This is a genomic window from Lysinibacillus contaminans, assembly GCF_001278945.1.
GTDB classification, from domain to species: Bacteria; Bacillota; Bacilli; order Bacillales_A; family Planococcaceae; genus Lysinibacillus; species Lysinibacillus contaminans.
Genome location: NZ_LGRV01000007.1, coordinates 340,901 through 456,243, shown reverse-complemented (window position 1 = coordinate 456,243; position 115,343 = coordinate 340,901). Strand labels below are relative to the sequence as shown.

The 115,343-nt window shown below is 34.9% G+C and carries 97 protein-coding genes and 1 pseudogene (2 of these 98 running past the window's edge); 15 read left to right on the top strand and 83 right to left on the bottom strand.

Annotated elements, in window-relative coordinates:
• Nucleotides 1-974, bottom strand: the start of a protein-coding gene (uvrB, locus tag AEA09_RS18320; RefSeq protein WP_053585393.1) for an excinuclease ABC subunit UvrB. Its footprint begins 1,006 nt before the window's first position; the window shows 974 of its 1,980 coding nt (coding positions 1-974); it begins with the start codon at nt 972-974; the stop codon falls past the left edge of the window.
• Nucleotides 975-1,460: 486 nt separating this feature from the next.
• A complete protein-coding gene (locus AEA09_RS18315; RefSeq protein ID WP_053585392.1) occupies nt 1,461-1,703 on the bottom strand; it encodes an IDEAL domain-containing protein in 243 nt (80 codons plus the stop codon).
• 226 nt (nt 1,704-1,929) lie between these two features.
• Here AEA09_RS18315 and AEA09_RS18310 point away from each other — a divergent pair, with 226 nt between their 5' ends.
• Nucleotides 1,930-2,439: a competence protein ComK gene (locus tag AEA09_RS18310; RefSeq protein WP_053585391.1), complete on the top strand. Its 510-nt coding sequence runs from the start codon at nt 1,930-1,932 to the stop codon at nt 2,437-2,439.
• 43 nt (nt 2,440-2,482) lie between these two features.
• On the opposite strand, the gene prfB is transcribed toward AEA09_RS18310, so the two are convergent.
• The 41 genes from prfB to AEA09_RS18100 all read right to left on the bottom strand — a co-directional run bounded on the left by prfB (nt 2,483) and on the right by AEA09_RS18100 (nt 43,233).
• Nucleotides 2,483-3,584, bottom strand: a protein-coding gene (gene prfB, locus AEA09_RS18305) for a peptide chain release factor 2 (RefSeq protein WP_156312247.1) whose coding sequence is annotated in 2 segments (ribosomal slippage) — nt 2,483-3,511 and nt 3,513-3,584 — 1,101 coding nt in all. Because the reading frame shifts where the segments join, the coding sequence is not laid out codon by codon here.
• Nucleotides 3,585-3,802: 218 nt separating this feature from the next.
• Nucleotides 3,803-4,306: a competence protein ComK gene (locus AEA09_RS18300; RefSeq protein WP_053585390.1), complete on the bottom strand. Its 504-nt coding sequence runs from the start codon at nt 4,304-4,306 to the stop codon at nt 3,803-3,805.
• 626 nt (nt 4,307-4,932) lie between these two features.
• A complete protein-coding gene (secA, locus tag AEA09_RS18295; RefSeq protein WP_053585389.1) occupies nt 4,933-7,443 on the bottom strand; it encodes a preprotein translocase subunit SecA in 2,511 nt (836 codons plus the stop codon).
• 130 nt (nt 7,444-7,573) lie between these two features.
• Nucleotides 7,574-8,125, bottom strand: coding sequence for a ribosome hibernation-promoting factor, HPF/YfiA family (gene hpf, locus AEA09_RS18290; protein WP_053585388.1), 552 nt, complete (start codon nt 8,123-8,125; stop codon nt 7,574-7,576).
• An 89-nt stretch (nt 8,126-8,214) separates the two neighbouring features.
• Nucleotides 8,215-8,607 (bottom strand): PilZ domain-containing protein, encoded by a 393-nt coding sequence (locus AEA09_RS18285; protein WP_053585387.1) that lies wholly within the window; start codon nt 8,605-8,607, stop codon nt 8,215-8,217.
• A 315-nt stretch (nt 8,608-8,922) separates the two neighbouring features.
• Nucleotides 8,923-9,333: a flagellar export chaperone FliS gene (fliS, locus tag AEA09_RS18280; RefSeq protein WP_053585386.1), complete on the bottom strand. Its 411-nt coding sequence runs from the start codon at nt 9,331-9,333 to the stop codon at nt 8,923-8,925.
• Between the two features lie 26 nt (nt 9,334-9,359).
• Entirely contained in the window at nt 9,360-9,719 is a 360-nt protein-coding gene (gene fliT, locus AEA09_RS18275; protein ID WP_053585385.1) for a flagellar protein FliT, read from the bottom strand.
• Nucleotides 9,720-9,738: 19 nt separating this feature from the next.
• Nucleotides 9,739-12,387, bottom strand: coding sequence for a flagellar filament capping protein FliD (gene fliD, locus AEA09_RS18270; RefSeq protein WP_053585384.1), 2,649 nt, complete (start codon nt 12,385-12,387; stop codon nt 9,739-9,741).
• A gap of 28 nt (nt 12,388-12,415) precedes the next feature.
• Entirely contained in the window at nt 12,416-12,811 is a 396-nt protein-coding gene (locus AEA09_RS18265) for a flagellar protein FlaG (protein ID WP_053585383.1), read from the bottom strand.
• 221 nt (nt 12,812-13,032) lie between these two features.
• Complete coding sequence (gene fliB / locus AEA09_RS18260) at nt 13,033-13,767, bottom strand: flagellin lysine-N-methylase (protein ID WP_053585382.1); 735 nt, start codon at nt 13,765-13,767, stop codon at nt 13,033-13,035.
• An 807-nt stretch (nt 13,768-14,574) separates the two neighbouring features.
• Entirely contained in the window at nt 14,575-15,684 is a 1,110-nt protein-coding gene (locus AEA09_RS18255; RefSeq protein WP_053585381.1) for a DegT/DnrJ/EryC1/StrS family aminotransferase, read from the bottom strand.
• Nucleotides 15,685-15,711: 27 nt separating this feature from the next.
• A complete protein-coding gene (locus tag AEA09_RS18250; protein WP_053585380.1) occupies nt 15,712-16,659 on the bottom strand; it encodes a Gfo/Idh/MocA family protein in 948 nt (315 codons plus the stop codon).
• A complete protein-coding gene (locus AEA09_RS18245; RefSeq protein ID WP_245622901.1) occupies nt 16,653-17,207 on the bottom strand; it encodes an acyltransferase in 555 nt (184 codons plus the stop codon). The genes AEA09_RS18250 and AEA09_RS18245 overlap by 7 nt, the downstream gene beginning before the upstream one ends.
• A gap of 27 nt (nt 17,208-17,234) precedes the next feature.
• Complete coding sequence (locus tag AEA09_RS18240) at nt 17,235-18,383, bottom strand: glycosyltransferase family protein (protein ID WP_053585378.1); 1,149 nt, start codon at nt 18,381-18,383, stop codon at nt 17,235-17,237.
• Nucleotides 18,384-18,702: 319 nt separating this feature from the next.
• Entirely contained in the window at nt 18,703-19,392 is a 690-nt protein-coding gene (locus AEA09_RS18235; protein ID WP_053585377.1) for an acylneuraminate cytidylyltransferase family protein, read from the bottom strand.
• Nucleotides 19,389-20,435, bottom strand: coding sequence for a nucleotidyltransferase family protein (locus tag AEA09_RS18230; RefSeq protein WP_156312235.1), 1,047 nt, complete (start codon nt 20,433-20,435; stop codon nt 19,389-19,391). Before AEA09_RS18230 ends, AEA09_RS18235 begins: the two co-directional genes overlap by 4 nt.
• A gap of 44 nt (nt 20,436-20,479) precedes the next feature.
• A complete protein-coding gene (locus AEA09_RS18225) occupies nt 20,480-20,938 on the bottom strand; it encodes a GNAT family N-acetyltransferase (RefSeq protein ID WP_053585376.1) in 459 nt (152 codons plus the stop codon).
• Between the two features lie 19 nt (nt 20,939-20,957).
• A complete protein-coding gene (locus AEA09_RS18220; RefSeq protein ID WP_053585375.1) occupies nt 20,958-21,953 on the bottom strand; it encodes a GNAT family N-acetyltransferase in 996 nt (331 codons plus the stop codon).
• Nucleotides 21,950-23,023, bottom strand: coding sequence for an N-acetylneuraminate synthase (neuB, locus tag AEA09_RS18215; RefSeq protein ID WP_053585374.1), 1,074 nt, complete (start codon nt 23,021-23,023; stop codon nt 21,950-21,952). The genes AEA09_RS18220 and neuB overlap by 4 nt, the downstream gene beginning before the upstream one ends.
• A 3-nt stretch (nt 23,024-23,026) precedes the next feature.
• Nucleotides 23,027-24,100 carry an aspartate aminotransferase family protein gene (locus tag AEA09_RS18210; protein ID WP_053585373.1) on the bottom strand — a complete coding sequence of 358 codons (1,074 nt, stop codon included), beginning with the start codon at nt 24,098-24,100 and terminating at the stop codon, nt 23,027-23,029.
• Between the two features lie 10 nt (nt 24,101-24,110).
• Complete coding sequence (gene neuC / locus AEA09_RS18205; RefSeq protein ID WP_053585372.1) at nt 24,111-25,271, bottom strand: UDP-N-acetylglucosamine 2-epimerase; 1,161 nt, start codon at nt 25,269-25,271, stop codon at nt 24,111-24,113.
• Between the two features lie 61 nt (nt 25,272-25,332).
• Nucleotides 25,333-26,490 (bottom strand): LegC family aminotransferase, encoded by a 1,158-nt coding sequence (locus AEA09_RS18200; protein ID WP_053585371.1) that lies wholly within the window; start codon nt 26,488-26,490, stop codon nt 25,333-25,335.
• On the bottom strand, nt 26,487-27,485 hold the full coding sequence (locus AEA09_RS18195; protein WP_053585370.1) for an NAD-dependent 4,6-dehydratase LegB: 999 nt from the start codon (nt 27,483-27,485) through the stop codon (nt 26,487-26,489). Before AEA09_RS18195 ends, AEA09_RS18200 begins: the two co-directional genes overlap by 4 nt.
• Nucleotides 27,482-28,714, bottom strand: coding sequence for a motility associated factor glycosyltransferase family protein (locus AEA09_RS18190; RefSeq protein ID WP_053585369.1), 1,233 nt, complete (start codon nt 28,712-28,714; stop codon nt 27,482-27,484). Before AEA09_RS18190 ends, AEA09_RS18195 begins: the two co-directional genes overlap by 4 nt.
• A 2-nt stretch (nt 28,715-28,716) precedes the next feature.
• A complete protein-coding gene (locus AEA09_RS18185; RefSeq protein WP_053585368.1) occupies nt 28,717-29,049 on the bottom strand; it encodes a DUF8042 domain-containing protein in 333 nt (110 codons plus the stop codon).
• On the bottom strand, nt 29,046-30,746 hold the full coding sequence (locus AEA09_RS18180; RefSeq protein WP_053585367.1) for a motility associated factor glycosyltransferase family protein: 1,701 nt from the start codon (nt 30,744-30,746) through the stop codon (nt 29,046-29,048). The genes AEA09_RS18185 and AEA09_RS18180 overlap by 4 nt, the downstream gene beginning before the upstream one ends.
• 149 nt (nt 30,747-30,895) lie before the next feature.
• Entirely contained in the window at nt 30,896-31,708 is an 813-nt protein-coding gene (locus AEA09_RS18175) for a flagellin N-terminal helical domain-containing protein (RefSeq protein WP_053585366.1), read from the bottom strand.
• A 268-nt stretch (nt 31,709-31,976) separates the two neighbouring features.
• Complete coding sequence (gene csrA, locus AEA09_RS18170) at nt 31,977-32,195, bottom strand: carbon storage regulator CsrA (RefSeq protein WP_053585365.1); 219 nt, start codon at nt 32,193-32,195, stop codon at nt 31,977-31,979.
• The gene (gene fliW, locus AEA09_RS18165) at nt 32,195-32,638 is read right to left on the bottom strand and encodes a flagellar assembly protein FliW (protein WP_053585364.1); all 444 of its coding nucleotides are present in this window, start codon (nt 32,636-32,638) and stop codon (nt 32,195-32,197) included. Before fliW ends, csrA begins: the two co-directional genes overlap by 1 nt.
• A 16-nt stretch (nt 32,639-32,654) precedes the next feature.
• Nucleotides 32,655-33,218: a DUF6470 family protein gene (locus AEA09_RS18160; RefSeq protein ID WP_053585363.1), complete on the bottom strand. Its 564-nt coding sequence runs from the start codon at nt 33,216-33,218 to the stop codon at nt 32,655-32,657.
• 62 nt (nt 33,219-33,280) lie between these two features.
• Nucleotides 33,281-34,183: a flagellar hook-associated protein FlgL gene (gene flgL, locus AEA09_RS18155; protein WP_053585362.1), complete on the bottom strand. Its 903-nt coding sequence runs from the start codon at nt 34,181-34,183 to the stop codon at nt 33,281-33,283.
• Nucleotides 34,184-34,276: 93 nt separating this feature from the next.
• Nucleotides 34,277-35,848 carry a flagellar hook-associated protein FlgK gene (gene flgK / locus AEA09_RS18150; RefSeq protein ID WP_053585361.1) on the bottom strand — a complete coding sequence of 524 codons (1,572 nt, stop codon included), beginning with the start codon at nt 35,846-35,848 and terminating at the stop codon, nt 34,277-34,279.
• Between the two features lie 69 nt (nt 35,849-35,917).
• Nucleotides 35,918-36,418, bottom strand: coding sequence for a flagellar protein FlgN (locus tag AEA09_RS18145; protein ID WP_053585360.1), 501 nt, complete (start codon nt 36,416-36,418; stop codon nt 35,918-35,920).
• Nucleotides 36,419-36,445: 27 nt separating this feature from the next.
• Complete coding sequence (flgM, locus tag AEA09_RS18140) at nt 36,446-36,706, bottom strand: flagellar biosynthesis anti-sigma factor FlgM (RefSeq protein ID WP_053585359.1); 261 nt, start codon at nt 36,704-36,706, stop codon at nt 36,446-36,448.
• A gap of 121 nt (nt 36,707-36,827) precedes the next feature.
• Entirely contained in the window at nt 36,828-37,244 is a 417-nt protein-coding gene (locus AEA09_RS18135; RefSeq protein ID WP_053585358.1) for a TIGR03826 family flagellar region protein, read from the bottom strand.
• 90 nt (nt 37,245-37,334) lie between these two features.
• On the bottom strand, nt 37,335-37,931 hold the full coding sequence (locus AEA09_RS18130; protein WP_053585357.1) for a ComF family protein: 597 nt from the start codon (nt 37,929-37,931) through the stop codon (nt 37,335-37,337).
• Nucleotides 37,928-39,295 (bottom strand): ATP-dependent helicase ComFA, encoded by a 1,368-nt coding sequence (locus tag AEA09_RS18125; protein ID WP_053585356.1) that lies wholly within the window; start codon nt 39,293-39,295, stop codon nt 37,928-37,930. Before AEA09_RS18125 ends, AEA09_RS18130 begins: the two co-directional genes overlap by 4 nt.
• A gap of 238 nt (nt 39,296-39,533) precedes the next feature.
• Complete coding sequence (locus AEA09_RS18115; RefSeq protein WP_053585354.1) at nt 39,534-40,376, bottom strand: DegV family protein; 843 nt, start codon at nt 40,374-40,376, stop codon at nt 39,534-39,536.
• A gap of 218 nt (nt 40,377-40,594) precedes the next feature.
• The gene (locus AEA09_RS18110; protein WP_053585353.1) at nt 40,595-41,140 is read right to left on the bottom strand and encodes a DUF3225 domain-containing protein; all 546 of its coding nucleotides are present in this window, start codon (nt 41,138-41,140) and stop codon (nt 40,595-40,597) included.
• A 233-nt stretch (nt 41,141-41,373) separates the two neighbouring features.
• Nucleotides 41,374-42,048, bottom strand: coding sequence for a response regulator transcription factor (locus AEA09_RS18105; RefSeq protein ID WP_053585352.1), 675 nt, complete (start codon nt 42,046-42,048; stop codon nt 41,374-41,376).
• Nucleotides 42,049-42,084: 36 nt separating this feature from the next.
• Nucleotides 42,085-43,233, bottom strand: coding sequence for a sensor histidine kinase (locus AEA09_RS18100; RefSeq protein ID WP_053585351.1), 1,149 nt, complete (start codon nt 43,231-43,233; stop codon nt 42,085-42,087).
• A 173-nt stretch (nt 43,234-43,406) separates the two neighbouring features.
• On the opposite strand from AEA09_RS18100, the gene AEA09_RS18095 reads away from it, so the two are divergent.
• Both AEA09_RS18095 and AEA09_RS18090 read left to right on the top strand, forming a co-directional pair.
• Complete coding sequence (locus AEA09_RS18095) at nt 43,407-44,042, top strand: YigZ family protein (RefSeq protein ID WP_053585350.1); 636 nt, start codon at nt 43,407-43,409, stop codon at nt 44,040-44,042.
• Nucleotides 44,043-44,341: 299 nt separating this feature from the next.
• Nucleotides 44,342-45,406 (top strand): LCP family protein, encoded by a 1,065-nt coding sequence (locus tag AEA09_RS18090; RefSeq protein ID WP_053585349.1) that lies wholly within the window; start codon nt 44,342-44,344, stop codon nt 45,404-45,406.
• Between the two features lie 235 nt (nt 45,407-45,641).
• Here the strand turns inward: AEA09_RS18090 and AEA09_RS18085 are convergent, their stop codons facing one another.
• Entirely contained in the window at nt 45,642-46,718 is a 1,077-nt protein-coding gene (locus AEA09_RS18085) for a glycosyltransferase family 4 protein (protein ID WP_053585348.1), read from the bottom strand.
• A gap of 225 nt (nt 46,719-46,943) precedes the next feature.
• Here AEA09_RS18085 and secA2 point away from each other — a divergent pair, with 225 nt between their 5' ends.
• Together secA2 and AEA09_RS18075 are read left to right on the top strand one after the other, a co-directional pair.
• The gene (gene secA2 / locus AEA09_RS18080) at nt 46,944-49,307 is read left to right on the top strand and encodes an accessory Sec system translocase SecA2 (RefSeq protein WP_053585347.1); all 2,364 of its coding nucleotides are present in this window, start codon (nt 46,944-46,946) and stop codon (nt 49,305-49,307) included.
• Nucleotides 49,308-49,309: 2 nt separating this feature from the next.
• Nucleotides 49,310-50,212, top strand: a complete 903-nt coding sequence (locus AEA09_RS18075; RefSeq protein WP_053585346.1) for an accessory Sec system S-layer assembly protein — start codon at nt 49,310-49,312, stop codon at nt 50,210-50,212.
• Nucleotides 50,213-50,346: 134 nt separating this feature from the next.
• Here AEA09_RS18075 and AEA09_RS18070 read toward each other — a convergent pair whose 3' ends face one another.
• Nucleotides 50,347-51,222: a C40 family peptidase gene (locus AEA09_RS18070; protein ID WP_053585345.1), complete on the bottom strand. Its 876-nt coding sequence runs from the start codon at nt 51,220-51,222 to the stop codon at nt 50,347-50,349.
• Between the two features lie 250 nt (nt 51,223-51,472).
• Between AEA09_RS18070 and brnQ the strand changes: the two genes are divergently transcribed.
• The gene (brnQ, locus tag AEA09_RS18065; protein WP_053585344.1) at nt 51,473-52,789 is read left to right on the top strand and encodes a branched-chain amino acid transport system II carrier protein; all 1,317 of its coding nucleotides are present in this window, start codon (nt 51,473-51,475) and stop codon (nt 52,787-52,789) included.
• Between the two features lie 109 nt (nt 52,790-52,898).
• The gene (locus AEA09_RS18060) at nt 52,899-54,284 is read left to right on the top strand and encodes a S41 family peptidase (protein WP_053585343.1); all 1,386 of its coding nucleotides are present in this window, start codon (nt 52,899-52,901) and stop codon (nt 54,282-54,284) included.
• Nucleotides 54,285-54,469: 185 nt separating this feature from the next.
• Here AEA09_RS18060 and murJ read toward each other — a convergent pair whose 3' ends face one another.
• The 4 genes from murJ to AEA09_RS18040 all read right to left on the bottom strand — a co-directional run bounded on the left by murJ (nt 54,470) and on the right by AEA09_RS18040 (nt 60,819).
• Nucleotides 54,470-56,008 carry a murein biosynthesis integral membrane protein MurJ gene (gene murJ / locus AEA09_RS18055; RefSeq protein WP_053585342.1) on the bottom strand — a complete coding sequence of 513 codons (1,539 nt, stop codon included), beginning with the start codon at nt 56,006-56,008 and terminating at the stop codon, nt 54,470-54,472.
• Nucleotides 56,005-57,105 carry a glycosyltransferase gene (locus tag AEA09_RS18050; protein WP_053585341.1) on the bottom strand — a complete coding sequence of 367 codons (1,101 nt, stop codon included), beginning with the start codon at nt 57,103-57,105 and terminating at the stop codon, nt 56,005-56,007. The genes murJ and AEA09_RS18050 overlap by 4 nt, the downstream gene beginning before the upstream one ends.
• Nucleotides 57,102-58,247, bottom strand: coding sequence for a polysaccharide pyruvyl transferase family protein (locus AEA09_RS18045; protein ID WP_053585340.1), 1,146 nt, complete (start codon nt 58,245-58,247; stop codon nt 57,102-57,104). Before AEA09_RS18045 ends, AEA09_RS18050 begins: the two co-directional genes overlap by 4 nt.
• A 307-nt stretch (nt 58,248-58,554) precedes the next feature.
• Nucleotides 58,555-60,819, bottom strand: coding sequence for an S-layer homology domain-containing protein (locus AEA09_RS18040; RefSeq protein WP_053585339.1), 2,265 nt, complete (start codon nt 60,817-60,819; stop codon nt 58,555-58,557).
• 475 nt (nt 60,820-61,294) lie between these two features.
• Between AEA09_RS18040 and AEA09_RS18035 the strand changes: the two genes are divergently transcribed.
• Nucleotides 61,295-63,190 (top strand): S-layer homology domain-containing protein, encoded by a 1,896-nt coding sequence (locus tag AEA09_RS18035; RefSeq protein ID WP_053585338.1) that lies wholly within the window; start codon nt 61,295-61,297, stop codon nt 63,188-63,190.
• A gap of 51 nt (nt 63,191-63,241) precedes the next feature.
• Here AEA09_RS18035 and AEA09_RS18030 read toward each other — a convergent pair whose 3' ends face one another.
• Complete coding sequence (locus tag AEA09_RS18030) at nt 63,242-64,519, bottom strand: oligosaccharide repeat unit polymerase (RefSeq protein ID WP_053585337.1); 1,278 nt, start codon at nt 64,517-64,519, stop codon at nt 63,242-63,244.
• Between the two features lie 269 nt (nt 64,520-64,788).
• Here AEA09_RS18030 and AEA09_RS18025 point away from each other — a divergent pair, with 269 nt between their 5' ends.
• Nucleotides 64,789-66,717: an S-layer homology domain-containing protein gene (locus tag AEA09_RS18025; RefSeq protein WP_053585336.1), complete on the top strand. Its 1,929-nt coding sequence runs from the start codon at nt 64,789-64,791 to the stop codon at nt 66,715-66,717.
• 157 nt (nt 66,718-66,874) lie between these two features.
• Here AEA09_RS18025 and AEA09_RS18020 read toward each other — a convergent pair whose 3' ends face one another.
• From AEA09_RS18020 to AEA09_RS18000, 5 genes are all read right to left on the bottom strand, one after another.
• Entirely contained in the window at nt 66,875-68,776 is a 1,902-nt protein-coding gene (locus AEA09_RS18020; protein WP_053585335.1) for an N-acetylmuramoyl-L-alanine amidase, read from the bottom strand.
• A 251-nt stretch (nt 68,777-69,027) separates the two neighbouring features.
• Complete coding sequence (locus tag AEA09_RS18015) at nt 69,028-69,957, bottom strand: C40 family peptidase (RefSeq protein WP_053585334.1); 930 nt, start codon at nt 69,955-69,957, stop codon at nt 69,028-69,030.
• A 225-nt stretch (nt 69,958-70,182) separates the two neighbouring features.
• Entirely contained in the window at nt 70,183-71,265 is a 1,083-nt protein-coding gene (locus AEA09_RS18010) for a CAP and S-layer homology domain-containing protein (RefSeq protein WP_053585333.1), read from the bottom strand.
• Between the two features lie 207 nt (nt 71,266-71,472).
• A complete protein-coding gene (locus tag AEA09_RS18005) occupies nt 71,473-72,135 on the bottom strand; it encodes an S-layer homology domain-containing protein (protein WP_053585332.1) in 663 nt (220 codons plus the stop codon).
• A 77-nt stretch (nt 72,136-72,212) separates the two neighbouring features.
• Nucleotides 72,213-76,166 carry a cell wall-binding protein gene (locus tag AEA09_RS18000; RefSeq protein WP_053585331.1) on the bottom strand — a complete coding sequence of 1,318 codons (3,954 nt, stop codon included), beginning with the start codon at nt 76,164-76,166 and terminating at the stop codon, nt 72,213-72,215.
• 327 nt (nt 76,167-76,493) lie between these two features.
• On the opposite strand from AEA09_RS18000, the gene AEA09_RS17995 reads away from it, so the two are divergent.
• Nucleotides 76,494-77,171, top strand: a complete 678-nt coding sequence (locus tag AEA09_RS17995; RefSeq protein ID WP_053585330.1) for a hypothetical protein — start codon at nt 76,494-76,496, stop codon at nt 77,169-77,171.
• The gene (locus AEA09_RS17990) at nt 77,171-78,415 is read left to right on the top strand and encodes an efflux RND transporter periplasmic adaptor subunit (RefSeq protein WP_053585329.1); all 1,245 of its coding nucleotides are present in this window, start codon (nt 77,171-77,173) and stop codon (nt 78,413-78,415) included. The genes AEA09_RS17995 and AEA09_RS17990 overlap by 1 nt, the downstream gene beginning before the upstream one ends.
• Before the next feature lie 133 nt (nt 78,416-78,548).
• Here the strand turns inward: AEA09_RS17990 and AEA09_RS17985 are convergent, their stop codons facing one another.
• The 3 genes from AEA09_RS17985 to AEA09_RS17975 all read right to left on the bottom strand — a co-directional run bounded on the left by AEA09_RS17985 (nt 78,549) and on the right by AEA09_RS17975 (nt 84,998).
• Nucleotides 78,549-80,009 carry an IS1182 family transposase gene (locus AEA09_RS17985; RefSeq protein ID WP_053581933.1) on the bottom strand — a complete coding sequence of 487 codons (1,461 nt, stop codon included), beginning with the start codon at nt 80,007-80,009 and terminating at the stop codon, nt 78,549-78,551.
• A 146-nt stretch (nt 80,010-80,155) separates the two neighbouring features.
• Nucleotides 80,156-81,652 (bottom strand): S-layer homology domain-containing protein, encoded by a 1,497-nt coding sequence (locus AEA09_RS17980; protein ID WP_053585328.1) that lies wholly within the window; start codon nt 81,650-81,652, stop codon nt 80,156-80,158.
• 598 nt (nt 81,653-82,250) lie between these two features.
• Entirely contained in the window at nt 82,251-84,998 is a 2,748-nt protein-coding gene (locus tag AEA09_RS17975; protein ID WP_053585327.1) for an S-layer homology domain-containing protein, read from the bottom strand.
• A 386-nt stretch (nt 84,999-85,384) separates the two neighbouring features.
• On the opposite strand from AEA09_RS17975, the gene AEA09_RS17970 reads away from it, so the two are divergent.
• A complete protein-coding gene (locus tag AEA09_RS17970) occupies nt 85,385-86,809 on the top strand; it encodes an MBOAT family O-acyltransferase (protein WP_053585326.1) in 1,425 nt (474 codons plus the stop codon).
• A 10-nt stretch (nt 86,810-86,819) separates the two neighbouring features.
• A complete protein-coding gene (locus AEA09_RS17965; protein WP_053585325.1) occupies nt 86,820-88,001 on the top strand; it encodes an alginate O-acetyltransferase AlgX-related protein in 1,182 nt (393 codons plus the stop codon).
• Nucleotides 88,002-88,301: 300 nt separating this feature from the next.
• On the opposite strand, the gene AEA09_RS20690 is transcribed toward AEA09_RS17965, so the two are convergent.
• On the bottom strand, nt 88,302-88,457 hold the full coding sequence (locus AEA09_RS20690; RefSeq protein ID WP_425412033.1) for a DUF7662 domain-containing protein: 156 nt from the start codon (nt 88,455-88,457) through the stop codon (nt 88,302-88,304).
• 322 nt (nt 88,458-88,779) lie between these two features.
• Here AEA09_RS20690 and AEA09_RS17960 point away from each other — a divergent pair, with 322 nt between their 5' ends.
• Both AEA09_RS17960 and AEA09_RS17955 read left to right on the top strand, forming a co-directional pair.
• Complete coding sequence (locus AEA09_RS17960; RefSeq protein ID WP_053585324.1) at nt 88,780-89,862, top strand: acyltransferase family protein; 1,083 nt, start codon at nt 88,780-88,782, stop codon at nt 89,860-89,862.
• A 305-nt stretch (nt 89,863-90,167) separates the two neighbouring features.
• Nucleotides 90,168-91,268 (top strand): acyltransferase family protein, encoded by a 1,101-nt coding sequence (locus AEA09_RS17955; RefSeq protein WP_053585323.1) that lies wholly within the window; start codon nt 90,168-90,170, stop codon nt 91,266-91,268.
• Nucleotides 91,269-91,336: 68 nt separating this feature from the next.
• On the opposite strand, the gene AEA09_RS17950 is transcribed toward AEA09_RS17955, so the two are convergent.
• From AEA09_RS17950 to AEA09_RS17835, 24 genes and pseudogenes are all read right to left on the bottom strand, one after another.
• Nucleotides 91,337-91,846: a hypothetical protein gene (locus tag AEA09_RS17950; protein WP_053585322.1), complete on the bottom strand. Its 510-nt coding sequence runs from the start codon at nt 91,844-91,846 to the stop codon at nt 91,337-91,339.
• 68 nt (nt 91,847-91,914) lie between these two features.
• Nucleotides 91,915-92,181 (bottom strand): hypothetical protein, encoded by a 267-nt coding sequence (locus AEA09_RS17945; RefSeq protein WP_053585321.1) that lies wholly within the window; start codon nt 92,179-92,181, stop codon nt 91,915-91,917.
• A gap of 683 nt (nt 92,182-92,864) precedes the next feature.
• Entirely contained in the window at nt 92,865-93,860 is a 996-nt protein-coding gene (locus AEA09_RS17935; RefSeq protein WP_053585319.1) for an acyltransferase family protein, read from the bottom strand.
• 243 nt (nt 93,861-94,103) lie between these two features.
• Nucleotides 94,104-95,801 (bottom strand): phospho-sugar mutase, encoded by a 1,698-nt coding sequence (locus AEA09_RS17930; RefSeq protein WP_053585318.1) that lies wholly within the window; start codon nt 95,799-95,801, stop codon nt 94,104-94,106.
• Complete coding sequence (locus AEA09_RS17925) at nt 95,801-97,087, bottom strand: glucose-6-phosphate isomerase (protein ID WP_053585317.1); 1,287 nt, start codon at nt 97,085-97,087, stop codon at nt 95,801-95,803. Before AEA09_RS17925 ends, AEA09_RS17930 begins: the two co-directional genes overlap by 1 nt.
• 96 nt (nt 97,088-97,183) lie before the next feature.
• Nucleotides 97,184-98,152 (bottom strand): UDP-glucose 4-epimerase GalE, encoded by a 969-nt coding sequence (galE, locus tag AEA09_RS17920; RefSeq protein WP_053585316.1) that lies wholly within the window; start codon nt 98,150-98,152, stop codon nt 97,184-97,186.
• Nucleotides 98,149-99,033: a UTP--glucose-1-phosphate uridylyltransferase GalU gene (gene galU / locus AEA09_RS17915; protein WP_053585315.1), complete on the bottom strand. Its 885-nt coding sequence runs from the start codon at nt 99,031-99,033 to the stop codon at nt 98,149-98,151. The genes galE and galU overlap by 4 nt, the downstream gene beginning before the upstream one ends.
• A 153-nt stretch (nt 99,034-99,186) precedes the next feature.
• Nucleotides 99,187-100,578, bottom strand: a complete 1,392-nt coding sequence (locus tag AEA09_RS17910) for an undecaprenyl-phosphate glucose phosphotransferase (RefSeq protein WP_053585314.1) — start codon at nt 100,576-100,578, stop codon at nt 99,187-99,189.
• 26 nt (nt 100,579-100,604) lie between these two features.
• Entirely contained in the window at nt 100,605-101,471 is an 867-nt protein-coding gene (locus AEA09_RS17905) for a glycosyltransferase family 2 protein (protein WP_053585313.1), read from the bottom strand.
• Nucleotides 101,472-101,482: 11 nt separating this feature from the next.
• Nucleotides 101,483-102,442, bottom strand: a complete 960-nt coding sequence (locus AEA09_RS17900) for a glycosyltransferase family 2 protein (RefSeq protein WP_053585312.1) — start codon at nt 102,440-102,442, stop codon at nt 101,483-101,485.
• 62 nt (nt 102,443-102,504) lie between these two features.
• Nucleotides 102,505-103,356, bottom strand: a complete 852-nt coding sequence (gene rfbD / locus AEA09_RS17895) for a dTDP-4-dehydrorhamnose reductase (protein WP_053585311.1) — start codon at nt 103,354-103,356, stop codon at nt 102,505-102,507.
• Nucleotides 103,356-104,366: a dTDP-glucose 4,6-dehydratase gene (rfbB, locus tag AEA09_RS17890; protein ID WP_053585310.1), complete on the bottom strand. Its 1,011-nt coding sequence runs from the start codon at nt 104,364-104,366 to the stop codon at nt 103,356-103,358. Before rfbB ends, rfbD begins: the two co-directional genes overlap by 1 nt.
• 5 nt (nt 104,367-104,371) lie before the next feature.
• Entirely contained in the window at nt 104,372-104,935 is a 564-nt protein-coding gene (gene rfbC, locus AEA09_RS17885; protein ID WP_053585309.1) for a dTDP-4-dehydrorhamnose 3,5-epimerase, read from the bottom strand.
• Nucleotides 104,936-104,948: 13 nt separating this feature from the next.
• Entirely contained in the window at nt 104,949-105,821 is an 873-nt protein-coding gene (rfbA, locus tag AEA09_RS17880) for a glucose-1-phosphate thymidylyltransferase RfbA (protein WP_053585308.1), read from the bottom strand.
• Between the two features lie 11 nt (nt 105,822-105,832).
• Nucleotides 105,833-106,201, bottom strand: coding sequence for a GtrA family protein (locus tag AEA09_RS20685; RefSeq protein WP_053585307.1), 369 nt, complete (start codon nt 106,199-106,201; stop codon nt 105,833-105,835).
• Entirely contained in the window at nt 106,194-107,123 is a 930-nt protein-coding gene (locus AEA09_RS17870; RefSeq protein WP_053585306.1) for a glycosyltransferase family 2 protein, read from the bottom strand. The genes AEA09_RS20685 and AEA09_RS17870 overlap by 8 nt, the downstream gene beginning before the upstream one ends.
• Complete coding sequence (locus tag AEA09_RS17865; protein ID WP_053585305.1) at nt 107,116-108,204, bottom strand: DegT/DnrJ/EryC1/StrS family aminotransferase; 1,089 nt, start codon at nt 108,202-108,204, stop codon at nt 107,116-107,118. Before AEA09_RS17865 ends, AEA09_RS17870 begins: the two co-directional genes overlap by 8 nt.
• A gap of 16 nt (nt 108,205-108,220) precedes the next feature.
• A complete protein-coding gene (locus AEA09_RS17860) occupies nt 108,221-108,784 on the bottom strand; it encodes an acyltransferase (protein WP_053585304.1) in 564 nt (187 codons plus the stop codon).
• Nucleotides 108,785-108,786: 2 nt separating this feature from the next.
• Nucleotides 108,787-109,209: a sugar 3,4-ketoisomerase gene (locus AEA09_RS17855; protein ID WP_053585303.1), complete on the bottom strand. Its 423-nt coding sequence runs from the start codon at nt 109,207-109,209 to the stop codon at nt 108,787-108,789.
• 250 nt (nt 109,210-109,459) lie between these two features.
• Nucleotides 109,460-109,648 (bottom strand): annotated as a pseudogene (locus tag AEA09_RS19730) (sugar 3,4-ketoisomerase); the annotation flags it as partial.
• 62 nt (nt 109,649-109,710) lie between these two features.
• Nucleotides 109,711-111,660, bottom strand: coding sequence for a YfhO family protein (locus AEA09_RS17850; protein ID WP_053585302.1), 1,950 nt, complete (start codon nt 111,658-111,660; stop codon nt 109,711-109,713).
• Between the two features lie 362 nt (nt 111,661-112,022).
• Nucleotides 112,023-113,783, bottom strand: coding sequence for a glycosyltransferase family 2 protein (locus AEA09_RS17845; protein WP_053585301.1), 1,761 nt, complete (start codon nt 113,781-113,783; stop codon nt 112,023-112,025).
• A 15-nt stretch (nt 113,784-113,798) separates the two neighbouring features.
• A complete protein-coding gene (locus tag AEA09_RS17840; protein ID WP_053585300.1) occupies nt 113,799-115,247 on the bottom strand; it encodes a hypothetical protein in 1,449 nt (482 codons plus the stop codon).
• A 20-nt stretch (nt 115,248-115,267) separates the two neighbouring features.
• Nucleotides 115,268-115,343, bottom strand: the end of a protein-coding gene (locus tag AEA09_RS17835; protein WP_053585299.1) for a class I SAM-dependent methyltransferase. It continues 827 nt past the right edge of the window; 76 of the gene's 903 nt are visible here — the last part of the coding sequence; its start codon lies beyond the right edge, outside the window; the stop codon is at nt 115,268-115,270.

Below are 115,343 nucleotides of genomic sequence, written 5' to 3'. Positions count from 1 at the left end.
ATTAATGTGTATGGTGTCGCACCTGCTTCACGTAATGTTAAATGACGTGAATAGTTTTCTATACCCGAACAAAAACCCATTTCACGCATCATTTCTAAATCATAGCGTGTACGTTGCTCTAAACGCTGAGCCTCTAATAACTTATCTTCTGCACGAAGATAAGCGAGTCTTTCTTCTAATTCTATTTCAATATTTTCAATGGCTTTCAACATTTTTTCTTCACGGGTAACGAAGTGAGATGCAGGGAAAATAGCGACATGGTCACGTTCTGCCAAAATTTCACCCGTTAACGCATTGACCTCACGAATACGATCCACTTCATCACCAAAAAACTCAATACGTACACAATGTTCATCACGTGAGGCTGGGAAAATTTCTACAACATCTCCTCGAACACGAAATGTCCCTCGGGTGAAGTTCACATCATTTCGTTCGTATTGTACATCCACTAGCTTACGTAATAACTGATTGCGCTCAATTTCCATGCCCGTACGTATAGATACGACCATTTCACGATATTCTTCCGGCGAACCTAAGCCATAGATACACGAAACTGAGGCAATAATAATGACATCCTCACGCTCAAAAAGGGCAGAAGTTGCAGAGTGGCGCAGTTTATCAATTTCATCATTAATGCTCGAATCCTTTTCGATATACGTATCCGTTTGCGGTACATAGGCCTCTGGTTGAAAGTAATCATAGTAACTAACAAAATATTCAACTGCATTATTAGGGAAAAATTCTTTAAACTCACTATATAGTTGACCCGCAAGTGTTTTGTTATGTGCCATAATCAGTGTTGGCTTTTTCACTTGCTGAATAACATTTGAAATCGTAAAAGTTTTACCAGTACCTGTTGCACCAAGTAAAGTTTGATGGCGTTTACCAGCATTTACGCCAGCCACAAGCTCTGCAATAGCTTGCGGCTGATCACCATTGGGCTGATACGATGATTGTAAATCAAATTGCTCCACCTTTTCCCATCCTTTCCGTTTAACACGATTCAGTAGAAATCCCCCACTTCCATAAGTGGCAGGAAAAATGCAAGTATAATATCTGATTCAATAGGTGTCCAAACGCTCACTGAATCAGGTTAAATCCTCCGGCGGATGTCATAGTTTTTGAAAGGCAGAGAGGATGTTATCCTAATTTCGTCGCATCCATGCGACAACGGCTAACTAACCTGCATCACGCAGGCCTAACCACAATTCAAAATCTAGACGCAATAACGCAAAGGCGTAATTGATCACTTACATATATTTTAGCATAGCAGTATTAAAATATCTAACATTTAACGAACATACGTTTCAGTTAACTATAAGAAAGTGCTAGAGCCCTTTTTTATACTAGTCTTGGCAAATTCGAAACATCTTATAGCGTTACCAATATGAAATTAATATTTACCCCACACAACATTGAAAAAACCCGCTCTCCTTCTGTAGAAGAGCGGGTTTGTCATATTATTCACTTGCATCACGGTGTAGCATCTCAAGTTCACTCGCATATAGATGAAAAGCGCATTCATCCTTCTCATCGAGTGCTTGATCTATTAGGACAACCAGTTGTTCTTCACGATACGTACGCTGGATACGATTTAAAAATAAATCTAAATAAATCTCGTTCAATAATTTTTCAGCCTCATTAACCTTCTTCGATTGACCGACAGCTTTTAAAAAATCTGTGTACGAATAATATTTATCCAACGATCTCACCTCGATCCTTTTCTAAATTATAAGAAAATTGAAACTAAAATGCAATGTGTAATAATGTAAAAAATACTCTATTCATCAAATTTTCTGAAAATAAAACGCTTTTATTCTCTATAAATTTGGCGAATTCTTTTAGAGAATTTCGTTAAATAGGTTATTTTCCAATTTTGCATTTTAGCATTAACCTAAGTATTACATTCAGAAATAAGGAGGAAATGCAATGTCAAACAAATATGTTAATGCATACTTAATGTCTTTTAATACGTATTTATTGCAACCAGTAAAACACGAATCGAAAATTTTCACATGTGTAATTGACAAGCACAATGAGTTAATAGTGACACGCAAGCCGATGCATGTCATTCGGAAATCCTGCCTTTCTCTTGGTACAACCTATGAAGCTGCTAGAAATTCTGCAAGACGTTTTTTTGGAAACCAGCACAAATTACCAATTGTTGTTGCCTATGATTTTGGACTTCCTTGTATTTTTCTACCTACGTATTCGCCAAACTCGGAACATAATATCTGGATTGGTTTACATGCTATTAAAAATATTACTCCTAGCCAATCCGGTAGCTTACTAACATTGATTAACGGTGTGCGAATCGAGCTTCCAGTCAAATATGCATCCATCAGTAAGCAATTTGTCAATGCTTCAATGCTCTATAAACATTATGTCGAGGAACGAGAACGACTAACTCATCATTCTCCATTTCAAGAGTTTACTTGAATATAAAAAACCTCAGGAATTCTCTAACTCCTGAGGTTTACTATTATCCGATACGTGAACGTAAATAGGCATTAATGAACGGATCTACATCGCCATCCATTACTGCACTAACATTTCCCGTCTCTTCATTTGTACGATGATCTTTTACCATTGAATAAGGGTGGAATACGTAAGAACGAATTTGTGAGCCCCATCCAATTTCTTTTTGCTCACCACGAATTTCATCGAGTTGTGCTTGTTGTTTATCGATTTCTAATTGATATAGTTTACCTTTTAACATCGTCATACATTTTTCACGGTTTTTAATTTGTGAACGTTCTGCCTGACATTGTACAACTGTCCCTGTTGGAATATGGGTAATACGTACAGCTGAATCCGTCGTATTAATATGCTGACCACCAGCACCAGTTGCACGGTACGTATCAATTTTTAAATCCTCTGTTCGAATATCAACTTCGATATTATCATCAAATTCCGGCATTACATCACAAGATACGAACGATGTATGACGACGACCTGAAGAATCAAACGGTGAAATACGCACTAAACGGTGTACACCTTTTTCAGCTTGTAAATAACCATAAGCATTATGTCCTTTAATGGATAATGTAACCGACTTAATACCCGCTTCATCACCAGGCAGATAATCCACTGTTTCTACTTTGAAACCGCGTTTTTCAGCCCAACGTGTATACATACGTAACAGCATAGAACCCCAGTCCTGAGACTCCGTACCACCCGCACCTGGATGTAACTCTAAAATTGCATTATTTTGATCATACGGTCCACTTAGTAATAGTTGCAACTCAAAATCAGCAATCTTTTGTTTAAATTCAACAAGCTCATTGCCAAGCTCTTCTTGCAATTCCTCATCTGGCTCTTCACGCAATAACTCTAACGTCATATCTAAATTTTCATGCGTATCCACTAACTCTTTATACTCATTAACGATTGCCTTTAAGCCGTTGCCCTCATTGATGACCACTTGTGCTCCATTTTGGTCATCCCAGAAACCTGGCTCTAACATCATTTCATCTAATTCCTGAATACGTGCCTCTTTGTTTTCTAAGTCAAAGAGACCCCCTAAAGTCAGCCAATTTCTTGGCTGTTGTGTCTAACGCATTACGTACATCTGATAATTCAATCATGTATAAATCCCCCGAACATTTTTTATGGATTTCTTCAAAATAAAATCCGTATCGCTTTATTATAGCTTTTTTATTGTAGAAAACATACTTTTTTCAACTATACAGCATAATTTGTAAACTAAAATAGCACGTGCTATTTCATGTCCATCAACATGAAGAGCACGTGCAATATCCATTTCCTAAGTATCTTCTTGATTTAAACCTAAATCCATTCGTTAAAGTATTTTTATATTGTCATTTTGCACCAGCATAAGCTTTGTTCTTTTTTCTAACCTATACTTTAGTACATACGCACGTTGAATACGATGCTCAAATGCTTTTATACTTACATCAACAATAGTTTCACTACCATTAAAAAAAATTACTCTTGTCCTCTTTTTATCAACGGCTTGATAATCATCAATATGATGCACTGCAAACCAAGTACATTCAGGGCTTAAAGGTGATCTACTTGGAAACCACAAGATATTTAATCTTTCTTGCACAATGATTGGGTTCTTATTTAATTTACCTAAAATCATCTTTGAACCATCAAACGCCCCTCTTAAGCTAGAACCAAAATATCGCAAATTAAAATCCATTAATTGAGTCGGTGCTAAATTCGCTACTAACTGACCGTTCTTTTCAATAACACGCGTACATAAATTTCCAAATGAATCATACTCAGGCTTAAACAGCATTGTTTCGTAATTCATAATGTACTTGCTTTCCTTAAACATGTATTTACCTCCTCTAATTTTTTGTCACACTTTCAAAAAAGGAGTATACTAAGTATGTTGGTATACTCCAACGTTTTTCCTCGAGTATGTCTAACTAGGACTTCATTACTCGAGGATTTTTTTATGACACCACAATAAATCACCTCCTTTGTTCAAAGAAAGCTACTTTGTTCACTATTCAACGATAAAATTCATTTGCTGTAACTAAGTGACCAGTCTCATTTTCTTTTAAACAATCTATTCTCCCTACTTTAATTTTTAAGTAAATCCTATTTCGCCTCTATCTAATTTTTACTGACATCTCAGGTTTGGCCTTTAGCATGTGCGCTGCAAGCTCAAGCCTTTTTCTCATGAATAAGAGGTACTTAGTCCTCCACAACTTTCAAAATCTATTCTTTAAGCACGGTTTTCGGCAGTAGAACTATGTATCAAATCCAACTAAATTCCTATTGTTACCATTATTGTATACTGTAAACATTCAATTGTCTATCAATTCTGAATTTTGTTTGTGAACTACGTATATATTCACATTAATTTATAATGAAATCATTTGCACCTTTTACTATAGACAAAAAACAGCCACTTTCAACAATATGTTAAAAGTGGCTGTTTCTATAAAATTACATTTATTGAACTGTACCGTGGCAGTTTTTAAATTTCTTGCCGCTACCACAAGGACATAAGTCATTACGACCAATATTTTCAGCTTTACGTACTGGTCGCTTTTTAGGTGCAGGTGCGCCGTCCTCTTTAGGATTCACAGCCTGTCCTTTCGCAACTTCTTCACGTTCTAAATTACTGCGAATTTCTGCTTTCATTGCATATTTCGCAACGTCTTCACGGATAGAGGCTACCATTTCCTCGAACATCGCAAAACCTTCTGACTGATACTCACGTAGTGGATCATTTTGTCCGTATGCACGAAGGTGGATACCTTGACGTAATTGATCCATTGCATCAATATGATCTATCCATTTCGTATCGATTGAACGAAGTAAAATAACTTTTTCGAACTCACGCATACGCTCTGGTGTCAATTCAGCTTCTTTTTCATCATAACGTCTTTGGACTGCATCTGAAATCAGCTTTGTAATTTCCTCTACAGATTTCCCTTGTAAGTCAGCCGCCTTTAAAACACCTTCATCTAGTAGGTTTCCAGCGACATAATCTTCAATTGCTTTTAGATTCCACTCACTTTGTTCACCTTGCGTATAAAGACCAACAACATGTTCGATTGCTTCTGTAATCATTGACTCAACAAGATCACGCATGTTATCTGTTTCAATAACTTCATAACGCTCTTTGTAAATGATTTCACGTTGCTGACGTAATACATCATCATATTGAAGTAATCGTTTACGTGAATCGAAGTTATTACCTTCTACACGTTTTTGCGCGGATTCAACCGCCTTTGAAACAACTTTCGATTGAAGCGGCTGTGTATCGTCCATACCAAGCTTCATCATCATTGCTTTCATATTGTCAGAACCAAAGCGGCGCATTAATTCATCTTCGAGTGATAAATAGAACTGCGTTACCCCAGGGTTCCCTTGTCGACCAGAACGGCCACGTAGCTGATTATCAATACGGCGAGATTCATGACGCTCTGTACCAATAACCGCTAAACCACCGAGTTCTAATACACCTTCACCTGGTTTAATATCTGTACCACGACCAGCCATGTTTGTAGCAATCGTTACCGCACCTTTTTCACCAGCAGTTGCGATAATTTCAGCCTCACGCTCATGGTTTTTCGCATTCAATACGTTATGTGGTATTTTATGTTTATTTAATAAATCCGAAATAATTTCAGACGTTTCAATCGCAACCGTACCAACAAGCACTGGTTGTCCAGCTTTGTGGCGCTCGGCGATATCTGCCGCCACCGCCTTATATTTTCCTTCCATCGAAGCAAAAATTAAATCTGGACGGTCATCACGTGCAATCGGCTTATTCGTCGGAATCGCAATAACATTCATATTGTAGATATTACGGAATTCTTCTTCCTCTGTTTTCGCTGTACCCGTCATACCGGCAAGCTTTTCATACATACGGAAGTAGTTTTGGAATGTAATTGTTGCCATTGTCATGGATTCATTTTGAATATCCACGCCTTCTTTGGCCTCAATTGCTTGGTGAAGACCATCAGAATAACGACGACCTTTCATTAAACGACCAGTGAAACCATCAACAATAACGATTTCGCCGTCTTGCACCACATAATCGACATCATTATGCATACTGACGTGTGCCTTTAATGATTGGTTAATGGCATGGTTTAAACGCACATGGGTCAAATCGAACAAATTATCGATACCGAATGCTTTTTCAGCTTTTTCGACACCAGCATCTGTTAACGTAACACCCTTTGTCGATTCTTCATACGTGTAATCTGTTTCTGCACTTAACATACGCACAAATGCATTCGACTGCTTATACAGTTGAGCTGATTTCCCAGCTTGTCCTGAAATAATTAACGGCGTACGTGCTTCATCGATTAAAATCGAGTCAACCTCATCGATAACTGCATAATGTAGCGGACGTTGTACACGCTCTTCTTTATAAAGCACCATATTATCGCGTAAATAGTCAAAACCTAACTCATTGTTTGTACTGTACGTAATATCCGCTTCATAGGCAGCTCGTTTTTCTTCTTTAGATAGGCTATTTAAGTTTAGTCCTACTGATAATCCTAAGAAATTATACAGTTGCCCCATTTCCTCAGCATCACGTCCAGCAAGGTATTCATTGACTGTAACAACATGTACACCCTTACCAGTAATCGCGTTTAAATAAACCGCCATTGTGGACGTTAGTGTTTTACCTTCACCCGTTTTCATCTCTGAAATATTACCCTCGTCTAGCGAAGCCGCACCCATAACTTGCACACGGAATGGATACATCCCAAGAACACGCTTTGACGCTTCTCGACAGACTGCAAAGGCTTCAGGTCGAATAGATTCTAAACTCTCGCCATCTGCATAGCGTTTTTTAAATTCTTCTGTCTTTGCTTGTAATTGTTCATCTGAAAGCTGTTCCATCTGAGGAGCAAATGCCTCTACTTGGTCAGCGATTTTTTCTAATCGTTTTAACTCACGTTTGTTGAAATCGAATAATTTATTTAATAGGTTTGCCATGAATTTTTTCACTTCCTATATAGTCTCAACTTTCATTTTACCATTGTCTAACAACTTCATGCAAACTGTCCCTCTTTCGAAAAAAAAGACACAAAAAAACTCCCGCATCAGCGGGAGCTTTATAAGCACATTAAGTTGTTTCAATTAACCCGTACTTGCCGTCGCTACGTTTGTAAACGATGTTCGTACCGTTTGAATCAGCATCAGTAAAGATGTAGAAGTTATGTCCTAACATATTCATCTGTAAAACAGCTTCTTCTTGGTCCATCGGTTTTAAATCGAATTGCTTCGTACGTACAATTGCGTATTCTTCTTCCTCTTGAGACGCATCTCCCACAGCCTGCGTTGTCGCAAAGTAATGACCTACGCCTTCACGCTCACGGAATTTACGATTCACCTTTGTTTTATGTTTACGAATTTGACGTTCTAATTTATCGACAATTAAGTCAACCGCTGCGTACATATCATTGTGACGTTCTTCTGCACGAAGCGTCAAATTTTTTAGTGGAATTGTCACTTCTACTTTTGTTTGTTTGTCATTATAAATTCTTAAATTTACATTAGCATTTGCATTAATATCTTCATTGAAGTAACGTTCAATTTTTTCGATTTTGTTCTCAACGTATTCTCGAATTGCTGGAGTTACCTCAATGTTTTCACCGCGAATGTTAAAGTTTAGCATGTAAACTCCTCCTTTATAAATGCCTATACTATATATTTCAACACGAGTGTGCGAAATCCTTCTGAAAAAGAAAATTATTTTAAAAAAACTTACGCATTGCTCTTTAGCTTTTTCGTCGCCATTATTTCCTTTTTTCGACGAATTTTCAGCTCTTCGACAATTAAACCCTCTATTAGTACTTGATTATTAAAGAAAATGCCATATTGCTTCCCGTTCATATAAGGGCGACTCCACATCACTTCACCATAGGCCACAATTATTTGGGAATCAATAATAAAACGTATTTCCAATTGAGGACTTAGCGCTTTTCCAGCATTAAGATCTACTGTTGAAAACATTTTAATCCCTTTAGGACTAATGTCAAGTATTCCTCCTATTGCCGCTTCATCTTTGACTGCTCTTCCATTCTCAACAATTGTAAATGTTGTTTGTAGTGGTTCTTCAAATTTATATCGGAACCCCTCTGTACGTTTGAAAAACATAAACTACACCCCCACACAATAAATTACCTTTTTTTACTTAATCATTATTATCCAGAAACACAGGGTATTAAACTAGAGTAGGAAGTAGCAGTTTTGATGACCATTTTGTGCCTATTTTAAACATAATTACGAAACCATAATATTCATTTTTCTTCTTAGCTCAATTCATCTTACATAAATAATAATACCCAATCATTTTTTAATGAAACATTGTAAAAGATTTCATTAATTATATTTCTCCTATGAATTTAAATCTAATTAAACGAAAACAAATCATCTTGTTATTAACAAGATGATTTGTTTTAATCATGTATTTTATACGTGTGCTTCATTTCCACTACCATACTGTTGTTGACGGTTAATGCGAAGAACTTCCTTCCACGTATCGCGGAATTCCGTCACTAATCCTTCAACCTCTTCAATAAGAGTAACATCATTTTGAATGTTAGCCTCTACAAGACGATGGTTCATATATTCATATAATGGTAACATCTGTTTAGAAATCTCAATATCCATATTTAATGTAGACATTAGTTCAGCAATGATGGCCTGTGATTTCAAAAGGTTTGTATTCTTTTCTTGAACATTTTTCTCATGAATAGCTGTTTTTGCTTTATTTAAGAACTTCAAACAGCCATTGTATAGCATTAGCGTTAGTTCACCGGGTGAAGCTGTTGTTACACTATTTTGTTTGTACGCGTTGTAAGCCGATGTTTGTGCTGTCAATCAAAACACTCCTTTTGAAGCTATTGTTAATTCTTTTTGTCATAATAACGTCCATCCATCACTTGCACACTTGCATAAGGATTCATATACTGCTGTTCATTTTTCTTCGCATTTTGTAAATCCTTCATATCCGCCTGAATAGACTTCATCACTTTATCTAAGCGTCCTTGAATGCCTTTATCCAACTCTGCTAATGTCGCGTGGGCCTTACTCATTAAATCCACCTGAAAGCCCTCGTGCTGTAGCTGATCTATTAATTGACCACGTTCATCTAAATACAGATGAATCTTTTCGATAAAATTATCACGTTCGTCTTCTGATGGCAAGACAGTTAAATGCTGATATAATTTTGCAGACACCTGTAATACAGCTTGTACGGTATTCATATTTGCACCCACCTATTTCCTATCCTTGCTGCGCGAACATTGACGATTGTGAATTCGCCTTGTTAATTGCCGATTCCATTGCCGAGAATTGTTTCCAGTAGCGTGCTTCGATGTTTTTAAGCTTAGCTTGCCATGTGTCAATGCGCTTCCCTGCATCAATTAGACTTTTTCCGATGGAGTACTCTGCATCCGTCATTGTCGAACGACCCGCTTTTTTCTCGATAGTAATTTCAAATGATTTCATTGATTCACGTAATTTTTCTAAATAGCCACGTGTATCTGCTGTTTTAGTTGATACTACACCTGTTTCAGGATCTGTAACTTGGATTGTATCATCTTTTTTACCCTCACTATTTTTTAATAACTTTTCAACTGCATCTGGATCTTCTTCCAATGCTTTACGTAATTTAACTTCATCAATTTCCAGTGTGCCGCCTTCGTTATAATTTTTCGATGTCGTAATACCGATGTTAAATAACGTATTAAATTTAGAATCTGCCATACCTGGATTCGATTGATAAACTAAAGAGCGCATATCAGACAATCCACTACGAATAAGCGCATCACTTCGTAATAAGCCACTCTTTGCTTTCTCTTCCCATAACTTAATTTCATTTTCTGACATATCTTCTTTTTGCTCAGCTGTCAATGGAGTATAATCACGGTATTTTGATTCGCCTGTTTGATTCTTTAAGTCTTTTATTAACCCGTTATACGTGTTCACAAATTCTTTAATTTTAGTCATCATATCGTCTACGTTTGTTGTAGAAGTCATAGTGACAGGAGGGGCTGTGCCAGCTGGAATATCCTTTTCTTCAATTAAACCTGGATCATATGGTTTATTTGGGTCATCGCCCGCTACATAATCTTTATTAAATTGTTGTTTATATGCATCTTTGAAATTTGCAAGACCTGTTACTTGGCGGTCTACTAACGCTTGATGATCTTTTTCTTTTGCTGTTTTGTCTGCCAACTTAGCTTGAGCGTCAATTTGTTTTTCAGCTAATCCACTTAGATTTGTTAATTGTGTGCTGTCCATATCACGAAGTACACTTTTTTGTGAATCCGATAATTTGGATAGCTTTTCACCTAATGCCTTTTCTTCTTCATTGGCAGAATTTTTCCATGCATCGATTTGCGCATTGAACTCTTCAGCCGTTCCTTTTTTTGTTGAATCCTTTAAAAGACCTTGTTCTGCAGCGCTTAAACCACTTAGGAAGCCTGCACCAAGCGTATAATATTTCGATTCATTTTGCATTGCTTGAAGTTCAGTATCTTTTACAGATTTCAATGAATTGAATTGCTCTAAAGTAACATTACCTTCTTTTAGCTTTGCTTTTAAATCTGCATCCGCTGTATCATCCTTTAACCAAGTTTGATAAGCAGCATCATCACTGAATCCTTTTAATTTCAGTGTAGATAAATCTGCTGAACTTAACTGATTCATTGTTTTGCTACCAATTGAATCATAAATCGATTGAGCAGATAGCTTTTGCAATTTGTCGTAATCTAATGCTTGTACACCCTGTGCTTGGGATAATGTAATATTTTCATCTTTTAATTTCGCTTTCAATTTTGCATCCGCTGTATCATCATTTAACCAAGTTTGGTAGGCAGCATCATCAGCAAAGTTTTGTGCCTTTAACGTTTCAACCTCAGCTGAAGTTAAGTTACGTGCAAATTCTGTATTATTAATTTTTGTAAAGTTAGACCAATCTGTTGATGAAACAGCTACGCCAAATAAATTTGCTTTTGCTGCAATAAATGCCTCATTAGCATCTCTATAAGCTGTTGACGCTTTTTCAGAAGCTGTAAAAGCATCTGAAATTTTTATATCAAAATCACCTGAAGATGTATTTTTCCATTCTATATAGGCAGAATTATATTTATCAGCTGTAGTTTTCGCGCCATTAAATGTATCTTTTAACGTCACATTATAGCCATTAATTGTGAATGAGTTTGATGTACGCTCAGTTGCAATTCCGTTTACTTGGAATATCGCATTTTTGCCTTCTTCTGTTACAAGATTCGACATGCCCAGCTTTGAGAAAATATCACTGCCCGCAGCATCTGTAGAAATTGCTGGTTTTCCATTTATTTCTTTACCTGTATTTTTCGCCGTAATTGATAAACGACCGCCTTCGAAAATTGCACTTACACCGGCATTGCTAGAGTTAATTTTGCTAACTAAATCATCAACCGTCATATTTGCATCTAATTTAATTCCCGCTGACTCTACAAGCTTACCTTGTGAATCAATAGCGCTAATTTTAAATTCAGAAGAAGTATCAATTTTCAATGCGCTTAATTTCGTAGAACCAGCTGCATTAATCTGATTTCCTAGACCACGAGCTGCCGAAGCAAGTTGAGAAACCCCTTCAATAGACAATGTTCCTGTGGCTTTACCAGTAGCAATAGCAGAAACTAAATTTGAATTTGAGCTTGTTGCTGTTTTAGAATTTAAAGTCTTTAAAATCAAATTATCCGAAATATAAGTATCCAATGCTTTTAATTTTGTATTAACACCTCGATAGGCATCACGCTGCCATTCGTATGTTTGTTTCTTTTGAGTTAATTTATCTAGGGGTGCACGCTCAGCCTTCATTAATTTTTTTACTAACTCATCGATATCCATTCCGGACGCTAATCCACCAATTCGCATTACCATACAATTTTCCTCCTTGTTTTAAACCGTTTTAAATTTTTTCATCTACAACCATGCCTAGCATTTTTTGCATTTCGTAAAATGCATCTAAAAGCTTTTTCGGCGGGATTTCTTTGACTACTTCATCTGTATCTTTATTGACTACGGTTACATAATAACGTTCTAAACCTTCATGATAAATGAACTTTGAAGCACTATGGTTTACTTCAAGCATTTCGTTCATCTTTTTGACTGCCTCTTGAACTTTCGCCTTCGTTTCTTCGCTATTATCAGTCGGTTTTATTTGCATTGTTACTGTTGGGTCTACCTTCTGTTCTTTAGCAGTTTCGCTTCCTTGCTTCACTGCTTTTTCTGCTGTAGGTACATTATTAGAAACTGGTTTACTTCCTCGTACTGAATCCATATCTACATTTCCTGAAATACGCATGTTTTCCATCCTCCTTGAATCTAACACAGGCGCTACTATTTGTAATATCGGATAAAAAAAAGAGAATTTCAGTTTTTCTTTGATTGAGCTAGAAAAAACTGAAATTCTTGAAATTAATTTTTAATTAAGATAAACATATGCGCCATTGTAATATATCCTGATTCCTCCATGCCTTTACGTACCCCTTGTAAATAGACAGGATTATGTTCAATAGTTTTTCCCTATTGTTGCACACATTCAATCACCATTTCTTCATTTAAATGCTTTTGTTTTGCGGCCATACCAATAAGGTGCAATTTAATAAGATTAAAATGAATAATAAGCATCATATAGCTTTCAAACAGTGAATTATAATCATTTGGGAATAGATTTTTAAACACATAGTTGAATATATAATTTTCTAGCATATACTGTTGTTTTTTTATGAATGGTTCATAGAAGCTCTCAAAGGAATCTCTATATTTTAATATAGTCTTTTCAATTTCAAACTCTTCTTTATCCTCATCTAATTCTAATCCTTCTACTAACTGATTTAATATTACTCCATATTTTTTTGAAGTTATTCCATCTGATATACGATAACGAATTAAATCTCGTGCTAAATTTATTTGGAATTTTAGATTACCTTCAATATTTTTTAACGACTCGATGAATTCCTGATTATCTAAACGACTTAAATAATCCTGCATAATTACAGGTAATTCCAGCTCCAATTCTCTTAGGTTTAGTTGCTCAATTTTTTGAATAAATAATCCTAAAATAATTAAACGAATTTCAATGGAATGTTGTCGATTTTGCATAAGCTGAATTGTAAATATGCGTAAATTCCAAAAATGTGAATGTTTTTCTAAATTGAGAACATTACTGATTAATCCACGAGTATTTTTAGGTTCCTCTGTCTCAATAAAACCTAAACCTTCTTCACGTAATAGAACAACCCTTGCTGCTTCAGGCAAGATAAAGTTAAACTTTTTTCTTTAATACCACCAACCTGTGTCAAGCTTCTTGGATAAATAGCACATGTATTACATAAAAATTCTTCCCCTAATTCCTTATGTATACTGCAAAGTCCATCTTCTAACATCATGTGGCAATTTTTATTTTCATCAAAGTAAATTTTGCATAATTCGATTCATCGTTATTTTTCCGATCTCTTTTTACATATTTTTGTAGTTTCTCCACCATGCTAAACTTGATTTACTTAAAAGTAATTAAGTAGGAGGTACTGATTAATTCCCTTAACGTATTTTTTGGCCAGCTAGCTTTGTAAATTAAACAAAATTTTTTGAATCTATTTTCAAAATATATCCCCTAAAGATACCCTTAGAATCATTTCTATATTCATTATGAGTATATGAAGTGAAATGACAGTTTCTCCCGTCTGTTTCGGGGTTTTAAACGTACTTGAATAAAGTTTAGCCCACACTTGCGCTTACCTTCGCCTATTTCCCTTTGATTGATATTCAATAAAGAATATATTTTAAGTAACGAGTCACTTATAACACACTTTTTTATAAAGAACAACAGTAAATAACCAGTATGTAATGCATCCCGTTTTGACAATTCTAGTTTAAGCATAGACACTTTACCTACTTCATATGCACTTCACTTTCGCAAAATAACCGCTTCCACCATTCATGAAGCTTATCAATAAGCCATCCTTGTAGTTTAATTGGACTCTGGAAGCTAAAATTTAAAAAATCCATACAATTATTAATTTCTCTTTCAAATGTCCTAGCTACAGGTACCATTTTAGATTACTTTTATGAAAAATATTTTTTTATTAATCCACAAACAATTTCAATTTGGCTTTCTGTTATATGTGGCCATATTGGTAAACTTAATACTTGTTTAGATGCCAATTCACTTACAGGGAAACTTAAATTAGAATATAATTCATTATAAACTGGAAGCTTATGTATAGGTTTAGAATAATAAATCATAGACTGAACTCCGTTATCAAGTAAATATTGATATAAATCATCTCTATTTTCTTCTAAAACTCTAATAGTAAATTGATGATAAACATGATTACAATTTGCTTTTTCAATAGGTAACTTTATTGAAGAAATGTCCTTTAACTTCTTGCAATATAAATCAGCAACATTTTTTCTTTTACTATTCCATTCATCTAAATACTTTAATTTTATATTTAATATTGCTGCTTGAATTTCATCTAATCTAGAATTATATCCAAATAGTTCATTAGAATATTTATCTTTGCCGCCATGAACTCTTAGTTTTTTTGCCACTTCAGCAACTTCAAATTCATTAGTAACAATTAAGCCTCCATCTCCATATGCTCCTAAATTTTTAGTAGGAAAGAATGAAAAGCATCCTACATTTCCGAAAGTACCGACTTTCCTCTCTGCAATCTTGGCACCAAATGCTTGCGCAACATCTTCCACTATTTTTAAATTATATTTATTTGCAATAGCAATAATTTCATCCATATTAGCCGGGTGTCCAAAAATATGTACTGGTAAAATTGCAGTAGTTTTAGCAGTAATCGACTTTTCAATTTCTACTACATCTATATTAAAATCATTTATATCAATATCTACCAAAATTGGAGTTGCACCAATTAATTCAATCGCCTCTACAGTTGCAAAAAACGTGAATGGAGTAGTAATTACTTCATCACCTTTTTTTACACCAATAGCTCTCAAAGCAATTATTAATGCATCTGTTCCAGAATTTACGCCAACTGCATATTTTACACCTAAGTATTCAGCTACTTGTTGTTCAAACCTTTGCACTTCATCTCCAAGTATAAATTTACCGGAATCTAAAACATTTGAAATACTAGTTAAAAAATCACTTTTTAATAACTCTATTTCTCCTTTTAAATCAAAAATCGGAATATTACTCATATTTCCTCCTTGAATTTTCTTATAATTTTATATTAATTTCTCAGCAAATTGAATTGCCCTTAAACCATCTTCACCAGAAATAAAAACTTTTTTATCACTAACAACTGCATCAATAAAATCTGAATCTTGATCAAATAAAGGTTCATAATTAGGCACATATACTTTCTCAACTATATTTTCCTGCCTATAAGTAGCTTCACCAATGATTTTCTGTAAATTAGTCCTCTTACATATTTGAATATTCTTTGTTAGATAATCCGCAAAAATATAAGAATGTAAAGTTGTTATAGCTATTGATCGGATTTTTTCCTCTGTAACTCTACTTGCGGTTACATTAAGAAGTATACCTGAAGATGTTTCCGCAACCATTGCAACATGATCTGATCTAGATTCTGAATATATACTTTTTTTTACAACACCTTTAATATCAATTTCATCATTTAATAAATAAAATAAAACATCTATATCATGAATCATTAAATCAAAAATAACATCAGTGTCGTGAATCCTTGGATCAAAACTACTTAATCTTTTTATATCAACGGATATAATTTCCTCATCCACCAGTATTCTCTTCAATTCTCTAACTATTGGATTGTATCTTTCTATATGTCCTATTTGGATTTTCACTCCATTTTTATTCGCTAAACTAATCAAATCTTTAGCTTCTAAACTACTTAATGTGAACGGTTTTTCGATAAAAATATCTTTTCCTTTTTGTATAATTTTTTTGGCTATCGAATAGTGAGAAGAAGTAGGCGTTATTACAAATAAAACATCTGATAAGTCTATAATCTCATCTAATATATATATAGGGCTCACATTATATTTAAGTGCTGTACTTTCAGTCACTTCTCTAGAAATATCGAAAACATTAAATAAAACGCCCAGCTGTGATAAAACCCTAACATGATTTTGCCCCATATTACCTAATCCAATTACTCCTACTTTCAGTTCTTTGGATTTTCTTAACATATTTTCTCTCCATCAAAAAAAATTCCACAAACTTCACATTTTTTGTTTTCATTTATTTTCACACCGCATTTACAAACATATCCAATAATTATTGAAGGATTTCCTACGACTAGAGCATAATTAGGTACATCAGTTGTTACAACTGCACCTGCACCCACCATTGCATATTCGCCTATAACATTGCCACAAATTATCGTAGCATTAGCTCCTATAGAAGCTCCTTTACACACTTTAGTTTCAACTTTTTTCCAGTCTCTATTAAATGATCTTGGAAATAAGTCATTAGTAAATGTCATATGTGGTCCTAAAAATACGTCATCTTCAATTTGAACTCCTTCAAAAATTGAAACACCATTTTGAATCTTTACCGAAGTTCCGATTTTTACATTTTTATCTATATAAACATCTTTACCTATGTTACAATTCTCACCTATTTCTGCATTCTCCCTTACTTGAACACCTTTCCAAATATTCGTTCCCTTTCCTATTTTAGAATCTCCAGACACCTCTGCTGTTGCATGAATAATAATTTGTTTTTCCTGCATCATATTCACTCCCAAACTATGCAAAATTTATTATAAGTCAATTACTTTTTCTTTATGAAACATAAAAATCTCCAATATATGTTTCGCTCGCTTTTCAAATGTATGGTTGTTATAAATATCATCTAGTAATGCTTTGTCATAGAATTCTTCATTATTTTTGCTAAGAATTTTATCTATTTCACTATAAATAGTATTTAATTCTTTTAGATTATAAAAAAGTATTTTCGGATTATTTAATTCATCTAAATATGCGGAATAATTAGAAAGTACATATGTGTTATTAGCAATTCCTGCAAATGCTCTTTCGTGAGATCCATCTCTTAAAAATGGAGCGGCATTAATTAAAATTTTTGCTTTTGAAATTAACTTCTGTGATTCGTAATAATTAACTGATTCATTAATATTTACATTGGATAACTCAGTTAATTGAGAACTTCCCCATCCGTTACCGAAAATTTCTATATTATAACCTTTCCTAGCTAATTCTAGTAATAGTTGTTCTCTTTCTTTAGAGTAAATATATCTTCCAATGTTAATAAAATGACTAATTAAAAAATGGCTATTTTCTGTATTTAAACTCACTCCCTTATTTTCAAGGAAATTCAATCCATCATACAAATAATGTACATTTCTATCTTCTAAACATACTTTTAATATTTGATTATAGTATTCAAATAAAATTGGTGAAGAACTCTCTAAGGTTTTTAATGATTCTAAATAATCCCGACCACTAGAGTAACTTCCTAAAAACACCAAATCATATTCTTTTTCATTTTCAAGATAATTAACTTCTAAAGCTGCATGTGGTAAAAAATAGGCATTTCTATTTACCCCTAAACCTTCTAATATTTTAAAATCAAACCTATCAACAACCGTTAATATATCATGACTTCTTAACGATAATATCCGTTCAATATGATCATTCGCATGGTCGGCTAAATACATAATTATCGGTTGTTGAATTATTTTAGTTAAATCAGGCAACCCCCATCCATTAACCGAAACATAAAAATCTATATCATCAGCAAATCTAAGCTGGTGATGATATTTAAGATCATATACAGTTACTTCTATTCCAAGTTTATTAAATCCCTTTTCTAATTCTAGCGTCCAACTACGCATAACATCATATTGAGACATCCCACGTATAATCCCGACTTTTTTCACTGAAAAATCCATAACTTTTCTCCCTTTTTAAATATTGATATATCAGTAGCTCAAAAAACTATTGTTCAACACGTGCATCAGTCTTTATTAGATAATTTTTGACTCAATATTCGGATATTGAAATACTTAATGACCCCTTGAGATTTTACAAAGAATCTAACAATTACATTAATTGATTCACTATGAATTGTATTAATGAACTCGTATATTTTTTAAGATTTTCTCCGTAGACTTTAGACGAAATATCACAGCGAACTTGTAGGAGAGCACCTCCTTAAAACTGACTACGCTAATTTATGGTAATGTAATCGCCTGCTATAGAAACATTATACTAGTAACATATTTCTTTCTTTTCCAAAATAATATTAGCAAATAGCAAATCTAACTCTGTATCTATGTCTAATGAATTACTGAATTTCATAACATATGCCTTTGTACTAGCATCAATAAATGACTTCCTTTGTACTAATTTTTTTACCTTCCCTACATAAACTGCCCCATTAAGTGCATAAACTTTCGGTAGTTCTTGACGTCTTACGATTCGCTTTTCCTGTTTTAATAATGGCACCATTTTGTCATTTTCGATTTTATACATCCAATAAGGCGACTTATCTGATTCTGTAACAGAAACACAAAAATCTTCACCGCTAGTAAGTAGTTTTTCAATACACCCATCTATATCCCCAACAGTTCGTAGGGGGGAGGTAGGCTGTAGTAATACAACATAATCATATCCTGGACATTGCTCTAATGCATGAAGGACTGGTTCTATTCCAGGTGTATCATCCTGTGCTAATTCTAATGGACGTTTAAATGGTACTTCGCATCCATATTTTTTGGCCACTTCAATAATTTCATCATCCTCTGAAGACAAAATGACACGATCAATATATTTTGATTTTTTTGCTTCTTCAATTGTCCATGCGATTAATGGTTTTCCAGCCAGGTCTTTAATATTTTTTCGCGGAACCGCTTTCGAACCACCACGAGCTGGAATTACTGCTAGTATTTTAGGTTTCATATGAGAGAGAGCTCCTTATATTTTTGATTAGCACGATGAAAATCATCTACCTGCCCAATATCTAACCAATACTCATGAATTGGAAATACAGAAGTTTTCATACCATACTCAATCAAGGTTTCAAATAATGTAGGCATATCATAATATGTATCATTAGGTATGTAATCGAATACTTCCGGACTTAATACATAAATTCCAGCATTCACAAAGCTGCGATGGACAGGTTTTTCTTTAATCGATATTAAATCTGTTCCCTTTGTTTCAATTACACCATAAGGAATTTGAAATTCATATTCTCGTACACACATCGTTGCAACTGAATTTTGTTCTGAGTGAAATTGCATAAGTTGATCAAAATTCACCTGTGTTAATAGATCTCCATTCATCACAAAAAATGGCTCTGACGGGCGATGCTCTATTAATGATAAAGCTCCGGCAGTTCCCATTCTTTTTTGTTCTTCAATATAATCAATTGTAATTCCTAACGCTTCACCACTTTGAAAATAGTTCTGAATTACTTCTTTTTTATAATTTACAGAAAAAATGAAATTCGAATAGCCATATTGCTTGAAACCATCGACAATTGTTTCAACAATTGGCTTATTACCTACACGTAACATTGGCTTTGGGATGTCATTTGTTAGTGGACGTAATCTTGTACCTAAACCACCTAACATTAAAATCACTTGGTTTTCATTCGTATTTATTGATAAGTCATCAATAAATAGCACATCAACAATTTGATTGTGTTCATTTGTAATTGGTAGTTGCTTCAGCTTTTTTATTTTCATCAATTGCTTATATTTGCTAGCATTTTGACCACTTTTAGCACTTATTGGATTTTCATTCATAATTGAACGGATTGGTACATCAAGTCCTTCACCACGCAAAATTCCACGGCGAATATCACCATCCGTTACTGTCCCAAGTAAATGATTTTGTTCATCTACAACAACTGCAAATTGAAGGGCTGTTTTATTGATTATTTCCATTGTTTCAAATAAAGTTGTGCTTATTAAAACTATTATTTTCTTCCAATTCACAAAAAAACCTCCCCTAAATATTCAGCATAATCTTGCTACTAATATCAGACTTGATATAATAATAACTTCATTTCGTTAATATCTTTTGTTTTATTAGTAACTCTATAACCGGCCTTTTCATGAATTTTAATAGAAGCCAAATTATCATCTAAAATCCACGCTTGAATTGGCTTAGCCAAATAATTTTCCTGGCAATAATGAACTGTTCTACTAACAATTTGGCTTCCATATCCTAGTCCACTAAATTTGTTTGATACCGCAACTGCAGTTTCTATACTTTGATATGCATCAATAAAATCTACATACGCATATCCTACAGCATTATTATCCACTTCCAAAATTAATATTTCTCTCACATTACTTTCAAGTTGTTTAAAAAACCACACTTTTAACTGTTCATAATTAGGTTCTTTTTCATGACCTGTCCAATACATATTTTCAGGCTCACTTTTAATATAAAAAAAGAAATCATAATCAGCATCTATAGCTTTTCTTAATAACATGTTTCTTTTCACCCAACCTTTATCTATAAAACAATATTCTATCTTTTCTATTATCGGTATTATTCAAATAAATTCGATTAAACTCTTCATATTTCAATGTATTAAATATTTTATAGCCTATTAGAAATGGATGGATATCTTTTGAAAAGCCTTGTTTAAAGAAAAGAAGGGAATTAGCTGGGTCATTATTTGTCCCTCCACCTAAGTAAAGTTTCTGCACATTTTGTGTCTTGGCAAATTCAGAAAATTTATAAAGTAACAAATGACTTATATTTAATGTTCTACCCGCACTTGTTGTTGCAGATAAATGATAATCAGCTAGTTCGTCACATATCATAAAAATAGCCCCCCCCAATATTTCACCCTTTTCTGTAAGGGCATTAAATAAATAGACATCCTTATGCTCTAATAAACTTTTTATATATTTTTTACTAAAAAAGTATTCTTCTGAAGCTTGTTTCTGATTCATTAAGCTAGTATATATTTCATAAAATTTATCGATATAATATTCATCTTTAGATGCTATCACTTGAATAGAGTTTTTTTCTGTTGCTCGTAAGGCTGTTTTTACTCTTGTACTAAAGCTTTTGAATATGTTCTCAATATTTAAATTTATAGATACTGTATTACGATTATTTAATATATCTCCATAATAGTATTTTTCATTTTTTATAAGTGGATGGAAACGAACGAATTCAACAAGTATTCTATATTCATTGCACAAAGAATTATACTCATCTATTACTCTTGCTTTAAATACTTCATCTCCTAAAATCAAAGGCCCCCCATATCCATAGGGCGTTTGCAAATCTTTATAATTCTCAAAACCTATATCCCCAATTAAAGCTGCATGATAAAAAATTTGCCCCTGCTCTTCTTTTACAAAATAAATAGGTTCCAAATCATTTGATTCCTGACTACTGGCCTCTACAAATAGCGGATGATAATAAAATGACTTCTTGTGATTATCTATTTTATTAAAGAATGCTAATGCTTGTTCGAAATCTACAATCATTGCAAATGTATCTCCTCATCTTTATCAAAATTCTTACCTGCTTTAAATTTTTGGACTTCCCAATAATGCATTGGTGAAATTCCCGAACCTGGTCTTTTAATGGTGATATTTTCCTCCGTTAGTGAAGCTCCTTTTTCGATCAATATTTTAGCAACAATGCTTTTTCTAGCAATTGGGATATTTTTGACCTCAGATGGTGAAGGTATCTTTATTCCATGTCCCATGGCTTTTTCTACTAATCGAATTGCACACACTAATTGTGAAAATTCTTCTGGTTCTGAAGAAGCTTTGTGATCTGGTCCATTTGCTGTTTTATCATAGGTAATATGTTTTTCTATAATGGTTGCACCCTTCGCAACTGCCGCTATAGATACAGTATTACCCTCAGTATGATCTGAATAGCCTACAGGTAGATGAAATGCATTTACCATTGTTTCCATTGCTCTTAAATTCACGTCTTCTATTGGAGCTGGATATTCAGTAGTACAGTGCAATAATGTTACATATTTCTTTAACATTCTTTGCCCCTCTATGCTATTAAAAGCAATTTTAAAGTTTTCTATAGAGGGTTTGTCTAAACCTAACAAGCCGAATGCTATTACACTCAGAGCCTCCTGAATATCTGCTAATGTTGACATTCCTGTTGATAAAATAATTTTGGGTTTGTACTGAGCGATTTTCAAAAGATAAGGTGCATTTGTAATTTCACCCGATGGTATTTTTATTGTTTTTAGCTGTAATTCCTTTAATAAAAAATCTACACTCGGTAAGTCAAACGGTGTTGACAAAAACTCAATATTCTTCACTTCACAGTACATTTTCAATTCTTTAAAGTCTTCAAATGTTAATTCCAATTTTTTTACCATTTCTAACTGACTTTCATCATTCCCTGTATTAGAAATTTGATATTCAGCTTTTGGTGCATATGTACTTATAACTTCTTCACTAATGTACGTCTGAAATTTCACTGCATTAGCTCCGGTATTTTTCGCGATATCAATTAATTTTTTTGCAGTACTTATATCACCATTATGATTTACTCCTGCTTCTGCAATAATATATGTGTCCATAACTTAACCTCCGTAATATAGCCCTAAACATTCAACTATATAATCTATTTCCTTCATTCCTAATCGTTGATCTATAGGAATAGTTAATACACTGTTACTCAGTTGCTCATCTTCTTTATCTAATGTAAAACTTAATTTCCAATGAATGGGACAAAAAATATTTTTTTCAATTAAGAAAAACCTTAAATTATCTCTTTCCTGCTCAATTTGAACTGCAAAACCTAATGGAACTTCATCTTCAGCAAGCTGATTAAATAGGGGTACTATTTTATAATTAAAAAATAATTTCTCTTCTAATTTCTCATATAAATACCTCCAATTTGCGATGCGTTGCTTTTTAATTAATTCAAAATCTAGACGCTCCATTACATATTTTGAAAGAGATGAAATTGATTTTGGAATAACTACATTATTTAAAGAAGCCTCACTGTCTTTCAATTCATTTATAAAATACTCACTTTTTTCTGTCCAGCTTCTAATTATTTTCCCTTTAAGCTGATTTTCTAGAAATAAAGTATCAGGATTTTCTAAATTTAATTTAATTGGCAAATTACTCACTAATAACGCACCGTCTATTTGTGGTGTGAACTTACGAAAACTAAATATTTGATAATCACTAATCTCATTTTTAAACTCACTTAAAGATGATTGTACATAATCTTCTATCACAAAAAATTTCCTATTTGGTAAAGAATTTAACCAATTAACAACCGTAAAATTTTGATGACCAAAATAGTGTGCAAATAAAAAAATCTCTCCTTCTTGCACAAATGGTTTTTGCGCCAGATTATTTATTGTTTTTCCTAGTGAATAATATTTAATTTCATAATCTCGTTCATAAAATGGTTGTTTTACTGCATCACATATATAAGTTGGTAGATGAACAATCTTCTTGTCAGATTTTCTTTCAATATCTATGAGAGCTAATAAAATAGCAGATCGACCTATATCAGTCCAAATATAATTCCTTATCTTAAATGAAAACATTTCCGATACAATTCTTTCAAATGAAGAAATCGGTTCCTCTACTAATAGCTTAGTTGATAATTCAAAATCTCCTCCAACACGAATACTCACATTACTCACCTTATTTATCATAAAATTTTTTTTGAATAATATTTTCTAAATTTACATCTTTTAAAATACGAATGATATCCTCTGATGTAGATTCACCATCATACTGTAGCCCCAATTCTTTGAAACTTTCAACAAACTCTGGTTGAATTGCACGCTCAATAGCATTTTTGATGCTTTCAAAATCATTTCCACAATCTATAATTGTATTACTTTTAGCACGACCTAACTGACGATTACCAATATTTACTGTTGGTATTTTTAATATCGGAGCTTCCACTATACCGCTTGATGAATTTCCAATAACAACTTTTGCATACTTTAGTGTACTTAAATAGCGTAAGCTGCCTAGTGAAGTATATACTTTCACACGATTAGAATTTAAATGTGCATATTCATCAATTATCTTATTTAAAATTCTACCTTCAGTATCAGCATTTCCTTTTGTAATAATTATATTATAGTCTTCAAATTCATCTAATGCTGTTAATACTTCCTTAATTTGTCTACTAGCATCATCAGATTCTAACGTTGTTGGATGGTATGTTATAAGAAACACTTTTTCTAAGGACATTCCAAAGAATTGTTCTAATTCTTCCCTTGTTAAAAAATCCATTTTCCTTATATTTTCTACCCCTGGGTCTCCTACATTAAAAACAAATTTAGGTTGTTCTCCTAACTGAATGACTCTATTTCGATATTCTTCATTTGCAGGAAAATGAAGGTGGCTCATCTTTGTAATAGCATGTCTTATTGAATCATCGATGGCACCTTCTGTTATTTCTCCACCAGAAATATGGGCAAGAGGAATTTTTAAAAATAAAGCTGTTTGTGCAACAGCTAACATTTCAAATCTATCACCCAAAATAACAATGATATCTGGTTTTAATCGTTCAAATGCAGGTGAAAATTCTAAGATTGCCAATGCAACTGACTTAGCCATCCCTATAGAAGTATCACTTGAAAGTAAAATTTCTATTTTTTCAACGGTTTTAAATCCATCATCAACTATTTCATTAACAGTGTAACCAAATTCAGGTGACAGATGCATACCTGTTACTACTAGTTGCAATTCTAAATCGTTGTCAAATTCAATCTTTTTAATAATTCTTTTTAATAAACCGTATTCTGCTCTTGTACCTGTAACAACACATATTTTTTTAGGACAATGCATATGAACATCTCCTTTTAATTCATAAAATGAAATAGCCATATCCAAGATATGACTATTTTGTCTATAGATTGGTTTCTAATGGCGTACTCGGAATATTAACAATACGTTTTTTTAAGATATTTGTAACACCCAAATCCATAGCTGGGCATTTTTCAAACATCACAAGCTCATGCATCGGTTGCCAAATCGGACGACTCATTACCCCTTGGTCATTTAAAAACCCTAAAACTTCATCTCGATTTAAGGATTCATCTAAAATTAAAGTTTGCAACCAATAATTACCATTGCTATGTGCAGGTCCCTTAAACAATGCGGCTCCTTCTAAATTGACAACTAGCTCTTCATATTTTCGAACGAGTGCTTTCTTCTGAACTAAAAAGTGTTCTAACTTTTCCAACTGTGCACAACCAAGTGCCGCATTAATATTCGGCATACGGTAATTATAACCGATTTCATCATGCACATATTCCCACTTATGAGGAACCTTTGCTGTCGTTGTTAAATGCTTTGCATAATCTGCTAGCGTCTCATCGTTGGTTAAGATTGCACCACCGCCACCAGTTGTAAGTATTTTATTGCCATTGAAACTCATTGCGTTTACTTTACCGAAGCTACCTGTATGCTTACCTTTGTAGTAAGTCCCCAAAGATTCTGCTGCATCCTCAACAAACTCTAAATGATATTTCTCTGCTAGTGCTATCAGCTCATCCATATGTACAGCATGACCAAATGTATGCATCGGCACAAATGCTTTAATTCGACGGTTTGTTTGCTTGTTAAATAGTTCGCCATTACGAATTTCTGAAATTTGCTGTAAATAACTATCTAATTTAAACGGATCAACACCTAATGTTTCCTTATGTACATCAATAAAATGAGGCACTGCTCCGCAATAGTTCACCGCATTAGCCGTAGCAATAAAAGTAAGCGAAGGCATCAGCACCTCGTCATCTGCCTCAACCCCCGCTACCTTTAATGCAATATGCAATGCCGCTGTCCCATTGACAACAGCAACCGCGCGTTTTACCCCAACAAATTTCGCTAGTTCTTCCTCAAATTTTGTTACGTAAGCACCGACAGAAGATACCCACCCTGTTTTGACACAGTCTGTTACATATTCAACTTCCTTGTCATCAAACGTTGGTTCATGTAGAGGTACAAAATCTTTTTTATATATCGCCTTTACTCCATCTGCAAATTGCTTCCATTGTTTATTCATATATTATATACATCTGCCTTATATTGAGATAAATTTTTGGGATTTGTAAACCATTCAATTGTTTCTTCTAGACCATTACGGAAACCTTCCTTGTCACCATATTGTGGTTCCCAACCTAATAGTTCTTTTGCTTTTTTATTTTCAGCCCAAAGACGTTCGACTTCGCTTTTTTCAGGACGAAGACGTTGCTCATCTGTTTCAATTGTTAAATTGACACCCATAATGTCGGCAATTATTTCAGCAGTTTCACCAATTGACACTTCATAATTAGAGCCAATATTAATCACTTCACCAATCGATTTTTCTGAATTCATAACAGAAATAAAACCTTGAACAGTATCTTTTACATAGTTAAAGTCACGTGTCGGACTCACTGCCCCTAATTTAATTGTATCTTTGCCACTAGCTAACTGACTTATTATCGTCGGAATCACCGCACGCGCTGATTGACGTGGACCATATGTATTGAATGGACGAATAATAGACACTGGTGTATCAAATGAACGGTAAAACGATAATGCCATTTGATCTGCCCCAATTTTTGAAGCAGAGTATGGTGATTGTCCTTGTAATGGGTGCTCTTCATCAATTGGCACATATATCGCTGTCCCATAAACCTCACTTGTCGATGTATGTACAACCTTTTCTACACCCAGCTCACGTGCAGATTGCACAACGTTTAGTGTACCGTTAATATTTGTATCCACATAAGTCGCTGGTGAATGATATGAATATGGAATGGCAATAAGTGCTGCTAAGTTAAGAACATGTGTACAGCCCTTCATTGCTTCTTTAACACCATAAGGATCACGGATATCCCCTGTAAATACGTCTAACTGTGATTTAATGTCCTGAGGTGAGTTATCTAGCCAGCCCCATGAATTAAATGAGTTATAATAACAGAAGGCACGAACATCATGTCCTTCACGTACTAGCTGCTCTGTTAAGTGAGAGCCGATGAAGCCATCTGCACCCGTAATCAAAACTTTAGTCATATAAAATCTCCATTTTCTTCAATGTTTTCTTTGATTAATCTATTGAATATATCTTCATTAATTAATTCGACATTTGAAACTTTAGCTCCCTGAACAGCTGTATTATAAACTTTCAAGTTGCCTTGTTTACACTTTTCCTCATACCAATTCCAAAATGAGTACAACATTAAATTAGTGTTAATCATACTTCCATCATTAGCTTTGATTTTTCGTTTAATATTATTTGCATTCATTTTCACATTAGAACTAGACATTTCTGAATGAGTCTGGTTATTTGGAAAACCTAAATCTTGCCCAAATAAAACAATTTTACGATAGCCCAATTTCTCCATTAAACTGAATGTAACAGTTCCCACCGATCCGCCAGTATCAAGTAATGGTGAGTTTCTCTTAATCGCTTCATTTTCAGCTGGTATAAAGCCTCTTTGATACAAAATATACTTTGGCCCATTTAAAAATTTTACTGTTGCATTATTTGCTGTACTTAAATAATAAAGTGGTCCTTCATAATTTAAGCCTTCAAATTGCTTTTGAATTAAATCGCTAGCATCACTAATTACTACACCAGTTGGTAATATTCCGTATGTTAGAACTGTTTTAAGTGCTGCTCCTACAACAAAAATATCCACTACACCTTGGTGTTCTTTCAACCATAAAATTGTCAGATCTAAGGATGGCCCAGCCGCTATCAAACACCCAATCTTGCGAGAATTACTGTATTGGATAATTTCACTTTCATTTAAAATATTTAACTGAAAATTACTATACATTAGCTTTTTCGAACGATTATACGACATCTGATTAATTTTTATAATCTCTAAAATATTGTTTAAAGGATGATTTTCACCTATCGCTTTAATCCATGCGTTAGGTATTAATATTTGAATATTTTCATCCATTCTAATACCTGTAACTTTTTTTATTAGCTTAACATTTTCAAGTTGAATTAATTCACTATTTCCTTTTTCCTCAAAAAGCCTTAGCTCAATTTCATCAAAATAATAAACATAAATTTTTTTGTTACCAGCATACTTCAACAAATATTCTAAGTGATAGCCTAAACCTAAGCCTATTAAAATATACTCTTCTGCATTTTCATCAAATTCAGATTGAATCCAGTTAAATGCGCTTTCTTTTGGTTTATATTTACTATAAAGTTGATAGCCGTTGAGCATTAATGCAAGTTCACCATTTTTAGCTTTATAGCTTTCCCACTTTAATTGCAGCATAATTAATTTAATTCCGTAAAGAACGGTGCAATTTCATATTCAAAGATATCCGCCACTAATAAATAATCCTGCTTTTCTAATCCTTCATTTATTTCTATCAAATACTCTTTAATTCGAGCAAAATCAATGAAAATATTATCACCATGTTCATTTAAAAGACGCATTGCATCATTTAACCATGTCATACCTTCTGAAAAATCATATATACTGTTTAAAGCTTCACTTAATTTATCCTCCTTAAAACAATTTGCTATATACAATACCCCACCCGATAAATTATGCAAATAATCATTAAAACTCTCTTTTAATTCTAATACTTCATTTGAACTTTTCATTTATTAACCTCCAGTTGTTTTACTTCTTCAATAGACTCCCTTACAAAATTCATGCTCGTATGAGTAGCCTCTAATAATTTAGCATATAAATCGGCATTTTGTTGGAATACTCTTTTATATTTTTCTAAATGTGTTTCTTCGCCTTCTGCCTTATATTTGGTCATGATATCTAATGTAATTGGATCTATAATTCTTTCCATTGTCACTTTTCTTAATAATAGCTCTACATTTTCATCTACACTATCCAATGTTTTTAGTGTTTTATCTGTAAAATGATTATTAGGTCGATTTTTTTCAAGTATTTTATTCGCTCTTTTATATTCAAATCCTATTTGAGTATAAATTTTTAAATCTTCTTCTAATAAAGCGATATATTTTGAATACTCTATTTCATTTTTACTAGGGAAAACAATTTCAACTTCGTTATGTTTTTCAACAAAATCATAAATAAATTTAGAAAAGGGAAGTTGTTGCATCCCTATAATTTTCACACCGCCTTCAGTGCAGTTAAATATAGTATCTTTATCTTCTATCGAAAGCATAATATTTTCAAAGCTCGTTTTCATGGAGTAAAAAGGATAATCCGTAACTACTTTGTCACCGAAATAACCTTCCACTTTAAATGTATTATTTTCTTTTAAATAAGTATCATCAATTGTTTTAGCCAATTTATTATGATCCGCATGAGTTTTATTATCTGTGAAGGATAAATCTTGACCAATTACCGCAATTGGTCCACTCGAAATATACCTTGCAATACTTAATGCAAAATTCGCAACAGATCCGCCACCTTCAATTGAGGGCAAATCAATATTTAAAAGTCTCTTTATATGCTGCTGGTATTTTTCTTCTCTTGGTTCTATAAAAGCAAATTTATGATTTTTAAAATCTTTTTGAATTTTAAAATGACTAGTAGCAGAAAAAATTAAAGAAGTCTTCTTTAAATTCAAATTTTTAAAATGAGCTGTATAGTTAATTAAAGAACCATCAATTGATACAACATAATCAGGCTCAATATTTGACGCTAATAATGTACCTATCGTAGAACCCGCCGCTATTAATATAACATTATCTCTTATATTTCGTAACAATGGCAGTTGTTTCGTTAATGAGGGACCACCTGAAGCGACAACTACAGGGGAATGATAATATTTTGTCAACTTCCCTAACGAATTCCCCTCATATATATAGAACATATTTCTAACACTATTTTCTTGCCACTGTAAACTCAATTTATGTGTGGTGTTATAATAAATGATATTTAAATTTTGAACATCTTTTATTTCTTTTAATAACCCAGCATAGAGATTTGGAAATAATTTATCATAATTAGGTGCACAGATAATATTAATTTCTTTGCTATAAAAACTTACTTTTTTCTGAATACAATCATTCATGACTCTTAAATCAGAAGTAAAAATTACATCATAGCCTTTCAGTGAATGTTCACTAAATTGTTCTATTGGATCAAAAAACAATACTTTTTCATAATCAAAATTTAACTCCTTTAACGCCCCTTCTATATAACCTAAACCGTATCCAAATATTATATTAAAAACATCCTGCTTTATATGTCTCTTTATAAAATTTATTGCTTCTTTTTTAGGATTGTATTTACTATGTAATAAAAATCCATTTACCTTAACTGATTTTAAACTATTATCTTTAATTTCATATTGTATGTCTAAGTTTGTCATAAAAGTATTTCACCTCTGTTCTATTATCGTCTCTTTGCTCAAAAAATTTAGATTTTTAGTTAAATCCTCAGAGAGCTTATATTAATTCAAACAAAAAACTAGCCTCTGAATGATTTATTCAGAGGCTAGTTTTGTAATTAATTAATTAATTAACCTAATAATTGTAATACACCTTGTGGCTGTTGGTTAGCTTGAGCTAACATAGATTGTGCAGCTTGCGTTAAGATGTTGTTCTTCGTGAAGGCCATCATCTCTTTCGCCATATCTGTATCACGGATACGTGATTCAGCAGCTGTTAAGTTTTCAGAAGTGGCACCTAAGTTATTAATTGTGTGCTCTAAACGGTTTTGAACTGCACCTAATTTAGCACGTTCTGTTGAAACTGTTTCAAGAGCTTTGTTGAATGTTGAAATTGCCGCATTTGCTTGAACTTGTGTAGAAATAGATGTAGCATCTACGCCAAGTGCAGCTGCACGCATGTCTCCAACTGTTAATGATGTATTTTGACCCGAGTTAGCACCGATATGGAACTTTTGAGCTGAGAAGCCACCGCTTAATAATTTCTTCGTGTTGAACTCAGTATCCGTTGCAATACGTGTAATTTCTTTTGCTAATTGATCAATTTCTTTTTGAATGTGTCCACGGTCAGAAGATACGTTTGTATCGTTCGCAGATTGTACTGATAATTCACGCATACGTTGTAAGATAGAGTGTGTTTCGTTAAGTGCACCCTCAGCAGTTTGGATTAAAGAAATTGAATCTTGCGCGTTTTTCGTAGCCATATCAAGACCACGGATTTGTCCACGCATTTTTTCAGAGATTGCTAAACCGGCAGCGTCATCGCCAGCACGGTTTACTTTGTAACCTGAAGATAATTTCTCAAGGTTTTTTGCAGATTCTGCGTTGTTAAAGCCAAGGTTACGGTGTGTGTTTAAAGCTGAAATGTTATGTTGAATTCTCATTTGGAATTCCTCCTTGAATGTTTTTTGTCATTCCACATCCTTGTGGAATGCTGTTGGCCTTGGTCGTATTATGTACTTCCATTGCCTTACACTATCTATATCGTACCTTTGTTGAAATGTTTAATAGTTTTTATCGAAATTTTTTATTTATTTTTCAAAAATTTCCTCACTATGCTTTATGATAATATTTCGTTAAAAGAAAAGAATTTAACTCCTACAAAAACAAAAACCTATCACCCTACTTTGGCGATAGGCAAATTGAAGAACACTATTTTTTTTTAAATTGTTCTAAGAAGCTTGGTGCTACACTTAACGCTTCCTTATTTTGTGCTTGAATCGCCTCAAATACCTCTGAACGATGAACAGTTACTGATTTCGGAGCCACAATCCCTAACTTAACTTGATCGCCATCAACAGAAAGAATTTTCACTTCTATATGGTCACCTATCATTATAGATTCATTCTTTTTCCTTGAAAGTACGAGCATTATTTAACACTTCCTTCAAGGGCACTTAGCGAAAAGCGTAACGGATAAGCCTTAATGTCACTTAACACTAGTTGCTTACCTACTTTTTTCTTCATGTTGATAACAACTGGTGCAAGTAGGTTCATTGTAGAGTCACTTAACTTTTCTTTTAATGTCACGATCGCATATGTAACAAGGTCTTCTTCTCGTTCCGCAACAAGCACTTCATTATCTTCCATTGAAAGGTCAAATACATAATCAGCTTTGAAGACAAATGGATAAGCGACAACAAAACCAAGTTCAGCATTTTCAGTTGCTTGTAACAACGCAAGCGGTAAGTCCTGATCAAGTGGTAATAATACAAACTTTGTCACCTCTGAAAAACCTGGAATCCCTTCTGGAAATGTTAAAACATCCTCATTTAGTATTTCTACTTCTCCTAAAAATTTTGTTGCGATTTTCATATAATCATTGCACTCCTTATCCAATTACATCAATTTGAACATCTGGTCTTTGAATCATTGTACCTGTTACTTTTCCTGGTGTGTAGTCATGTATCGGTTTGTTCACTTGTGCGTCAATTTCCGGATTTTGTCTCGTAATATTAACGTCAGTTGCACCCGGTGTATAATTAATTTTTACTGAGCCGATGGATGGCACGAATTTTATATTGAAAGGGATGCGCTTCGGACCATGATTTTGCTGGGCAATGCCTTGGATTATCGCTCTCCCCTGATCTTTTCCTGCACTCTCCATCATTTGACGTCCTTCTCTTGCTCTACGGGCCATCCCTTGTAATGCTTCTTGTTTACCTTCTTGTGCAAAATTATCGATAGATTCGAGCGGTCCTATTAAACCTAAATCTCTTCTTGCTTGTGAAGAGTCGATACGAAGCACACCACGTTTTGTGTTAATTTCTAGAATGGCTGCGGGCTGCTCGATTGTTTGTGTTGCATTCGGTTGCTTTATGATTTGCTGTGGCTTGCTAATATGTAAATCCATTTGCGCATCGGTTGTTCGTATTTGGATTTGTGGGAGTCTCATAAAAGTACATGCTCCTTTCAAGAAAAGCGTCTGAACAATTTTGTCCAAACGCCTCTTTCTTTTTATCGAATAAAGTCTACCAATGTTTGTTGGATAATTTTAGCACCTACTGAAAGTGCAGCTTGGTGAATCGATTCATTTGTTACTAATTCTGTAATAGCTTTTGAATAATCAACATCTTCATTTTCTGAAAGTTGTTTAGTAACACTTACTTCACGAAGAGAAAGACGATCTTCCATCATCTCCACACGGTTTTGACGAGCACCTACATCTGCTTGAGCTGCAAGAACTTTATTGTGTATTGCTGTTATATCATCACCCGTACTTTGATTGGCAACTCCACCTAATGCATCTCCAATTTCTGCACCTGATTTAGTAGGATCCCCTAGCAAACCTGAAATTTTCCCCATCATGTCATCAATATCCTTAAAAAGTGTTTTCCCTGGTGTATTTACTGGCAGTCGAATACCATCAAAAATTTCTATTTCTACGCTCTCTTCGTTAACTGTAACTGGTGGTGTCGCTTCTGGATAGAGAGGTTGACTTGTATTCGTACCGCTAAAAATATAACTATCTGCAACTTTTGTATTTGCTACATCTTGAAGTTGTTGACGAATTTGGTCAATTTCCATTTTCATTTTATCTCGATCTTCCGGTGTATTCGTATCATTGGCAGCTTGAATGACTAATTCACGAACACGCTTCAATTGTTCGCCAACCTGATTAAGTGACTCATCCGTTGTATCTAACCAACTATTTGCCGTAATCATATTCCGATTATATTGTTCAACCTTCGCTAAATCACGTCGGTAGCCCATTCCTTTAACTGCAGTCACAGGATCATCGGATGGACGATTGATTTTTGAGCCCGATTGGATTTGTTCCTGTAGTTTTGACATTTTGCCGTAGCTATTACTTAAATTGCGTATCATATTATTAGAAAGCATCGATTGTGTCACGCGCATAATTATAAAAACTCCCTTCTTTTAAGACGGAGGGCTATAGCTCCGTTTCTTTCTATAATGGAAATATAACACCTGAAACAGTAGATTTAATTTTTACAAACCTACGCGTCCCATGCCATTAATAATTTTGTCTAATATCTCATCAACAACGGTAATCATACGCGCATTAGCATTATAAGCTTGTTGGAACGTTATCATATTTGTCATTTCTTCATCTAAAGACACGGCACTCACGGAGTCACGGTTATTTGAAATCATCAGGAGTTGAGATCCAGAACTGCCATAGAGCGTCAGTGCTTCCTCTCCGTCTACACCGAGCTTACCAATCATACCTTTGTAAAATGTTTGCATTGTTGAATTATCAATAGTTCCAAAAGTTTTGTGTTGCATATTAGCTAAATCAATCGCATGTTTACCGTTACCTTCTTCACCTGGTTTTGAAGATGCTGCTAGAAGGTTATGATTAGCTTTAATATCATCCGTCACCTTAATACCCGCTGCACCCGTACCTTCAAAGAACTTACCACCCGCAACTGACGGATCTGTTCCCTTAAGCGTATACCCTTTAGCATGCAATTCATTAAACTCTTTAATGAATGCATTGGCAAGCTGATCTAATTTCGCTAATGTTTCTGGGTAGTATCCTTTAATATCACCACCGGCACTTTGGTAACCATACGAATTAATTAAAGATAATATTTTTCCTTTTGAAGCTTCAAAATCCTTTTGCTCGATGGCTGTTTGAGTGCTTGTTACAGTACCCGCTTCATGGGCCTCTATTGATTCTAAATCTGTTAACTGCATTTCAGAAAAAACATTTGATGGGTCATCACCATTTACAACCGTCCCCTTTGAACCCATTGCTGTAAATTGTGCGAAGTCTTTTCCATCAACTAAGTCTCTTACAACACCATCTGCACCTTTAAATGTGATTTTCAAACTCCCCTCAGCTACTTGAGATGCGTTCCCGCCTGAAGGAACACGTTCAATAGAAACAGGTAGATAGCTATTTAACTCATCAACTAATACATCGCGTGTATCATACAAGTCATTCGGTACATGTCCACTTGGTTCCACCTCTTGAATTTGTTTATTCATCGCTGCAATTTGTTTAAGAAGTGTGTTAATTTTCTTAGTAGAAACATCAATCTCACTACCAATATTACCCTGTATGGTTTTTAATTGTGTATCCATATAATTAAATGATCCTGCTAAATGTTCCGCACGTCCAATGGCCACTCTACGTGCCGCAGCATCCTCAGGTTTTGCACTGACGTCTTCTAGTGATTTCCAAAAATTTTCGAATGCTTTATCTATACCGAATTCAGTCGGCTCGTTCATGATATCTTCCATTTGAGAAATTGACTTTGTACGTGATTCCCAGTAACCAAGTTTGTTCGTTTCTTGACGGAATTGACGATCCACGAATTCATCACGAATACGTTGAATCGAACCTGTTTCAACCCCCGTACCAAGATGACCAGGATATGTAGGTGAATTCAGACCAGGTGTTGGAAAACCAGGTGTTGCTTGCATATTTACTCGTTGGCGAGAGTAGCCGAGCGTATTAGCATTAGAAATATTATGTCCTGTCGTATATAAAGCAGTTTGCTGTGTGAATAAACCACGTTTACTTGCCTCTAAACCCATAAATGTAGAACGCATAAGAAATTTCCTCCTTCTGTTTGTTCATGAAAAAAATAAGCAAGCATAGGTTTTGCCCAGGCGCAAAACCTATGCTTGTGAGTCAAAGTATGTTTTTTTAGAAATTATATTTGTGCCTCTCACTTCGCCCCCGGAATAATTGATTTGTTCGGGTTGTGGGCGTAGCATATCAAGAGTCAAATTGACGAATTGTAATGATTGGAAAACGAGCTTTTGATTGAGATCGTTTTGCTTCCGTAAATCGTCAATTATGAGTAATAAACGACTACGAACTTTTTCTAATTTTTGCTTATCAGCATCATTGTCAGCAACTTTGATGACATCGGCGACAGTCGTTTTGTCAGAAGGGGCAAATCCTTTTGCTCCAAGGTATTCCGTTACCGTTTTCTGACGCTGTTGCTCAAGCTTATCAATCGCTGCTACGTGCGCCTGCTCATCCTTGAGCATTTGGTCGATTGCTTCCATATTGTTCGTTTTAATAAGCTCTGTTTTTTTAAAAGCGAGCTCCAGCAAGCTTTTATGCATTCTTTCTAGTTTTTCAAGTGTGGCATAGATAACCTCTATAGACATCCTGTCATGCACCCTTTCTGTCGTTCTTTAGAAACGATAATATTTCAGCATATCCTCTGCTACTTTACGTGCATCTACTTTATATTCACCTGAATCAATATCTGCTTTAAGCTTTTGCACCCGCTCTGCACGTTCTGCACTATAAGTAGTTACGCCCTGCATATCTTGTGCCGCTTTTGAAATTTCAATTTTATCGGCAAATGAAGTTTTATTATCTGCTGACTTCACGTTACGAACTTGATTTTTGTAAGCATTGACCGCGTTAACACCATAAGTTGTAATTTTCATTGGTATTCTACCCCCTATCTAAAAAGCTTATCTATCTATTATTTCGGATTGTACTAAACAATGTTAAGTTTTTCAAAATAAAAAAAGTGTGCTAATCCTTTTCAATTAGCACACCAGCATATTAAGGTCGTTTACGTTCTGAATGATACGTTGCGCGATCACGTTGCTGTACACTGTCACGAAATTCCTTGGCCGCATCAAATGTACGAAGTTCCGACTTCAATTCATCCTGACATTTTGTACATAGTTTACCGGTTGTCGTTAAGTGACCGCAATTGTCACACGGATAGCCTAAATTCGGGAACATCGCTGGCTGTAAACGCCCTTTACGTACCCATCGGTGTAATAAATCTTCATCGGCTCCAGTTGCTTCTACGATTCGCTCAATTGTTGCCGCACGATTTTCTCGTTTACGTAAGAAACGATAAACAATTTGATATAAGTCCTCTTCAGATTGAGCGCATTTATGGCACACTTCTCTTAACCCTGTATAGTTAAAAAATTCATTACACTTTGGACAATTACGAACCTCTGCCATTTAAATTTCTCCCCTTGCCTTTTAAATATTATATCAATCTATTCGGTACTATCTTCACTTGCATTTATTATACATGATACCTCCGTATTTTCACCCGCTAATTAGTGTGAATATACGAACATTTTCGGCACCCGCTCCTAGTAATAGCTGTGTGGCGTGCTGTAGTGTTGTCCCTGTAGTTTGTATATCGTCGAAAAGGAGATATTCTTTATACTCCACGCGAATATCTGGTAGCAGTCGAAAAAGCGGTGGTGTTTGCAATCGTTCTTCTCGATTTTTTGAGCTTTGCGTTTCTGTCGTCGTTTTTTCTAAAAGTTGTATATAGGGAATTTTTGCTGACTTTAGTAACTCATCCATATGTGAAAAGGTGCGTTCCTTTTGTTTTTCAGGGTGCATCGGAATTGGAATAATGGTAGCTTTTTCGTGCTTTAAATGTGTATGGAGCTCCTGCCGGAATACTTTCGCGAGTGCAACATCTTGAAGAAATTTGTATTGATGAAGGAAGTCTTTCATGGCTTCATTATAACGATAGAGTGACGTACTTTCATGTGAGGTATTTCGTTCAAAGCGCGCTAAACATTTTTCGCAAATACTCGGAGGGAATTGCTTGGTTAAGAGCGCCTTCCAAGAAGTAATTAGTTGTAACGGCTGTGTGCATAATAAGCAATGTGTCTCATTTTTATTCATCTTGGAAATCCTTCCTTGTTACTGCGTTCAATCGTCGCTCTTGCCTCGTCCATTTCTACTGTAATGCCATGATGAAAAAATACAACATCTCCGTCTGCATATGCCTGATTTCGACCGACTCTTCCTGCAATTTGTATAAGTGCGCTAGCCGTAAAAATAGAAGATTCTGCTCCTACAACCGCAACTTGCACATTTTTAATCGTAATACCCCTTTCTAAAATAGTCGTCGTAAGTAACCCTGGAATTTCTTCATTTCGGAGTTTAAGAACTTTTTCTTTCCGGTCAGTATCCTCAGCGTGTACAGCTAGAATATCAGGATGGATAATTTGAAAAAGCGGTGTAACGATATCCATTAAAGCCACTTTCGGTAAAAAAATTAGAAAGGGTTCTTGTCGAGTAAGTCGATCTTCTATCCAACGTTGAAGTTTCAAAGGAATCTTTCCTTTGTTCAAGCTATTTTCATAGCGCCACAATGAACTGTAACGTGGCACAGGTAATGGATGATTATGATAACGTTTGGGAATAAAGGAATAACCGCTTCTTTTATGTTGCTGCAGTAGCTTCTGTGAAGGCGTCGCGGTTACAAAGATAATAGGTGATTCTGGCTTTTTTGCTTTCTGCACAGCCGTTTGAAGTGTTTGGTCGAAGGTGTAAGGAAAAGCATCTGCCTCATCTACAATGATAAGGTCAAAAGCATGTTGAAATCGGTATAATTGGTGGGTCGTCGCCATGACAAGCCGCGCGTAGCCTTCTTGCTTAGGTGCCCCTCCGTACAATGCATGGATATTGGTTTTTGGAAAAACAGCCTGAAAACGCGGAAATAGTTCGAGTACAACATCTGTTCTCGGCGTTGCAATGCAGACACGCAGACCTTTTTCTAGCGCATAATGGACGGATTGAAAAAGAATTTCAGTTTTCCCTGCTCCGCATACCGCATGTACTAAGTGATTACGCTGTCGCTTCACACTTTCTAACATTTCATCTGAAGCTTGTTGTTGCAAAGGCGTAAATTGCCCTGCCCATTCGAATTGATGTTGCTTTTGTTTGTATGTTTGTGGTCCTCGCCAAATTAGTAATGTTGTACAACAGCTTATTCGCCCCATATTTAGGCAGTGCCGACAATAGACGCACGTTTTTTGGCATTTCGAACACTCAAAATGGGTAAATTGCTGTGGTTCTTCATTTTGACAACGATTGCATTTTATCTGCGGTATTGTTTGAATACCTTCCTTAATATAAAAATAGTTTCGTTCTATCGCCCTTTTAATGTCGTCTTCATGGAACGGTGTATGATTCTTTAGCCAAATACGCCCCTCATGAAAATCTCTCAATGCCGGCGGTAATAGCCATCCTTTATATTTCATCTATTTTGCTCCTTCCTTCGTATGGATGGATATCTTTCTATTAGCGATTGTAGTGGTTCTATCAGCTATGTTTAACGCTTTATCAGCGATTTCCTCACTTCTATCAGCTATGTTCTCCGCTCTATCAGCGATTTCCTCATTTCTATCAGCTATATTCTCCGCTCTATCAGCAATTTCTCCACAATCCACAAAAAAACAGCCTCTACACTAGTTGTAGAGACTGCGACAAAATCATTATTTATTTTTTCGTCCAACCAAGACCCATTGCACCTTCACCTAAGTGAGTACCAATCACTGGTCCAAAATAACTCAGTTTAAAATGTACATTGGGGTAGCTCGCTGCAAGTTGTGCCATCCACGCTTCTGCTTCTGCTTCACAGTTGCCATGAATCACAACAGCATCCATCGCCTCAAATTTACTAGCATCTGCTGCTAATAATTCTTCAGCGCGCTTCAATGCCTTTTTGCGTGTGCGAATTTTTTCAAACGGCACAATGACCTTATCTACAAAATGTAATACAGGCTTTACCTGTAATAAGCCGCCAATCAGTGCTGCTGCTGAAGACAAACGACCACCACGTTGCAAGTGAGCCAAGTCATCTACAATGAAGTAAGCACGAACGTATTGCTTCATATCCGCTAAAGCATCCATAATTTCTTTCGCCGATGCGCCTTCAGCTGCCATTTCTGCAGCTCGTAATACATAAAAACCTTGCACGGCGCAAGAAATTTCACTATCAAATGTGTACACATCAATGCCTTCGACCATTTCGCTGGCTTGGACCGCTCCTTGGTATGTACCGCTTATCCCACTCGATAAATGAATGGATACCACCTCATCATAGTCCTTTGCCAACTCCTCGAAAAGGGCAGCAAACTCGCCGATAGGTGGCTGCGTTGTTTTTGGAAACTCCTTGGCACCTCGTACTTTATCGTAAAATTCAGATGCTGTAATGTCTACTTCTTCTGCAAATAATTCTCCTGCTATGTTTACACTTAAAGGAATCATGCTAATATTTAAGCGTGATCGTTCTTCTGGTGTTGTATATGCGGTACTGTCTGTGACGACTGCCGTTCTCATGAATCTCCACTCTCCTATGTCTCATAGTTTACCGTATAAAGAAATGAATGTGAAACGAAATCTGACTTTCATCTCACATTCATTCACTATGTATTAAGAAAAGCACTGGAGAGCCCAAAGTGAAGCGATTTTTCAACTTTCACTAGAAAATCGAAGCTACCTCGAGGGAATGGCGCTTTAGCCTAGGCTTCGATAAAACTTTTGCTTATTTTCTTTAATTAATTGCTCGTACTAGATTTTGAATCGTCCCCTAAATAGAAGACACTCGTTACTTTCCAAGCATTATCTTCCTTTACGAAAACCGTCACTTGACGACCAGCACTTTCATGCTCAACGTTCGTTTCTAACTGCCTTGTATGCAATGTCATGTTTGCATAAACCTGCGCTTCTTTTTCACTATATTTCGTAATTACTATATTTTCAACATCACGTTTAATATCAAATTTCTCAAAAACCTCAGCAGCATAAGCTTCTTCTTCTTCATACTTAAAGCCTTTTGGATTCTTTGATACGGTTTGCATATAACGTTCGATTTCTTCAGCATTTAATGCCGCAATATATTCGTCAAATGCTGCTAAAATTGCTTGTTGGTCCTTAGCCGGTACATTTTTTGCTTTTTCTACCTCGCCGCCGTTCATTTCAAAACCAGCCGTACCATCATCAATCACGCTTTGCCTTTCTTCGGCACTTAAATCTTCCTCTTTATTACCACAGGCAGTTAGCATAAATAACGTTAAAACCGCCAGTATACTTTTTTTCAACATATCAAAACCTCCCGCGCAATATTGTAGCACATTATCAAGCAATAAGCTTTAGTAGGAATTTAGTTGCGCATTTTTAATTTTTTGTCATTACATATGTCTTTATGACGCCATAAAAAAAAAATTGTTGCACAGTAATATCAAGATAAATATAGGCGTAATAAAAAACTGCTTTAAAAGTAACTCTATTGCTAGAGTAGCTTTTAAAAACAGCTTTTATTCATGCAGTATGCAATTTATCTTACTTCAACCCAACCATTTTTGATGGCTGTCACAACAGCCTGTGTACGGTCATTTACGTTCATTTTTTGTAAAATACTTGAAACGTGGTTTTTCACAGTTTTTTCAGAGATGAAAAGTGTTTCACCGATTGTACGATTTGATTGGCCATCTGTTAATAACTGTAATACTTCACATTCGCGCTTTGTTAATAAATGGAATGGTCGGCGGATTTCTGTTTGATGGAAGTTCCCTTTGTTTTCATGTTCAGAAAGACGACGGAACTCTGCCACTAAATTTTTCGTTACTTTTGGATGTAAATACGAACCGCCGTTAGCTACGACTTTAATTGCTTCTACGATTTCATCTGCATCCATTTCTTTTAGCATATAACCTAATGCACCTGATTTTAATGCGTGCGTTACATACGTTTCATCATCATGAATCGATAACATAATGACTTTCGCATCTGGAAATTCAGCTACTAAATCCGCTGTTGCTTCCACACCATTTTTTCTTGGCATATTAATATCCATTAACACAACATCAGGTCGATTCTCCGCATATAAATTAACTACATCCGTGCCATCATCACCCTCTGCTACTACATCGAACGTGTCTTCAAAATCTAAAATGCGTTTTACACCTTCACGGAATAGCTGGTGGTCGTCTACAATAATAATTTTAGTCATAAGTCTTTACCCCCTAAATTTCTGCAACAATTTCGTTCACTCTGTTTCTAACGGAATTTTAAATAATACCGTCGTACCTCTGTTAACTTCACTTTGAATAGACATCTTACCATGTAATAATTCAATACGCTCTCGCATTCCAATAATACCAAAAGAGTGGTCTTTGACTATTTGGGGATCAAATCCAACACCATCATCTTTAATAACAATGTTAACAGCATCCCTTAACCATTCAAGCTTTACCCAAATATCTTTTGATTTTCCATGCTTCATCGCATTCGTCACACATTCCTGTACAAGTCGGAAAATGGATACCTCATAGTTCGATGGAATACGCTTTTCTGTACTTCTCGATTGAAAATGAATCGACACTTCCGGGTTATATTCAGTCACTGTCGATAAATATTTTTTCAATGTTGGCACAATGCCTAAATCATCGAGTGCCATTGGACGTAAATCATAAATAATGCGGCGTACCTCAGATAGTGCATTTCGCACCGTTTTCTTCAAATCAGCAATTTCTGCAATTGCTTGTTCAATTCCTTTTTCACGATATGTTCTTTCGATTAAATCCGTGCGCATCAAAACATTCGCCATCATTTGCGCAGGTCCATCATGTATTTCTCGTGACAATCGTTTACGTTCTTCCTCTTGTGCTGTAATAATACGAATGCTAAAATCCTGTTTTAACTTTGCTTGTTCTAGCGCTTGACCTACGTGTTTCAAATCTGAGGTTAAATAATTTAAAATGACGTTTACTTGATTGACAATGTGATCAGCACGCTCAATCGTATCGAGCAAACCTTTTAATCTTCTTTCCAGATCATCTCTCTTATCACGCAATTGCTTTTCCTGCGTTTTATTTACCGAGAGCTTTACTTGAAAATCATTGGCAGTTTCATATGCATCTTTAACTTGTTCTTCGGTATAATTATTAAAAGCTTTACTCACTAAGACAAGCCTTTGTTTAGCAAGCTGCATGTTTTTCTCTAAAGCATCGCCTTCATCAATTACAACAGAGATTTGTTTCCGAACAATTTCTAACTCTTTTTGCATATCTTCGAAGCTTCTTCGGCTTTGTTCACTTATAATGAAGATATCATCTTTTGAGCTCATAATTGTTTCTAACATTCGATTGAATACGCCATCAAGCGACCCTATATCGAAAGTTTCATTTGAAAACATAATGTACTCCCCAGTCTTTTTACCTTATTCGTTAAAAAATAAATAGCTAATGGCTTTTAATTCTATGTAAAATAGATAGTCTATTGCTATTATATCACCTCAATCATAAAAAATAATATTTTTTCTTTACTTAAATATCGAATTCCAACTTATGTCATAGGAGGCTTACACATATGAGAGAAAATTATTTAACCGTTAAAGGGTACGGAGAAAGTGAAATCGTTATTTCTAAGTCACGCTTCCTTACCTATATAGAACGTGCAGAAACAGAAGAGGATGCACTCATTTTCATTGAACGCATTAAAAAGATGCACCGTCAGGCAACACATAATTGCTCCGCTTATATAATTGGTGAACACGATCATATTCAAAAAGCAAATGATGACGGGGAACCTAGTGGTACAGCAGGCGTCCCTATGCTAGAAGTGTTAAAAAAACAAGGCTTGAAGGATACGGTCGTTGTTGTCACACGTTACTTCGGTGGCATTAAACTTGGCGGCGGTGGTCTTATTCGTGCATATGGCAAAGCAACGACTGAAGGCCTACTCGCAGCACAAGTTGTCGAACGGAAATTGCATCACTCTATGAAAGTTGCCATTGACTATACATGGCTTGGGAAAGTAGAAAATGAAATTCGAAGTTCAGTCTATACATTAGAAGAAATTCGCTATTTAGACGGGGTTGAAGTCATTGTGTCGGTATTAAAGGAGGATGAAGAGGTGTTCCGGAACTGGATCACTGAAATAACAAATGGCCAAGCAATCATCTCCTTTGAGCATGCACATTTTATCGAATTTAATGTAAAATAAATAGTTTTAATTGTCGAATATAGAGCTAACATAGTATAATTTTAATATTGAGCTATTTTTATCTTCATTCAACTTTTTTTTAGTACCGAAAGTGTGTCGGCAGGTACTAATGTTTTGAGCGTGAAAGCGCAGCAACAGCAGCACTTTTTTAGTGTTGAAAACGAAGTGTCAGCCAAAAGTGTTTCAGTCCCGACAGACTGAAGATAAAGCCTCTGACGGATGTCACAGATGTCACAGAGGCGTAATTTATAGTAATATCGCATTAGTATCACAAAACCTAGAGGAGAATAACTACTAATATGAAAAAATTGCAATATAATAAAAAGAAGAGGAAATCTTCTAGATTCTCTTTAATAATAAAAATTACGCTATTACTTGCTGCTAGTTTACTAATCTGCGCCACAGCTTATGGAGTCTACATAACAAAACAAGCAGAATATGCGGCAAAAGAAGCACATGAAGTTTTAGAAGGTCGAGAAGTTTCAACTTTACGTGATGAAAAGGTAAAGCCAGTTAATGATAATGTGTCAATTTTATTTGTTGGAGTTGATGATAGCGAAAATCGCGGACAAGGTTCTGAAAACTCTCGTTCAGACGCACTAATTTTAGCCACTTTAAACAATACAACAAAAACAATTAAAATGCTTAGTATCCCTCGTGATTCTTATGTATATATCCCACAGGTTGGATATGAAGATAAAATTACGCATGCACACGCTTTAGGTGGGACACTTGCAACTATTGAAACAGTAGAAAATTTGTTTGATATACCAATTGACTATTATGTACGAATGAATTTTAATGCCTTTATAGATGTTGTCGATGCTCTCGGAGGTATCGAAGTGGAGGTTCCGTATGCACTGCGTGAAATAGACGAGTTTGATCGTAGAACAATTAATCTTCAGCCAGGATTACAGCGCTTGAATGGTAGCCAAGCACTTGCACTTGCTCGTACACGTAAACAAGATAGTGACATTGAACGAGGTAAACGCCAACAAGAAATTTTAACTGCTATCATTAAACAGGTTGCTTCTGTCGGCTCGATTTCGAAATACGACGATGTTATCAAGGCGGTCGGTAATAATATGAAAACGGATATGACCTTCGATGAAATGAAATCATTCCTTTCATACTTATCACAAGGGATGCCACGTATTGATTCTTTAACATTAGACGGTAGTGATGACATGTCTACAGGTGTATACTACTATCAACTAGACGAAAATTCAGTCGATGAAGCAAAAAATACGTTAAAAAACCACCTTGGCTTACCTGAATCATCTTCCAGTTTAACAAATGGGAAATCAAATATTGATGACATCGCATCTGATGATGAATCTTTAACTAAAGAAACAGTACAATAAATTAAAAACACCTCACCTACGACTTGTAGGTGAGGTGTTTTTATAGTCAATGATAAAGCTATTTATACCGATACTCTACCGGCGAATGCTGATAAATAGCTATGAAAGCTGAATTGCACACTGTGAACGCTGATAAAAACCTTCGACTGCTGTATTTCTCGCTGTGAACGCTGAACTTACCGCCCGTGCAATAAAAAAAAGTTACCATGCACACGCAGGATAACTTCTTTTGGTTCTATTTACTAAAAATACGTACAAAATTCAACAGTGGTTTGTAGTTTTTACCTGCCAAACCTATGATCTCAACAAAAATCTCTACTGCAACTAGGATGACAGTAATTAGTAACATTGCTCCCCAGAATTTTGCCATCGAGAAGATGATTGCTGCTAAACCAAACATCATAGCAATTCCATAAATAATAAGTACCGTTTGTCGATGTGTAAAGCCCATATCTAGTAAACGGTGGTGTAAATGTGATTTATCTGGATCCGACCATTTTTTCTTCATGCGCACACGACGCACAATAGCAAAGAATGTATCAGAAATAGGCACACCTAGCATAATAACTGGGATAATTAATGCAATAACTGTGATATTTTTAAAGCCCAGTAATGCTAATACGGAAATCATAAACCCTAGGAATAATGCACCCGTATCTCCCATAAAAATCTTCGCTGGGTGAAAATTATAAAATAAGAAACCGATTGTCGCTGCAGCTAAAATCCCAGCAATAGCTAGTACAAACACATTGCCCATAATAAATGCCATTCCGGCTAATGTAATAAGTGCAATCGATGAAACACCTGCTGCTAAACCATCTAGCCCATCAATTAAATTAATGGCATTTGTAATACCTACAATCCATAGCAGCGTTAAAGGAATACTCAAAAACCCAAAATTTAATTCGCCGACAAATGGTAAATTGATGAAGTCAATTTGAATTCCACCAACAAATATAACGATTAATGCAGCCAAAAGTTGACCAAGCATTTTCGCCTTTGCTGATATTTCACGCATATCATCCACAACACCTGTTGCAACGATGATACATGCGCCAATAATAACTGCCGGTAAAAGATATTTACCAGTATTCAGCGGCTGCTGTATACTTTGTAAAAAAGGATATAAAATTCCTATACCTATTAAAAACGCAAGAAAAATCGCCAGACCTCCAAGTCGTGGCATGATTCGTGCATGGACTTTTCGATAGTTTGGCGCGTCAACGGCACCTATTCTGAACGCTAAGCGTTTTACTAGCGGAGTTAACAAAATGGAAGCAACGAATGCTGCTATTAAAGACACGTAAATCATGTCTCTCCTCCTCAAAAAAAATAATATACATTTCAATCCACCTTGATTATAGCACGAATAATTACTGAAATATACTTTTTCCGTCCAATTCCAACATTTTTACTGGTGGAGTATTTACCTATATTATATATCCTTTATCTAGCAAGAAATGTAGTCATTATTCGTAAAATTTGATAGAATAATATAGTGTCTAACCACTAGACCACATTAAAGGAGCGTAAATTCATGTTCTCAATTTTTAAACGTAATAGTGAGCAAACAAGTGCTCGTCAATTAAAACGCTACTACAAAATAGTAGATCAAATTAACAATCTCGAAGAAAATTATGTAAATAAGTCAGATGCTGAATTAAAAGATATGACTTACGTTTTCAAGGATCGAATAGAACAAGGTGAATCAATCACTTCTATCATCCCAGACGCATTTGCTGTTGTACGTGAAGCTTCAAAACGTGTATTAGGTATGCGTCATTTTGATGTACAACTAATTGGTGGTCTTGTATTAACAGAAGGAAACATCGCTGAAATGCCTACAGGTGAAGGTAAAACGCTAGTTGCTTCACTGCCATCATATGTACGGGCACTTGAAGGTAAAGGTGTTCACGTTATTACAGTGAATGACTATCTTGCAAAACGTGACTTTGAGCTAGTCGGACAAATTCACCGTTTCCTTGGCTTATCAGTTGGTCTAAACATACCCATGATGGAACCAAATGCAAAAAAAGAAGCTTATAATGCAGATATTACATACGGTGTTGGTACTGAATTTGGTTTCGACTACTTACGTGACAATATGGCGCACAGCATGGGAGATAAAGTGCAACGTGCCTATCACTTCGCTATTATCGATGAAGTCGATAGCGTGTTAATCGATGAAGCGAAAACGCCACTTATCATCGCTGGTAAAATGGCTGCAAATGAAGAACTACATCGCATTGCAGCCATGTTAGCAAAACGGTTTAAAGAGGATGAAGATTATGATTTCGACGATGAGACTAAAGCCACTTCTCTAACTGATCAAGGTATTGAAAAAGTAGAAGCCGCTTTCAACGTTGAAAACTTATATGATCTTGAGCACCAAACGCTGTATCATTACGTCATCCAAGCTGTACGTGCGCATGTTATGTTCCAACGCGACGTGGATTACATCGTAAAAGAAGATAAAATAGAGCTTGTAGATATGTTCACAGGTCGTATTTTAGAAGGTCGTTCCCTTTCTGATGGTTTACACCAAGCAATTGAAGCAAAAGAAGGTGTAACGATTACCGAAGAAAACAAAGCACAAGCACAAATTACAATTCAGAACTACTTCCGTATGTATCCGAAGCTTTCTGGGATGACAGGTACTGCGAAAACACAAGAAAAAGAAATTCGAGAAGTATATGGTATGGATGTTATCCAAATACCGACGAATCGTCTACGCCAGCGTACAGATGAACCAGATTTAGTTTTCAAAACACAAGAAGCGAAATACAAACATGTTGCTGCTGAGGTAAAAAAACGTCATGAAAAAGGCCAACCTGTATTAGTGGGTACAACTTCAATCCTACAATCAGAAACGGTGGCTGACCATCTGAAAAAAGAAGGCCTGAAATTCCAATTATTAAATGCCAAAACAGTAGAACAAGAAGTAGAGCTTATTTCCCAAGCGGGTCAAAAAGGGCGTATAACAGTTGCGACAAATATGGCTGGACGTGGTACAGATATCGTTTTAGGCGATGACGTTCACGCGCTTGGTGGTCTTTACGTTATCGGAACAGAAAAACATGAAAGTCGTCGTGTTGATAATCAACTACGTGGTCGTTCTGGTCGTCAAGGAGATATTGGTGAAAGCCGTTTCATCTTGTCTATTGAAGATGATATGTTCCGTCGCTATGCAAAAGAAGACGTAGAAAAATTTACAACAAAAATGATTGTCGATGAAAATGACATTATTCAAAATAAAGAAGTACAAGAATTAATTGATCGTACACAACGTATTGTCGAAGGCTCACAATATGGCATGCGTGAATACAATTTAAAATTAGATGATGTCATCAATGATCAGCGTACTGTTATTTACGGTCTACGCGATAAAATTTTGTTAGGTGAAAATTTAATGGACCATTTGAAGCAAATGTTCTATGAAACAGTTGATTTTGCAGTTCGTGATGCAGCACCAGACGAATTACCTACCAACGAGTGGGATTATGATGGAATGGAGCAAACTTTAAATAGTCTCTTCCTATCTCCTGTAACTGTAGATAGAGAAGTTGGTAAAGTAACTGCCATATTAGACTCTCTACAAGATGCAGTCGATGATTTAACAACAAAAATGGAAAAATTCGCAGAGAACGATCGTGTCATGGCGATAATTCCCCAAGTAATGCTAAGCTACTTGGATAGTGGCTGGGTCAAGCACTTAGAGTCTATGGCTCATTTAAAAGAGGGTATCGGCTTACGTCATTACCAACAAGAAGATCCAATGCGTATTTACCAACGCGAAGGACTTGAGTTATTCGGAAAAAATTTCCAAGAATTGCGACGTGCAATTATTATCGAAATTACAGGCTTCATGAAAATAGTTGAAGCTGAACAGGAGGAACAATAATAATGGGTTTATTTTCATTTTTTAAAAAATCAGACAAAGTTGGACAAGAAAATACAATTGATTCTAAAGACTTGCTAGGCAACGTGACTTCAGATTCTAAAAATGATGACCGTGACGTTGTAACAAAACTTTCATTCCACCCTGAGTGGGATGTGCCTCAAGAGCAAAAATATATTTTTAACTTTCTTGCCAATGAGTTAGAGCCATTAAAACCAAATCAATTATCCCTTTCTTCTATTAGTATTGAAGAAGATGCACGTTTAGGTAAATGGTTAGTACGTGCTTTCTTCCGTTCTTCATTAGCTGAAGCGATTGAGCTAGGTGAAATTGAACTTTTCATCATGGATAAAAATGATGAGCTTGTCGCTTCGAAAAAATTCGACTTTAAAGCACTTGGCACAATTCCTGCTGAAAGTGCACGCCCTTGGGTATTTGAATTTGAAAAATCAACTTTAAAAACAGATGAAATTCCTGAAGACGGTTGGAAAATTGCTTTTAACCTCGTATCATTACGTGGTCACCAGTTAGAATTGGATGCTACATGGGAAGATCAATTACCAGCAGAGCAAAAAGAAGAACTTGCAAAGATCGTAAAAACTTTACCGGAATTAAGTGAAACAGAAGTAAACTTTACAGGTCTACAAGCTAAATTCGCGAATGATGGTAGTTTAAATGTTTCTATTTTCATTCGTAACGGTCATAACAAAGCAATTAATCTTGAACAATTACCTTTAGAAATTATTGATGCTACAGGAAAACAAATTGCGAAGGGCTCATTTAAAATGGAACCTATTTTAACCGTTCAGCCTAATTCTACTAAACCATGGACATTTATATTCCCTCCTCAATTAGTAAATCCAAAAGGTGCAGACCTTTCACGTTGGACAGCACGCGTTACACAATAATAATCTAAACAAAAACATCCCCTCTTTTTTAGTGGGGATGTTTTTGTTTAGATATTAAACTTTACGTCAATTTGCTAGATTCATTCAAGTTTCCCTTATAGAAAACTATAAACTAGATTTATCTTTTTATTATATTATTTATAGGAAGGAATTCCATCAAAACGTTTGTAAGCTACTAATCTCGATGACCAGTAAGAGGTTGTTACATCAGAAATCTCAACTCCAACAGTCCCTGCATGGATAAATTTATTGTTTCCTATATAAATACCCATATGTGAAATGCCGGCTTTATACGTATTCTCGAAGAAAACAAGGTCACCCGCCAAAGGCTCTTTCACCTTTGTTGTGTTGCCATAAAAATAGCCTTCACTACTATCTCGTCCAATTGTCAGACCACCTTGATTGAATGCATAGAAAATAAGTCCACTGCAATCTAAACCATCCGGTGTATTTCCTGCGTATAAATATGGTGTTCCGATTAAAGTATTAGCCACCTTAATCGTTTTGTTATATATTGCTTGTCCATCTACAGTAGGTGTTTTCGATATTACGTTCGACAGAGCATCCTCATAAGGTGGCTGATTTGTATGTATCTCGTCATCTTCAGTTTCAACAGCTACTGGAGTAACCTTTAACGCTTGTCCAATATAAATTGTATTTGATTCCAGTCCATTCCAGGCTTTAATCTCTTTTAACGTCACACTATATTGGCGCGCAACTTTTGTTAATGTATCACCCTTCACAACCGTATGTGTGATTACGATTGGCTTTGGTTCTTCAACAATAGCCTGATTAGCGACCTGTAACTTTTGGGCCACATAAATCGTATCTTTCGATAGATTATTCCACTTTTTTATGTCGTCAATCGTCACTTGATGAATATGGGCGATTTTGGATAAGGTATCACCTTTCTGCACTGTGTATGTTGCTGCATCTGCTGACTGGGTTGCGAAAAATGAAATTGCAATAGTACTCAAAGCGAAAATTCTCCATTTTTTTGACTTTTGCATATCCAATTGCCTCCGTTCATGTTAGAATAATTCCTTGTATGTCTATCATACTAAATTTTTATACAATGATATATCGGAAATACTGACTATTTTCTGAACAAATAGTAACTTATATAAAGTACTAAGTTTTTCTACTAGATTACCATAGTAATTTAATTGTATAATTAATAATAATATGATAGTTCACAGATTTGTTTTTACAATTTTTTGAAAGTTTAATTTTTTTAACTTAAAGGAGTTTCTATTTTTTATGAAAAACATCATGGGCTTCATCAAAGAGAATCTTGCGGTTGGCTTATTGCTATTTGCCTTGTTCCTTGGAGCAGGGAATATCATCTTCCCACCACTACTCGGCCAACAAGCTGGAGAGAATATGATCCCAGCAATGATTGGTTTCTTAATAACGGGTGTAGGTTTACCGCTACTTGCAATCGTCGCCGTTGCAAAAGCAGGAGGCGATTTACAACTTCTTGCAAATCGAGTTGGGCCTATTTTCGGTGTAGTTTTTACTTCAATTGTATATTTAGCTATTGGGCCATTTTTCGCAGTACCTCGTACAGGCTCTGTGTCCTATGAAATTGGCATTGCACCTTTCCTACCTGAAGCCGCAGCCAATCACTGGGCACCATTACTTATTACTTCTGTACTATTTTATATGTTAATACTCTACTTAGCTCTCAACCCTACAAAACTGGTCGATCGTGTTGGTAAAATTTTGACACCAATACTATTACTTGTGATTTTAGTATTAGCTATTAAGAGCTTCGTGACTCCTATGGGAAATCCTGGTGATGCGATTGGTAAGTATGTTGGATCACCACTATCAGAGGGCTTTATCCAAGGTTATTTAACAATGGATGTATTAGGGGCACTTGTTTTTGGGATTGTTATTTTACAAGCATTACGCGGCATGGGCATGCATGATCCTAAAAAACAAGTGAAAACAACCATTTTTGCAGGTTTTGTAGCAGCAATTGGATTGGCGTTTGTTTATATTTCTCTTGGGCAAATCGGTAATACTAGTATAAATGTTATTGGTGCTTCTGATAATGGTGGTATTATAATTGCTAAATCAGCAGATGTGCTATTTGGAAATATTGGTAGCATTATTTTATCAGTTACTATTTTACTCGCTTGTATTTCTACAGCAGTAGGACTATTAAGTGCCAATGCACAGTATTTTAACCGATTATTCCCTAAAGTTTCTTATAAAACATATATTATAATTTTCACTATTTTCAGTTTGATTATTACGAATTTTGGACTATCAACAATTATTAATACATCTCTTCCAATATTATTAATCATCTATCCACTTGCCATGGTATTAATGGTATTATCTCTAGCAGATAACTTATTTAAAGGTGGACGTATTGTCTATATTTTAGCGTTAATCCCTACATTCTTAGTTAGTCTCTATGATGGCTTAAAAGAATTGAATGTTAAAATTCCGTTTTATGAAGATTTATTGAATACATTACCATTTCATGATCAAAGTCTCGGATGGCTCATTCCAGCAATTGTGGGTGCAGCAATCGGCATTGTAATTCATAAATTGTCTAAATAAAGGTCATTATAAAAGACACGCATTCCTTCATTGGTAGCGTGTCTTTTTGTATTAGCTGTAATACGAAAATTCAGATATAATGAAGGTATTTAGAAAAGAGGTGCAGTCATTGAAAAAGGCATTAGGGTCTTTACTTTTTATCATTAGTTTATTTTTCTTACCATTAGATCAGTCCTCTGCTGCTACAAACGAGCAACTGGTACAAGAAATAAAAGAAATCATTACAGAAAATTATGTTGGTACAATTGACGGGAATTTAAATACAGCAAAGACAATACCTGAAATTATGGACATGCTAGACCCTTATTCAACGTACTTTACGAAAGATGAGTATTATGAATACACAAATAGCATAAACCTTTCTACAACTGGAATTGGCGTTGTTATTGAAGAACATGAAGACGGCATTCATATTTTACAAGTCATTGAGGGGAGTGGCTCATCTTCCGCTGGTGTTGTACCTGGCGATATTATTATCGCAGTAAATGGTCAATCGATTATTGGAAGCTCTGTACAAGAAGTCGCTACACTTCTAACGGGCAAAGAAGACACTCAAGTACAAGTTACACTTTTACACGAAGACGGCCTTACTTCGGTAAAGACAATTACCCGCAAACAATTTACATTACCAAATGTAGAATCTGAATTATTATTTGGGGATGTCGGTTATATTTCAATGTCTTCCTTTTCTCAGGATGGCGCAAAATTAGTAAAAAATTCACTTACTCAACTTAAACAGCGAGGAGCTTCTTCCTTTATTTTAGATTTACAAAATAACGGTGGAGGTTATGTGACTGCTGCCGAAGAATTATCCGGATTATTTCCGAAAGCAAAAATTGCATACTTACTTGAAGAAGCGCACGCTTCTTATGAAGTAAAAGCTGTACAGCAAAACATCAAGTTTCCTATTAATACTCGTGTACTTGTAAATCGCTATAGCGCTAGTGCCTCAGAGATGGTGGCTGCCTCGCTGAAAGATCAAAACGCAGCTATTTTATACGGTGAAACAACTTACGGAAAAGGCGCAATGCAAGGCTTTTATGAACTACAGGATGGTAGCTACTTAAAATTAACAGTTGGAAAATTCACAGGTCCTAAGGGCAAAACGATCCATGAAAAAGGTGTTACACCTGGTATTCAAACAACTTCGGCACCTATTTATAAGGCGCATTATGATGCTATAAAGGCACAATATACAAATTACCATGAACAAAAAAGCTTTAAAAATGTGTCACCCACTAAAACTTTTACAGTGAAATTTTCACAAAAGTTGGCTACGTCAATTCCAAAGGGAAGTGTCCAATTAGTATCTCTTGGTGGTGATGAAGTCGCATCAACTGCTAAAGTTGAAAAAGACAATTCATTAGTTATTACGCCAACCATACTGTTAGAAAAAGGACAAGAATATATGTTACTCGTACACCCTACACTTTTAACACCAACAGGCACAAAACTAAAACAAGGTATATACCTTCACATTGCTGTTGCAGATTAAATTATGAGGCTGTCCAATAAGTTCCTTAAAGCATAACATCATGCTTTCTATATCGTAAAAACCTACACTATTTTTACTTTTAGGACAGCCACAGTCCCCTTTCTATTTATAATTTCTAGCCATTTTAGAAAATAAAAAACAGCGGTTTCCTTCGATGAGGAATCGCTGTTTTTTACAATTTTTTGTTAATGTTTTAAAAACTTTCGTTTTAATTTATCCGTTAATTCTTTGACTTCTTTTACACCAAACAATAAATACGAACCGAATACTGCAGCACTAAAGATGACAAGACCTACAATAAAGGTCACCCATTTATAGTCAAACACTAAGTAATGACTTGAGAAATATACGACTATAAAAATGATAATCATTGGTGGAATTGCTCTAAAGAACTGTAACTCTTTACTGAAAACACCCATTTTTAGGTCATACTTGAAAATTGCGTACCCAACTAACATTACAAAGTTAACAATAGAACTAATTAGAGTACCCCATGCAATCGCCGCAGCACCTAAGGTATCAATATACATCATAATAACCACGATGTTCACGCCAAATACATTGAGTAAGCTAAAGATAACTGGTGCCATTGAGTCACCCTTCGCATAGTAAAAGCGTGTAATGTAGGTGTTCGCTGCAAGGAAATACATAGAAAGTACGAAAATTGCGAGCACTGGCCATGTCATTGCTGTTGATTGTGCATCAAAGTTGCGGTATTCGAAGATAACCTGCACAAGGTTTTTTGAATAAAAGTAAGAATAAATCGTTACCGGGACCAGCAACAAGAATAAATAATGTAGCCCTTTAGAATATAATTTTTTTATAGAAACATGGTCATGATCGGCTTCCTTTTGACTCAAAATCGGATAAATCACTGTCGTAACAGCCGTAATTAAAATCGCTTGTGGGAACTGCATTAACTTAGAAGCATAATTAACTGAAGCAACTGCCCCTTCTGATAACATTCCCGCAAATAAACGATGTAGTAATGCATACAGCTGAATTGTGGCACCACCAAGCATAAGTGGTAAGACCAAAATCCATAACTGTTTCGATGAGACATTATGCTTAAATGAAATGCCTACTGGAAACGAATCTAATTTACGGTAACCAATTATTAAGAAATACACCATTACTATCGCACTTAGTAATGCACTAATACCATATCCAATTGCTCCGAGAGAAGTTAATGACAAAGCTACGGCGATGACTAAGAAAATGGCGTTATATACTAATATTGCAAAACTAGACAAATGGAATTTTTGATTTACATTCAATAAACCACTATACCAAGAAGATAGTACAAGTAGAATAGACGACGGCATCATCCAGTAGTATAGATACTTCGTTAAATCTAAATCACTTTGGCTAATAAGACCCTGCTCTATTTTTTCTCTGTTAAAAACCTCTAAAATAGGATTTGCAAAGACCATCATTATAACTGTCATAAGTGTTACTGTCACCATAACTATTGTAAATGACTGTTTAACGAATAAAGCACGGTCTGTTGTTTCCCGATTATAAATAGAGATGACCGCAGTCGTAAATGCACCACCTACAACTAAATATAAAAAGTTTGGGATCGTATATGCTGTGAAAATACTGTCGGAAATATGGGTACTACCATATTGAAAACCAATGATTACCTCACGTAAAAAGCCAAATACACGTGCCACAATATTGATAATCGCTACAGCGCCAATGATTTTGAAAAAATTGTTCATAAGCCTTCCCCACCTTTGATGGCCGACTTATAAATTTCAATACATTGTGCAGTAATATTTTTTTCATCATGAATGGCTAATACTTTTTCAACCGCTTCATGATTCATATATTGATTTTTCGATGTGTTTACTGCAAGAAGCATTTCTTCAGATAAAGCTATGGCATTTACAGGTGCAACTAAATGCCCCGCTCCCTCGCCAAGAAGTGATACAAGTCCACCTACTTCTGAAGCAATGACAGGTGTATCCGTCGCTAATGCTTCTAAGGCAACAAGACCAAAGCCTTCTAAGTGGGATGGTAAGACAAAGACATCACTTGCCTGGAACCACTTCACTAGTTCTGCTTGCTTTAACGGATCTACAAAGTGCACCTCTTCACTGATGAACGGACGCAATGACTCCACAAAATTCCCATCTCTTCTAGAACCAATAATCACAAGCTCTACTGGGCGACTAACTTTTGTTTTCATCATTTGAAATGCTTGCAATAGTTCCTCTACCCCTTTTTGTTTAATCACATTACCGACAAAAAGGAAAATAAATGGGTCTGATGCTAATTGCAATTCCTTCCGTACAGCAGCTTGTTCACCCTTTTTAAATATTTCACGATTCACACCCATACTGACAATTGAAATTTTGTCTTTGGAAATATCGAAATCCTGTTCAATTTGCTGTGCTAATACGGGTCCAACTGCGATAATATGCTCACTTTCACGTAAGATACTCGCTGTCCAATTACGTATTCTTGGGCTCTTTTTGGCCATACGCTCAATATCTCCACCATGCGCTGTCACGATGAACGGAATACCAAATAGTTTCTTTAAAAGTAACGATAACATGCCAGATGGAAAGACATAATGTGCATGTGTTACATCAAAAGTTTTTCGACCTTTAAAGCCCTTCATCAATGTAGAAAAACCCCATTTTACATATTTCGTAATAGTATTTTTCTTGCCCGTCGCAGGATTTGTATTAACAGCTATTTCTACATCTAGTCCTGCTTTTTTTAATGCAGTCACTTGATTTTTTACAAAAATACCAAATGATAAATGATCGGATGTTGGATACATATTACTTATGACGAGAATTTTTTTCATAGACGTGTCACTGCCTTTTTCATTAATTCCTGGCCATGCATAGCCTCTTTATGAATCTGTGTAGCAATTTGCTTCGTCTCTGCAATTGATTGCTGCCAATTACTACTTAGTTTTCCAACTACATTTGATAAGGCTCCATCATCATCCTGTAAATCTTGCATTTGTAAGCAACGATTTGATGCCCCAACAAAGGACATAAAATCTTGCACTTTCGTATGGTATGACACAGCAACAATAGGTGTCTCTGAATTTGTTGCAAGTATTAAGGAATGTAATCTTGTCCCAATCACAATATCTACTTCGCCTGTTACTTCTAACAAACGTTCAGGTACAAGATTTTCATCAATAATTTTTGTTCTCTGACTATATTGCATTTTCTTTTGAATGTCTTTCGTAACGGTTACATCCTGCGGAAACTTCGTTGCAAAAAATGTAATATTTGAATTTTGATTGGCAATTACGTTATCAAGATTTTTTGCCATGCTTGTGATATAAGCATCATATTTCACTACATCACCTTCTGGCCAATAGTTTGCATTATAGTATGGAACTGCTGAAACACCAATATTCATCGGCTTTTCAGAATAGTTTTCTCGGTCCATTTTTAGCGTAAACGCTGGGTCACCGATAATTTCAATTGGCTTTTTCACGCCGATGCTCTGAAGTAGTTTCTTTGACTGTGGGTCACGGACAGAAATATTTGCTGCATAACGACACATTAAACGAATACTAATTTTCCCTGATATCGTATCAAGTGGTCCTGCACCACATCCATAAATAATATACGGAATATTACTTTGCTTTGCCATCATTGCATACGTTAAATAAAGATGGGCCTCACGTCTATAAAAATCCATTAAAATACCGCCACCACCAATAATAAGGAGGTCAAAATTCGATACATATTGCTTATTGTTTCTAAACGTATGGATAAACGTTTTATATAAATTACCCTTTTTATAATACAATGGATAGCTATGTACCCCGTAGCGTTCGGATGTTTGTTGTGTGTTATTACTAAAAACGGTAATATCCTCACTCGTTACCGAAAATGTTTGTTTTACTTGTTGGAGAATGCCGTATAATATGGATTCATCACCATTATTATCATTGCCGTAATTCCCCACAATACCTATTTTCATTCAACTACATCCTTTTACTTTTTAATACAGCGATTATACCACAAATGTGCATTCTCTTTCTTTATCAATTACTCATTTTCGTAACTGATAAAAATTTCTAACTGCATTTGTACAATTGTAATTTTTTAACATCTCCGGGAGTTTCAACATGATTTATTGGGCATATGAGTGCCCAATAAATCATGTTGAAACTAGTAAAAAAGCAATTTCACATATTATTTTATGTGAAATTGCCTTTTTTTATCGTTGCACATGCACCACTATTTTCGATTCGGCTAGCGTGCAGACGTGCATAAATATTCTATTCCTAGCGATGTATAGCTCTGTATAGGAACAGGCCAAAGTGTACACGACTTATCGACTCATTCGGTTTATACAAATTACCATTATAGCCTGTTGTAATATTATTAGCAGCTAACTGCTGAATATATGTGTACGCCCAATCATTCTTAGGAACGTCCTTGAACGTGATATTGCTTGTACCTTTTAAATCGTAAGCTATTGCCACAATTTTCGCCATCTGTGCTCGTGTTAACGTTGCATCTGGGTCGAATTTATTGTTTTCTCGTCCACTCATTATACCTGCCTCAGCGACTGCTGCAATTTGCTTATAGTAAATATGATTAGCTGGTATATCTTTAAAGCTTGGATTTTTCACATTTTCCGTATTTAATCCTAATGCACGACTAATAATAACTGCTGCATGTGCACGGGTAAGCTTGTTATTTGGTTTAAATGTACCATCAGAATACCCTGTAATAATATTATTCGACGTTAAATACTCAACTTCTTTAAAGTACGAATAGTTGTTTGGAATATCTTTGAACAATGCTGGTTTTGCCACAGTCACAGTTGCTTCTTGACTTTTTGTACCTAGTGTACCAACTATCTTTCCAGTAGCACCCGCATTTTGTGCCGTAAATTTACCACTACTTGTAATCGTACCAATGTCACCTTCAACTGACCACTTTACTTGAGAAGCATCGTAAACTATCGGCTTCCCACTATCATCCTTTGCATCTACTGTAAAGGCTATAGTTTCACCAGCACTTATTGTTTTCGAGCGCGGTGAAATCTCTAAAGTAGTAGGTGCGTCTACAACCTTAACAGGAAACGATTGAACAGCTGAGCCGTCATGCCCAATATAAATACGATCATCACCAGCTTGTGTTGCTGTGTAGCTTAGACCATTGATTGATAATGTTTCATTTTGTGAAGCTAATGATAAATGCCCATCTAATGGCAGTGCATTAAAGTTTTCATCTAATACATATTGAACAGCTACACTAGAAGAAGCACCTACTAAAAGCGTTGCATTGTTTGTACTGTTAGTGAACTTAATTTGCGTACCCTTACCAGTTGGTGCGTTACTAACAGCCTGTAGTGTCGCTGAAACAAGACGTTGCGTATTACCTGTATTCGAAGGTAGGTTTGCTAACACAACATTATTACTTCCGTGATTACGAATACCCATTGTTGTAGAACCGCCACCATCAAGGTTTATTGCTTTTTCGACACCTAGTGCTACTAAATAGTTTGCTAGCTGTACCATGTTCATTCCTTTACTATGACTTTGACGGCCATCTACCGTAATGAGATGCACAGTTTGTCCATTATTACTTGTTGCAACCACTGTACGTGGTGCTACTTCTTTCGCACGTGAACTAGTTGTACTCATCATAATATAAGGTTTATTATCTCTTACTAGATACGGCCCACTTGCTAATATAAATTGTGCATTTTGCCAAAGTTGATCGATTGAGAAGTTTACACTCATTTCATCACCAATCGCTACATGACTTAGCTTATTATGCCAATCTCCACCTTGTAATGATACGACAAAACCTGTAGATGGAATCGCTAATTTTTCTTTTGAACCGTACGCTTTAATTTGCGTAACTGTTCCTGTTAATGTTTGACCAAATGTATTTTCAGTAATCGGCGCCCCAGTATCTACGACAATTTCAAAGCCAAATTCATTTGTATCTGTTGTTTTACTATAAAACTGTGGTGTATAAACCACGGACTCATGAATATTTCGAGTACGATTTAAGCCGGACATATCATAATTCGACCCTTTATGTGAAAGTGTTACATCAAAATCAAAATAGTCAATCATTCCGCGACCATCTGCAGTCATCCCGAAAGCAGTAGGAACGTTCATATATTGGTCAGCACCGTCCGAGACAGCTCCACCATTTAAAATCACATTGTTTTTTGCAAGTAAAAACAATGGATAACCCTCTGACATATTGTAAAAGCTGGCATTAATCGCACCAACTACACGATTGCCCTCACGTGAATGACGGTTTGCATTAGCCACAGTAGATTCTTTCCCATTAATAGCTGCAGGCATCCCTAGCTGCACTTCTGTCGTTGGATCACCTACATTAATGGCCAAATGATTAATCGAATTTGTATAGGTATTGCTGTATGTATATTGCTTATACTGAACACCTTTTGAAAGTGGATAATCCTTTTTTACTGTTTGAAATGCATAGACACTTGATGGACTATAAACCATTGACACCATTACGACTAAAACTAGTAAAATTTTCGCTATTCTTTTCATTATTTTTGCGCTCCTCTAACTTCAATCAGCACGCTTCTAAACGCCGATTAAATGAAGTTAAAGCCTCTGATGAATTTAACAGATTTTGAATATTTGTTGTTAACATAGAAATTAGATTACTCGAAAGTATAGCCACAATGGCAACGACTGAACTGCATCGATATCTGCAACTGGTTTTAATCGACCAACATGATTTAGACAACTACCTAGGCCTCAACAAAATTTAAAATCTGACATTTAATACACCGAGGCGTATTTGATAGAGTAGAGCTCTCACCTTCCTTTCGACATTTTACTTCTATAACACTATCAAAAATATGACAGAATAGCTATAAAACATTCATGTTATTTTCCTATCTTTCATATTATTGGAGAACTATTATCATTGCATAAAAATAATAAGATTCGGAAAATTGACTCTTATAATTCCTTTCAATCTTTGTTAAAATAAAGTAGAAATATAGGAGGTTAGAATATGAAAAACACATTAATCATCACACTACTTTTCGCTCTATTAACTTCATTATTATGGAATCCCGATATAGTATCCGCTGATGAGCTATCTGGACATGCCCATGAAAATGGCCTACGCTATTTAATTTCTAAAAATGCATTAGAGAAGGATGCAAGCGGTAGCTATAATGCAAATAATAACGTCACACGTGGTGAATTTGCTTCTTACCTATCAAAAGTGTTAAATTTCACTGAAAATAACGAGATACAATTCAATGATGTCCCTGATACATATGCTTTTGTGCTAGATATTCAGCGTGCAGCAACTGCTGGTATCATTACTGGCTATACGGATGGTTCTTTTAAACCAGATGCCGCAATTTCAAGACAACATATGGCGGTTATGCTTGAGAGAGCTATTGATTATTTAAAAATCCCTAAAGGTACTTCTTCTATTACTTTTAAAGACAATTCTTCGATTATCGCAGAGTATCGCCCAGCAGTTGCAGTTGGAGCTCATTTAGGAATTATTAACGGCTCTAATGGTAACTTTATGCCCGAAAAAAATGCGACTATTGGACAAGCAGCTACGTTTATTCAGCGCTTAATGAAACTTTCAGGTGATCAGGATGCCGATTTCGCTACTTATGTAATTAAAGAAATTTCAAACAGTGCGCTCGTTGGCAATCAAAGTTACACAACCTTTGAAGATGCTGAAAAAGCTATGACGAAAAGCAATCAAGTTATTGTACAAAATGATAAAATTGTCAAAATGTCTTCTGGATATGTAGTGACAAACAAATATGTAGCGCTCTACTCAGAAACGATTAAAGATCAAATTTCTGTTGCTGGTAACACAGAGATGGAATACTTAAGTAGTGATGCGACGCAAGTAAAGGTACGATTTGCTGACCAAGTAGGATATTTAAAACAGGCTGACGTTACGTTAATCCCATTCTCTTTAAGTAAAGGTCGTTCATATTATTCAAATGAAAATGGCGAGATTCAACATAGACTTTACGATTACGCAACAAATAAATATTCTGCTAGCTATATTTACGGAAAAGCACCTGCTTTCATGAAACCGAACGAAGAATACTATAGTTGGAATGGTATTTACTTTACAAATGCTAATGGATCATCAAAAGGTACTGCTTATAACTATTATCAATTCTTACCTGCACGTGCTACTACACAGTATACAGCACAGGAAATTGACGATTATATTATGTCGAAACTTTCAGAAATGGAGAGTACAGGGTTAACTATTTACAAAGATGCTACAACGAAGAGTAAATTAATTGGTTTAGGTACTGCCTTAAAAGAAGTTGAAGCAAATTACCAAATTAATGCGATGCTTATTTTGTCACTTGCACAACATGAAAGTGCTTATGGTATGAGTGATCATGCACAAAAACTAAATAATTTATTCGGATTGTATGTTTACGATACAAATCCTCTCAATAAAAACTTCGAGAGTGTTGCAGTAAATATAAATGAGCTCGTGGAGAAGTTTTTACAACCGAACTATATTACACCTGGCGGCACTCCCGGTAAAAATTATGCCAATGGTGCTGTTGTTGGCTCAAAAGCATTAGGCTTTAATGTCAAATACGCATCTGATCCATATTGGGGAGCTAAAATTGCGGGTCACTATTACCGCGCTGAAAAAGCAATGGGCTTTAAGGATGCAGGTAATCCATATACTATTGGCTTAACAACATCAACAGGGTTAAATGTACGTACAGAACCGTCCACTGGTAATAGCCCACTCTACACATACGCACGTAGTGGTATGCCTGTCATTGTGACAAGCTCAGACACAGATGGTTGGTACGAGGTTATTTCCGATAAGCTCTATACGGGACCAGCTTATATTAGTAAGGAATACATTCAATTCATTGATACGGTTAAATAACAAAAAGGTGTTATCCACGCTGCAAAGAGCAACGGTGGATAACACCTTTTTTTAATAACGAACTTTATTTTCAGTTTTAATAATGGACGACGCAATGATAACGAAGCCAAGCATTAATATGAAGATTAAATCAAGTAAACCAGTATGCATCGACACTGTAAATAATGTAATCACAAATGCGTAGGCTACTGAATGGAAGCTACGAATGCCACCTTGTTTTACTTTATTGTAAATAAGTGATATCAGTACTCCATATAACAGGAATCCAATTGCTACCAGTAAATAACCGCCGTCTAAGAACAATTGTCCAATAAATGTCGGTGTTGTCGTTCTTGTTGGTCGCGTAATGTATTTACCTTCCTCAACACTTAACGAGTTTACAACCTCGGTTACCTTCATACGTGGCGAAATTTGCTCACCTGGTAAAACGGTACTGAAGATCCCGCGATGAATTTCACCATTTAAGTAACCTTCTTCTTTTGTATACTCCATAATTTTACTCAACACGATATGTCCAGTTACCATTTCACCATTTAATGCTCGCATCCATTTTGGTGTTAAGTTAACCTTTTGTTCAACCGTCAATAGTTTTTCTTCTTCCTCTACTGACAATTCCACATCAGGCTGGCTCCGGTCATTAAATTCTTTCGTTGTATCCTCTGTCATAACACGCATGAACCCAAACATGGTGAAAGCCACACCAATAACAACTAATGTTGAAAGGAACCAAGTCAATTTCACACGTTTTACTACGTAATGGAAAATAATAATACCTGTAAACAACATAATAACTAACGGAGTACGATAGCCCATTAATAGGAACAAGAACATCACGACTGCGAAAATCGAACCATACACTAATGCCTTTTTCCACGTCATTGTCTTTTCTAAAATCATTTTATACGACAATAACAATAAAATCCCGAACCATAATAATTGGCTAAAGAAATTTAATTTCGGATCAAGATTTCGACGAGTTGATTCATCGGAAATACCTAAGCCACCGCCAAAAATCATCATTAAATAAGAAGCTAATCCGATTAATGTTAATAGTACAACAAAGTGAATCACATATTTCCCTAAGAAAGACAGTCCGAATGACGGAATTGTCCACTGCAATTTATCAATGATGTACACCCCGATGTAATAGCATACAAGTGCTAAAATCACTGCAGGCCAAATCGATACGCGTACATTAAATAAATCGAATCGATGGAAATCAAATAAGCTTATAAAGAAATACAGTACTAATATAAAAGGCAAGAAGAAATACGGTGAAAACGTATCAATCTTATTGACCTTTGTTAAAAATGGCTTCAGTTTATTCATATGTGTAATACATCTAATAAGATGTTATTGCCCTCCTCTATCTTGAGTTTTGCATTGTTTCTCACAATGCTGTTTTTTTATTTTCCCCAACAAAACAAATGTTATTATATCATAAAAACTTATAGACTTATAGAAAGGATTCGACTATTTTCGCAGGGGAAATCAACAATTACATTTTTCTACAATTTTCAAAAAATTAACTATTATTCCATAAACTTTGTGCTATATTTTAATTTAGACTGAAAAAATACTAAATAAGGCGGGAAAATTTGAAAAAACTATATACTTTACTTATCTTAACTTGCGGTTTCATATTATTAGCTGCATTATCCCCTGCTCAAGCTGAGGCAGCTACAAAAAAAATTGGCGTCATTTTCTCGGAAAGCAGTGAGAAATATGCCAATACAATACATCCTGGCGGGAAACATGAAGGGCAAACCGTATCTCCAAAAGTAGATTACAGCTCAACGTATAACAAAGAGTTAAAGGCATTTCTTCTCTATCAACAACAAGGCTTTAATGTCGAAAAAATTTACGAAAAGGACTTAAATAACTTAGATTCATTAAGTCAATACGACGCCATCGTTTTTGCTTATACAGTGATGATGAATCACCAGCAACGCGAAAACGTAAAAATGTATGTACGTAATGGTGGAGGTGCTATTTTTGCTTTTCAAACAGCACGTAACGAGTCCGCTAAATTTCCAAAGACAAATCAAATGGATTTATCACCATTAATTTATGATGTTGACTCTTGGGTAATGGAATGGGACAACCTAACAGAAGTATTTAATGCTCGGTTTATAGATGATGTCATGTTAGCTAACTCCACTGTCAGCAACAAAAACACGGCACATCCTATTATTCAAAATGCTACAAAGGATCTTGGGAAAAACACATTAAAGCTACAGAAATCTGACTCCGAATGGATAGAGGTTATTAAGCCTTGGCAAGGTGGAAACGCTACACCAATCCTATTTTTCTCAAACTATGATTCTACAGATAAGCCACAAACAATGAAGAAAAATGAATTTGGTGCTGCACATGCTATTCAATATGGTAAAGGTCGTGTAGTACAAATTGGCTTTAAGATTTACGACTACATTAACATTACGACAAAAGAAGATTGGCAGGATGGAGAAAACGGCTTTGCCTTCTCTACAACACAAGGCGATGAGGATGCACAAGCGTTCATGAAGCACTCACTAAACTGGGTTGTAGAAAACCATAAAGACTATGCACCAAGAAAATATAACCTTTCTTTAAATACTGATGGTGTACAAAGCTATATTGCACCATCTGGTCAATTTGTCTTCTATTCTAATGTCACAATAAAAAACAACGGTAATGTACCTGCACGCGGAACATTAAAAGTAGAAATTCTAGATGCAAATGGCAATGTTGTCGGTAAAGGGCATGAACGCTATATCCCTGGCCTAGCTGCTGACACTACAACTGATAATGCAGATAAAAAAGATATTAGTACGCATTCTGAGAAATACCAAATTTTCATGCCAGGTAATTTAGCAATAGGCACTTATACCATCCGAACTTCATTTATAGAAGGCCGTGATGATCGTAAAAATGCCGATGAAAAATTTGCAACGGTTGCAGAAATTAAAACGCTATCCCGCGTAAAAGGTTCCAATAAAGCCGTAATTGGTATAGCACCACTATTTCCAGATGTAACTATTTCAGGCGGTGCCTATTACGATATTAAAAATTTACAGGCACTTGGCATTATTAAAGGTAGTAGTGGGAAGTTCAATCCACAAGCTAACTTAACACGTGTACAAGCAACTGAAATGATATTACGTGCATTAGGTATCGCTGCTTCAGAATCAGCTACACTAAACGCAAGTGACATTAAAGCTGGTGACTACGGCTACGCTGTATTAGCAACTGGAGCTCGCTATGGAATCCTCGCCTTAGAGAATGACAAGATTAATGCACATCAGCCTATGACGCGTGCTGACATGGCCCGTGCACTAGTTAGCGGCTTTAAGCTTCAGGGCTTCACGTCAAATACATTTACAGACGTACCAACTACACATACTTACTATAAAGATATTCAGGCGCTTTACGCTCTAGGTATTACAACAGGCTACTCGGATAATACATTCAAGCCAACTAACACTGTAACACGTCAAAACTTTGCACAATTCGTCAATCGTACACTTTACGCAAACTCTAAATAAAATAAATCTATTACGCCTCAGCGTAATAGTAGGGGTTTCTACTGAATAATGAAGATAAAACAGCGATTTCCGATAGCAGGAAATCGCTGTTTTATTTATTACTATAGAACGGGGTGCCTCAAGATTATAAAGGGAGACATCCCATTCTATCAATCTATTATTTTTTCGTATAGTATTGCAAAATCCCTTTATAAATAGATTCAGCATACAACTCCATATAACGTTCATTCGTCAGCTTATTGCGATCCGAATCATTCGTTAAAAAGCCAAGCTCCACTAAAATCGAAGGAATCAATTGATTACGAATAACATAATATTGTTGCTCTTTAACACCACGGTTTTTCATATCTAAATTCGTGACAATTTGATTATTTACAAATGTAGCTAAATCAATATCCTCTTGATGCATATCACCTGTTGTCACAGCATAATATGTCTCAGTGCCTTGTGCAGAGGTATTTGCAGCGGAGTTTACATGAATACTCACGAAAACTTCACCATAGTTTGCATTTGTAAAATCTACACGATCCTGTAAAGAGGGATATGTATCACCAGTACGCGTCATCAATACATTAGCACCAGCAGCTTCAAGCTTCTGCTTCACAAGTGTACTGACTTTTAATGTAATAGCTTTTTCAGAATAAGAACCGTTAACAGTACCTGGGTCTTTTCCGCCATGACCTGGATCAATAACAATGATACGATTTTGCAATGCATTTCCAGTTTGATTCAATAGTTTTAAATAGGATTTATGAACATAACCTGTTTGACCGCTATATGTGATTTCTGCCCAATAGCCATTTATTTTGCCAACTTGGACAGACTCTCCTTTTTTAAGCTTACCTAACACAGTAGAAGTATTATCTGCTGAACTTCGAACATTTAGGTTGTCAACCGTTACTCTCCCTAAAACATTTCCTGAAACAGGAGGTGTAATAGGTGGTGGATTCGGTGCAACAGGCTCTTCTGTTTCAACATCGACAGTGCTATCTGCGACAATATATCCAGGTAGGCCGTTAACAATTGTTAAATAATAACCACCAACAGTCTTATACACTGGTAATGTCACATCTTTTTTTATAGTAGAAATGACCTTTGAAGAAGAAGTTGCTTTTACATATAAATTAATAGCAGCTGTCGTTGTCACTTCTTTCTGAACAGATCCTAATGCTTGTCCATCAGCGTCTAAAAATTGTGCGGATTTTTTCTGAATATATGCGTATGCGCCCTTATAGGTCACTTTCAACCAGTCACCCTCTACCGCATAAACAGATAATTTACCACCTTTATTGACAGTCCCGACAACATTATTAGATGAAGAAGAATCCTTCGATTTACGAATAGTTACACCATCCGCTGTTACTTGTACTAACCCAATAACTTGCGATGTATCTGGTACTGATTCACCCTTTACAGGAAGCTCTAAACGATATTTTTCACTCTTTGCACGTGCGACAAATAGTGCAAACTGTGCGCGTGTTACTTGACTATCTGGTTTATAGTATTGTCCGCTACCTCTTGTAATCCCGTTATAATAAATCGTATTCACATATTTAACATAACTATGTGTAATTCCTACGTCTAAAAACGGCGAATCTATATTTTCATATGCACTGGCATCTAAATTAAATGCCTTTGTCAAAACATGACTCATTTCATCACGTGTTAAAGGCTTATTCGGTAAAAATTGCCCTTTTGTATTTGTGACAAAATACCCTAATTGTATGGCACGCTCCACATATCCTGATAACTCTGTTCCGACTGTAACATCTGTAAAGCTAGACTTTTTTACGACTAATGGCTTGTTCCCAGAGGCAACAACGACCATTTTTGCTACTTGTCCACGTGTCACATTATTATAAGGTTTGTAGTATTGTTTTCCTTTTTCTGTATATCCTTTGATAACACCTAAACTAACTAAATAATTGATCTCTTCATAAGCTTCATGCTTTTGAGGTACATCTTCAAACCCTCCACTGGCATTTGCACTATGTATAGTAAACATAGAAGCTGAAATGAATAAGACGCATAAGATAAGACTGATTTTTTTAATGTTCAATGTCTTATTTCCTCCCTTCTTGTTCTAATCACGTGTCTATTCTATCAAAATTCACTAGACAAAACATCATACAATATTACTGTTCGATTCTCTTTTCGCTTTCACCCCGTTTCCTAAGAATTTTCATAAAAAGAAGAGAGCTTGCAATTGCAAACCCTCTTCAAATTATACATTATTTAAAAGAACTTTCCCTGCAATTATTCAATTTAAATATAGCCCTTATTCAAATCGAAAATAAAACCATTTATTTACTATTTTTGGATTCTATTAATAAATGTTTCTAGTTGTTTGATTTTTAACATTTCGTTATAACCAAAGCTTCCGTCATCGTTACCAGATGTAATGCCGTTAGAAGCTAGAATTGAAATATACTTAGTAGCCCAATGATTTTCTGGAACATCATTAAATGTTATTTCTTCGCCTTGGTTCTCAATTCCAAAGGCAACTACTAAAACTTTTGCAATTTGAGCTCTTGTCATTGGTGATGCTGGGTTAAATTTACCATTGCTATCGCCTTCGAAAATACCTAGTTTCGCAACAGCTGCAATCGCACCTGCATGCTCATATGTTGGTTTTACATCAACAAAGCCTGTTTCATTATTTGATGTATCAAGGTTTAATTTTTTTGCAATTTGAACTGCTACTTCAGCACGAGAAGCATAAACTGAAAAATCAATAGTTGCTTCTTTTACTTCCGCCACTTTTTCAACTTGCTCTTGCTGCTCGCTATCTAATGTTGTAACACGTTTAGCACCCACATAGCGTGAACCCCAATAATAAGGGTCATTCATATCTGAATAACTAACACCCTTACCAGTTTGTGAGTGTATCATTTTACTGTCACCTATGTATATCGCAACATGTGAAATACCACTACCACTTGTATTAAAGAATAGTAAGTCTCCTACTTCAAGATCGCTTTTCGAAACCGCAGTACCTTGCTGATATTGTGAACTAGATGTACGGTTAAGTTTAACACCTAAGTCTGAAAATACTTTAGAAGTAAAACCAGAACAATCAAAACCACTTGTTGTTGTACCACCATATACATATGGAGTATTTAAATATTTAGTCGCTGTTGCAGTTAAATCAGATGCTGTTGCTGCTTCAGCGTTATCTATTGGAGTTGCTGTAAAAAACATAAATGATGCAAAAATCGGTAATAACCATTTCTTATTCATACTTTTGTTATACCCCTCTCGACTGCTCTTTTTTGCCTATTCATAGACTAACACAATTTTTGCCGTTTAAATTTTTCAATTGTGTAACGGTTTAGAAAATAAAAAAAAACACTGATATAACAACGTTTTCACGTCTATCAGCGTTTATAAAACGACATTCTCTTCACTTTTTTCAAATCTTTGTAACATTCCTGTAATATATGACACGCTTTGTTACACAACGACTTATTGACTAGAAAACATTTGAACCCAGTAGTAATTTCCTTTATTATCCTTCTCGACAGCTACACCAGTATTCGTATAATTAGTTTTCATAATGTTATCACGATGTGTTGGTGAAGCCATCCATGCCTTCACAGCAGCCTCGGGTGACGGAATATTTCTTGCAATATTTTCACCAAAACTTGTATACGAATAATCAAACAAAGTCGCTAAATCCCACGGTGCTCCGTAATAAGGTGAGACGTGCTCAAAATAATTCAAATTCACCATATCCTGCGCTTTTATGATGGCGATTTGTGTCAATGGCGTATCATTTGTAAGTAGATTTAGCTTATTCTTCTGTCGTTCGACATTTATTAATCGAATCACGTCCTGTGACCAAACTGTCGAAAAATTCACAGTAGGGATATAATCTTTTGATAGATAATCGTAAGCTACTTCAAATTTCTTAACCTTTTGATTGAAGTCAATACTACGCTCCACTAATACCGCTAATTGTGCACGTGTCACCAATCTATTCGGCGCAAAATGTTTCGGGTCTATACCTTGAATAACACCCACATCAGCTAAAGATTCAATATAATCTTTGGCCCAATGCGTACCTAGAACATCAGTAAATTTACTTTTATTTTTGGTATCTACTTCAATTTCGTAAGCAAGTGTTAACATTTTTGCGATATGCATTCGTTTTAATGGCTCTTCTGGATGGAAGACATCATTGTTTTGCAAAACGCCAATTTCTACTAATTTACATATTTCTTTGTAGTATGGGTGCGTTATAGATAAATCATTAAAGTTAGGTAAAAAAGAACTTTCTAGATTTACCTGCATAGATCGGGCAATAGCGCTCGCTGCCTCAGCACGCGTAATTACTTGCTCCGGTTTAAAGGTTCCATCCGCATATGTAGGCATATATCGTTTTGTTAACATATGTTGAATAGAAGAATTTGCCCAGTGCGATACTGGTACATCTTTTACTAGATTAGGTGCAGCAACAGCTGTACTCACGCTAGTTAAACTTCCTAAACAGGATGTAACTTGTAAAATAAGAAATAGTACGACAATGCCCAAAATTTTTTTAAACATAGATACCTCCTATAAGCATTACTTGTATAAAAAGCCCAAATTAATATCCATCAATTTTAACCATATCCCTCTATTTATTGACTCCTATTAATCAGGCTTCACGCAGCCTACAATCTACATAATTCTAAGATACCATTATTACCTTAATTTTCCTATATTAGTTTTTTAAAAAATCACTCTATTAATTACATTAGAGTGATTAATTATTTATTCAATTTCCGTAATATAAAAATCTTCTTCAAACTTTTCAAGCGTACGATAAATGAATAAAGACATTTGCCCTCGTTTTACATTTGTATAAGGAGAAAATTGCGTAGTTGTAATCCCTTGTGTAATTGAGTAGTTTACCAATGTTTGAATGTACTCATTTGTTTCAGTGTCACTTGTGAAATCCGAAAATGGCGCCGAAAGCTTTGTCGCCTGTTCTAATTGAAAACCAAGTGTCAAAATTTTAGCCATTTGACTACGTGTAATAGGGCTATTTGGATTATAGTTTTCTCCTTTTTGAATAATGTTGTTCGCCGCAAGTGCCGCAATAGGTCCATAATAGTTATGAGACGTTGGAACATCTTCGAACCCTGGATTTTCTATATTTCTCGTATCTAACTGTAGTGCTTCAGCTAAAAAGGTCGCTGCTTCTCCACGAGTTAAGTTCTCATATGGACTAAATGTTGTGGAAGTCGTACCAAAGACAACTCCCCTACTGTATAAGTCACTAACTGCCTTATATAACTCCACTTCACTACCTTCATTTTTAACATCTGTAAATGGCATGCTAGTTGCTGTTGCTGGAACTGCATATACAAAAGACCCTACTAAAACTGAAGCCGATAAAGACATTATAAACTTCGATTGATTTCTTTTATTCATGAATGTACTTCCTCCCTAGATAATAAAGGAGCTATCCCAAAATAACTTTTAGGACAGCCCCTCTCATCATAGCTTATTTATTGCATGTCCAGATACTCTTGCAGTACGCGGAAATTATACACAAGACCCTGTTGTTCAATTGTTAGTGCACTATATAATTTTTGCGCAGCTAACACTTTTTTCTCAAAACTTCTGTCATCCGGGTCAAGTATCGCAATTGCATTCACCACTTTTAACACTACCGCTACATCTTTTTCTGCCTTTTTCAGTACATCCTCATTAAGTACTTGTCCCCTTACCTTTGAATTTAAAGCTTTATAGGCTGCTGATGCATTCGCTACATCTTGTACATATGTGCTAGAGGTTGTCGATAAGCCCGCGATAAGCGCAACTACTTTCTTCACTTCACTCATATTTTGCTCAGCTTCTAATAAGACTGAGTAGTTTGCAACCTTTTGCTTATCTGTGGAACTTAAGCTGTCATAATCTCTACGCACCAATTCAAGCATACCAAAGTACATTTTGTCGTTTGGTTTTAACTCCGCAATGCTCTTATACACTTTAATAACACTATCTAGTGATAATAAAACTTGCTCGTTATAAACATATCTTCGTTGAGTGGCCGTTAATTTATCATAAGCCTTTAAAATCTTTTGATATTGGCTTTCCATGTCTCTCGCCGTCATCAGTTTTTCAATCTCTGCAACAACGCTCATAACTGGCTTCACAATCTTCTCCTGATCTTGCAGTACTTTATAGTTTTCAACCGCTTTTTGTTGATCTTTCGGCAATGCATTATATGCGGCTCTAATTTCTTCTATTCGTTTAATATATTGCTTTGGATCGACTGATGATAAATCATTTATCATTTGTACTACATTCCCACCGCCTAAAATACTTGTTTCAGCTGCTTGTAGTAAGTGGTAGTTCGCTACATATTGCTTCAAGTCTGCTGAAAGTGCATCATAGAGTGCTCGTGCCTTTGTCGTATCCTCATGGAATGTTTTACTTGATGATTTTAATTTACTAATTAACTCGATTACTGTTGATACTGGCTCATAGTTTTGTAATGTGGCAATGTTATTTACATATTTTTTCTGATCTTTTGTTAATTTATCATAAGCTTTACGTGCTGAATTTACCTTACTTACAAAGTTACTTTGTTCAGGCTCTAAATTTTCAATTTGTACCATAACACTTAAAATTGGCTTTACTTCTCTTTCACGGTTTGTTAAATCTTTAATGTTAGAGACTAATTTCTTTTGTCCAGACGGTAACTTATCGTACGCTATACGCGCATTCATCAGCTTCGTTAAATAATCTTCTTCTCCTGGTAAAGCTACTTCAATAAGAGCTATGACCGTATGTGCAGATGCTAGTTCTGTTTCTGCTTTCACAAGCACTTCGTAGTTAATAATGGCCTCCTTTTTTTCTTCAGGAAGTGCATCATAATTCGTACGCGCTGTTTGTAAATCTTTTAGGAAGGTCTTACTTGTTGGCTTCAATGTGGCAATTAAGCCGATAAGTGAAGCAACATCTTCAACAGCTGTCAAGTTCGCATAGTTTGTGACACGTTTTTGTGACACTTCATCCAAAGCATTATATGCTTTACGCGCTGCAAGTACTTTTTTCGTGTAATCTTTACTATTCGGATTTAATGCTGTGATTAAATTAATGACCTTAACGACAGCACTATTATTTTTTTCGTATGTTGTTAATGTTTTTGCTTGTTCTACTAGCTTTTTCGCATTTTTGTCCATAATTTTATATTCTGCAACAAGTGCCGCTACCTTCGCTACAATTGTTTCAGCAGGCTCATTTACTAGTGCTAGTACGCGATCATCAAATACTTTTGCAGTCGTAATATATCCTTCCGCTGTCAAAAGAGCACCGTGGTTTGTCACAAGGGCTAATGCTGATGGCGACAATGCGCCATACGCATCTTTTGCAGCTTGAACATTTGCTTTATATGTTTTTTGGGTTGTCTTTAACGCATCGATTTGCGTAATCACGCCCATTGCAGCAACTCTATCACTTATTAAAGTGCTATAGTTTTTTACATACGTACGCTTTGCTTCATCAAGCTTTAGATAAGCAGTATTTGCTGACTTTGCTTTTTTAATATAGTCCTTACTTGCTGGATCTAGTTTTTCCACAAGCGAAACTACACTTATCACGGCTTTATGAGACTTCTCTAAATCCGTTAACACTTTTAGGTTTGTCACACGCTTTTTAGTAGGTGCATCTAGTGCCTCGTATAATTTTCGTGCATCCAGCATATCTTGCACAAGATTTTGAGAATTTTTTAATGCCTCAATTTTTGTTAGAACCGTTTCTAGATCCGTTTCTACTTTTGAAAGATCAGCCAGCTTTTCACTTAGCTTCGTTTTAATTGCATCTAGTGCTACTACTGCATCAACCTCAGCAGTTGATGAGTTTAATTTACCCACCTCTATTTGTAGAGCTTTAGTTTGTGCTTGATAGTCTGCTTGTGTCGACTTTAGTGCATTCACTTTTCTCGATAAATCCGCATATATAAAATAAAGTTCAAGCTTTTTAAAATCTTTCACTAAACTTTTTTCTGTAGCTCCTAATTTGTCAAATGCTGCTTGAGCTGCGATTGTTAGACTTTCAAATGTAGTTGCCGTTGGATTTAATGCAGCGATTAACTTATCAACATTTAAAGAATCACTATATTTCTTTTCCCAATCTGTTAATTCAGTTAGGTTATTGATAATTTTTTTCACATTTGCTGTTGTTGAAGGACTGTCGTAAGCTCCACGTGCAGCATTAATTTTTGTCATTATATCTGCGGGTGCCGTACCCTTTATATCCTTAATAAGTACTTCTATTGCCACAGCAGATTTAATATTCTCTTCTGCTTCTGTTAAATCTATAGCATTTTTCACGAACTCCTTTTTTAATAGGGCTGTGTATCCTTGCATTAGATTACTTACAGCTGTACGATACGAATCGTCACTAGATATTTGCAATGCTGTAATTTGTTTAGACACATCCGCCGCAGCTTTAAAAGGTGCAAGATCAATAAAGTTCGACACAAACTTCTTCACATTTTCGTTTAATTTTCCGTAAGCTGTTTCAATAGCAGCTACTTCGCTAATAAAGTTAGTAGCCTTCGCAAAGTTTGCTGGTGTCTTTGCCTTTAATTGCGTAATACTATCTTCAACTTTTTGCGCAGTAGTGATATTTGTCAACGCTTCCGTATAAATTTTATAAGGAGCAACTGTTTTTCCCTTAGGGATGTACGCGACTACAATTTTCTTGTTATCCGCTGATAAAGTATTGTATGCAGTTGTCACCTCAGCCACAATCGTTTTAATGTTTGCATAATCTGGCGTAGGGTTCTCAACTTCCTTCATCAAGTTGTCTAAATTTTTAATAGCATCACCTATAGTAGCGACAGCAAATTTCATTGTCTCTAGCTTGTCAATATCTGCTCCATTAGTTTTAAAGTATGCCTTTCGAGCTGTTTCGTCATGGCCATATTGAACGGCTAATCCAAGCATAGAAGTGATTGCCGTTTGTGGAGCTACAGTTACTGCATCTTTAAACGTCTTTTGAACCTTTGCATATGAATTTTCTATTTCCTCGTTCATAAAATCAAGGTATACGTTATATTCTACTTCCACATCTCGTACTAGCGAGCTACTTGTATACGTTAACTTATTAATATTTGTACCGAGTGATTTAATTTTTGTCAGTAGTGTCTTTTGTGCTCGAACATACTTTAATTTTGCTTCTACGAAAGTTATTTCATCTGCAGTAAAACCTTCAGATATTAACCCACCAACACGACTTTCTGCAATCGTAATCTCATCAAGAGAAGATTTATCCGTTAAATTTTTATACATTAATTGTAGCTGGTCTTTACTTTCTATCGCAGCTATCGCATGATTGTATATCGATTGTGTTATATTTTGAGTTGTTGCCTCTTGTTCTTGTGCATTGACAATCGCCGCTGGGGCTAATAAAAGGCTCGTTATTATGCCTACTCTTAATTTACTCTTCAAAAGACCCACCCTTTCATTTTTTTATTTATATAGGAAAATGGTTATGTACATTTTCATTTTAGTTTACTTACTTTAGTATCGGTTTTGTATATTTGATTTTAAGCTATTCTATTAAACTAAGAATAATATGTAATTTCTGATGTTAATAGATTGTAAAAACAGGAAGTTATTTTCATATTACTATATAATTGTTTTTGTATGACGTTTTATTTGAAATTATTGAGGGAATCTTCATAAGGAATCGACTATTTTTATATGTCATTATGATCTAACTAGGTGTATACTACATCTTTGATATTTACTAATTTAATAGAAAGGAAGCTGTGTATGTTCTACCATTATAAATTTTGGCATAGCTTGACACATCCAACCTACTTTACACAAATCGTAGAAAAAGGCGAAATAACCGGATACAAAAAACGTGCATTCACTGTTTTCATTTTCTGCATACTTTTATTCTCAGCACGTGAATTTTGGGGTATGGGTACAGAAGGTTTAACTACATTATTTGCGATGGATTCTCAAGTTGAATACTATCTGGCTCGACTACTCTCAATGGTTGGCGTGATTTTGTGGGCTATTTTATATTTTTGCTTTCACTACTACGGTGTTACATACTTCTTGCATATCTTTACCGAAATTCCGTATAAATGGATTCAAAAGGTCCAACTCTATGTCGTGGTATTTTTACTAATTGAGAAAGCAATTTTATTTGCTGTTTTCTACGCAGTTGGCTATTCAACTACATTTTCATTCTTTTCGCTAGCTCCACTGGCACAGCAGATTATTGACACTGATTTCGTGTTATTCGCCATCAATCAATTGACTGTCGCTACTATGCTAACAATCCTTGTCCAATACACGTTCCTATCAAAATGGGATGAAGAGACAAGTAAAAAAGTATTACTAGCAAAAATCATACTCTTACAAGTGATCATGGCTATATTCGTTGGTATGGTTAGTGTTTTACCTCTTCAAGAATGGCTAATAAGGGGGTTAGGTTGATGCGTTTTATAAAATCTAGACCTTGGACGAGCATTAGCATCGTCGTTATGGCTATCTTAATCGGCTTAAATGCTTATTATGTTTTTAAAAATGACAGTAAAGTTGCACGATCTTACTTTATCGATGAATATCAAAAAGCGTATATAGGTGACAATGTGGAGCGTATCAATAAGGAGACAATTGTAGCACCCGCAAAAACGTACACGATATCCGCTGATGCGAAAAGCTTATCGGCCATTACTGTGAAGCGTGGTCAGGAAGTAGCAGCAACAGATCTACTTGCTACATATAAAACAGAAGAAGTAGATGATGAATTAACGAAGCTTGATGCCGAACGTTCGGCATATGAAACTGAGCTGAGTGATTTAGAATCTGCACTTTCTCAAATCGAAGTGGACTCTGATCCGACAAGTTCCATCAATACAGACCAAATTAGCGACAAATTGACGGTTACTGTCGAAATGGAGCTAGCTGGTCAAAATTCGACATCGACAGCAACCGCCATTTTAAATCGACATATCGCTGAAACAAATCGACATATTGCATTAATAGAAGCCCAAATTGCACAAATACAGGCTCGTCAGGGTGTTATCAGTCCAGTTGATGGCGTAATTTCGGATATTACAGAGGAAGCTGGGGCAGTAACATTTGAAATTTATTCTTCTGAAAAAGCGATGCTTGCGTATTTATCTGAGGATGAGTGGCAAAAGGTCATAGATGGACAAACCGTCGATTTTGAATTGCAGCATTTCGAGGATGCGTTATCTGGTGTAGTACTTGAAAAACAAATGATTGCCACAGCCAAGGATTCGACTTGGGCAAACGAGCTTGCAAAAACCGTGAAGCTACCACAGCCTTCAAACTATGAAGTAATGTTACAACAAGACGAATTACTTGAATCAATTCCTTTTTCAACAATCGGCAAAGCTTCCATTATTGTAAATGAGGCCATTGATTCTTATAAGGTAGATAAAAATTGGGTAAAACCTTCAAAGGATGGTGTACACAGCCTTTATATTGTTGGCCATGATGGTAAAATTCGTCTTGAAGAAATTCAAGTTGCATTCGAAACAACAAAATCTACTATTTTCACTGGCTATTTAGATGAAGGAACGCCAATGCTATCAAATGAAAAACGAAATATTATGGCACGTTCTTTCCGCACAATGCCTGTTAGAAAAATTGAATGGCAACAGTTTAAAGAATTAGACTGGAAAGAGTACGTAAAATATATTGTCTTTTAAAATGAAAAACTCCCTGAACTGCTCGAGGGCACTGAAAAACTTACGTTTTTAAATTTGTAGGTTCATTTAAGATAAAAATAGGCGACTTCTTGTTCATCTTGGAACAGGAAGTCGCCTATTTCTTTCGGTTATTTTACTCTTTTTCTTTCAATAACGTGAGTATCCGTTTCAAATTGACGGCGAATATAGTTGTGGCTCCTTGCATTTCCATCCCAAATAGACCCGCAGATGATGCTACATCATACCCGTGTCCGTTCTTTAACTCACTGTTTTTGGCTTCAATTTTATAACGTGAACGCGCCAGTTCTTTAAAATCATCTGTGTTCTGAAAGACTTCCTGTTCTGCGTGTTCCATCGATTTTATGGTCACCGAATAGGTCTTATTTTTAGCACCTTCTTTATAACAACCTTCGCGCAAAGGACATACTTTACATTTTTCTATGTCAAAATAATAGGTTTGACGTTGGTTCTTTCCGACGTTCTTTTTATTCGTACGTGCTGTGCGAATTGCCATATGTCCTGCTTTACACACATACATACCAGCATCTTTATTAAACTCAAATTCTTCTTCTTTCGTACGTCCACCTTGTGTAATCTGCGGATTTAGTTTTGATACAAGTTGAAATTCCTCTGTTTTAGCTAATTGGAGATTGTCTTTCTCTGAATAAGCTGCATCACCGATCACTGTGTCAATTTCTATGCCTGTTGTTTTACTTTTTTCTATTAATTCTTTTAAGTATTTCCCATCACTTTTCTCACCCGTTGTCACGACAGCGGCAGTAATGATGCGTTCATCGCTCATAGCAATATGCGTTTTAAATCCAAAGAAAGAAGAGTCCATTGATTTATGACCAATACGTGCGTCTGGGTCTGCGGAATAGCTAAGTTGTACTTCAAAATCTTCGACCACTTCTTTTAAAACATTTAATTTTTCTTTGACAGCAGGGACACACGCTATTTTTGGTTGTGCTTCCACGATTTCTACGACTTGACGGCAATAATCGAGTTCATCATTTACTTCGTTAGAAGTGGTTTTGGGCGGGAATTTTTCTTTCATTGTTTCATCAAATTGATAGACAGCTTTACGGACGTTTTTTGATTTCTCCTGTAAAAATTCCTTTGGTGATTTTTGATTGTAACGTGCTTTTGTATGTGTGGCATCAACAATAATCGTTTTACTCGAAATGATGTTTTTCTCTAACGCAATCTCAACCGTTTTTCCAATCAACAAATCTAATAAACCCACATCTTGAAGACGGAGTCGGCGAAATTTCGTTAATGAACTTGAATGAATGACATCTTCTTCAGGCGCCATATCTAAAAAGTATTTGAAGGACATATCGTATTTCGAGCGTTCAACCAGATCTTCATCGGATACATCATAAATCGCTTTTAATAATAAATATTTGAACATACGAATAGGAGGCACAGCATTACGACCATTATCGAGACAATATTTAGTTTTCAACTCATCTAAAATAAATGAGAAATCGACAAGTTCATTGATTTGGCGAAGCATATTATTTTTGGGTACGACGATATCATAGATCGCCATAAAAGGGCTAAGTTTCAGCGTTTCTTGGTTTGAAATCATTTTAAATACCACCTACATACATTGATAACCTTAGTATAAAACAAAAAGCAGTGGAAAGTTCGATGCAAACGAGCTTTCCACTGCTTAAATTAAATTTTGGACTTTTTCAGTGCCCTCGAACTGCTCAGGGAGTTTTCTTTCTATCATTAATAAGACGGTTCTTCCATTTCCTTTTGTGTAGATAGCTCGTAGTACATTGCTGTCACACCACTAACTGAGTAAACCGATCCATGTAAGTACATTTTCTTCCCATTTTCGCCCATTAAACGAACTGAAAACACCGCATTGCCCGCGCCAATTCGCTTCACAGTCACGCCATCCTTTGAGAATTCAACATCAACAATTTTGTCATCAATTAAAGCACCTGTATACTGCTCAACTTTATAACTTTGTACTTCAAAACCAATTTCTTTTGTTGGTACAAACAGTTCTTTTCTCTCTGTCGCTTCTGATAAATAGATGTCATAGCCATCTACTGCCGCATGAATGCCAACACGTACAGACTTTCCTGCATCATCTGAAAATGTTGCAACATACTCACCAGCTTCTAATAATGTTAATTCATAGGCTGTTCCCTTTGGAATACTTTCCCCTTCCCAGCCATCAAAACGATAAGGCTTGTACGCGTATGCTTTCGGGCTCACCGTATGGCCATCCTTCGTTTCTAGCTTTAGATTTTTGGCATTAATGCCGTGATCCTCCTCAAAAAATAACACAGTACCTGGTGTCAATTCGTCAGTTTCCTCACAAACCATCTGCAGTTTGCCATCAACATTAGTTACCGTTACGCGGTACTTATTCAAGCCAATATACTCATAATTCTCTTTTCCATCTACTTTATAGGACGCTACTACAAAAGAACCCGTTCCTTCTTGTAAAGCCTCGATATCAACGCTATCCTTTTGAAAACGAACATTGAAAAATTCTTGCTCTGTCTCCGCTATCCAGTTGTTAGCAGCTATAACTTCAATGACATCTGCCCCAAAATCCTTCGCTTTAAATGATTGCATTACTCGATTTTTTTCCAAATTCTCAATACGCTGAATGAACAATGCTAGCTGCGAACGCTTCACTGTTTCTTTCAAGCCAAACGTATCAGCCGTCACACCTTTTGTAATGTTGTTTTCATAGAGAGGTCCAACCGTATAATAAGCATTTGAATATTTCACAATATCTTTAAATGGCAAAGCCTTGTCATATTCATACTCATATAAATTATAAGCAGCCGTTAGCATACTCGCCATCTGCTCACGTGTAATTGCTCGATTGGCGCCAAATGAACCATCTGCCAATCCTGAGACAATATTTGCATTTTGCAGAGCAGCAATTGCCCCGTAGTACTCATCATTAGGCAATACATCAGTAAACTTTGGATCTTCAACTTTTTTGGTATCTAGCTTCAGCAGTCCAGCTAAAATTTTCGCTACTTGTCCACGTGTCACATCAGCAAAGGGCTTAAATGTCCCGTCTGAGTAACCACTAATAATGCCTCTCTCTACTAGGCTTTGAACAGCAACTCCGTATTCCTTCGTATAATCTACGTCAGTAAACCTCTCTGCTGCTTGTACATTTGGCACGACAACAATTGCACTCGTCATTAGTGCTGTTATTAGTGCTCCTTGAAATAGTTTTTGTTTCTTCACTGTTCCATCCCCTTAATGTTTCAATGTTCTACTACTTAGTTATACGTTTAAACAATCTCTTAAGTTTCAAAATTTTCCATAACTCATTTTCATTACATAGGTTGACAATAAAATATTATTATAGATACCTTGAAGCAGAAAATTATAGCTAGTAACTATTAACCCTTATTTTATTTACAAATTCTCCCTTAACTATATTTATTTCTGTTCTCTCCATTATATTCCTCACTTTCATGTAGCCATTCAATGTAGTTTTATATTTAAATCCTGTCATTTTAGGCAAGCAAAAGAGCACATGCCTTGTGTCGCATGCGCTTCCCAATTTCTATGTCATTAGTATTTACTATAATCGTCTGTTTCTCATTAGAAAAAATGAAGTAGTTTGTAATTATTAATCCTTTTGAAATAACAGAATACCCAGCATTATAAGAGTAAGGATAGTAGGAATTAACTATATTTGCATTCATTACTCCCCATTTTGCTCATCGCCAAAGAAGAAAACATTTTTACTTACCATCGAAAAAAATAAATTTTCCGATTTCACTACAAAAAAGAGAAGGCTTAGGTTTCCCTAAGCCTTCTCTTTTATTAGTTATTATTAAGGTTTTACAACGTTAACTTTAACTTCTTTTTTGTGCTCGTTTTTCGCTTTTGAGTTATCTGTAACTACTTTTAAGGTTGGGTTAAGTGTTTCGATTGTAATATCTTTCGTTAAGTCTAATGTTGTAGCAGTAGACCCAGAACCTTTAACCACTTTAAGTACTAATTTGTTCTCGAAACCAGATGCTACTGTTGCAATTAATTCACCAGTTGCTAATGCTAAAGTATCTGTTCCTTGTACAATTTTGAATGAATCAAATACATTGTCGCCTGTTAAATTCATTGCTTCGCTGTATGTTAATTCAATTGTTTTGTTGTCAAGAATTTTAGCACTTTGTAAAACTGGTGCAGTGTTATCTTCTACAGACACAGTACCTGTGAAAGATTTAACCGTTTTAGTACCAGCAATGTTCTTAACGTTAGCTACTGTGAATACAGATGCTTGATCGTCTTTAGCAATTGATTCTACTGGTAATGTAATTGTAGCAACTTTTTGAGTTGAATCAAGTGTAATTGTAGTTGCAGCAGGAAGTGGCTTACCACCTAATGTGTAGTTTACAAGATCTGTTGCTGAACCTTCAACCGCGCCACCTTTTACTGCTTCTGGGAATGTTACTGTAATAACATCGCCTGTAGCAGTTGGTAAGTTAGTTTTTATTTCAAACTCAGAAACTAGGTCACCTTGACCGAAATCGATAGTGTAGTTGAACGCATCTGATTTGTTACCTGCTTCAGATAAATCTTTTACAAGATCCTTAGCAAATGAAATAGCAAATTTGCCTGTGATCGTTTTTGCTGTTGATAAAGTATAAACTACTTTCTTACCGTCAGCTGATACAACTCCTGTTAATCCTGCAAATGTTGTAGTATCAATTACACCATTTTCGTTAACTACTGAACCAAAGTCAGGAGTAGTAGTAACAGTAACTTTTTCGCTGAAGTTCACTTCGATTGCTTCAACTTTACCAGCAGAATCCTTAACTACGTTATAACCTGTAGCTACTGGTTTAGCTACATCTTTTACTAATGTAACATTTTGTACTGAATCAGTAGTTTTGTTACCTAGTTTATCTTCCATATCTTTAGGTAATACAACGCTAAATGTACGGCTATCTTTGTTTGTGTAAACAGTATCTGTTATAGCAATAGTAAATTGTGTACCCTTTGTATCAGCTACTGGAGTAATTGCTCCGATATTAATGTTTGAAAGTGTTTCATCTTTAACTGTAATACCAGCAACTTTAGAAACGTTCATAGATTTGTTGAATGTTACTAAAATTTCTTTGTCGCTTCCACCAGCTGTTACTGTCGCTACTGGAGTAGCTGCATCAACTGCCACTGTGAAGTCTGCTGACATTGTTACTACTTTGTTACCAGCAGTATCTTCTGCATTGATTACTTCTACAGTATGTGTTTTACCAGCTTCAAGGCTTAAACCAGTTAATTCAATTGTATCTGAAGTACTTGTGAATGGAGTTACTGTAGCATATGCACCATTAACTTTCACTAATGCTCCAGCTTTTACTGGCTCAGAAAATTTGATTGTTGCTGTTTTAGCTACGTTACCATTCGTTAAAGCTTCAACGCTTACGATTGATGGTGCTAATTTATCTTCATATGTCATTTTACCAACATATTTTTCTAACTTAACTTCTTTATCAGCTTTTGTTTTGATAGCTTCAACTACTACAGTTGCATCTTCAACTTTAATAGCGCCGCCACCTGTTGTCATTGCTGCAGTTAGTGTTAATGTTTTACCATCTTCTGATAATACTGGAGCTGTTAAAGTAACACCTTGAATGCTTACTTTATTAGCTACGTCTGCTTTATCAACAGCTTGAGTGAATTTAACTTCAACTGTTACACCGTTAATCGCATTTACTGATTCTACTTTATATTCTGCTACTACATAAGTAACAACAGCCGAATATGTTTTACCATCAATTACAAACTCTACTTTTGTTTCTTTGTTTGCTGGAAGAGCTGTTGGTAATGTTACTGTGTGCGTTTTATCATCCGATAATGTTACTTCTAAAGTAGTTGCATCTTTAACTGTTACTGTTTTAACAGTTAGTGCTTCTTCTTTAACAATAGTAGTAATCGTACGGTTTAAGAATGACGCGAATTGGCCACGTGTTAATGAATTTTTCGGGTTAAACGCTTTTACGTTTGTAAGTTCAGCGTATTCTAAAGCAATAATAGCTTCACGGTTTTCGTCAGCTGATGCTTTCTCTAAATCTGTGATTTTAGATTCGAATTTTTCTGCTTTATAGTCAGCTACTAAATCAACACCATAAACTGTGTTAATAGCACGTACTAATACTACTGCCATTTGCTCACGAGACATATTGTTTGTGTGCATTAATTTGTTGTTAGAACCTTTGAATACGCCTGCATCCTTAACAAGTGCTGCAAATTTTACTAACTCTTGGTCTTTAGATGTTGTTGGTAAGTCAGTGAAGCGAGCTTCTTTGTCGAAATCAGCTGGAATTTCATAGCCTTCTGATACTAACCATTTCCCTAAGAACTTTGTTACGTTACCACGTGTAACAACCGCGTTAGGTCTGAATGTACCGTCAGTATAACCACCTACGATATTTAATTCTGCTAATGCTAAGATTGCCTCTTTATGATCACTTTTTTCGATATCTGAAAAGCTTGCTGCGCTTGCTACAGGTACTATTGCTGCTGCTACTAATGCTGCTGAAGTTGCGCCTACAACCCATTTATTTTTGTTTACTTTCATTGTTAAAACCCCCAAAACAAATTTAGCCATCCAAGTGACTACCACCACATTATAGAAGAATAATCCAAGATTTATCAAAGGTAACATATGGAATGAAAAATATGGTAACTGAAAATAACTCATTTTTAATGTCTTTGGTCTTATTTTTTATAAACACTATAGGTAAAAGTGATTATTTTTTCGGAATATACTGTGTACCAATAATAATAATCCATAAATTCCATTCTATTTTTTGGATTTTTATAATAAATATTTGTGGAATGTATTGGATATAATTAGTGAACATTTAATAGATTTACGTTACAATAAGATTTATTAGTTTTGGTATTTTCTGAGCTTATTGACTATATTTTTTACTTTTTCAATAGAGATGAGGATTTTAAGGGATGGTTTTTAGTAGCCTTATTTTTTTATATGTATTTTTGCCATTAGTACTCATTCTGTACTTCCTATCCCCTAGGTTGTTACGAAATACAATTTTACTGTTGGCTAGTTTATTCTTCTATGCGTGGGGGGAACCGAAGTATGTTTTTTTAATGATACTATCCATCTTACTGAACTATGTGATGGGGATTATTATTGAAAATACAGTATCTCAGTCTAAGCGAAAAACACTGCTGTGGCTTGTCGTTGCCAGTAACTTAGCGATTTTGGGTTATTACAAATATGCAGGATTTTTTGTAGACTTGTTGAACAATTTTCTAAGTCAGCCGCTTGAATGGCAGGCTGTTCCACTTCCAATCGGGATTTCATTTTATACATTTCAGGCACTGAGTTATGTCATTGATGTATACCGAAAGGACGTCAAGGCTCAGCGCAATTTTTTAGATTTATCATTGTTTATTACATTATTTCCACAGCTTGTCGCTGGACCTATTGTGCGCTATCAAACCGTTGCCGAGCAGATCAAAAAACGCCTATCTACTGCAGAGGACTGGATGATCGGTTCACGTCGCTTCGTACAGGGCTTAGCAAAAAAAGTGCTCATTGCAAATCCAATGGGCGAGGTAGCTGACCATGTCTTTAGCCTTTCAGGTGGGGATTTAACAACTGGAACAGCATGGCTCGGAATTTTAGCGTACTCGTTGCAAATTTACTTTGATTTTTCAGGTTATAGTGATATGGCAATTGGGCTTGCGCGCATTTTCGGTTTCAAATTTGAGGAGAACTTCAATTATCCGTATATCGCACAATCTGTGACGGACTTTTGGCGTCGCTGGCATATTTCACTGAGTAGCTGGTTTAGAGATTACGTTTATTTCCCACTCGGTGGTAGTCGCGTTAGTCATCAATGGAAGCTTTATCGTAATTTACTCGTCGTTTGGACGTTAACTGGTTTTTGGCACGGGGCAAGTTGGACGTTTATGGCATGGGGCTTTTACTATGGAATTTTAATTTGCTTAGAAAAATGGGTACTTCTGAAATGGCTGGATCGTATTCCACGATTCTTACGTCATGTTTATATGCTGCTGATTGTGATGATTGGCTGGGTATTCTTTAGAGCGAACGACTTTACATATGCTTTTACGTTTATTAAAACATTGTTCGGGCTAACAAATGCTAGCCTCTATAATTATGAAACAATTTTATTAGCAAAGGATTATATGATTTACTTTATCGTCGCCCTTATTTTTGCGTTACCAATTTATATGGTCTATCAAAGTTGGAGTGAGAAAAAGGCTACAAATTCTATCTCTTTTGACTGGGGACTACGCCTTGGGCAAACAATTTATTACGGTGCGCTTTTATTATTCATTACCATGTTTTTAGTGAACGCAACACATAATCCATTCATTTACTTTAGATTCTAGGTGGTACATTATGCGAAAAATTCAATATTTCCTTTTACCTATTACCTTTTTTTGCATTGTTTTTGGCGGCTTCTTGGTTCATGTATTAACAGTGGATCGCCCGCAATCTGAAATGGAAAATCGACCACTCGAATCAGCAAACATTTCTCCAAGCTTGAAAGAAGTTTTTTCTGGTGAATGGTCGAAGCAGGTTGAAGCATATATATCCGATCAGTTCCCTGCACGCGATTGGTGGATGCGCGACTATGTCTTTTTTCAGCGTGCTATGGGGAATACGTATTTAAACGATAAATACGCAGTTGATGAAGCAAGCGGTTGGATTATATCTAAGCCTGCACCTGCGAAGACTGAACATGAGCTGGCTTCTTTTGCTAGTGAATTACAAAAACTTAGTGTAGGGTTGGCTAGGAAAAATATTCCGTTTACATTTTATTCTTTTCCTGCAAAAGCTACATACTCACGTGAGCCAAGTCCGAACTTTATGCCTGAGGATGCTGGTACTGAGAACAACGCCAAGCTTCATAAGCTATTAACAGCAGCTGGTGTGGATAATATTAAGTTGCGTGATAACATGACTGGCGACTTTTCAGCAGAAAGAAATTTCTTTAAAACTGATCATCACTGGACGATGCAAGGTGCTTACTCTGGATACGAAGCACTACTAACAACGCTAAGCGATAGAATCGGTAAAGAAGTGCATCCGATTCCATATACGGAAGCCAATACAAAGTGCTTACCGAATGACTTTGCTGGCTCATGGAACAAAATACTGTACATGACAGTCGAAAATAGCGATCAGATTTGCTACAATGAGCCCGCTTCCTTTGCTACACAATTTACGATTTACGACGGAACAATTGAGGAAGACGTAACCGCTCCATATGAGGCAGTTTACGGTCGCGCGAAACAAATGGATGCTGGAACACTTGTAAACTATGCAGACGCATATAGCCGTGACTTCGCAGAGCTGACAATTGTGAACGAAAATTATGACAGTGACAAACATCTCGTTGTCATTAAAGACTCTTACTTTAACGCTATCCAGTTCCATGTCGCGAGTCATTTTAAAACACTAACTATCTTAGATTTACGTTATTTAGAAAAAGATGTGATTTCCTATTTACAAAACATGCAACCAGACCATGTCGTGCTTGCTTACAATGATCGAAACTTACGGCTGATGCCTGAATAACATTGGTTGGTGTGGGTGATTATCGATGATCTATCAGCTATGATTACTGTCCTATCGTAAGCCCGTATTCAAATGACGCATATAAACATGCAGCACTTCCCGGTACTATAAACGTATCAATCCAGGTAGGTGCTTAGCAAAAATTAACTATGGATTATTAGACAAATTAAAAGAAATAAACGAGGCTGAAAAAGCCCCATTTACTTCTTGTTCCATTTTAAGTGCATTAAATTGTGATAGTGGCTCAACTTGCAAGCCATTATCACTTGTGACATAAAGCAAGTTATCACCCATTCTAAATTAAACTAAAATCGTTTTGAATCGAACGAATTTACCTAATTCGATATCTTCAAATTCCCATTGTACATCTAACCATGATTTAGCTTGAACATGACTTTCAGAGTTAGCCCACCAAGCACTATGATTATAAGCCGATGGAGGAAGTGAGTGAGTCAGATAGAATTATATTAATTTGCTCATACGTTAAAACTACTTCATCATCTCTATTGTTTTTTTAATATGTACCTAAGAATTCATATTTCCCCATATCATCATCTCCTAAAATTAGTTATTATACTGAATTATGTTTAAATCAATATAATCCTTTAAATTTAACAAAGTTAGATTAATGTAATTTATCATTTTAACAATCATTTGATAATGAGATTAATTGAATTTACTGCACAATATGAAACAATTGTTAAAATACTAGATAATATTCCAAAACCTACATATTAACTATATAATATTCCTATTAATATATAAGGAGTTTAATATTTTGATAAATACACTAACGTCTTTACGATTTTTTGCAGCATTAGCAGTATTCTTTTCTCACTTAGCTATATTAACTACTTTTGATGAAACCAAATGGTTATTCGAAAGAATTTTATATCAAGGCTACTTAGGTGTTACATTTTTCTTTGTATTGTCAGGTTTTATTCTAACATTTAATTATTTTGATAAATTCAAGACAATAAGCAAAGCTAAATTAAAGACATTCTTAATAAATAGGGTAGCACGTATATATCCTGTATACGTACTAACTTTTTTATTATCAATAACTTTATTTTATTTTAATGGATTGCCATTTGATATTAAAACTCTGTCCTCAGTAGCATTAGCAAATTTAACTTTGACACAAAGTTTTATACCTGATATGAAATATTATTTTTCTTTTAATTCTCCTGGATGGAGTATCTCTGATGAAATGTTTTTCTATTTATTATTCCCGTTTGTAATATTCTTAATGCACAAATTTAAATTTTTAAAAAACATTAAATCTCTTGTTATTATCTGTGTTTTATTTTACATTTCATGTTTTTTATTTGTTTGGTTTACTAAAGACTCACCGTTGGATCATTGGAAATTTTACGTATTCCCAGTTTTTCGATTTGGCGATTTTTTGATCGGTGTTCTTCTTGGAGTAGCGTTTAAACAATTAAATAGCATTTCTAAAAAAGGTAATTTCGCTTTATTTACATTCCTTGAAGGGCTATCAATTGTATGCTTTGTAATAGCTCTATATTTTGCTCCACATGTTCATGTTTCGCTTACATATGGTGTTTATTATTTACCATCATTAGCTTTAATTATTTGGGTATTCGCCCAACAGAGAGGCTTTTTTTCAAGGTTGTTAGTACATAGAAAACTAATTTATTTAGGTGAAATAAGTTTTTCTTTCTACTTGTTGCATAGAACTGTTTTTAAATATACAGAAAAAGTTCCTCTTTTTACATCTAATGCTTTAATCTATATATTAATAACATTAGGAATAACTTTGGCTCTCAGTCATTTAGTCTATAAATATTTTGAAATACCTATGAAAAACAGAATTAAGTACAAGTTTTCTAGATATTAATAAGCTAATAAGTCGGTTATTGCTAATGTGGTAACTGACTTTTAAAATGACTTACCTGGGGTACATAATCCTCCGTTTTTCAGACTACTCGGATAAACCTTATATAATAAATAAACCCAATCAAAGTTAATTCCACTGATTACAACACTTCGTTATAATCATCCCCACTATAGTTATGCACAAACTGAAACAATGGTTTATTAATAATAAATATATATTCCTATCTTTGCTTTTAATCCAAAAATGGTAAATCGCTATTATTTGTACTATAATTTCCAATATGAATCTGAAAGGAGAAAAAACATTTGAACTCAAATTTACTGATAAATTCTTTAAATGGACTGAGAGGTATTGCTGTCTTAATTGTTGTATTCAGTCATACTGGGAATTCAGGACTATATTTGTTACCCGGTCTGAATTTAACAGGTATAGGTCAATTCGGCGTCATATTATTTTTCTTTCTTAGTGCATTTTTGTTATCTCGCCCCTTTTTTCACAAGCCTGAACTAGTTTACGATACACAGAAATGGTTGAATTATTTTATACGAAGATTTTTGAGAATAATACCTCTTTATTACATAGTTGTCTTGTTAGATTTCTATTTTCACAATACACAAATCTTACCAACAGATAAACAAGAACTAATAGACCACTTACTTTTTATCAAAGGTAATGGTGTTTACTGGAGTGTACCTGTAGAATTAAAATTCTATTTGATGCTACCTATTTTCATATTCTTGTTTATCGTTTGCTCTAAAAATAAAATGGCTTTTCGATTTTTATTGATAGGGATTTTATCTTTGTTTATAAGCAATGCAGTATTTGCTTATACAAATTCTTTTTTAGAAAATTTATTTATACATCGTTACATCATTGCTTTTATAGCTGGTGTTTTAACTAGCTATATTTACGTACAAACAGAGAAAAATAAACTTTCACTTTTCAATAAGAAAACTTTTGAAATAATCGCTTTCGCTTGTATTGCTTTGATGATTACACAGATACCTTCTATTCGGTACTATTTCCAAGGAGGTCAAAATTTCAATTACTCTAGTATGGACTGGAGTGAATACTATAAATATAGACATCTATTTGCAGTTGCTTGCTTCTCAGTATTTACATACTGTTACCTTAACGGAACAGGGCTAATCAATAATTTCTTATCAACGAAAATTCTAAGTTTTATCGGTGAACTAAGTTTCAGCATGTATCTTTTACATATGCCTGTTTTATATTTTGTAGTTGCTAATTTTAATATAAACTCTAACCTACAAACTCTATTAGTCTTCATCATTACTATTCTAATTTCTACCTTAACCTACAATCTTATTGAAAAACCTTTTATGAACTTATCAAAGAAACGATCTTCGGTAAATAAAACTCAAATTAATATTGAACAAACTTAATTATTATTAAAACCGCTAAACGTTTAAAAGAAGTTTAGCGGTTTTATAATGAAAATATTATTTTTGCCTTACATTTCCGCATCAGCTTCCCAATGAAAGATAACTGCGTTTCTTGAATTAGTCAATGTTTGCTCAGAAGTATTGTGTACATTAAATCCGTTAGTGCCAATGTAATTAGGTACTCCGCTGTTATTAATTAAAACAACTCCATCATCTGAAGATACAATCTGTGATTTTGAAGCGTCCGTAAATGGTATTACTGTTATAACTGGAAGTTTTCGTTTTGTCGCCTTGAAATTTACGTTTCCATAAGACTGATTCGTATTTATTGTATTCCCTGGTAGTACTTTCACCTCTATTCCGCCACTTACATTGTTGGTTTTTGGAGGGACATTATAGTCATAACTTTTTTCGTAAAATCTTAAGCAATCTTGTAATTCTTCATTAAATGTTGGGATTTTGTACTCAACCACATCTGGATTTATTACTATTTGAGTTCTACGAATATTAATACAACTTCCATTCGGTGGATGGTTTGATTGCCCAAAAGCTTCAGCTAACCTAATTGCACAAAACATATTTTCTACGTCAAATTCTACCGAAGTAGTTACTGAAAATCTTCGCCATTGTCTTTTTTTGTAATCTTTTAATCTAATTCCTTACCTTGTCTAGCTGTTAAAGTGGATGCTGCTGAAGTAGAATTTAAATCACCACAAACTCTAAAATTTGGAATTTTAATTTCCACATTTCCATTTATATTTAGTTCAATACCATTTACACCTGATACAGCTCCTTTACCATCAACACCTTTTTGAGCTACTAATCGCCAATTTACACCGTCATCGATAGTTGTAAGATTTGTTACTTGCTGTAATGCAACGTAAGCCAGTATTAAAATAACGCATATAAACATGCAGCACTTCCCGGTACTATGAACGTATCAATCAAGGGAGGTACTCTTCATATGCCCTAGCAAAAATTAACGATTATCTAAGTCTCATTACATCCTGAATATAAAAATTCATTTGTAGCCACCTCAAAATAAGATCCCCGTATTAGCACATGCACAATTAAAACGACGGAAATCTCCTTCTGTAATGGTGTAGATGATCACATCCTCCAAAAAATATAATGTGGGACTGTTTTCATGAACAAATGATTGCAATTGGCACGACAATCGCACGTGAAGTTGCGAAATTCATTCCTGCAAAAATAGTGACCGTGCAACACATTGAACATGCTTACGAATATGTTGCAAAAGCGATTCATACAAAAAAACTCAGATTAAACGTGGGAAATCGCCACTGCCTACCATTTAACGGAGCATCGCAAGTCCTAGTGTTCTAGCGAAACTTAGAAATTTCAAATCAGTACACGCCTTGGTGAAAAAACATCTAAGTTGCATACGGAAAATAAAATAGCCGAATATCTTATAAAAAAAATCAATGATATATGGCTATTCGTAATGAGTACCGAAAAGGTGCGCTTTTTTTATAATTCGGCCTTACTTCTCATCAGCCATACTATATACTTCATCCTACGATATAAACAAAAGCAGCGATTTCTGTTATTCAGAAATCGCTGCTTTTGTTTTACTTATTTTTTTATTTTCCCTACGATCAATCGACCGAATGGTAACATCGAAAGAAGCTTTGTCAGTATGATACAAACTATAAGTGTCCAAAGAAATAGTAACGGTACTCGGACAAGCGTACTGTCAAAATGCTCTACAAACCAGCCTGTCGAAAATCGTAGTACTTCCCAGTGCATCAAATAAATCATAAAAGCATACTTGCTAATTACACGAATTGGTGCAAAATATGGTATAGACTGCCCCCAAGCTATAACAAGCAGCGCTATACTTATCACAAGCGGCACTAAATCAATACGTCTCGAATGAACCTCCGTATATCCAAGTTGCAAGCGAATGTATAGAAATATACCCGATAACAGTACGAGCACAATTGTTGCCACGCGATATCTTTTTGCAAGCTGCGCTATTTGTGTATAGTACATGCCCATCAAATAAGCCAACGCAAAATAACCAAGCCAGCCTGTAAATAGTAAACGCATAGTATGTCTATTTTCTTCGAAGAACGGATAAGGTAGCGCAATCACCGCATGATGCACCAGCGCGATGATTACACACATCGGTAAAAACCATGCTGGCGACCACTTAAACCGCTTCATTAACGCAAATATCGCATACAGTTGCAAAATCACCACAACAAACCAGCCTACAAACTCACCATATACTACATTATTCACAAAAGTTTCCCATAACATGCCATTTCGATAAATCGACTCCACTATTAGCGCGTCCACAAACCCCCACACTAAAAAGGGCACTAATATAAATTGCAAACGACTCGACCAAAAGCCAGTCGATAACTGTTCAGGATAGCGATTTGCCAATATTAAAATTGACAATACAATAAACGTTGGTGTTGCATAACACAACGCAATTCGTAAAAACTCATACATCTCTTGCTCGGGTGCCACCCCTACCGTCATTATAATCCATGACGATACATGTAATAACAAGACTGATAGACACGCTACCCCTCTTAGCATATCCCACTCTCTAATCACAAGCATTCTCCTAAAACTATTATATTATAATACTAGGATTTCATATTTTACTATAGAATGCAATAGATATACCTATTACTCGGACTATAAATTTTTCTCAATATAGTTAGTAGAATACCTAAAATAGATGTATTTACAAAAGTATAAATAGACGAGAACCCAAAGTATCTGAAAAAACAATCAAAAAAACGTCCATTTTCAAAATCAACTGAAAGTGAACGCTTTATTCTTAGAATTATATACTTATCTGTTAAAAGCAACTTGCAAGCGCTCTAGCTTCTCACTAGCCGCTTCTACTGTGTCTCCAACAACACCAAAATAGAACTTACATTTTGGTTCTGTACCAGATGGACGAATAGCAATCCAAGTTCCGTCGGCTAGCACAAACTTCAGTACATTTTCTTTTGGCAATACAATCTCTTCGGTTGTGCCGTCTGCTAATGTTGTTATACCTGCTAAATAGTCTTCAAAACGTTCTACCGCTATACCTGCAATCGATTCTGGTGCTTCCTGACGCAGGTTATCTAAAATAGCCTTCATTTCTTCTTGGCCGTTTTTCCCTTCAAACACCTGCGATACTAACGCTTCTCGATAGAAACCATATTGACGATATAAATCTTGCAAGGCATCTAATAATGATTGTCCACCCTTTTCATAATGCGCAGCCATCTCCGCTACCTTTAACGCAACTTGCACTGCATCCTTATCACGCACAAATGTTTCGATTAAATAGCCGTAGCTTTCCTCATAACCGAATAGATATGTATATGCACCACTTCTATCATACTCCGCAATTTTTTCAGCAATGTATTTAAATCCTGTTAACGTATTAACCGTAATCACATCAAACTCTTTAGCAATCGCTGTTCCTAACTCAGACGTTACAATTGTTTTCAATAACACACCGTTATCAGGAAGCGTACCATTTACCTGTTTTGTAGATAGTAAATAGTGAAGTAATAATGCACCAAGCTGATTACCTGTTAACAACTCATACCCTTCACCACTTTTCACTGCTACGCCAAGACGATCGGCATCTGGATCGGTTGCTAGTAAAAGGTCTGCACCTACTTCCTGCCCAAGTGCCATCGCTAACGCAAAGGCAGCTGGTTCTTCAGGATTTGGATAAGAGACAGTCGGAAACGCACCATCTTGTATGGCTTGTTGTTCCACAATATGTACATTGTTAAAGCCAAATGCTTGAAGTCCCTCACGAACAGGCACTAGCCCTGCTCCATGTAAAGGTGTATACACAAGCTTCATATCTAGCTCAATATTTTCATTCTCTTTTAAAGTTAAAAGTTTTGTTAAATACGCATGATCAAAATCAGTCGACAACCAAGAAAGAAGACCTCGCTGCTCTAACTGCACAAGTTCCTCAACCTCAATTGCAAAAATATCCTCAATTGCATTCATATGTTGGACAATTTCATTTGCATATTCAGGCGTTAGCTGTGCACCATCTTCTCCGTATACCTTAAAGCCATTGTATTGCTTTGGATTATGGCTAGCTGTAATGACAACACCTGCATACGCATTTAGCTCACGCACAGTAAATGACAGCTGTGGTGTTGGTCTTGCTTCCTTATATACGTAAGAACGGATATTATGCGCTCCTAGCACGCGTGCTGTTTCACAAGCAAATTCATAAGAAAAATGACGTGTATCATAAGCAATGACAACACCGCGCTGTTTCGCCGCTTCACCATTTGAAGAAATATAGCGAGCTAGCCCCTCTGATACACGACGAATCGTAAAGATGTTCATACGATTTGTCCCAGCACCTAACACACCACGCATGCCACCTGTACCAAATGATACATATTGGTAAAAACGATCTTCGATAGCATCGCCATTCCCTACAATCGCTTCTAGCTCCTCTGATAAATTACTTGGTAATTCAACATCCTGCCACTGATGATACAACTCTTTCACAACCATTATTTTGCCACCTTCTCTTCTTTCAGCAACTCTAGCATTTTACGTTTATATGCCTCGACACCAGGTTGGTCAAATGGATTGACCTCCAGTAAGCATGCACTCATCGCACAAGCCTTCATAAAGAAATAAATCAAATACCCGAGATGATATGCATCCAACTTCGGTAGTTCTAACTGAATAACAGGCACTTTACCCTCTGCATGTGCAAGCGCCGTCCCTTGCTTCGAAATCGCATTTATTTCATTAAATGTACGATTAGATAGATAATTCAAGCCATCCTCATTACGAGCATCAAAAGGCACCGCTAAATCCCCTTCTATGTCGTGGAAATGTAGTAATGTCTCAAACATCACACGACTACCTTCTTGGATAAACTGCCCAATCGCATGTAAATCTGTAGAAAAATTAACTGTCGAAGGGTACAGACCTTTATACTCTTTCCCTTCACTCTCACCAAATAGCTGCTTCCACCACTCATGAAATTTGTTCAAGCCCGGCTCAAAAGAAGCCAACAATTCAATAGTATAGCCCTTTTCATACAGCATATGACGCATCACTGCATACTTGTAAGCATCATTGTAAGCCAAATCCGACTCTGCAAGCTCCGTTGCTGCATGCCTAGCGCCATCCATTAACGAACGAATATCCACCCCCGCAACGGCCACTGGCAACAAACCAACAGGCGTCAACACCGAATACCGTCCGCCAATATCACTCGGAATCACAAATTGACGATAACCAGCTTCATCCGCAATCCCCTTTAAAATTCCTTTTTCAGCATCCGTCGTCACAACGATACGTTCCGTCACTTTTTCGCCATAACGCTCTTCCATATAAAGACGCATCACACGAAACGCTAACGCTGGCTCCATCGTGCCACCTGATTTCGAAATGACATTGACGTACACCTGCTTCGTATCTAAATACGCCAGAAGCTCCTTAATATACGCCCCGCTCATATTAAGACCAACGTAAACAACCTCAATACCACCCTTAGCCAAACCAAAGTATGGCATTAATGCCTCTTGAATCGCACGTGCCCCTAAAAAGGATCCACCAACTCCAACAACAACAAGCACGTCCGCACAAGCACGAATCTCACTCGATACACGCTCGATAGAAGTCAGTAGTGCATCATGGTCTTGTAATGGTGAATCTACCCAACCTGTTAATGCATATTGTGGCAACGTTTCATGAATCGCCTGAACACGTTTCTTATATTTTAAAATGTCACTATCATCTAGCGAACAATTCAGTAATGTTGTTTTCACAATTTCTGTAATCACTATAGCATCCTCGCTTTTTAAGGAAAAATTTGATAAGTACATTATGGCATACAATGAAAAGAAAACCAACTCGAATTATATCGAGTTGGTTAGTTGTTAACATTGTTTTAGATGCCAAGCCCAAGCACTTTTCACAATACCTTTAATATCGATTTTTGCCTTCCATCCTAAATCCTCGTAAATCTTCTGAGCGTTTGCTACTAGCTTAGCAGGATCACCTGCACGTCGTTCTACATAATTCACTGTAGCCTGCTTTCCTGTAACATCCTCACAAGTTCCAATAATCTCTTTTACAGAATATCCGTTGCCATTCCCTAAATTATAAGTTGCAGTTTCAATAGTGCCATTTAACAATCCTTGAAGTGAAAGTAAATGAGCTTTAGCTAAATCTGTTACATGAATATAATCACGAATACAGGTACCATCTGGTGTGTCATAGTCAGTTCCAAATACTGAAATAGACTCTCTTTGGCCCAATAAATGTTGAAGTATAATCGGAATAAGATGTGTTTCTGGATTATGACTTTCACCAATCTCTGCAGTTTCATAAGCACCTGCCGCATTGAAATAACGTAATACAACATAATTCATTTGATAACTCTCAGCAAAATCTGAAAGCATCTGTTCAATCATTAATTTAGAACGCCCATAAGGATTAATCGGATTTGTAAGTGTTTTCTCATCAATTAGATCATCAGACGGCATCCCATATGTTGCAGCTGTTGAAGAAAAGATAAACTTATCAATGTTATTATTCTTCATCACTTTTAGCAAACTCAATGTTGCAGCTACGTTATTTTCATAATATTTCATAGGATCTATAACTGATTCTCCTACTAAACTATATGCTGCAAAATGCAACACGGCATCAATGCTATATGTATTAAAGACGTCTTGGACCGTAGCAGTATCTCCCAAATCACCTTGTACAAAAATTGCTCTTGAATCCACCGCCCAATGGTGCCCTGTACTCAGATTATCTAATACCAAAACATCATGTTCTTTAACTAATTCTTTAACAAAATGACTACCAATATAACCAGCTCCACCCACAACTAAAATCATACGGTTTCACCACTTAACTGTTTAGCTTTTCTCATTATTAGTTCCTTGACGCCTTCGCTTAAATCCTCACGATCAAGTGCAAAATCAATAGTTGTTTCGATAAACCCCAGTTGCTCACCCACATCATAACGACGCCCTTCAAACTCATAAGCAAAAACTCTCTGTATACCATTGAGAGATTCAATTGCATCAGTAAGTTGGATTTCGCCACCTTTTCCTTTTTTCTTTTCGTCTAAAAAACGGAAAATTTCAGGTGTTAACACATAGCGCCCAATAATGGCATAGTTTGATGGTGCATCTTCAAGAGCAGGCTTTTCTACAAATTGTGTTACTTGCATTAATCGCTCATCTGTATTAACGGGATCAATTACACCATAACGGTGCACATCCTCATCTGGCACTTTCTGCACGCCAATCACACTTGATAAGGTTTTATTATATTGTTCCATTAGTTGCAATAAGCATGGTGAATCACTCTTCACAACATCATCCCCTAAAAGAACGGCAAAGGGCTCATCACCAATAAATTTACGCGCACACCAAATCGCATGTCCTAGACCAAGTGGTTCTTTTTGGCGAATGTAATGTATCTCTACATCAGCAGATTCCTGAACCTTTTCAAGCATATCAAACTTACCTGTTTCGATTAAGTTTGTCTCAAGTTCAAATGCATTATCAAAGTGATCCTCAATTGCACGCTTACCTTTACCCGTAACAATGATAATGTCTTCAATACCAGAGGCGATTGCTTCTTCTACTATATATTGAATGGTCGGCTTGTCTACTATTGGTAGCATTTCCTTTGGCATTGCTTTTGTAGCAGGAAGGAAACGTGTTCCAAGACCAGCTGCTGGAATAATAGCTTTTCGTATTTTTTTCATAAAGTGTCACTTCCTAATAAAAATGGACAAAATTAATTTTCGAATCAATCATCATTATTAAATTATTTATTGTGGAACTTACTCCAATAAGAAAACGGAAATTGATAAAACTAATTGTTAGAACTAAATAGAATCTTCTCTGTTTGACTCCAGTTAATATGCATTTTTATTTACAAACCCATTGATAATCGTCTTAAAAATAATTCTAATATCAAACAACAATGTCCAGTTTTCAATGTACTGAATATCATGCTCTATTCGTTCTACAATTGAAGTATCTCCACGCAATCCGCATACTTGAGCCCATCCAGTAATCCCTGGTCTCACATGATGTTTTATCATATATTTGGGTATATCCTCTTTAAATTGATCGACGAAATACGGTCGCTCAGGTCTTGGTCCTACAATACTCATATCACCTTTGAGTACATTAAAAAATTGGGGGAACTCATCAAGACTTGTTTTTCGCAGAAAAGTGCCAAACTTAGTTCTTCTTGGGTCATTTTCTACAGTCCATTGCGTATTAGAAGCCTCGACTGCCATATGCTTCATAGATCTAAATTTATACATATAGAACGTTCTACGATTCAGCCCTACACGCTCTTGTTTAAATAAAATAGGACCTGGAGAAGTTAACTTCACACCAATTGCGATTAACAATAGCATAGGTGATATAAAAATAATCGCACAAAATGCAAAGACAATATCAAATATACGTTTAAGTACTCTATTTACATATTCATCTAAAGGTATATCTCTCACATTGATAACTGGTAAATCCCCAAAACGTTCAAAATGCGGGGTAGCTGGGAGTATGTCATAAAAGTCCGGAACGATAGATACTCGAACACCAGCTTTCTCGCAAGCTAAAATAATTTGATGGTATTTAGAAAAAACATTTAAAGGTAATGCAATAACTACTTCATCAATTATTTTATTTTCAAGTATTGTTGGTAACTCCTCAATTCTACCTAATATTTTCTGTTTACTATTAATTTTTTTAAAATCATCCAAAAAACCGATTACACTAAGCCCATATTCAGGATGGTTCTCCAAGTTTTCAATATATCTTTTTCCGATAGAGCCCGCTCCTAAAATTAAAACAAACTGTTGATTAAAGCCTTTTTTTCTCATTGCTCTTAAAAAAAACTTAACTAAAAAACGATATGTAACGATAATTAAAAACCCTGCAAGTAGATATATCACTATGAACATCCTCGATATATCAATTGTTTTAGCGATAAATAAAACACTTAACAAAACAAACATACTATAAATTTGCACTTGAACTATTTTTGAAATTTCCTGTGCAAACTTCATTTTCCTTTTCGGAACATATAAGCCAATCAAAAATCCTATAGCTAGGAACGCTACAGAGTAAACAATGTTCCAAATAAAATAATCTGTTAGTGGTAAATATGATCCTTGTTGCTCTTTATTAATGACAAATCGAAAATACCATGCAACAAAAAATGAGATTTGAATAAAAACAAAATCTGTTGCCATGTATAATTGTGTAATAAAACGTTCTTTCCCTCTTATCACTTAATTCACCTATTTATTTTTTTATTTTAACGAACTCTTTTTAGAAAGTTATTTATTGTAGCAAATGTCAGTTTTGAAATAATTCCCATATAGACTAAACTATTTACGAAAAAATTATATTTTGTTGCAAAATGCTTTTTATGGAATAAATACATTGCCCTATGAAACTCATACACAATTTTAAATGGTTTTCTTCTGCTACTTGCGCCTTTATAATGGGTAATTGATACAGTAGGATTATAAACAATTCGCCAGCCAAACTCTTTGATTCTATAACACCAGTCTATATCTTCTCCATACATAAAAAATTCTTCATCTAAAAGACCCACTTGCTCAAATGCTTCCCTTCTAACCATCATAAATGCGCCGACTAAACAATCAATGTCATGTACTTCGCTCATATTCATGTAACTTTTATGATAGCTATTATATTTTGGGCTATTAGGAAATTTTTTGGCCAAGCCTATCATATAATAGAAGGATGCTTCTGGAGTAGGAAAACCTCTATGACAAGCCTTATCCAAGGTACCATCTGGTAAATTCACTTCACAACCAACAGCTCCAACATTCATTTCTCCATCCATAAAACGTATCATTTCATCTAATGTATCTTTATTAACAATAGTGTCGGAATTTAACAATAATACATATCGACCATTACATTCTTTTATCGCTTGATTATTCGCCTTGGAAAATCCTGCATTTTCCTTATTAGATATAACATACACATGGGGGAATATCTTTTTTATTTTTTCTACAGAGCCATCTGAAGAAGCATTATCTACTACAAAAATCTCATATTGAAAATTCAATTTTGAGTTTAGTACAGATTGAATACAATCAATTGTTAGCTTTTTTGTATTATAATTAACGATTACTATACTTAAATCCATTTTTTATGCTTTTACCATATTCCTTTAAAATATTGATAAATTTTTTTAGAAGGAACCTTTCTATATGATTGTATAAACTCTTTTTTAATTTTCAAACCTTTGTATTCTTTAAAAAGAAGTTTATATGCGCTAAAAAGCTTTGGTTCTTTGAAAAGCATATAGACTAAACAAGCTGTTTCATATATAAAGATAAAAGGGAAATGCATTAAAAAGTATAATAAACTATCGTTTTTGAACATATAATAATGCCTATTAATGTAGGAATGTTTTCTTGTTTTAAGAGAAATATTTTTCCTCGATTTATTGTCCTTCCAACCGCGTTCATGTTTCGCTATTGCTTTAGGGATGAAACATATTTCCCAACCTACTAATCTAGCTCTCCAACTGACATCTACATCTTCTTTATAGGCAAAAAAACTTTCATCAAAAAATTGCCCTTCAAAGGAAATCATATGAATCATTTCCCTTCTATAAATCGCAGCTGCCCCAGAAACCCCAAAAACACTTATATATGAATCATACTGCCCATTATCCACTTCGCCACTACCTCGATCAATGGCACGGCGATTTTTCTTAATATTAATTCCCGTACTATCAATAATACGTTTATCTAAGTCTCTATATAATTTACCAGTTGCAGCACCAGTATTTTCATTTTTTTTCATATATTCCATAATATACTCAATATAATGTTTATCTAATATCACATCTGGATTTAATACTAAAACGTAATCTGTGTCAGCATAACCTAAGGCTTGATTATGTCCACCTACAAATCCATTATTCACGCTATTTTGAACAAAGTAGACATTCGAATAATGGGAAACACTATCTTTAATACAATCAATGGAATTATTATCGACTACTATTATTTTCTCAACTGGATATGATTGTGAAATTACTGAATCTAAACATGCTTTTATATAATTTGTACTGTTATATGTAACAATTTGAACAGCTATACTAGCCAAATTACCCCTCTATTCCATTTATAATACATTTTAATTATAACTTTATAAACAAAAATAACAATCTATAGGAGATTGTTATTTTTGTTTATATATTCATATAAAGCATCTTTCCAATGCCTTCTAGGAGTAAAACCATTAATACGTAATGATAAATCCCCTAATACAGAATATGCAGGTCGTTTTGCTGGTCTTGGGAATTGCTCTGAAGTTAAAGGATTGACCACGATGTCCTTATTTGTCACCTTAAATATCTCCTTAGCAAACTCGTACCAAGAGCATGTCCCGCTATTCGTACTATGGTAGATACCATACTTTTCGGTTTGCACTAATTCAATTAAAAACTCTGCTAAATCAACCGTGTAGGTAGGAGAACCAATTTGGTCATGAACAACACCGATTTCTGTTTTCTCTTCTGCTAACTTTAACATTGTTTTAACAAAATTCGGACCAAATTCACCATAAACCCACGCCGTTCTTACAATAAAATATTTAGTACTCAAGGTTTTTGTTAAAAACTCCCCTGCATATTTGGATTGTCCATATACACCTAAGGGATCTACATTCATATATTCAGTATACGGGGAACTTGCTTGACCATTAAAAACATAATCTGTACTAATGTAACAGATTTTTGCTCCGATTTTTTCGGCTGCCACAGCTAAATTACGCTGTCCTATTTCATTTACTTGAAAAGCAAGCTCTTGGTTTGTTTCCGCTCCGTCTACATTGGTATAAGCAGCAGCATTAATAATAATATTTGGTCGGATATCATTACACACAGCATCTACTTGCTCTATATCCGTGATATCTAACTCCGTTTTAGTAAATGCAAACAAATCATGTCCGCTACTGGATAATTGCTTAACTAGCTCCTGACCTAGTTGTCCGTTAGCACCTGTTACCATAATCTTCATTACAATTTACCACCATATTGTTGTTGATAATAGTTTTGATAATCTCCTGAAATGATATTTTCCCACCAAGATTGATTTTCTAAATACCATTGCACAGTTTCTTTTAAGCCTGTTTCAAATGTGTACTTTGGCTCCCAGCCTAACTCTTGCTGAAGCTTTGTCGGATCAATCGCATAACGGCGGTCATGACCTAAACGATCTTCTACATATTGGATTAATGTTTCTGGTTTATCAAGCTGCTTTAAAATTTCTTTGACAACTTCTAAGTTCGTTTTTTCATTATGACCACCTACATTATAAACCTCACCATTAATGCCTTTATGTAAAACTAAATCAATCGCACTACAATGATCTGTTACATGTAACCAGTCTCGAACATTCTTACCATCACCGTATACTGGAAGTGGCTTATCATTTAATGCATTAATAATCATTAAAGGAATTAACTTCTCTGGAAAATGGAATGGTCCATAGTTGTTTGAGCAACGTGTAATATTCACAGGTAAACCGAATGTTTCATGATAAGCAAGTACTAAAAGATCTGCCCCCGCCTTACTCGCACTATAAGGGCTATTTGGACAAAGTGGCGTTTGTTCAGTAAAATAACCTTCTGCTCCTAGAGAACCATACACTTCATCAGTCGATACTTGTAAATATTTTTTTACATTGTATTTCTTAGCTGCATCTAATAATACTTGTGTTCCTTGAATATTCGTTTGCACAAAGATTCCAGGGTTTGTAATACTACGATCTACATGCGATTCTGCAGCAAAGTTGATTACAGCATCTACACCATCGCCAATTAGTTGATCCATCATTTGAACATCTGTTATGTCAGCCTTTACAAACTGATAATTGGTTTTTCCTTCAGATTGCTTTAAATTCTCTAAATTTCCTGCATACGTTAAAGCATCAACATTAACAATTGAGTACTTAGGATACTTATCTACCATGTAATTTACAAAATTACTGCCAATAAATCCAGCTCCACCTGTTACTAGAATTTTCATACTTATCATTCCTTACCTTTATAAATAAATTGACTTTCTAAATCCTTTAGATTAGGGTGCTTTGTATCTTTATCAGATAAAACTGGACTTGACGTAGGCCAGTCTATATTTAAATCTGGATCATTCCATGCAATACCACGGTCATGCACTGGTGAATAGTAATTATCTACCTTATAAACAAACTCTGTATTCTCAACTAATGTACAATAACCATGTGCAAAACCTTGAGGTACTAGTAGTTGTCTTTTATTATCCTCGCTCAAAATAAACCCTTCCCACTGTCCGTATGTGGGAGAACCTTCACGAATATCAAGAATTACATCATATACAGCGCCTTTTGTTACCCTTACTATCTTCGTTTGAGCAAAAGGTTCTAGCTGATAATGTAATCCTCTTAACACACCACTCTCTTTTGATAATGCATGATTATCTTGTACGAAATTAAAAGAAAAACCTTGTTCATCCAATAATTTAGCATTATAAGTTTCCATAAAATAACCACGATGATCCCCAAAAACTTTTGGTTCTAAAATATAGGCATCTTTTAGTTTTGTTTTAATAAAATTCACTTTATAGGACCCCTTATATCTTTTTATTTGCGAGTGAAATTATATACTGACCATAACCATTTTTCTTTAAAGGCTCTGCAAGCTCCAATAGCTGTTCCTTAGAAATATAACCTTTACGAAAAGCAATTTCCTCTAAACATGCTACTTTTAAGCTTTGACGTCTTTCAATTGTTTCAATAAATGTTGAAGCTTCTAATAGTGATTCATGTGTTCCTGTATCAAGCCATGCAAAACCGCGACCTAATAATTCTACATGAAGATTTCCAGCTTCTAAATATGCTTTATTTATATCAGTAATTTCAAGCTCTCCACGTGGAGATGGTTTGATTGATTTTGCGATTTCTACAACACTATTATCATAGAAATATAGACCTGTTACAGCATAAGTAGATTTTGGCTCTTGTGGTTTCTCTTCAATAGAAATAGCCTTGCCATTGCCATCAAACTCTACTACACCGAAACGTTCAGGATCTTTTACATTATAACCAAAAACAGTCGCTCCATTTCTTCTAGTAGCAGCTCTTTCTAACATTGATGTAAATTTGTGTCCATAGAAAATATTATCTCCTAAAATTAATGCTACAGAATCATCTCCTATAAATTCTTCACCTATAATAAAAGCTTGCGCTAAACCATCTGGAGAAGGCTGTACTGCATATTCCAACCGAATTCCTAAATCCTGACCATTACCTAGTAATTGCTCAAAACGTGGTGTATCCTCTAGTGTTGAGATAATAAGGATTTCCTTAATTCCTGCTAGCATCAATACTGATAGTGGGTAATAAATCATTGGTTTATCGTATATCGGTAATAACTGTTTGGATACTGATCGAGTAAGCGGATATAGACGTGTACCACTACCTCCAGCTAAAATTATTCCTTTCAAGAAATTCACTCCTAAGCTGATTTTTTTCCCAAAATATATTTGGATAAGATATATGTTACAGGTAATGAAATTATTATAACTAAAATGGGTGCGATCATTTCATTGACAATATTATTTTTTACTAACAAATTCAGAACAATAACATTAATGATATATTGAACAACATATACAAAAGGGTATTTGATTGCTTTACTAAATGTAAACTTAACTTTAAATACATATTTACTATTCAGTAAAAAAGAAATAACAATTCCACTTATGTATGAAATAGAATAAGAAATATTATAGCTAAAAAATAAAAGTAGCATTAAATAAATACCATAGGTTGCTATAGTGTTAAATCCACCTACAAATAGAAATCGAATAATCTCTTTATTCATATACTTCGTCCACAATATAACCTGGTTTTTTACGCGTTTCATCAAGAATACGCCATAGATATTCTCCTATTATTCCTAGCATCATCATTATAATTCCTTGTAATAATGTCACTAAAGCTATAATTGTCGTCCAGCCTTGTATAACTACATAGCCAGCTAAATAAGCTCCTATTGTAAAAAAAGCATATATAAAACTTAATACCGCTACCATAAATCCTACCATCGTCATGAAACGAATTGGGGCATATGAAAAACTCACAAACGAATCTACAAACAACTTTATTTTTTTCGAGAGTGTCCAACGTGATTTACCATGTTCTCTTTCTTTTCGGACATATGGAATAAATTCTTGATCATAACCTAGTGAAAAAATTAAACTCATAATATTCGTATTCTTTTCACTAATCAAAACTAACTCTTGAACAACTTGTCTGTCAATTAAGACAAAATCGAAACCGCCTTTCGGATATCCTTTAATAGCAAACTTGTCCATCAAATAGTAATACGTATTAGAGAATAATTTTTGAGAAAAACTTTCTTCTCGGTCAGTTCTTGTTGCCATCACTACTTTTTTACCTTGCTCCCAGCTTACCACCATTTTCTCAAATAACTCTGGTGGATCTTGAAGATCAGCAGAAATAATTCCAACACAGTCTCCCGAAACGTAATTTAGCCCTGCCTGAATCGCCTGCATTGACCCATAGTTTTTACTTAATTTTATTACCTTAATTCGAGAATCTTTTTTCTTTTCTTCAAGTAACAATTGTAAAGAATTATCCTTAGAACCATCATCAACAAAAACAAATTCTAGTTCATAATTCGGGAACAAATCTGTTAATGATTGAAGTTTTGGTATTGTATGCGGTATGTTCAACTCATTAAAATAAATAGGTACTAAAATCGAAAAAACTTTCTTACTCATAGTTATTTATAACCTCTACAACTTTTTTTACTTCATCCATCGTCATTACAGGGCTAATCGGTAAACTTAAAATTTCATTATGAATTTTTTCAGATATTTCAAAACTTAAATGGTTCCATTCCTCATAAGCAATTTGTTTATGAGGTGGAATTGGATAATGAATAATCGTTTGAATAGCGTTATCTAACAAATATTTTTGAAGCTTATCACGATTTTCTGTACGTACTACAAACACATGCCATACGTGCTGACTTTCACTTTCAACTTTCGGAAGTGTAATTTTGTCATTTTTAATATTTTCTAAATAGTAATTAGCTATTGTACGTCTATGATTATTTTCGTTATCAAGGGAATCTAACTTTACAGATAGGACAGCGGCTTGAATTTCATCTAATCTACTATTAACTCCCTTATAAAGATTTTCATATTTTTTATGAGAACCATAATTTCTATAGGCCACTAATTTAGTATATAGTGCTTCATCATTTGTTGTTATAGCTCCACCATCACCAAGCGCCCCTAAATTTTTTCCTGGGTAAAAACTAAAACCCGCTGCATCTCCAAGATTACCTACTTTTTTGCCTTCATAAATAGCACCATGAGCTTGAGCACAATCTTCTATAACTTTTAAATTATATTTTTTTGCAATTTCATTAATGGGGCCCATATCACAACTTTGTCCATATAAATGGACAACCATTATAGCCTTTGTTTTATCGGTAATATGCTTTTCAATATTAGCAGGATCAATATTATATGTACCTAGAGCTGGCTCTACTAAAACAGGTGTAGCGCCATTAGAAGAAACAGCTAAAATTGAAGCAATATATGTATTTGAAGGTACTAAAACTTCATCCCCTTCGCCAATATAATATGCTTTCACTATTAGAGAAAGTGCATCTAATCCATTCGCTACACCAATACAATATTTTGACCCACAATAAGCTGCAAATTTCTTTTCAAACTCATTTACAGATTCACCAAGAATATACCATCCAGATTTTAGAACCTTATCTAATGCGGCACTAATTGAATCATAATGCTTTTCATTCAGTTTTTTCAAATCTAAAAATTGAATCATTTATAGTTCACCCCTATTATAATTGAGCCACTTCTCCAGTAGGAGATTTTATATATTCCTTGCCGCAACTACATTCAGCTTTTTCAGAGCTAAAATGCAATTTTTCTGTACATTCACAAATATGATATTTAAACTTTGCAGGATTCCCAAATACTACTGAGTACGCTGGAACGTCTTTTGTTACAACTGAACCTGCACCCACCATGGCAAACTTACCAATGGTATTTCCAGCTATAATTACACTATTTGCCCCTATACTTGCTCCTTCTTCAACTAAGGTTTTTAGAAATGATTCAGGATATTGCTTACTTCTTGGCATTAGATCATTAGTAAATACCACATTAGGTCCTAAAAAGGCGTTATTTTCGATTTTCACGCCATTCCAAATGTAAATTCCAGATTTTATTGTTACATTATTACCTATTTCCACATCATTTTCGATAAAACAATGATCACAGACATTACAGTTAGACCCAATTTTAGCTCCATTCAAAATGTGAACAAAAGCCCAAATACGTGTATCAGCACCTATATTTTCGGTTTCTACAAGTGCATGAGTATGCTTAAAATAATTCGTCATTCTTATACCTCCGAGGTACTTTTACTATATACTTTTAAAAACTCCTCATAGTCTCTAATATAGTCTTTACTATCATATAACTCAGATGCTAACACTAATAGGACACAATCATTAGAGAAGTCATACATTTCATGCCAATCGTTCGGTTCTAAAATTAAAATTTTATTTGGTGAGTCTAATGTTACTTCTTCTTTTCTACTAGTATTGTCAAGATGGACTTTACATTTACCCGCAACACTAACTAATGCTTGTCTTGTCTTATGATGTGCATGAAAACCCCTGCGAATATCTTCTTTAGTAGAATAAATATAGAAGACTCTTTTTATTTCAAAAGGTATATTACTTTGAGTTTCTAATACTGCCAAGAAACCCCTTTCATCTCCTAATGAACTAGTTTCAATTATTGAACTTTTTTTCACATTCATTTGACTACCCCTTTATAAATTTTAATAGAACTGCTAAAGTAGGTGGATTTTCACATAAATGTTTACTACTAAAGTCGTCATTAAAGGCTAAAGTTCTTCTCAAAGCTCTTATGCTTAAACACACTTAATACTGACTAAACTCATTCTTCAATTTTGAAGATTTTATTTTTCCCTTATCAAATTAGTTCGCAATATCATTTCTTATGATTTCCTCTGTGTTAGTACTAATAGATCATTACTATCATATAATTCAGATGCCCAGTAGCAAAACGCTATCTAGATGAACTTTGCACGAACCAGCAACACTAATTAATGCTTGTCTTGTTTTATGATGAACATGGAAACCTCTCCTTATTCCATTCTTCGTACCATAAATAAAAAAGACTCTCTTTACAACAAATGGAATTTGCCCGTTACTTTCAACGACATTTAAAAGCCCTCTGTCATCCCTAGAGAAAGTATATGAATTAAATCACTTTTCTTAATCATCCATCACCTATATTACACCTTTATTTTTGTTCTTCTCTTCATTTTATACAATAAATATAAACCATATCCTATTAAAATAATCCAAGTAACTACGCTAATAACGATTGAAATTATTGTTCCAACTGGTTTAAATTCAAAAACAAACTTTGTATTCTCTGGATTTACCTTTACCGCAATTGCTCCACTATCTGTATGGACAATTTCTCTATTAAATTCATCAATATCTACTTTCCATCCATTAAAATATGTTTGTTCAAGGATTAAATAACTAGATGTATCCAACTCTAAATTCCCAGATATTTCATTAGGAGTATAATTAATCACTTCAGACGCACTAGTTTTAATAACTCCTGCTGTCTTTAATTTTGATTCGTTAAACTGAGCTTTTTCTTCTTCAATTAACCAAACTATAGGCTCTCCTTCTTTTGGCAACAATTCATTTTCAAAAGCTTCGTTAAATGTTTTTAGTTTAAAACTACCCACATAACCGCCATTTTGAAAGTTTTGAGTAAAAACTGTTCGTGCCATAGCTAAAGGAATACTTTCTGCTGATGTATTTGAGATCCAGTTTTCTTCTGGCAAATTATACAGTTTTTTAATTTCTTCACTATATGACTCAGGTCTCTCTGCAACCCCTATTGTATATTCATCATTTCTCCAAACTCCTAAGGTTGCAAAAATAACTATTAATAATGAAAGATTTGTAAAAAACAATACATTATTTTTTTTATAATTCATTGTAAATACAAACATCCCAATAATAGCTGCACTCCAAAATAGTTCTTTTATAATAGAATTATAAATCAAACTTTCAAACGAACCTATAGACCCAATTAAAATCACTACTGTAGTTAATATTAATAGTATATAAGCCCCTTTTGAAAAAATTTTATCGATTTTATAAAAATTGCTCTTATCTTTTATAATATTATCTAAATTCTTTATAGCTAATAACGTAATATAATAAAAGTAAATATATCTTATTCCACTAGGAAATTTAAATGTATCCATACCTGGAATGTAGTTGTATAAAATTTGATATACAATGGAATTTTGACCCATTGACAATAATAAAGCCAAAACACATCCAGCCAGTAATACTAAATCTTTACTAGTTTTAGGTACTCTAGAAAATGCCAGTAACAATATTGGCATTGCTATATACATATTACTCATTGATAAATCTAATCCCATGTTAAGTCTATCACTTAATTGGACTAAAACAGGTGAAAACACACCCAAAAGATTCCATATATTTAATGACGATGCTGTAGCACTTTCCCATGGAACGTGTGATCTAGTTATTTCATTCATTACAGTTAAGTTTGTATATACACTCACAAAACCAACTAAAATAGCTACAATAAGAACTATACTAGTAGAATAAAAGAAAACTTTTAATACATTTAAATTATTTGAGTCCTTTTTAATTTTTTTAAATGAAAACACTAATTCCATAACAATGAATAATGCTGTAAGTATTAAAAATGGTGGGTAATTATTTAATAAGAGTAGTCCTGTACTTACTCCTATTAAAATTAACCAACTATTCTTTCTCTCATCTATCCATTTTCTTGTAGCGTAATGAATAAGAGGAAATAACATTGCTGCTATAAGAAAAGTTATATGTTGTGCATTACTTACAAATTGTCCACTTGTGGCATACACAATCCCACCTAAAGCACATAGCCAGGGATTATTTACATAATTCCCTAACGAAAGGTACATAAACCACGCTGCAAGTAATATAATTACTAAATACTGAAATTGCATCATTTCTTGAGTGTAACCAACTATCCCTAGAATAATTGTTAATGGGAACCATATAGGTATCCCCATCAAATTACTTATGGGCACTCCCCTATATTGAAATGGTTCCCAAAATGGTAGTGTTCCACTCTTTAATGCTTCTGATATTGTTACAAAAGCCGGAAATATAGCGTCGTACATATCCCATTTCATCCATATTTCCCCTGATATTACAGGGGAATATATTATAATAAGACTAAAAAACATAAAGAAAATGGGTAAATACTTATTGTTTTTAACCCAATTTAAATATCTCATTTAACACTTTTCACCTACCAAATTTCGTTAAAATAAAATTCATTCCACAGAATTAAATTATTCCTACAACTCACTATATAATTGCTCTAAATCTATTAATACATTGTCCTATTCATACTTAACAATTCAATTTACATTATTCTTGTGAATTGTTGTATCAAGAATTAATTTCTCTACACAATGTCTAATACTCTACACTGAAGTAGGAACTAAAATAAATGGCACTATTTATAGCGTACTCTTTAACCGTTTATATATTATTTAAAAACCTTTTTCGCAGCTTTATACAAAAGAACTTTGAAACTCGTATTTTTTAATTGATACACAATATTAGTTTTTTGAGCAATGCCTTCTACTTCTTCTCGCAATTCACCCACAGTTAATTTCATCTCTGTATCTTTATGTTTATTTTTTACAATCTTTAAATACTCATCTAGCTTTTGTTGTCTTTCATGATTAACAGTTCGTTCAGCGGGCACTCTATATATTGATGTAACTTTTTCTACAAATAAGAACTTACTATTCATCGTATATCTAATCCACAAATCCCAATCTTCTAAATACTCTAACTCCAAATCAAATCCACCATATATATCATATAGTTTCCTTGAGAAGAGCACTGTTTGAATAGGGAAATAATTCTGATTAAGTATTAATAACTTATTGAATTTTTGTCTATATTGTATGTTATGGAAAAGTTCATCATAAATATAAGGATTTAAAGAATGTATACGTATCGGGGTTTCAAAAGCTAAAGAATATGCTGCATCATATTGAGGATTATTTAATATGGTATTAATTAAAACTTCAATATGGTCTGCATAAAATACATCGTCATCATCTAAAAAGTTAAAATATTCTCCGTCAGCTAAGCTTAAAGCTATGTTACCAACTTCACATCTCCCAACTTTATCTACTGTTGATTGATATATGTAATTTAATGATAAGAATTCTTTTTCAATCATTTCCTTCGAAATATCTGGTCCATCTTCTACAATAACAACTTGAATATTGTTATATGTTTGGTTTTCCAAGCTTTTCAATGTCTCTCTCAAAACATTCGGTCTACCACAAGTTCTTACAATTACTGAAATTAAAGGATTTTCTTTAGGTCCTTCATTAACGTAAAAGGCACCATCTCGAATTAATTCATAATCCCAACCTCTAAAGTTCGGTTTAAAACCTAATTTTTTATTTTTCCGATTCCATCTTCCAAATTTCAGACCTAGTGGAATACTTTTGAAAAAACCTTTTAATAATCGACTTTTATGCTTATCACTTGGCCCCTTAATTCCATACAACGTGTTATACATTAAGTATCCTTTTAATATATCTTTAGTAGTACCGAATTTGTATCTTAACATCAAATTATTAAATGTACTATTATAAAATTGATTCGGTTTTACTTCTCCTGCTGATTGGTAGGTATAGTGATACACTACACTTTTCGGTACATACTGTAATTTGTATCCATGTGCTCTAAAGCGCCAACTCAAATCTACATCTTCAGCGTACATAAAAATATTTTGATCAAACCCACCTACTTCAGTGAAATATTCCCTTTTAACTAGACACGCAGCAGCGCTTGCCCAACTTGTTTCTAAAGTAACTGGATTATAGAACTTAGGATGCTCATAAGGGAACTGTCTGCACTCCCAAAGTGCAACGTCAGAATCACTATTTAAAGCGGCATTCATTAGTTCAGAAATTGTATTAGGTAATACTTCTGTATCTACATTTAGAAAGAATGCAAATGGTTGCTTCGTATTCTTAAAGCCAAAGTTATTACCTCTCCCAAACCCTATGTTTTCTTTTAAATCATGGACATTAAAAGATCCTAGCTTACTATTTTTTTGGAAATTTAATAACTTGCTTACAGAATCATCGGATGAGGCATTATCCACAAAAGTAAGATGAATATCTTTCAGAGGGTATTCAGATTTTTCTAAACTTTGAATGAGACCCTTCAACCACTTACTAGAGTTATAGACTACAACCACAATATCAATACCTGACATTATTCTTTCTCCTTCTTATTTAAAAAATTTCTTTATCTTTCTTAATGGTTCTGTAATCTTCCAAGAAAGCGAATTTTTCATACCATTATTTTCATTAATTATTTTTTCGTTATTTTTTAAATACTCATCCAATAATTGGTCTTTTTTAACTAATATTTCTTTATGATTTTTTTCTAGTTCATTTAAGGTTTCATTATAATTTAATGCTAGTTTCTCATTCATCTCTAATTGAAAGTTTATTTTTTTTTGTAAATTATTTTCAATTAATTCAACTAACATATTCTCTTGATATTCATCATAAATTCTTGAATATTGCATTACAATTCTCACATTTAAATCTTTAATTTCCGAATTTTCATTTAAATAATAAATGAATTGAGGGTCAGTATTAATACTTAAAAAGATATTGTCATTTTCAGCAGAATTAATACAAATCTTTTTCAAACCATTATTAACTTGTAAATTCTCAATCATATTACCTACCAATGAACCTGTTTCATTTACTAAAACAACTTCATGAATAGTAATTATCCCTATACTATTTACTGGGTCAATTCTAATGGCCTTTAGACTTAGATCAGGAATTTTAAAAACAAACTCCTGCATCTCTTTTGTTTTTCCGACTAAATATTTTATAGATTCTTTTTCATTAAATCCATTACCAGAATCCCAAAATAATTGAATATAATCTTCAGAATTGTTTAAGGCAGAAGAATAATCCTGAAGATATTCCGAAAATACGCTTGTATTATTTTGTTTTAGATAATTAGATTTAAAGTTATTTAAACCAACCATAGTCATAAATTTTTTTTCCATCTCGTTATAAATATGGATTTCAGAATTTGTAATTTCTAACTCATTAAAAATCTCTTCTTTTTTCATGAAATTTTCAAAGTACAAGGAATACTTGTTAATAAATACAAGGATGGATCTGTACAAAATAAAATTGATTGGTAATGGGAAATTAAAAACCCACTCATAATCAATAACAATTATTTCTTCATTTGTAATCAACAAATTATCAAAATTCAAATCGATATTAGGGATTTTAATTGCCTTTTTGACAGAAAGTGAAGAATGATTACCGAAAATATTAATAAAATTTTCAGACTGAACAAAATCAACTACTTCTTCCTTTTCAAGCAAAGTCTTATACCAATAGATTTTATTAAAGAATTCATCTCTATTTTTCTCTATAACGTCTTTTAATAAAATTGAATCGAAACTTACGCCATCTATAAAAGGAAAGATAATAGTATCTTTTTCTAAAATTGGTTCTACTAATTTAAACGAAGAATGTTCTAATAATTTATAATTAAGATACATATTTTTTATATGACTTTTAGCTGCTTCATTTAAAGCTTCCTTCTTTACAGCCTTTTTCTTATTCTCTTCAAATATTATTGTTTTTATTTGAAATTTTTTGTTACGTTTTGTATTGTATCGAACACTTAAAATATCCAATTCGATAACTCTCCCCTTTATTATTCACTAATGACTAAAAAAGAATTAGCGAAAAAACCAAATTTTTCATTTTCTATTAATGTATCAAATATCTTT

Coding starts and splice junctions, on each gene's coding strand:
- AEA09_RS17990 (WP_053585329.1), top strand. CDS start 77,171: ATGCGTTTTATAAAATCTAGACCTTGGACGAGCATTAGCATCGTCGTT.
- AEA09_RS17970 (WP_053585326.1), top strand. CDS start 85,385: ATGGTTTTTAGTAGCCTTATTTTTTTATATGTATTTTTGCCATTAGTA.
- AEA09_RS18100 (WP_053585351.1), bottom strand. CDS start 43,233: ATGTTTTCAAATGAAACTTTCGATATAGGGTCGCTTGATGGCGTATTC.
- AEA09_RS18175 (WP_053585366.1), bottom strand. CDS start 31,708: ATGAGAATTCAACATAACATTTCAGCTTTAAACACACACCGTAACCTT.
- AEA09_RS18235 (WP_053585377.1), bottom strand. CDS start 19,392: ATGAAACCTAAAATACTAGCAGTAATTCCAGCTCGTGGTGGTTCGAAA.
- csrA (WP_053585365.1), bottom strand. CDS start 32,195: ATGCTCGTACTTTCAAGGAAAAAGAATGAATCTATAATGATAGGTGAC.
- AEA09_RS18095 (WP_053585350.1), top strand. CDS start 43,407: ATGAGAGAAAATTATTTAACCGTTAAAGGGTACGGAGAAAGTGAAATC.
- AEA09_RS18015 (WP_053585334.1), bottom strand. CDS start 69,957: ATGAATAAGAAATGGTTATTACCGATTTTTGCATCATTTATGTTTTTT.
- AEA09_RS17965 (WP_053585325.1), top strand. CDS start 86,820: ATGCGAAAAATTCAATATTTCCTTTTACCTATTACCTTTTTTTGCATT.
- fliW (WP_053585364.1), bottom strand. CDS start 32,638: ATGAAAATCGCAACAAAATTTTTAGGAGAAGTAGAAATACTAAATGAG.
- AEA09_RS17850 (WP_053585302.1), bottom strand. CDS start 111,660: ATGAAATGGGATATGTACGACGCTATATTTCCGGCTTTTGTAACAATA.
- AEA09_RS18220 (WP_053585375.1), bottom strand. CDS start 21,953: ATGATTGTAGATTTCGAACAAGCATTAGCATTCTTTAATAAAATAGAT.
- AEA09_RS18240 (WP_053585378.1), bottom strand. CDS start 18,383: ATGGATTTTTCAGTGAAAAAAGTCGGGATTATACGTGGGATGTCTCAA.
- AEA09_RS18145 (WP_053585360.1), bottom strand. CDS start 36,418: ATGTCTATAGAGGTTATCTATGCCACACTTGAAAAACTAGAAAGAATG.
- AEA09_RS17950 (WP_053585322.1), bottom strand. CDS start 91,846: ATGTTTTGTGCAATTAGGTTAGCTGAAGCTTTTGGGCAATCAAACCAT.
- AEA09_RS18010 (WP_053585333.1), bottom strand. CDS start 71,265: ATGTTTAAAAAAATTTTGGGCATTGTCGTACTATTTCTTATTTTACAA.
- AEA09_RS17995 (WP_053585330.1), top strand. CDS start 76,494: ATGTTCTACCATTATAAATTTTGGCATAGCTTGACACATCCAACCTAC.
- flgM (WP_053585359.1), bottom strand. CDS start 36,706: ATGAAAATTACAACTTATGGTGTTAACGCGGTCAATGCTTACAAAAAT.
- AEA09_RS18125 (WP_053585356.1), bottom strand. CDS start 39,295: ATGAAATATAAAGGATGGCTATTACCGCCGGCATTGAGAGATTTTCAT.
- AEA09_RS17860 (WP_053585304.1), bottom strand. CDS start 108,784: ATGACGAATTATTTTAAGCATACTCATGCACTTGTAGAAACCGAAAAT.
- galU (WP_053585315.1), bottom strand. CDS start 99,033: ATGAAAAAAATACGAAAAGCTATTATTCCAGCAGCTGGTCTTGGAACA.
- AEA09_RS18085 (WP_053585348.1), bottom strand. CDS start 46,718: ATGATTTACGTGTCTTTAATAGCAGCATTCGTTGCTTCCATTTTGTTA.
- murJ (WP_053585342.1), bottom strand. CDS start 56,008: ATGAACAATTTTTTCAAAATCATTGGCGCTGTAGCGATTATCAATATT.
- AEA09_RS18040 (WP_053585339.1), bottom strand. CDS start 60,819: ATGAAAAGAATAGCGAAAATTTTACTAGTTTTAGTCGTAATGGTGTCA.
- AEA09_RS18035 (WP_053585338.1), top strand. CDS start 61,295: ATGAAAAACACATTAATCATCACACTACTTTTCGCTCTATTAACTTCA.
- hpf (WP_053585388.1), bottom strand. CDS start 8,125: ATGCTAAACTTTAACATTCGCGGTGAAAACATTGAGGTAACTCCAGCA.
- flgL (WP_053585362.1), bottom strand. CDS start 34,183: ATGCGCGTGACACAATCGATGCTTTCTAATAATATGATACGCAATTTA.
- secA (WP_053585389.1), bottom strand. CDS start 7,443: ATGGCAAACCTATTAAATAAATTATTCGATTTCAACAAACGTGAGTTA.
- AEA09_RS18135 (WP_053585358.1), bottom strand. CDS start 37,244: ATGGCAGAGGTTCGTAATTGTCCAAAGTGTAATGAATTTTTTAACTAT.
- AEA09_RS17865 (WP_053585305.1), bottom strand. CDS start 108,204: ATGATTCAATTTTTAGATTTGAAAAAACTGAATGAAAAGCATTATGAT.
- AEA09_RS18185 (WP_053585368.1), bottom strand. CDS start 29,049: ATGAAAAGTTCAAATGAAGTATTAGAATTAAAAGAGAGTTTTAATGAT.
- AEA09_RS18255 (WP_053585381.1), bottom strand. CDS start 15,684: ATGAGTAATATTCCGATTTTTGATTTAAAAGGAGAAATAGAGTTATTA.
- AEA09_RS18190 (WP_053585369.1), bottom strand. CDS start 28,714: ATGCTGCAATTAAAGTGGGAAAGCTATAAAGCTAAAAATGGTGAACTT.
- flgK (WP_053585361.1), bottom strand. CDS start 35,848: ATGCGTTCTACATTTATGGGTTTAGAGGCAAGTAAACGTGGTTTATTC.
- AEA09_RS18225 (WP_053585376.1), bottom strand. CDS start 20,938: ATGTTATTAAGAAAAGCTATAGATGCTGATTATGATTTCTTTTTTTAT.
- AEA09_RS17905 (WP_053585313.1), bottom strand. CDS start 101,471: ATGGATTTAAGTATAGTAATCGTTAATTATAATACAAAAAAGCTAACA.
- neuB (WP_053585374.1), bottom strand. CDS start 23,023: ATGGACACATATATTATTGCAGAAGCAGGAGTAAATCATAATGGTGAT.
- AEA09_RS18200 (WP_053585371.1), bottom strand. CDS start 26,490: ATGAATAAACAATGGAAGCAATTTGCAGATGGAGTAAAGGCGATATAT.
- galE (WP_053585316.1), bottom strand. CDS start 98,152: ATGATTTTAGTTGTGGGTGGAGCTGGTTATATTGGTAGTCATTTTGTT.
- AEA09_RS18070 (WP_053585345.1), bottom strand. CDS start 51,222: ATGCAAAAGTCAAAAAAATGGAGAATTTTCGCTTTGAGTACTATTGCA.
- AEA09_RS18195 (WP_053585370.1), bottom strand. CDS start 27,485: ATGACTAAAGTTTTGATTACGGGTGCAGATGGCTTCATCGGCTCTCAC.
- AEA09_RS18030 (WP_053585337.1), bottom strand. CDS start 64,519: ATGAATAAACTGAAGCCATTTTTAACAAAGGTCAATAAGATTGATACG.
- brnQ (WP_053585344.1), top strand. CDS start 51,473: ATGAAAAACATCATGGGCTTCATCAAAGAGAATCTTGCGGTTGGCTTA.
- rfbB (WP_053585310.1), bottom strand. CDS start 104,366: ATGAAAATTCTAGTAACAGGTGGAGCTGGATTTATTGGCAGTAATTTT.
- AEA09_RS18310 (WP_053585391.1), top strand. CDS start 1,930: ATGTCAAACAAATATGTTAATGCATACTTAATGTCTTTTAATACGTAT.
- AEA09_RS17975 (WP_053585327.1), bottom strand. CDS start 84,998: ATGAAAGTAAACAAAAATAAATGGGTTGTAGGCGCAACTTCAGCAGCA.
- AEA09_RS17985 (WP_053581933.1), bottom strand. CDS start 80,009: ATGATTTCAAACCAAGAAACGCTGAAACTTAGCCCTTTTATGGCGATC.
- AEA09_RS18115 (WP_053585354.1), bottom strand. CDS start 40,376: ATGAGAACGGCAGTCGTCACAGACAGTACCGCATATACAACACCAGAA.
- AEA09_RS18110 (WP_053585353.1), bottom strand. CDS start 41,140: ATGTTGAAAAAAAGTATACTGGCGGTTTTAACGTTATTTATGCTAACT.
- AEA09_RS17870 (WP_053585306.1), bottom strand. CDS start 107,123: ATGAGTAAGAAAGTTTTTTCGATTTTAGTACCTATTTATTTTAATGAG.
- AEA09_RS18285 (WP_053585387.1), bottom strand. CDS start 8,607: ATGTTTTTCAAACGTACAGAGGGGTTCCGATATAAATTTGAAGAACCA.
- AEA09_RS18045 (WP_053585340.1), bottom strand. CDS start 58,247: ATGAAAATAGGTATTGTGGGGAATTACGGCAATGATAATAATGGTGAT.
- fliT (WP_053585385.1), bottom strand. CDS start 9,719: ATGAATACCGTACAAGCTGTATTACAGGTGTCTGCAAAATTATATCAG.
- AEA09_RS18245 (WP_245622901.1), bottom strand. CDS start 17,207: ATGATGCAGGAAAAACAAATTATTATTCATGCAACAGCAGAGGTGTCT.
- AEA09_RS17855 (WP_053585303.1), bottom strand. CDS start 109,209: ATGAATGTGAAAAAAAGTTCAATAATTGAAACTAGTTCATTAGGAGAT.
- AEA09_RS18180 (WP_053585367.1), bottom strand. CDS start 30,746: ATGACAAACTTAGACATACAATATGAAATTAAAGATAATAGTTTAAAA.
- AEA09_RS18265 (WP_053585383.1), bottom strand. CDS start 12,811: ATGCGTATTTCAGGAAATGTAGATATGGATTCAGTACGAGGAAGTAAA.
- AEA09_RS18050 (WP_053585341.1), bottom strand. CDS start 57,105: ATGAAAAAAATTCTCGTCATAAGTAATATGTATCCAACATCCGATCAT.
- AEA09_RS18300 (WP_053585390.1), bottom strand. CDS start 4,306: ATGTTTAAGGAAAGCAAGTACATTATGAATTACGAAACAATGCTGTTT.
- neuC (WP_053585372.1), bottom strand. CDS start 25,271: ATGCATTGTCCTAAAAAAATATGTGTTGTTACAGGTACAAGAGCAGAA.
- AEA09_RS20685 (WP_053585307.1), bottom strand. CDS start 106,201: ATGAATAAAGAGATTATTCGATTTCTATTTGTAGGTGGATTTAACACT.
- AEA09_RS18005 (WP_053585332.1), bottom strand. CDS start 72,135: ATGAATAAAAGAAATCAATCGAAGTTTATAATGTCTTTATCGGCTTCA.
- secA2 (WP_053585347.1), top strand. CDS start 46,944: ATGTTCTCAATTTTTAAACGTAATAGTGAGCAAACAAGTGCTCGTCAA.
- AEA09_RS18075 (WP_053585346.1), top strand. CDS start 49,310: ATGGGTTTATTTTCATTTTTTAAAAAATCAGACAAAGTTGGACAAGAA.
- AEA09_RS18130 (WP_053585357.1), bottom strand. CDS start 37,931: ATGAATAAAAATGAGACACATTGCTTATTATGCACACAGCCGTTACAA.
- AEA09_RS17930 (WP_053585318.1), bottom strand. CDS start 95,801: ATGGTTGTGAAAGAGTTGTATCATCAGTGGCAGGATGTTGAATTACCA.
- AEA09_RS18090 (WP_053585349.1), top strand. CDS start 44,342: ATGAAAAAATTGCAATATAATAAAAAGAAGAGGAAATCTTCTAGATTC.
- AEA09_RS17845 (WP_053585301.1), bottom strand. CDS start 113,783: ATGTCAGGTATTGATATTGTGGTTGTAGTCTATAACTCTAGTAAGTGG.
- rfbD (WP_053585311.1), bottom strand. CDS start 103,356: ATGAAGATTATGGTAACAGGTGCTAACGGACAACTAGGTCAGGAGCTA.
- AEA09_RS17945 (WP_053585321.1), bottom strand. CDS start 92,181: ATGTTTATATGCGTTATTTTAATACTGGCTTACGTTGCATTACAGCAA.
- AEA09_RS18160 (WP_053585363.1), bottom strand. CDS start 33,218: ATGAGACTCCCACAAATCCAAATACGAACAACCGATGCGCAAATGGAT.
- AEA09_RS18105 (WP_053585352.1), bottom strand. CDS start 42,048: ATGACTAAAATTATTATTGTAGACGACCACCAGCTATTCCGTGAAGGT.
- AEA09_RS18250 (WP_053585380.1), bottom strand. CDS start 16,659: ATGTTAAGAAAATCCAAAGAACTGAAAGTAGGAGTAATTGGATTAGGT.
- fliD (WP_053585384.1), bottom strand. CDS start 12,387: ATGGTAATGCGAATTGGTGGATTAGCGTCCGGAATGGATATCGATGAG.